The organism is Escherichia sp. E1V33 (genome assembly GCF_004211955.1).
In the GTDB taxonomy this organism is placed as follows: domain Bacteria; phylum Pseudomonadota; class Gammaproteobacteria; order Enterobacterales; family Enterobacteriaceae; genus Escherichia.
This window is the reverse complement of record NZ_RHJI01000017.1, coordinates 1-114592: the sequence shown is the minus strand read 5'-3', so window position 1 is coordinate 114592 and position 114592 is coordinate 1. Positions and strand designations below refer to the sequence as shown.

At 51.5% G+C, this 114592-nt stretch carries 114 protein-coding genes, 4 tRNA genes and 3 pseudogenes (1 of these 121 cut by a window edge); 79 read left to right on the top strand and 42 right to left on the bottom strand.

From position 1 onward, the window contains the following. Both groL and D9742_RS16070 read left to right on the top strand, forming a co-directional pair. On the top strand, positions 1-1050 hold the 3' portion of the coding sequence (gene groL, locus D9742_RS16075; protein WP_000729132.1) for a chaperonin GroEL. It extends 597 nt beyond the left edge of the window; only the last 1050 of its 1647 coding nucleotides appear in the window; its start codon lies beyond the left edge, outside the window; it ends in the stop codon at positions 1048-1050. Between the two features lie 137 nt (positions 1051-1187). Next, on the top strand, positions 1188-1541 hold the full coding sequence (locus D9742_RS16070) for a DUF4156 domain-containing protein (RefSeq protein ID WP_000558209.1): 354 nt from the start codon (positions 1188-1190) through the stop codon (positions 1539-1541). Positions 1542-1743: 202 nt separating this feature from the next. Here D9742_RS16070 and D9742_RS16065 read toward each other — a convergent pair whose 3' ends face one another. Both D9742_RS16065 and epmB read right to left on the bottom strand, forming a co-directional pair. Then, complete coding sequence (locus D9742_RS16065) at positions 1744-2613, bottom strand: YjeJ family protein (protein ID WP_130237554.1); 870 nt, start codon at positions 2611-2613, stop codon at positions 1744-1746. Positions 2614-2997: 384 nt separating this feature from the next. Next, positions 2998-4026, bottom strand: a complete 1029-nt coding sequence (gene epmB / locus D9742_RS16060; RefSeq protein ID WP_130237553.1) for an EF-P beta-lysylation protein EpmB — start codon at positions 4024-4026, stop codon at positions 2998-3000. A gap of 41 nt (positions 4027-4067) precedes the next feature. On the opposite strand from epmB, the gene efp reads away from it, so the two are divergent. The 4 genes from efp (at position 4068) to sugE (ending at position 5561) form a co-directional block, all read left to right on the top strand. Further along, positions 4068-4634 carry an elongation factor P gene (efp, locus tag D9742_RS16055; protein ID WP_000257278.1) on the top strand — a complete coding sequence of 189 codons (567 nt, stop codon included), beginning with the start codon at positions 4068-4070 and terminating at the stop codon, positions 4632-4634. Positions 4635-4685: 51 nt separating this feature from the next. Then, the gene (gene ecnA, locus D9742_RS16050) at positions 4686-4811 is read left to right on the top strand and encodes a lipoprotein antitoxin entericidin A (RefSeq protein ID WP_130237552.1); all 126 of its coding nucleotides are present in this window, start codon (positions 4686-4688) and stop codon (positions 4809-4811) included. A 110-nt stretch (positions 4812-4921) separates the two neighbouring features. After that, positions 4922-5068 carry a lipoprotein toxin entericidin B gene (gene ecnB / locus D9742_RS16045; protein WP_000239596.1) on the top strand — a complete coding sequence of 49 codons (147 nt, stop codon included), beginning with the start codon at positions 4922-4924 and terminating at the stop codon, positions 5066-5068. 175 nt (positions 5069-5243) lie between these two features. Next, the gene (gene sugE / locus D9742_RS16040) at positions 5244-5561 is read left to right on the top strand and encodes a quaternary ammonium compound efflux SMR transporter SugE (protein ID WP_000118482.1); all 318 of its coding nucleotides are present in this window, start codon (positions 5244-5246) and stop codon (positions 5559-5561) included. Here the strand turns inward: sugE and blc are convergent. The 6 genes from blc to frdA all read right to left on the bottom strand — a co-directional run bounded on the left by blc (position 5558) and on the right by frdA (position 10695). Beyond that, positions 5558-6091, bottom strand: a complete 534-nt coding sequence (gene blc / locus D9742_RS16035) for a lipocalin Blc (RefSeq protein ID WP_130237551.1) — start codon at positions 6089-6091, stop codon at positions 5558-5560. The genes sugE and blc overlap by 4 nt on opposite strands. Before the next feature lie 87 nt (positions 6092-6178). Further along, positions 6179-7321 (bottom strand): BlaEC family class C beta-lactamase, encoded by a 1143-nt coding sequence (locus D9742_RS16030; RefSeq protein ID WP_130237550.1) that lies wholly within the window; start codon positions 7319-7321, stop codon positions 6179-6181. Between the two features lie 62 nt (positions 7322-7383). Continuing rightward, positions 7384-7743, bottom strand: a complete 360-nt coding sequence (frdD, locus tag D9742_RS16025; RefSeq protein ID WP_010344911.1) for a fumarate reductase subunit FrdD — start codon at positions 7741-7743, stop codon at positions 7384-7386. Between the two features lie 10 nt (positions 7744-7753). Then, positions 7754-8149, bottom strand: coding sequence for a fumarate reductase subunit FrdC (frdC, locus tag D9742_RS16020; protein ID WP_001568431.1), 396 nt, complete (start codon positions 8147-8149; stop codon positions 7754-7756). A gap of 10 nt (positions 8150-8159) precedes the next feature. Continuing rightward, entirely contained in the window at positions 8160-8894 is a 735-nt protein-coding gene (gene frdB, locus D9742_RS16015) for a fumarate reductase iron-sulfur protein (protein ID WP_064525766.1), read from the bottom strand. Next, positions 8887-10695 (bottom strand): fumarate reductase (quinol) flavoprotein subunit, encoded by a 1809-nt coding sequence (gene frdA / locus D9742_RS16010; RefSeq protein WP_130237549.1) that lies wholly within the window; start codon positions 10693-10695, stop codon positions 8887-8889. Before frdA ends, frdB begins: the two co-directional genes overlap by 8 nt. 323 nt (positions 10696-11018) lie before the next feature. Between frdA and epmA the strand changes: the two genes are divergently transcribed. The 4 genes from epmA to D9742_RS15990 all read left to right on the top strand — a co-directional run bounded on the left by epmA (position 11019) and on the right by D9742_RS15990 (position 14394). Then, positions 11019-11996, top strand: a complete 978-nt coding sequence (gene epmA, locus D9742_RS16005; RefSeq protein ID WP_064525770.1) for an elongation factor P--(R)-beta-lysine ligase — start codon at positions 11019-11021, stop codon at positions 11994-11996. Positions 11997-12214: 218 nt separating this feature from the next. Then, positions 12215-13717: a glutamate/gamma-aminobutyrate family transporter YjeM gene (yjeM, locus tag D9742_RS16000; protein ID WP_130237548.1), complete on the top strand. Its 1503-nt coding sequence runs from the start codon at positions 12215-12217 to the stop codon at positions 13715-13717. Between the two features lie 51 nt (positions 13718-13768). Continuing rightward, positions 13769-14083, top strand: a complete 315-nt coding sequence (gene yjeN, locus D9742_RS15995; protein WP_130237547.1) for a protein YjeN — start codon at positions 13769-13771, stop codon at positions 14081-14083. Further along, positions 14080-14394, top strand: coding sequence for a YjeO family protein (locus D9742_RS15990; protein ID WP_130237546.1), 315 nt, complete (start codon positions 14080-14082; stop codon positions 14392-14394). Before yjeN ends, D9742_RS15990 begins: the two co-directional genes overlap by 4 nt. Positions 14395-14424: 30 nt before the next feature. Here the strand turns inward: D9742_RS15990 and mscM are convergent, their stop codons facing one another. The 3 genes from mscM to rsgA form a co-directional block, all read right to left on the bottom strand. Then, entirely contained in the window at positions 14425-17748 is a 3324-nt protein-coding gene (gene mscM, locus D9742_RS15985) for a miniconductance mechanosensitive channel MscM (protein ID WP_130237545.1), read from the bottom strand. Between the two features lie 21 nt (positions 17749-17769). Then, positions 17770-18738, bottom strand: a complete 969-nt coding sequence (asd, locus tag D9742_RS15980; protein ID WP_130237544.1) for an archaetidylserine decarboxylase — start codon at positions 18736-18738, stop codon at positions 17770-17772. A gap of 96 nt (positions 18739-18834) precedes the next feature. After that, positions 18835-19887, bottom strand: a complete 1053-nt coding sequence (gene rsgA, locus D9742_RS15975; protein WP_130237543.1) for a small ribosomal subunit biogenesis GTPase RsgA — start codon at positions 19885-19887, stop codon at positions 18835-18837. Positions 19888-19981: 94 nt separating this feature from the next. Here rsgA and orn point away from each other — a divergent pair, with 94 nt between their 5' ends. The 5 genes from orn (at position 19982) to D9742_RS15950 (ending at position 21444) form a co-directional block, all read left to right on the top strand. Then, the gene (orn, locus tag D9742_RS15970; RefSeq protein WP_064525781.1) at positions 19982-20527 is read left to right on the top strand and encodes an oligoribonuclease; all 546 of its coding nucleotides are present in this window, start codon (positions 19982-19984) and stop codon (positions 20525-20527) included. 210 nt (positions 20528-20737) lie between these two features. Beyond that, positions 20738-20813: transfer RNA gene (locus D9742_RS15965), tRNA-Gly, on the top strand. 157 nt (positions 20814-20970) lie between these two features. Next, a tRNA-Gly gene (locus tag D9742_RS15960) sits at positions 20971-21046 on the top strand. A 35-nt stretch (positions 21047-21081) separates the two neighbouring features. Beyond that, a tRNA-Gly gene (locus D9742_RS15955) sits at positions 21082-21157 on the top strand. A gap of 233 nt (positions 21158-21390) precedes the next feature. Next, complete coding sequence (locus D9742_RS15950) at positions 21391-21444, top strand: hypothetical protein (protein WP_100699686.1); 54 nt, start codon at positions 21391-21393, stop codon at positions 21442-21444. Here the strand turns inward: D9742_RS15950 and queG are convergent. Further along, positions 21427-22566 (bottom strand): tRNA epoxyqueuosine(34) reductase QueG, encoded by a 1140-nt coding sequence (gene queG / locus D9742_RS15945; RefSeq protein WP_130237542.1) that lies wholly within the window; start codon positions 22564-22566, stop codon positions 21427-21429. The genes D9742_RS15950 and queG overlap by 18 nt on opposite strands. Between queG and nnr the strand changes: the two genes are divergently transcribed. From nnr to D9742_RS15840, 21 genes are all read left to right on the top strand, one after another. Then, entirely contained in the window at positions 22565-24112 is a 1548-nt protein-coding gene (gene nnr / locus D9742_RS15940; protein WP_130237541.1) for a bifunctional ADP-dependent NAD(P)H-hydrate dehydratase/NAD(P)H-hydrate epimerase, read from the top strand. The genes queG and nnr overlap by 2 nt on opposite strands. Beyond that, positions 24084-24545, top strand: coding sequence for a tRNA (adenosine(37)-N6)-threonylcarbamoyltransferase complex ATPase subunit type 1 TsaE (gene tsaE, locus D9742_RS15935; protein WP_130237540.1), 462 nt, complete (start codon positions 24084-24086; stop codon positions 24543-24545). Before nnr ends, tsaE begins: the two co-directional genes overlap by 29 nt. A gap of 18 nt (positions 24546-24563) precedes the next feature. Next, positions 24564-25901 (top strand): N-acetylmuramoyl-L-alanine amidase AmiB, encoded by a 1338-nt coding sequence (amiB, locus tag D9742_RS15930; RefSeq protein ID WP_130237539.1) that lies wholly within the window; start codon positions 24564-24566, stop codon positions 25899-25901. A gap of 9 nt (positions 25902-25910) precedes the next feature. Further along, the gene (gene mutL / locus D9742_RS15925) at positions 25911-27779 is read left to right on the top strand and encodes a DNA mismatch repair endonuclease MutL (protein ID WP_130237538.1); all 1869 of its coding nucleotides are present in this window, start codon (positions 25911-25913) and stop codon (positions 27777-27779) included. Continuing rightward, a complete protein-coding gene (miaA, locus tag D9742_RS15920; RefSeq protein WP_130237537.1) occupies positions 27772-28722 on the top strand; it encodes a tRNA (adenosine(37)-N6)-dimethylallyltransferase MiaA in 951 nt (316 codons plus the stop codon). The genes mutL and miaA overlap by 8 nt, the downstream gene beginning before the upstream one ends. Before the next feature lie 85 nt (positions 28723-28807). After that, positions 28808-29116 carry an RNA chaperone Hfq gene (gene hfq, locus D9742_RS15915; RefSeq protein WP_001051883.1) on the top strand — a complete coding sequence of 103 codons (309 nt, stop codon included), beginning with the start codon at positions 28808-28810 and terminating at the stop codon, positions 29114-29116. A gap of 76 nt (positions 29117-29192) precedes the next feature. After that, complete coding sequence (gene hflX, locus D9742_RS15910; RefSeq protein WP_000460360.1) at positions 29193-30473, top strand: ribosome rescue GTPase HflX; 1281 nt, start codon at positions 29193-29195, stop codon at positions 30471-30473. Between the two features lie 85 nt (positions 30474-30558). Next, positions 30559-31818, top strand: a complete 1260-nt coding sequence (gene hflK / locus D9742_RS15905; RefSeq protein WP_000312488.1) for an FtsH protease activity modulator HflK — start codon at positions 30559-30561, stop codon at positions 31816-31818. 2 nt (positions 31819-31820) lie between these two features. Continuing rightward, positions 31821-32825, top strand: a complete 1005-nt coding sequence (gene hflC / locus D9742_RS15900; protein ID WP_001232412.1) for a protease modulator HflC — start codon at positions 31821-31823, stop codon at positions 32823-32825. Positions 32826-32906: 81 nt separating this feature from the next. Continuing rightward, positions 32907-33104: a DUF2065 domain-containing protein gene (locus D9742_RS15895; protein ID WP_001089295.1), complete on the top strand. Its 198-nt coding sequence runs from the start codon at positions 32907-32909 to the stop codon at positions 33102-33104. 103 nt (positions 33105-33207) lie between these two features. Beyond that, entirely contained in the window at positions 33208-34506 is a 1299-nt protein-coding gene (gene purA, locus D9742_RS15890) for an adenylosuccinate synthase (protein ID WP_000527963.1), read from the top strand. A 206-nt stretch (positions 34507-34712) separates the two neighbouring features. Beyond that, positions 34713-35138, top strand: a complete 426-nt coding sequence (gene nsrR, locus D9742_RS15885; RefSeq protein ID WP_001177639.1) for a nitric oxide-sensing transcriptional repressor NsrR — start codon at positions 34713-34715, stop codon at positions 35136-35138. A 38-nt stretch (positions 35139-35176) separates the two neighbouring features. Then, positions 35177-37618: a ribonuclease R gene (rnr, locus tag D9742_RS15880; RefSeq protein WP_130237536.1), complete on the top strand. Its 2442-nt coding sequence runs from the start codon at positions 35177-35179 to the stop codon at positions 37616-37618. Positions 37619-37798: 180 nt separating this feature from the next. Beyond that, the gene (rlmB, locus tag D9742_RS15875) at positions 37799-38530 is read left to right on the top strand and encodes a 23S rRNA (guanosine(2251)-2'-O)-methyltransferase RlmB (RefSeq protein WP_130237535.1); all 732 of its coding nucleotides are present in this window, start codon (positions 37799-37801) and stop codon (positions 38528-38530) included. Positions 38531-38656: 126 nt separating this feature from the next. Beyond that, positions 38657-39058 (top strand): DUF2170 family protein, encoded by a 402-nt coding sequence (locus D9742_RS15870; RefSeq protein WP_000220128.1) that lies wholly within the window; start codon positions 38657-38659, stop codon positions 39056-39058. Positions 39059-39076: 18 nt separating this feature from the next. Continuing rightward, positions 39077-39775, top strand: coding sequence for a PspA/IM30 family protein (locus D9742_RS15865; protein WP_115224218.1), 699 nt, complete (start codon positions 39077-39079; stop codon positions 39773-39775). Between the two features lie 50 nt (positions 39776-39825). Next, positions 39826-40485 (top strand): YjfK family protein, encoded by a 660-nt coding sequence (locus D9742_RS15860; RefSeq protein WP_089617688.1) that lies wholly within the window; start codon positions 39826-39828, stop codon positions 40483-40485. Positions 40486-40502: 17 nt separating this feature from the next. Beyond that, complete coding sequence (locus D9742_RS15855; RefSeq protein WP_000547760.1) at positions 40503-40901, top strand: DUF350 domain-containing protein; 399 nt, start codon at positions 40503-40505, stop codon at positions 40899-40901. Positions 40902-40910: 9 nt separating this feature from the next. Continuing rightward, complete coding sequence (locus tag D9742_RS15850) at positions 40911-41549, top strand: DUF1190 domain-containing protein (protein WP_130237534.1); 639 nt, start codon at positions 40911-40913, stop codon at positions 41547-41549. A gap of 2 nt (positions 41550-41551) precedes the next feature. After that, positions 41552-42715: a glutathionylspermidine synthase family protein gene (locus tag D9742_RS15845; RefSeq protein ID WP_130237533.1), complete on the top strand. Its 1164-nt coding sequence runs from the start codon at positions 41552-41554 to the stop codon at positions 42713-42715. An 83-nt stretch (positions 42716-42798) separates the two neighbouring features. Beyond that, positions 42799-44424, top strand: a complete 1626-nt coding sequence (locus tag D9742_RS15840; protein WP_130237532.1) for an isovaleryl-CoA dehydrogenase — start codon at positions 42799-42801, stop codon at positions 44422-44424. Between the two features lie 116 nt (positions 44425-44540). Here the strand turns inward: D9742_RS15840 and yjfN are convergent, their stop codons facing one another. Both yjfN and bsmA read right to left on the bottom strand, forming a co-directional pair. Further along, positions 44541-44816, bottom strand: coding sequence for a DUF1471 family protease activator YjfN (gene yjfN, locus D9742_RS15835; RefSeq protein WP_001517630.1), 276 nt, complete (start codon positions 44814-44816; stop codon positions 44541-44543). A gap of 419 nt (positions 44817-45235) precedes the next feature. After that, entirely contained in the window at positions 45236-45565 is a 330-nt protein-coding gene (gene bsmA, locus D9742_RS15830; RefSeq protein WP_130237531.1) for a biofilm peroxide resistance protein BsmA, read from the bottom strand. A 181-nt stretch (positions 45566-45746) separates the two neighbouring features. On the opposite strand from bsmA, the gene yjfP reads away from it, so the two are divergent. Next, positions 45747-46496: an esterase gene (yjfP, locus tag D9742_RS15825; protein WP_130237530.1), complete on the top strand. Its 750-nt coding sequence runs from the start codon at positions 45747-45749 to the stop codon at positions 46494-46496. On the opposite strand, the gene ulaR is transcribed toward yjfP, so the two are convergent. Both ulaR and ulaG read right to left on the bottom strand, forming a co-directional pair. Continuing rightward, complete coding sequence (ulaR, locus tag D9742_RS15820; RefSeq protein WP_000133631.1) at positions 46493-47248, bottom strand: HTH-type transcriptional regulator UlaR; 756 nt, start codon at positions 47246-47248, stop codon at positions 46493-46495. The genes yjfP and ulaR overlap by 4 nt on opposite strands. Before the next feature lie 107 nt (positions 47249-47355). After that, on the bottom strand, positions 47356-48420 hold the full coding sequence (ulaG, locus tag D9742_RS15815) for an L-ascorbate 6-phosphate lactonase (protein WP_001517631.1): 1065 nt from the start codon (positions 48418-48420) through the stop codon (positions 47356-47358). 354 nt (positions 48421-48774) lie between these two features. Between ulaG and ulaA the strand changes: the two genes are divergently transcribed. The 6 genes from ulaA to ulaF are packed head-to-tail and all read left to right on the top strand — an operon-like array spanning position 48775 to position 53184. Continuing rightward, positions 48775-50175, top strand: a complete 1401-nt coding sequence (ulaA, locus tag D9742_RS15810) for a PTS ascorbate transporter subunit IIC (protein WP_130237529.1) — start codon at positions 48775-48777, stop codon at positions 50173-50175. A gap of 15 nt (positions 50176-50190) precedes the next feature. Further along, positions 50191-50496 carry a PTS ascorbate transporter subunit IIB gene (gene ulaB / locus D9742_RS15805; protein ID WP_000218355.1) on the top strand — a complete coding sequence of 102 codons (306 nt, stop codon included), beginning with the start codon at positions 50191-50193 and terminating at the stop codon, positions 50494-50496. A gap of 9 nt (positions 50497-50505) precedes the next feature. Further along, the gene (gene ulaC, locus D9742_RS15800) at positions 50506-50970 is read left to right on the top strand and encodes a PTS ascorbate transporter subunit IIA (RefSeq protein WP_021564805.1); all 465 of its coding nucleotides are present in this window, start codon (positions 50506-50508) and stop codon (positions 50968-50970) included. A 13-nt stretch (positions 50971-50983) separates the two neighbouring features. Further along, positions 50984-51634, top strand: a complete 651-nt coding sequence (ulaD, locus tag D9742_RS15795; protein ID WP_000056749.1) for a 3-keto-L-gulonate-6-phosphate decarboxylase UlaD — start codon at positions 50984-50986, stop codon at positions 51632-51634. Between the two features lie 9 nt (positions 51635-51643). After that, positions 51644-52498 carry an L-ribulose-5-phosphate 3-epimerase UlaE gene (gene ulaE / locus D9742_RS15790; protein WP_130237528.1) on the top strand — a complete coding sequence of 285 codons (855 nt, stop codon included), beginning with the start codon at positions 51644-51646 and terminating at the stop codon, positions 52496-52498. Further along, positions 52498-53184, top strand: a complete 687-nt coding sequence (gene ulaF / locus D9742_RS15785; protein ID WP_130237527.1) for an L-ribulose-5-phosphate 4-epimerase UlaF — start codon at positions 52498-52500, stop codon at positions 53182-53184. Before ulaE ends, ulaF begins: the two co-directional genes overlap by 1 nt. Before the next feature lie 129 nt (positions 53185-53313). Here the strand turns inward: ulaF and yjfY are convergent, their stop codons facing one another. After that, complete coding sequence (gene yjfY, locus D9742_RS15780) at positions 53314-53589, bottom strand: DUF1471 family protein YjfY (RefSeq protein ID WP_000492914.1); 276 nt, start codon at positions 53587-53589, stop codon at positions 53314-53316. A gap of 326 nt (positions 53590-53915) precedes the next feature. On the opposite strand from yjfY, the gene rpsF reads away from it, so the two are divergent. The 5 genes and pseudogenes from rpsF to D9742_RS15755 form a co-directional block, all read left to right on the top strand. Next, positions 53916-54311: a 30S ribosomal protein S6 gene (rpsF, locus tag D9742_RS15775; RefSeq protein ID WP_001216676.1), complete on the top strand. Its 396-nt coding sequence runs from the start codon at positions 53916-53918 to the stop codon at positions 54309-54311. A 6-nt stretch (positions 54312-54317) separates the two neighbouring features. After that, positions 54318-54632, top strand: coding sequence for a primosomal replication protein N (gene priB / locus D9742_RS15770; protein WP_001315977.1), 315 nt, complete (start codon positions 54318-54320; stop codon positions 54630-54632). Between the two features lie 4 nt (positions 54633-54636). Then, positions 54637-54864 carry a 30S ribosomal protein S18 gene (gene rpsR, locus D9742_RS15765; protein ID WP_000135199.1) on the top strand — a complete coding sequence of 76 codons (228 nt, stop codon included), beginning with the start codon at positions 54637-54639 and terminating at the stop codon, positions 54862-54864. A 41-nt stretch (positions 54865-54905) separates the two neighbouring features. Next, entirely contained in the window at positions 54906-55355 is a 450-nt protein-coding gene (rplI, locus tag D9742_RS15760; RefSeq protein WP_001196062.1) for a 50S ribosomal protein L9, read from the top strand. Positions 55356-55652: 297 nt separating this feature from the next. Next, positions 55653-56051, top strand: a pseudogene (locus D9742_RS15755) (TetR/AcrR family transcriptional regulator); the annotation flags it as partial. On the opposite strand, the gene ytfB reads toward D9742_RS15755, so the two are convergent. Further along, positions 56035-56673, bottom strand: a complete 639-nt coding sequence (ytfB, locus tag D9742_RS15750) for a cell division protein YtfB (RefSeq protein ID WP_130221758.1) — start codon at positions 56671-56673, stop codon at positions 56035-56037. The pseudogene D9742_RS15755 and the gene ytfB overlap by 17 nt on opposite strands. Before the next feature lie 217 nt (positions 56674-56890). Between ytfB and fklB the strand changes: the two genes are divergently transcribed. Both fklB and cycA read left to right on the top strand, forming a co-directional pair. After that, positions 56891-57511: an FKBP-type peptidyl-prolyl cis-trans isomerase gene (gene fklB / locus D9742_RS15745; RefSeq protein WP_064525832.1), complete on the top strand. Its 621-nt coding sequence runs from the start codon at positions 56891-56893 to the stop codon at positions 57509-57511. 308 nt (positions 57512-57819) lie between these two features. Next, the gene (cycA, locus tag D9742_RS15740; protein ID WP_000228346.1) at positions 57820-59232 is read left to right on the top strand and encodes a D-serine/D-alanine/glycine transporter; all 1413 of its coding nucleotides are present in this window, start codon (positions 57820-57822) and stop codon (positions 59230-59232) included. 44 nt (positions 59233-59276) lie between these two features. Here cycA and ytfE read toward each other — a convergent pair whose 3' ends face one another. The 3 genes from ytfE to qorB all read right to left on the bottom strand — a co-directional run bounded on the left by ytfE (position 59277) and on the right by qorB (position 61980). Further along, the gene (gene ytfE / locus D9742_RS15735; protein ID WP_130237526.1) at positions 59277-59939 is read right to left on the bottom strand and encodes an iron-sulfur cluster repair protein YtfE; all 663 of its coding nucleotides are present in this window, start codon (positions 59937-59939) and stop codon (positions 59277-59279) included. A gap of 107 nt (positions 59940-60046) precedes the next feature. Next, positions 60047-61012, bottom strand: coding sequence for a DMT family transporter (locus D9742_RS15730; RefSeq protein ID WP_130237525.1), 966 nt, complete (start codon positions 61010-61012; stop codon positions 60047-60049). 107 nt (positions 61013-61119) lie between these two features. Beyond that, positions 61120-61980, bottom strand: coding sequence for an NAD(P)H:quinone oxidoreductase (qorB, locus tag D9742_RS15725; protein ID WP_085454677.1), 861 nt, complete (start codon positions 61978-61980; stop codon positions 61120-61122). Between the two features lie 88 nt (positions 61981-62068). Between qorB and D9742_RS15720 the strand changes: the two genes are divergently transcribed. Continuing rightward, the gene (locus tag D9742_RS15720) at positions 62069-62449 is read left to right on the top strand and encodes a helix-turn-helix domain-containing protein (protein ID WP_000084622.1); all 381 of its coding nucleotides are present in this window, start codon (positions 62069-62071) and stop codon (positions 62447-62449) included. A gap of 212 nt (positions 62450-62661) precedes the next feature. Here the strand turns inward: D9742_RS15720 and cpdB are convergent, their stop codons facing one another. Beyond that, a complete protein-coding gene (gene cpdB, locus D9742_RS15715; protein WP_130237524.1) occupies positions 62662-64605 on the bottom strand; it encodes a 2',3'-cyclic-nucleotide 2'-phosphodiesterase in 1944 nt (647 codons plus the stop codon). Between the two features lie 171 nt (positions 64606-64776). Here cpdB and cysQ point away from each other — a divergent pair, with 171 nt between their 5' ends. After that, positions 64777-65517 (top strand): 3'(2'),5'-bisphosphate nucleotidase CysQ, encoded by a 741-nt coding sequence (gene cysQ, locus D9742_RS15710; RefSeq protein ID WP_130237523.1) that lies wholly within the window; start codon positions 64777-64779, stop codon positions 65515-65517. Here cysQ and D9742_RS15705 read toward each other — a convergent pair. Next, entirely contained in the window at positions 65507-66064 is a 558-nt protein-coding gene (locus D9742_RS15705) for a YtfJ family protein (protein ID WP_130237522.1), read from the bottom strand. The genes cysQ and D9742_RS15705 overlap by 11 nt on opposite strands. Positions 66065-66388: 324 nt before the next feature. Here D9742_RS15705 and D9742_RS15700 point away from each other — a divergent pair, with 324 nt between their 5' ends. After that, positions 66389-66595: a DUF1107 domain-containing protein gene (locus tag D9742_RS15700; RefSeq protein ID WP_000689228.1), complete on the top strand. Its 207-nt coding sequence runs from the start codon at positions 66389-66391 to the stop codon at positions 66593-66595. 60 nt (positions 66596-66655) lie between these two features. Here D9742_RS15700 and D9742_RS15695 read toward each other — a convergent pair whose 3' ends face one another. Both D9742_RS15695 and msrA read right to left on the bottom strand, forming a co-directional pair. After that, entirely contained in the window at positions 66656-67999 is a 1344-nt protein-coding gene (locus D9742_RS15695) for a hemolysin family protein (protein ID WP_130237521.1), read from the bottom strand. A 187-nt stretch (positions 68000-68186) separates the two neighbouring features. Beyond that, entirely contained in the window at positions 68187-68825 is a 639-nt protein-coding gene (gene msrA, locus D9742_RS15690; RefSeq protein WP_130237520.1) for a peptide-methionine (S)-S-oxide reductase MsrA, read from the bottom strand. A gap of 205 nt (positions 68826-69030) precedes the next feature. On the opposite strand from msrA, the gene tamA reads away from it, so the two are divergent. The 5 genes from tamA (at position 69031) to chpB (ending at position 75691) form a co-directional block, all read left to right on the top strand. After that, positions 69031-70764 carry an autotransporter assembly complex protein TamA gene (tamA, locus tag D9742_RS15685; RefSeq protein WP_130237519.1) on the top strand — a complete coding sequence of 578 codons (1734 nt, stop codon included), beginning with the start codon at positions 69031-69033 and terminating at the stop codon, positions 70762-70764. Further along, complete coding sequence (gene tamB / locus D9742_RS15680) at positions 70761-74540, top strand: autotransporter assembly complex protein TamB (RefSeq protein WP_130237518.1); 3780 nt, start codon at positions 70761-70763, stop codon at positions 74538-74540. The genes tamA and tamB overlap by 4 nt, the downstream gene beginning before the upstream one ends. A gap of 2 nt (positions 74541-74542) precedes the next feature. Beyond that, the gene (locus tag D9742_RS15675; protein ID WP_064525865.1) at positions 74543-74887 is read left to right on the top strand and encodes a gamma-glutamylcyclotransferase; all 345 of its coding nucleotides are present in this window, start codon (positions 74543-74545) and stop codon (positions 74885-74887) included. A 208-nt stretch (positions 74888-75095) separates the two neighbouring features. Beyond that, positions 75096-75347, top strand: coding sequence for an AbrB/MazE/SpoVT family DNA-binding domain-containing protein (locus tag D9742_RS15670; protein WP_130237517.1), 252 nt, complete (start codon positions 75096-75098; stop codon positions 75345-75347). Continuing rightward, the gene (gene chpB / locus D9742_RS15665) at positions 75341-75691 is read left to right on the top strand and encodes an endoribonuclease toxin ChpB (RefSeq protein WP_130237516.1); all 351 of its coding nucleotides are present in this window, start codon (positions 75341-75343) and stop codon (positions 75689-75691) included. The genes D9742_RS15670 and chpB overlap by 7 nt, the downstream gene beginning before the upstream one ends. 76 nt (positions 75692-75767) lie before the next feature. On the opposite strand, the gene ppa is transcribed toward chpB, so the two are convergent. Next, complete coding sequence (ppa, locus tag D9742_RS15660; protein WP_130237515.1) at positions 75768-76298, bottom strand: inorganic diphosphatase; 531 nt, start codon at positions 76296-76298, stop codon at positions 75768-75770. 308 nt (positions 76299-76606) lie between these two features. On the opposite strand from ppa, the gene ytfQ reads away from it, so the two are divergent. From ytfQ to D9742_RS15635, 5 genes are all read left to right on the top strand, one after another. Next, a complete protein-coding gene (ytfQ, locus tag D9742_RS15655; RefSeq protein WP_064525873.1) occupies positions 76607-77563 on the top strand; it encodes a galactofuranose ABC transporter substrate-binding protein YtfQ in 957 nt (318 codons plus the stop codon). Between the two features lie 304 nt (positions 77564-77867). Then, positions 77868-79370, top strand: coding sequence for a galactofuranose ABC transporter, ATP-binding protein YtfR (gene ytfR, locus D9742_RS15650; protein ID WP_130237514.1), 1503 nt, complete (start codon positions 77868-77870; stop codon positions 79368-79370). Between the two features lie 13 nt (positions 79371-79383). Then, positions 79384-80406 (top strand): galactofuranose ABC transporter, ATP-binding protein YtfT, encoded by a 1023-nt coding sequence (ytfT, locus tag D9742_RS15645; RefSeq protein ID WP_130237513.1) that lies wholly within the window; start codon positions 79384-79386, stop codon positions 80404-80406. Continuing rightward, entirely contained in the window at positions 80393-81397 is a 1005-nt protein-coding gene (gene yjfF, locus D9742_RS15640) for a galactofuranose ABC transporter, permease protein YjfF (protein WP_130237512.1), read from the top strand. The genes ytfT and yjfF overlap by 14 nt, the downstream gene beginning before the upstream one ends. A 26-nt stretch (positions 81398-81423) precedes the next feature. Then, complete coding sequence (locus D9742_RS15635; protein ID WP_130237511.1) at positions 81424-81939, top strand: DUF2569 family protein; 516 nt, start codon at positions 81424-81426, stop codon at positions 81937-81939. A gap of 37 nt (positions 81940-81976) precedes the next feature. On the opposite strand, the gene fbp is transcribed toward D9742_RS15635, so the two are convergent. Continuing rightward, the gene (gene fbp, locus D9742_RS15630; protein ID WP_000853753.1) at positions 81977-82975 is read right to left on the bottom strand and encodes a class 1 fructose-bisphosphatase; all 999 of its coding nucleotides are present in this window, start codon (positions 82973-82975) and stop codon (positions 81977-81979) included. 175 nt (positions 82976-83150) lie between these two features. Here fbp and mpl point away from each other — a divergent pair, with 175 nt between their 5' ends. After that, the gene (gene mpl / locus D9742_RS15625) at positions 83151-84524 is read left to right on the top strand and encodes a UDP-N-acetylmuramate:L-alanyl-gamma-D-glutamyl-meso-diaminopimelate ligase (RefSeq protein ID WP_130206063.1); all 1374 of its coding nucleotides are present in this window, start codon (positions 83151-83153) and stop codon (positions 84522-84524) included. Positions 84525-84695: 171 nt separating this feature from the next. Here mpl and yjgA read toward each other — a convergent pair whose 3' ends face one another. Further along, positions 84696-85247, bottom strand: a complete 552-nt coding sequence (gene yjgA, locus D9742_RS15620) for a ribosome biogenesis factor YjgA (protein WP_000166270.1) — start codon at positions 85245-85247, stop codon at positions 84696-84698. A gap of 94 nt (positions 85248-85341) precedes the next feature. Here yjgA and pmbA point away from each other — a divergent pair, with 94 nt between their 5' ends. The 3 genes from pmbA (at position 85342) to D9742_RS15600 (ending at position 87695) form a co-directional block, all read left to right on the top strand. Then, positions 85342-86694, top strand: a complete 1353-nt coding sequence (gene pmbA / locus D9742_RS15615; protein ID WP_130237510.1) for a metalloprotease PmbA — start codon at positions 85342-85344, stop codon at positions 86692-86694. Between the two features lie 183 nt (positions 86695-86877). After that, positions 86878-87264, top strand: a complete 387-nt coding sequence (gene cybC / locus D9742_RS15610) for a cytochrome b562 (RefSeq protein WP_001232247.1) — start codon at positions 86878-86880, stop codon at positions 87262-87264. A 191-nt stretch (positions 87265-87455) separates the two neighbouring features. Next, the gene (locus D9742_RS15600) at positions 87456-87695 is read left to right on the top strand and encodes a type II toxin-antitoxin system RelB/DinJ family antitoxin (RefSeq protein ID WP_000212714.1); all 240 of its coding nucleotides are present in this window, start codon (positions 87456-87458) and stop codon (positions 87693-87695) included. Here D9742_RS15600 and nrdG read toward each other — a convergent pair whose 3' ends face one another. The 3 genes from nrdG to treR all read right to left on the bottom strand — a co-directional run bounded on the left by nrdG (position 87696) and on the right by treR (position 91998). Then, positions 87696-88160 (bottom strand): anaerobic ribonucleoside-triphosphate reductase-activating protein, encoded by a 465-nt coding sequence (gene nrdG, locus D9742_RS15595; protein ID WP_130237509.1) that lies wholly within the window; start codon positions 88158-88160, stop codon positions 87696-87698. Between the two features lie 189 nt (positions 88161-88349). Continuing rightward, positions 88350-90488: an anaerobic ribonucleoside-triphosphate reductase gene (nrdD, locus tag D9742_RS15590; RefSeq protein WP_130237508.1), complete on the bottom strand. Its 2139-nt coding sequence runs from the start codon at positions 90486-90488 to the stop codon at positions 88350-88352. Between the two features lie 535 nt (positions 90489-91023). Further along, positions 91024-91998, bottom strand: a complete 975-nt coding sequence (treR, locus tag D9742_RS15585) for a trehalose operon repressor TreR (protein ID WP_276319714.1) — start codon at positions 91996-91998, stop codon at positions 91024-91026. A 157-nt stretch (positions 91999-92155) separates the two neighbouring features. Here treR and mgtL point away from each other — a divergent pair, with 157 nt between their 5' ends. After that, positions 92156-92209, top strand: a complete 54-nt coding sequence (mgtL, locus tag D9742_RS15580; protein ID WP_100207247.1) for a mgtA regulatory leader peptide MgtL — start codon at positions 92156-92158, stop codon at positions 92207-92209. A 140-nt stretch (positions 92210-92349) separates the two neighbouring features. Then, positions 92350-95046, top strand: coding sequence for a magnesium-translocating P-type ATPase (gene mgtA, locus D9742_RS15575; protein ID WP_130237506.1), 2697 nt, complete (start codon positions 92350-92352; stop codon positions 95044-95046). Between the two features lie 205 nt (positions 95047-95251). On the opposite strand, the gene D9742_RS15570 is transcribed toward mgtA, so the two are convergent. The 4 genes from D9742_RS15570 to pyrL all read right to left on the bottom strand — a co-directional run bounded on the left by D9742_RS15570 (position 95252) and on the right by pyrL (position 97258). Further along, positions 95252-95638, bottom strand: coding sequence for an enamine/imine deaminase (locus D9742_RS15570; RefSeq protein WP_000047542.1), 387 nt, complete (start codon positions 95636-95638; stop codon positions 95252-95254). Positions 95639-95710: 72 nt separating this feature from the next. Beyond that, positions 95711-96172, bottom strand: coding sequence for an aspartate carbamoyltransferase regulatory subunit (gene pyrI / locus D9742_RS15565; RefSeq protein WP_057108108.1), 462 nt, complete (start codon positions 96170-96172; stop codon positions 95711-95713). A 12-nt stretch (positions 96173-96184) separates the two neighbouring features. Beyond that, positions 96185-97120, bottom strand: a complete 936-nt coding sequence (gene pyrB / locus D9742_RS15560; RefSeq protein WP_000013046.1) for an aspartate carbamoyltransferase — start codon at positions 97118-97120, stop codon at positions 96185-96187. Between the two features lie 3 nt (positions 97121-97123). After that, complete coding sequence (pyrL, locus tag D9742_RS15555) at positions 97124-97258, bottom strand: pyr operon leader peptide (protein ID WP_032341226.1); 135 nt, start codon at positions 97256-97258, stop codon at positions 97124-97126. Here pyrL and D9742_RS23505 point away from each other — a divergent pair. Both D9742_RS23505 and tabA read left to right on the top strand, forming a co-directional pair. Beyond that, positions 97238-97321 (top strand): annotated as a pseudogene (locus D9742_RS23505) (hypothetical protein); the annotation flags it as partial. The gene pyrL and the pseudogene D9742_RS23505 sit on opposite strands and share 21 nt — an antisense overlap. A 197-nt stretch (positions 97322-97518) precedes the next feature. Beyond that, positions 97519-97971, top strand: coding sequence for a toxin-antitoxin biofilm protein TabA (gene tabA, locus D9742_RS15550; RefSeq protein WP_130237505.1), 453 nt, complete (start codon positions 97519-97521; stop codon positions 97969-97971). A gap of 46 nt (positions 97972-98017) precedes the next feature. Here the strand turns inward: tabA and argF are convergent, their stop codons facing one another. Continuing rightward, positions 98018-99022 carry an ornithine carbamoyltransferase gene (argF, locus tag D9742_RS15545; protein ID WP_130237504.1) on the bottom strand — a complete coding sequence of 335 codons (1005 nt, stop codon included), beginning with the start codon at positions 99020-99022 and terminating at the stop codon, positions 98018-98020. Positions 99023-99183: 161 nt separating this feature from the next. On the opposite strand from argF, the gene rraB reads away from it, so the two are divergent. Beyond that, positions 99184-99600: a ribonuclease E inhibitor RraB gene (gene rraB / locus D9742_RS15540; RefSeq protein WP_000002947.1), complete on the top strand. Its 417-nt coding sequence runs from the start codon at positions 99184-99186 to the stop codon at positions 99598-99600. Positions 99601-99734: 134 nt separating this feature from the next. On the opposite strand, the gene D9742_RS15535 is transcribed toward rraB, so the two are convergent. Beyond that, positions 99735-100238 (bottom strand): GNAT family N-acetyltransferase, encoded by a 504-nt coding sequence (locus tag D9742_RS15535; RefSeq protein ID WP_130237503.1) that lies wholly within the window; start codon positions 100236-100238, stop codon positions 99735-99737. Between the two features lie 192 nt (positions 100239-100430). Between D9742_RS15535 and D9742_RS15530 the strand changes: the two genes are divergently transcribed. Continuing rightward, the gene (locus D9742_RS15530; RefSeq protein WP_130237502.1) at positions 100431-101618 is read left to right on the top strand and encodes a DUF898 family protein; all 1188 of its coding nucleotides are present in this window, start codon (positions 100431-100433) and stop codon (positions 101616-101618) included. Between the two features lie 49 nt (positions 101619-101667). On the opposite strand, the gene valS is transcribed toward D9742_RS15530, so the two are convergent. The 3 genes from valS to pepA all read right to left on the bottom strand — a co-directional run bounded on the left by valS (position 101668) and on the right by pepA (position 106735). After that, positions 101668-104523: a valine--tRNA ligase gene (gene valS / locus D9742_RS15525; RefSeq protein WP_000416385.1), complete on the bottom strand. Its 2856-nt coding sequence runs from the start codon at positions 104521-104523 to the stop codon at positions 101668-101670. Further along, positions 104523-104966, bottom strand: coding sequence for a DNA polymerase III subunit chi (gene holC / locus D9742_RS15520; RefSeq protein WP_000786399.1), 444 nt, complete (start codon positions 104964-104966; stop codon positions 104523-104525). Before holC ends, valS begins: the two co-directional genes overlap by 1 nt. A 257-nt stretch (positions 104967-105223) precedes the next feature. Next, on the bottom strand, positions 105224-106735 hold the full coding sequence (pepA, locus tag D9742_RS15515; protein ID WP_000397144.1) for a leucyl aminopeptidase: 1512 nt from the start codon (positions 106733-106735) through the stop codon (positions 105224-105226). Positions 106736-106888: 153 nt separating this feature from the next. On the opposite strand from pepA, the gene ytgA reads away from it, so the two are divergent. From ytgA to lptG, 3 genes are all read left to right on the top strand, one after another. Beyond that, entirely contained in the window at positions 106889-106939 is a 51-nt protein-coding gene (ytgA, locus tag D9742_RS23500; RefSeq protein ID WP_211180521.1) for a protein YtgA, read from the top strand. A gap of 62 nt (positions 106940-107001) precedes the next feature. Next, complete coding sequence (gene lptF, locus D9742_RS15510; RefSeq protein ID WP_000584114.1) at positions 107002-108102, top strand: LPS export ABC transporter permease LptF; 1101 nt, start codon at positions 107002-107004, stop codon at positions 108100-108102. Next, positions 108102-109184, top strand: a complete 1083-nt coding sequence (lptG, locus tag D9742_RS15505) for an LPS export ABC transporter permease LptG (RefSeq protein WP_001182249.1) — start codon at positions 108102-108104, stop codon at positions 109182-109184. Before lptF ends, lptG begins: the two co-directional genes overlap by 1 nt. Positions 109185-109361: 177 nt before the next feature. Here lptG and D9742_RS15500 read toward each other — a convergent pair whose 3' ends face one another. Continuing rightward, positions 109362-110864, bottom strand: coding sequence for a helicase HerA-like C-terminal domain-containing protein (locus D9742_RS15500; protein ID WP_130237501.1), 1503 nt, complete (start codon positions 110862-110864; stop codon positions 109362-109364). A 106-nt stretch (positions 110865-110970) separates the two neighbouring features. Next, positions 110971-111197, bottom strand: a pseudogene (locus D9742_RS15495) (alcohol dehydrogenase catalytic domain-containing protein); the annotation flags it as partial. 195 nt (positions 111198-111392) lie between these two features. Between D9742_RS15495 and D9742_RS15490 the strand changes: the two are divergent. The 3 genes from D9742_RS15490 (at position 111393) to D9742_RS15480 (ending at position 114020) form a co-directional block, all read left to right on the top strand. Beyond that, a tRNA-Leu gene (locus D9742_RS15490) sits at positions 111393-111477 on the top strand. 186 nt (positions 111478-111663) lie between these two features. Beyond that, complete coding sequence (locus tag D9742_RS15485; protein WP_130237499.1) at positions 111664-112929, top strand: integrase arm-type DNA-binding domain-containing protein; 1266 nt, start codon at positions 111664-111666, stop codon at positions 112927-112929. Positions 112930-113144: 215 nt separating this feature from the next. Continuing rightward, positions 113145-114020, top strand: coding sequence for a phosphorothioated DNA-binding restriction endonuclease (locus D9742_RS15480; RefSeq protein ID WP_130237498.1), 876 nt, complete (start codon positions 113145-113147; stop codon positions 114018-114020). The last annotated feature ends 572 nt before the right edge of the window (positions 114021-114592 follow it).

Here is a 114592-nt window from a genome sequence, read left to right as displayed (position 1 = left end):
CTATCTCCTTACTTCATCAACAAGCCGGAAACTGGCGCAGTAGAACTGGAAAGCCCGTTCATCCTGCTGGCTGACAAGAAAATCTCCAACATCCGCGAAATGCTGCCAGTTCTGGAAGCCGTTGCAAAAGCAGGCAAACCGCTGCTGATCATCGCTGAAGATGTTGAAGGCGAAGCGCTGGCAACTCTGGTTGTTAACACCATGCGTGGCATCGTGAAAGTCGCTGCGGTTAAAGCACCGGGCTTCGGCGATCGTCGTAAAGCTATGCTGCAGGATATCGCAACCCTGACCGGCGGTACCGTAATCTCTGAAGAGATCGGTATGGAGCTGGAAAAAGCAACCCTGGAAGACCTGGGTCAGGCTAAACGTGTTGTAATCAACAAAGACACCACCACCATCATCGATGGCGTGGGTGAAGAAGCTGCAATCCAGGGCCGTGTTGCTCAGATCCGTCAGCAGATTGAAGAAGCAACTTCTGACTACGACCGTGAAAAACTGCAGGAGCGCGTAGCGAAACTGGCAGGCGGCGTTGCAGTTATCAAAGTTGGTGCTGCTACCGAAGTTGAAATGAAAGAGAAAAAAGCACGCGTTGAAGACGCCCTGCACGCGACCCGTGCTGCGGTAGAAGAAGGCGTGGTTGCTGGTGGTGGTGTTGCGCTGATCCGCGTAGCGTCTAAACTGGCTGACCTGCGTGGTCAGAACGAAGAGCAGAACGTGGGTATCAAAGTTGCACTGCGTGCAATGGAAGCTCCGCTGCGTCAGATCGTACTGAACTGCGGCGAAGAGCCGTCTGTTGTTGCTAACACTGTTAAAGCTGGCGACGGCAACTACGGTTACAACGCAGCAACCGAAGAATATGGCAACATGATCGACATGGGTATCCTGGATCCAACCAAAGTAACTCGTTCTGCTCTGCAGTACGCAGCTTCTGTGGCTGGCCTGATGATCACCACCGAGTGCATGGTTACCGACCTGCCGAAAAACGATGCAGCTGACTTAGGTGCTGCTGGCGGTATGGGCGGCATGGGTGGCATGGGCGGCATGATGTAATTGCCCTGCACCTCGCAGAAATAAAGAAACCCCCGGGCAGAAATGCCTGGGGGTTTTTCTTTTGGTCATCTTTCTAGTATAAGATTCAGACACGGACGACGCGAGTTGCGTCCAGCTCATTGATTATGGGGAATAACATGCACGTAAAATACTTAGCAGGGATTGTCGGTGCCGCGCTACTGATGGCGGGTTGTAGCTCCAGCAACGAATTGAGTGCTGCCGGACAGAGCGTTCGCATCGTGGACGAGCAACCTGGTGCAGAGTGCCAGCTGATTGGTACAGCTACTGGTAAACAAAGTAACTGGCTTTCCGGGCAACACGGCGAAGAAGGCGGTTCTATGCGCGGCGCAGCAAACGATCTGCGCAACCAGGCGGCAGCAATGGGCGGTAACGTGATTTATGGTATCAGCAGCCCGTCGCAGGGCATGTTGTCCAGCTTTGTCCCGACGGATAGCCAGATTATCGGTCAGGTTTATAAGTGCCCGAACTGATGTGATTCAGAGATTGGATGACGAGCGTGTAATTGCCTGATGCGCTTCGCTTATCAGGCCTACATTTGGCATTGCAGTTGATTGAATGTTCGAAAATTTGTAGGCCAGATAAGGCGTTTATGCCACATCCGGCAAGAGAAACGAGCACTTTGTCAGCAATCTGAGGCTGGATGATTCCAGCCTCGTAGTAAAACAGATGAGATTATTTCGCCCGTGGTGCAGTTTTGCTGATGGACTGAACGCGTAGGTGATGCAGTGCGCGTAGGCATTGATCCTGGGTCAGTGGTTGGGCGTTATTTGCTGCCACGGTACGAACGTAGACCTGACACGGCACTCCAGCGAGCTTTTTCAATCGTGGGCTGAAATCAAGCATCCGGCGAGTGATAGCCTCCACTTCTTTACCCGGTGTTGCTTCACGCGTTTTCACTACTGCGCCGCTAAATTGCTCTTTGCCACTTTCATCTTTAAAGCGATAAAGTACCGCAAGATAATGACTAAACAGATTATGTTTCCATTCTGGTTGGGAATAGGTGTCATATTCCAGATTGCCATCATTCTGGCAGTCGACATCATATAACGGCAGAAAATCTAACAACGATGTAATACGTAACGCCAGTTCACGCATTTCTGCATTATTAATTGCATGAATGATTGCTCGTGCCAGCATTTCAATCTGCAACTCATTGACCACTAATTCGCATTTGCTGCCGTCATGTAGCGTTAATACGAAGGTAAGATTTTCGCGCTGATTATCAGTAAGTTCCAGCGTGTTAACCCGACGATTAATATCGGCATTTTTAAGCTCATCAACCAGAATTTCTGGGATATTTTCTGCCATTTTCTTAATGACTTTATCGCGAGCTTGCTCATACTGAAGGCGTGCAGCAGCATCCAGTTTATGCTTTTGATGCAGACGACTTTCCAGCGCAATCAGCAGGTCGCGCAGTTCCATGACAGACATGAAGAACAACGATTCTTTATTGCGAGGCTCTTTTATTTTCAGCGCCAGCGCAATGAAATTATTACTCTTGCGAATAACACCAGTATTAACACCCTTGATGCTTATGGCCATGTAGGTTCTCCCTAACCATTTCTCAATTAAATAATTAATTTTAATTTATAAGCCAGATGAATGGGCTTGGTAGTAATAGTTGTTAAAATAACATAAATAGCCGTGCTCACTCTATATAAACAGAAAAGAAAGGTTAATTATTGGTGTTGGTTATATAAAGAGTAACAACAGCAATGCATATGAATAATTAAAGGTTATGCAACGGGCAAAGATTAAATTTCCCAGTTTAATGACAGGTTGGTGTACTTGCGTTTGTTGCTCTTGCCGGATGCGGCGTAAATGCCTTATCTGGCCTACAGTTCATTGAAATTTCAATGCACGATGTAGGCCTGATAAGCGTAGCGCATCAGGCAATTTTAATGTTTAACTTCCCTGTTTAATCAGTTACTGCTGGCGTAGCTGGAGATCCAGCGGTGTTTTGCTGGGTTCGCCACCAATCTCGCGCGCCAGTTTTGGCACCAGATATCCCGATACTAACGTCAGAAGCTCACGCATAATCTGCCGTGCTTCATCATCGCTCACCATGAAATGCGCCGCGCCCTGCACTTTATCGAGCACATGCAGGTAGTAGGGCATCACACCAGCGTCAAACAGTGCATTACTCAGATTTGCCAGCGTTTGCGCGTTATCGTTCACGCCACGTAACAGAACGCTTTGATTAAGCAGGGTGACGCCGACACGGCGCAATTTAGCCATCGCCTGACGGAACGTTTCATCTACCTCATTGGCATGGTTGATGTGATTCACTAGCAAGATTTGCAGCGTAGAACGAGCAAAGCGTTCAACCAGCGCATCTGTGATGCGTGCCGGGATCACAATCGGCAGACGGCTGTGAATCCGCAGACGTTTGATATGCGGGACGGCTTCCAGTTGTGTGAGCAACCAGTCCAGTTCGTGATCTTTCGCCATCAGCGGATCGCCGCCGGAGAAAATCATCTCGTCCAGTTCTGGATGCGCAGCAACATAGTCAAGTGCAGTCTGCCAGTTACGCTTGTTGCCCTGATTTTCGGCATACGGGAAGTGGCGACGGAAGCAATAGCGGCAATTTACCGCGCAGCCGCCTTTTACCAGCAATAGCGCCCGGTTGTGGTATTTATGCAACAAACCAGGCACTACGCTGTGCTGTTCTTCCAGCGGGTCGGTGGAGAATCCGGGCGCGACGACAAACTCATCTTGCGAGGTAAGTACCTGACGCAAAAGTGGATCGTCTGGATTGCCTTTCTCCATGCGTTCAATAAATGATCGAGGCACACGCAGGGCAAACAGCTTTTTAGCACCGCGTCCGGCCAACAGTTTTTCGTCTGCGTCTATATTCAAAAGACGTAGAAGTTCATCAGGATCGGTCACAACATCGGCAAGTTGCGTTAACCAATCTTCTCTGGATGGGGTATTTAGGGTTACAATATGCGCCATTTTGTGGCTTAGCTACCAATTAATAAATTTCAGAGGGCCTTATGGCAACGTACTATAGCAACGATTTTCGTGCTGGTCTTAAAATCATGTTAGATGGCGAACCTTACGCGGTTGAAGCCAGTGAATTCGTGAAACCGGGTAAAGGTCAGGCATTCGCTCGCGTTAAACTGCGTCGCCTGCTGACCGGTACTCGCGTAGAAAAAACCTTCAAATCTACCGATTCCGCTGAAGGCGCTGATGTTGTCGATATGAACCTGACTTACCTGTACAACGACGGTGAGTTCTGGCACTTCATGAACAACGAAACCTTCGAACAGCTGTCTGCTGATGCGAAAGCAATTGGCGACAACGCTAAATGGCTGCTGGATCAGGCAGAGTGCATCGTAACTCTGTGGAACGGCCAGCCAATCTCCGTAACTCCGCCGAACTTTGTTGAACTGGAAATCGTTGATACCGATCCAGGTCTGAAAGGTGATACCGCAGGTACTGGCGGCAAACCAGCTACCCTGTCTACTGGCGCTGTGGTTAAAGTTCCGCTGTTCGTACAGATCGGCGAAGTCATCAAAGTGGATACCCGCTCTGGTGAATACGTCTCTCGCGTGAAGTAATGCGGTTGTGGTGCGGCCTGCAGGCTGCACCATCACTTATTCAGGTCAGAGATGATGAAACACCTTATCCTTCTTGTTTTGCTTGCCAGTGCGCTGCTCACGGGCTGTAACACCGCTCGCGGTTTTGGTGAAGACATTAAACATCTCGGTAATTCCATCTCCCGCGCTGCCAGCTAATTTTTCTTCTCTTCAGAAAAATCATCAGATTTCCGTCATTTTTGGCGATGTTGTCTATTATTAATTTGCTATAGGCAAACACAAATAACATTACCTAAAAGGAAGACGTTATGGTGAAGAAGACAATTGCAGCGATCTTTTCTGTTCTGGTGCTTTCAACTGTATTAACTGCCTGCAACACCACGCGTGGCGTTGGTGAAGACATTTCTGATGGCGGTAACGCGATTTCTGGCGCAGCGACGAAAGCGCAGCAATAAGCAATAACGGTACGACAGCTGTGTCGTGCCGTTTGTTTTTTCTGCGATAGTCACTAAGGTAATAGTTGAAATTCCCCTGCCACCTGGCAAAATATCCGTTCAACCATCAGCTTTGCAGGACGACCTGCAAACGCCTCTTTTCACCGGGGACGGCCCCAATTCTCCGGAGCCTGATATGTCCTGGATTATCTTAGTTATTGCTGGTCTGCTCGAAGTGGTATGGGCCGTTGGCCTGAAATATACCCACGGCTTTAGTCGTTTGACGCCAAGTGTTATTACCGTGACGGCGATGATTGTCAGTATGGCGCTACTTGCCTGGGCGATGAAGTCATTACCTGTAGGGACGGCTTATGCCGTGTGGACGGGGATTGGCGCAGTCGGCGCGGCTATCACCGGCATTGTGCTGCTCGGCGAGTCCGCTAACCCGATGCGCCTGGCGAGTCTGGCGTTAATTGTATTGGGTATTATTGGTCTGAAACTCAGCACTCACTAACTACCGGGCTGCTGTACCCAAATAAACTTACTGACATCAAACCCTTCCCGGGTCGCGACTGCCAGCATCTCCTGTTTAACTTCGTCAGAAATGGTTGGCGTGCGGGAGAGTATCCACAGGTAGTCGCGGTCCGGGCCGCAAACCAGCGCATGGCGGTACTCCCGATCGAGTGCAATCACGTTATAACCGCCATAGAAAGGGCCAAAGAATGACACTTTCAGCGCAGCGCGGGTCGGCGCGCCGGTAAAGTACGCTTTCCCTTCACTCTGTTGCCACATTTCTCTGTCAGGGTTATAGCCTTTATTGATGACATTCAGGCCGCCATCATCTCGCAGACTGTATGTTGCGGTGACTTTCTCCAGCCCGCGCTCAAATCGGTGATCAAAACGAGCAATCTCATACCAGGTGCCGAGATAGCGTTTAGCGTCGAAATTATTCACTACGGTCACGCCACGCGGTGGCGTAGGAGAACTACAGGCAACGACCAGAAATGCAGCCGTCGCTGCGACAACGAAGGGAAGCAGGCGCATAGATGTTTCCTTACTGGTTTTTTCTAAGTGTAGATGACAGCAAGAAAATGCGAAGAAAAGGTCCGAAAATTCGGACCCGATGAAATTTTACTGCAGAGCGTTGAGAATCTGCCAGGCGGCAGCGACTCTCGCTGGATTGGGATAATTTTTGTTAGCCAGCATCACAATACCCAGCTCTTTTTCTGGGATAAACGCGACGTAGCTGCCAAAACCACCGGTCGCGCCTGTTTTATGTACCCATGATGCACGTACAGCAGGAGTTGGGGGGGTAATCGCTTTTACTGGGCGTGTCGCCAGCGCGATTTTATTGTCACTGCCGTTAATGATGCTGTCAGGATTTAGCGGCCAGTCGAGCATTTCCCAGCCCAGGCCCTGATACATATCGCCGGTTTGCCAGTAGCGAGATTGCGCCAGATGGATACCTTGCTGAAGTGTTTTGTCATTGATATCACGGGGATTCATATTGCTTCGTACCCAGCGAGCCATATCTTCAATCGTCGATTTCACACCGTAAGCTTCAGCATCCAGCGCCCCAGGTGAAACATGCACTGGCTTACCTTTGCGATATCCCCAGGCGTAATTCTTTTCTTCTTCAGGCGGTACATTAATCCACGTATGGTTGAGTTTGAGTGGCTGGAAGACACGGGTGTCCATCGCCTGATCAAAACTCAAACCAGACGGCTTCACAGCCAGTGCGCCGAACAAACCAATACTGGAATTCGCGTACAAACGTTGTGTTCCTGGCGCCCATTCAGGCTGCCAGTTTTGATAGAAACGTAGCAGGTCAGTTGCGGATTTAACGTCATCCGGCACCTGCAATGGCAGGCCGCCAGCGGTGTAGGTTGCGAGATGTAATAGTGTGATCCCATTCCACTGTTTAGCCGTAAGTTCAGGCCAGTATTTTGTGACGGGATCGTTTAGATTGATTTCCCCTCGAGCAATAGCGTCGCCACCGAGCACGCCCGTGAATGTTTTGCTGACCGAGCCTAGCTCAAACAACGTTTGCCGCGTGACGGGCCGCTTTTTTGCCACATCCGCGTAGCCCCAGGTAAAGTAATAAGGCTTGCCCTGATAAATCACTGCAACGGCCATGCCGGGGATTTTTTGTTGCTCAACAAGTGGGGTAATCGTGCGATGCACAATATCGTTGATTTGTTGTTCACTGTGGGGGGCGGCAAGTGTGGAGCAAGAGACGGTAATCAGTAAGGCGCAAAGCGTCGTTTTGAGCATAAGGTCTGGTTTCCATACAAAACGGCCCGCCATAGGCGGGCCGGATTTACATTGGCGATACGTTAGATTGTAACGATACCAATCAGCGTGACAACTGTCAGGATAGCAGCCAGACCGTAGAATACCCATTTGCCCGCAGGCACGTGAATTTTCAGGTCGTGCATTGCGTGGTGCATACGGTGTAAGCCACACCACAGCGGCAGAACGATCATCAGGAACAGGAATACACGACCAATGAAGCTCTGCGCGAATGCCAGAATGCGTTCGTAGCTCAGTGCATCACCCGGGAACAGACCCAGCGGCAGCAGAATACCAACCAGCAGGATCATTACCGGCGCAATGATCGCACTCCACATACCACCGGCCCCGAAGAGGCCCCAGAATACCGGTTCGTCAGAACGCTTTGGATTTGGATTAATCATCTCAGGCTCCTTACCAGTACAGGGCAACAAACAGGATTACGATGGTGGCAACCACGGTTACCGCCCAGAGACTTTTGATAATTGGCTCTGGTCCCATTTTTTCGTCTTTTACAATGATATTGGCGGCTTTTGGCGCCAGCTCAAACCAGGTTTTGGTGTGCAGCAGGGCTGCAGCCAGAGTAATCAGGTTAATGATCACAATCACCGGATTTTGTAAAAAGTCGACGAATCCCGCCCAGGTTTCCGGGCCATTTTTCAGGGCAAACAGCCCGAAAATCAGTTCAATGCTGAACCACACAGCCGGAACCGCCGTGCCTTCGCGCAGCATGTAAAAGCGATAAAACGGCAATTTTTTCCACCAGGTGGACGTCATTGGCCGTACATACGGTTTACGTTTAGTCGTCATGTTGCACTCCTTAGCGTGGTTTCAGGGTAGCGATAAGAAAGTCTTTCGAACTTTCTACTTTGCCCTGCTGAATGGCCGCAGCCGGATCGACGTGTTTCGGGCAGACTTCGGAGCAGTAGCCCACGAAAGTACAGCTCCATACGCCGTTCTGGCTGTTCAACTGCGCCATACGCTCCTTCTTACCGTGGTCGCGGCTATCTTCGTTATAACGATGTGCCAGCGTAATGGCAGCCGGACCGATGAACTCTGGGTTCAGGCCGAACTGCGGGCATGCGGCATAGCACAGACCACAGTTGATGCAACCGGAGAACTGGTGATACTTCGCCATCTGCGCTGGGGTCTGGATGTTAGTCCCCTGGTCTGCAGTGCGGGAGTTGCCGATGATGTACGGTTTGATCGCTTCCAGACTTTCGATGAAGTGGGTCATATCGACCACCAGATCGCGTTCGATCGGGAAGTTAGCTAACGCTTCAACCTTCATGCCGTTGGTGTAGTCACGCAGGAAGGTTTTACATGCCAGTTTCGGCACGTTGTTAACCATCATGCCGCAGGAGCCACAAATCGCCATACGGCAGGACCAGCGGTAGCTCAGGTCCGGCGCAAGGTTGTCTTTGATATAGCCCAGCGCATCCAGCAATGAGGTGGTTTCATCATAAGGCACTTCATAGAATGCGCTATGCGGTGCGGTATCGACTTCCGGGTTATAACGCACCACCTCAATTTTCAGGTTTTTCATCTCAGCCATTCGCCTTCTCCTTCTTATTGGCTGCTTCCGCCTTATCGGCTGCATCCGCTTCGCCACCGTACATGCGTTTGGCCGGCGGCAGCTTAGTAATCTTCACGTCGCTGTACTCCAGGCGAGTAGTGCCATCAGCATCGCGGAAGGCGAGAGTGTGTTTGAGGAAGTTGATGTCGTCACGTTCAGTGCAACCTTCGTCCAGACGCTGGTGCGCGCCGCGGGACTCTTTACGCGCCATTGCGGAGTGCGCCATACATTCGGCAACGTTCAGACCGTGGCCCAACTCAATGGTGTAAAGCAGGTCGGTGTTAAACACGCTGGAAGTGTCGGTGATACGCACGCGCTTGAAGCGTTCCTGCAGTTCCGCCAGCTTGTCGATGGTTTTCTGCATCAGTTCTGGCGTACGGTAGATACCGCAGCCTTCTTCCATGGCCATGCCCATTTCGTCGCGGATCTTCGCCCAGTTTTCGCCGCCGTCCTGGTTAACCAGATCTTTCAGACGCTGTTCAACGCCAGCAACCTGTGCATTGATTGCTGCATCGTTGCCATTACCGGCAGTAGATGCACGCTCCATCGCTTGCTCACCAGCCAGACGACCAAAGACCACCAGTTCCGCCAGGGAGTTGGAACCCAGACGGTTTGCGCCGTGCAGACCTACAGAGGAACATTCACCCACTGCGAACAGGCCCTTAATGCGGGTTTCACAGTTCTGATCGGTTTCGATACCGCCCATGGTGTAGTGCGCGGTTGGACGTACCGGAATCGGCTCTTTAACCGGATCGACGCCAACGTAAGCTTTCGCCAGTTCACAGATGAACGGCAGACGTTCGTGCAGTTTTTTCTCGCCCAGGTGACGCAGGTCGAGGTATACCACATCGCCACGCGGAGTGGAGATGGTGTTGCCTTTACGCCATTCGTGCCAGAAGGCCTGAGAAACCTTGTCGCGTGGACCCAGTTCCATGTATTTGTTTTTCGGCTCGCCGAGCGGAGTTTCTGGACCCATGCCGTAGTCTTGCAGATAACGGTAGCCATTTTTGTTGACCAGAATACCGCCTTCACCACGGCAACCTTCGGTCATCAGGATACCGGAACCCGGTAGGCCGGTCGGGTGATACTGAACGAACTCCATATCACGCAGCGGAACACCGTGGCTCAGCGCCATACCCATACCGTCGCCAGTAACGATGCCGCCGTTGGTGTTATAACGATAAACACGGCCAGCGCCGCCGGTTGCCATCACCACTGCGTTAGCACGGATCTGAACCAGCGTACCTTCCATCATGTTCATTGCCACCAGGCCGCGAACATGACCATCATCAACCAGAATATCCAGCACGAAGTGTTCGTCAAAACGCTGGATCTGCGGGAATTGCAGAGAGGTCTGGAACAGAGTGTGAAGCATATGGAAGCCGGTCTTATCGGCGGCGAACCAGGTACGCTCGATTTTCATGCCGCCGAAGCGACGTACGTTCACGCTACCATCCGGGCGACGGCTCCACGGGCATCCCCACAGTTCCAGTTGGGTCATTTCGGTTGGGCAGTGGTGGACGAAATAATCCACAACATCCTGCTCACATAACCAGTCGCCACCCGCTACTGTATCGTTAAAGTGATAATCGAAGCTGTCATGATCCTGCGCGACAGCGGCGGAGCCCCCTTCTGCAGCAACGGTATGGCTGCGCATTGGGTATACTTTTGAGATTAGTGCGATTTTTGCATTCGGATTTGCCTGCGCGGCAGCAATTGCAGCACGTAATCCCGCGCCACCGGCACCTACAATGGCAAGATCGGCTTGAAAGGTTTGCACGACATTCCTCCAGATTGTTTTTATCCCACAGCCACGTATTTCAGGGTAAGTGCCTGAAAGTACGGTCTGCGAACGCTATTCCACTGCTCCTTTATAGGTACAACAGTATAGTCTGATGGATAAGTCTGAAATTTGACGAGATCGATTTTTTTAGTGCGCAAGAGGGCTAAATTATCACTGAAGATGATTAATTTAATTACTAAACCATCAGATTGTGGTTTTTTTAGTCACTCTCCCTCACTGAATGATTCCTGCGTAAAATTTGTCTCGCCGTCGCGTTGCGAGTAGACTTCGTGCCCTTGTTAAAAACTGGAGATTTCACTATGAGCGAAACGGCATCCTGGCAGCCGAGCGCATCCATTCCTAACTTATTAAAACGCGCGGCGATTATGGCGGAGATCCGTCGTTTCTTTGCCGATCGTGGAGTGCTGGAGGTGGAGACGCCTTGTATGAGCCAGGCGACGGTAACCGATATTCACTTGGTCCCGTTTGAGACACGTTTCGTTGGCCCCGGACACTCTCAGGGGATGAATCTCTGGTTAATGACCAGCCCTGAATATCACATGAAACGCCTGCTGGTTGCCGGTTGTGGCCCAGTATTCCAGCTATGCCGCAGCTTCCGTAATGAAGAGATGGGGCGTTATCACAACCCTGAGTTCACGATGCTGGAGTGGTATCGGCCGCATTATGATATGTACCGGTTGATGAACGAAGTTGACGATCTTCTTCAACAAGTACTGGATTGTCCTGCGGCAGAAAGCCTTTCTTATCAGCAAGCTTTCTTACGTTATCTGGATATTGATCCGCTCTCAGCAGATAAAACGCAGCTGCGGGAAGTGGCGGCGAAACTGGATCTGAGCAACGTTGCCGATACCGAAGAAGACCGCGATACGCTATTGCAGTTGCTGTTTACCTTTGGTGTGGAACCGAACATTGGTAAAGAAAAACCGACCTTTGTTTATCATTTCCCGGCCAGTCAGGCATCACTGGCGCAAATCAGTACCGAAGATCATCGGGTCGCAGAGCGCTTCGAGGTCTACTACAAAGGTATTGAGCTGGCGAATGGTTTCCACGAATTAACGGACGCTCGTGAACAGCAACAACGCTTTGAGCAGGATAACCGTAAGCGTGCGGCGCGTGGTTTACCGCAGCATCCAATCGACCAAAACCTCATAGAAGCTCTGAAAGTCGGTATGCCAGACTGCTCCGGCGTGGCTCTGGGCGTTGATCGTTTGGTGATGCTGGCGCTGGGCGCGGAGACTCTTGCGGAAGTTATAGCCTTTAGCGTTGACCGGGCATAATTCTGAAAAATCATCTAATTAACCACACAGAATGGCGTTGTAACGCCATTCTGTAGCAGATGTTTTCATTTTTCTGCTAAAGGCCACAATTTAAGACTGGATATTTGCTATCATCCAGGTATCAATTCTGTATAGTTTTTTATTGCGGCCCGTTAATTGATGGGTAGTGCAGTTCAATGCGCGCGTTTTATACATGTGCTAAAACGAAGGATAATTTCATGCCTCACACGATAAAAAAGATGAGTCTGATAGGGCTCATATTGATGATCTTTACTTCAGTATTTGGGTTTGCCAATAGCCCGGCAGCTTATTATTTAATGGGGTATAGTGCGATTCCCTTTTATATATTTTCTGCATTATTATTTTTTATACCATTTGCCTTAATGATGGCAGAAATGGGCGCGGCCTATCGCAAAGAAGAAGGCGGCATCTATTCCTGGATGAATAATAGTGTTGGACCACGTTTCGCGTTTATCGGCACATTTATGTGGTTTTCCTCTTATATCATCTGGATGGTGAGTACCTCAGCTAAAGTTTGGGTACCATTTTCTACGTTCCTCTACGGTACCGACATGACTCAGCACTGGCGCATTGCTGGCCTGGAGCCAACGCAGGTAGTGGGTCTGCTGGCGGTGGCATGGATGATTCTGGTTACCGTGGTTGCCTCAAAAGGGATTAATAAAATTGCCCGTATTACTGCGGTAGGTGGTATTGCAGTAATGTGTCTTAATTTAGTATTACTGTTAGTGAGCATTGCCATTTTGTTATTAAATGGTGGCCATTTTGCGCAGGATATTGATTTTGTGGTATCGCCGAATCCAGGATATCAATCCGGTCTGGCGATGTTATCGTTTGTGGTATTTGCCATTTTCGCTTACGGCGGAATTGAAGCTGTTGGTGGTCTGGTAGATAAAACAGAAAACCCAGAAAAGAACTTTGCCAAAGGTATTGTTTTTGCCGCTATTGTTATTTCAATCGGCTATTCGCTGGCGATATTTTTATGGGGCGTCAGCACTAACTGGCAGCAGGTATTAAGTAATGGTTCCGTTAATCTCGGCAATATCACCTATGTGTTGATGAAAAGCCTGGGGATGACGCTGGGTAACGTGCTGCATTTGTCACCTGAAGCGTCATTGTCGCTGGGCGTATGGTTTGCGCGTATTACCGGGCTTTCGATGTTCCTGGCTTACACCGGCGCGTTTTTTACACTTTGCTACTCGCCACTAAAAGCGATCATCCAGGGTACGCCGAAAGCGTTATGGCCGGAGCCGATGACGCGACTGAACGCCATGGGCATGCCGTCTATCGCCATGTGGATGCAGTGTGGGCTGGTTACTGTCTTCATCCTGCTGGTTTCGTTTGGCGGTGGTACAGCATCGGCGTTCTTTAACAAGCTGACGCTGATGGCGAACGTTTCTATGACGCTTCCCTATCTGTTCCTCGCGTTGGCTTTCCCATTCTTTAAAGCTCGTCAGGATCTCGACAGACCATTTGTGATTTTCAAAACACACATGTCGGCAACGATCGCGACAGTGGTGGTGGTACTGGTGGTGACGTTTGCGAACGTTTTCACCATCATCCAGCCGGTGGTTGAAGCCGGAGACTGGGATAGCACATTGTGGATGGTTGGCGGCCCTGTCTTCTTCTCGCTGTTAGCGATGGCGATTTACCAGAACTATTGCAGCAGAGTGGCAAAAAGTCCGCAGTGGGTGGCTGAGTAATCAGATGCCCTATCGTCGGTCTGACGATAGGGCGTAAATACAGGGAATGTTATGGATGACAACAGCCGGGATCCGGCAATAACCGAAGATGAAATCAGGGCGCTGCAATTTTCTGCACAGGACGTTGCAGAAATAGAGCACGTTATCCTTTCTTTTGCCGATGTTCGCTACACCCGTAAAGTGGCGATGGTGGTCGGTAATACCATTAATACCCTCAAAGATCGCGACGGGAATCGGTGGGGAAACCTGCCGGATATCTATTGCGCTTATCTTATTAGATGTCTGGTTTTTCGCGGAGAATTAGTGGGATACGGCGATTTATTTTGTATGCGTTTTAGCGAAATTAAGCGACCGATTACCTCATGAGTGCGCGTATGTTTGTCTTGTGCTGCATCTGGTTTGTTGTGGCGATCCCCTGGATAGTCATCACTTCCACGCTGGACAAAGAGTGGATGATTGATGAAGGTGGGGTTAAAAATATCTGCCATGTGCTGGAGTATCTGGAAAATGACGATACCCGTGATGTCGGTGTGATATTAACGTTGCCGCTCTTTTTCCCCTTTCTCTGGTTCGCGCTGTGGCGAAAAAAACGCGGCTGGTTTATGTACGTCACTGCGCTGGTGATTTTCGGTTACTGGCTGTGGCAGTTTTTCCTGCGCTATCAGTTTTGTTTGTGAGCCGGATGGGGTCATCCGGCCACAAAAACCTTACAAACTTCCTGCCTGACGACCTTTACCCGCAGAAGTCAGCGTTCTCCCCGTTTGTTTACCGTTGAGGCTTTCCAGACGCATCTGGAAGGGCGGGAATGGCATATCGATACCGTGGGCGTGGAAGCCCGCCAGAATCAGTTGATGGATTTCATGGCGCAGCGGCATGCGGTGGCCCATTTCTGCGGCGTAAATACGCAGCTCGAAAATCTGGATCCCTTGCTGTAGATCCACCAGGAAGACTTCCGGTGCCGGGTTGTCGATCACCAGCGAGCAGCGACGCGCTGCGGTTAGCAGGATTTCCGTCACTTCTTCACTGTTAGCATCGGCAGGGGCCGGAATCGTCAGCACCACGCGCGTGACCGAGTCAGAGAGCGACCAGTTGATAAACTGCTCAGTAATAAACGCCTTGTTTGGCACGATAATCTCTTTACGGTCCCAGTCGCTGATGGTGGTGGCGCGGGTGTTAATTTTCGTCACGCTGCCGGTAAGATCGCGGATCGTTACCGTATCGCCAATACGAATCGGTTTTTCGAACAGGATAATCAGGCCAGAGATAAAGTTGGCGAAAATTTCCTGCAAACCAAAACCGAGACCAACACCGAGCGCGGCGACCAGCCACTGTAATTTCGACCACTCAATACCAATCATCGAGAAGCCGACCAGCCCGCCAATCAGCATCAACAGGTATTTGGTGATGGTGGTGATGGCGTAGCCCGTACCCGGCGTTAAATCGAGATGTTGCAAGATTGCCAGTTCCAGCAGCGCGGGTAGGTTGCGCACCAGCTGCGTGGTGATGATAAACACCAGAATGGCTATCAGCACCGCACCGAGGGTAATCGGCTCCAGACTTTCCACGCCCTGTACCGTGGATGTGACGTCCCACAGCGAAATATTTTCGAGGAAGCCGAAAGCGGAATGGATTTCTGACCATAGCACGATGACCGAAAGCAGGGCGATCAGCATCAGGATTGAGCGCACCAGCCGCAAGGACTGCGCACTGATAGCATCGAGATCGACTTCGCTTTCATCCACTTCAAGTGCCCCTTCCGGGCTACTGTGATGATGCGCTTCCTCTTCGCCACGCGCACGTTGCGCTAACATCTCGGCCCGGCGATGCTTTGCCCGGTCAAATGCCAGTCTGCGCCGCTGGATTAGCATCCAGCGGCGGATAACGTGATAAACCACCAACAGCAGGAACCAGATGGCGACCGAGGTTTCAAGCCTCGCTAACAGCGCCTGTGCCGTTGCCAGGTAACCGACTGCCGCTGCCAGAATAGCGACCAGCGGCGCGCCAATCATCAAGTTCCATAACATATGGTTGGTAATGTTGTCGCCGCTACCCTCTTTGTTGAGGTACAGCGGGATCCCCGCTTTTTTCAGACTGAGGGTGACTACCGCCAGTGCACCGCAAATGAGGATAAAGCAAAGCCGTCCCAGCGAACCGGAAAACTCGCGGTCGTCGAGATTATCGAACATCATCAGCGCCATAATCAGCGGCACGATAAGCCCGATGCTCATCAGGTAGTAGCGCATCCCGCGGGAAACACGTTCGCGCGGCCAGCCAAAATGGGCGATAAACAAGCCGTTCGGGCGGGCAAAGGTAGCGCAAATCATCACTACCCACAGCAGCGGCACGGTGGCTGTTACGCCATCACCAATCGCTACCGCCAGCGGATAAGGCCACGCCTCGCGCAAGCCGTAACCCAGCGTCATCCACAGCACCGGCAGCGGTGACGCGACGAGAATCGACCAGAAAAGAGTGCGCAACGTCAGCCAGAAGTGATCCTGAGTCACTTTGCCGACTTTCGCCGCCGAACGTTCGAGAAAACGGGTAAAATAGCGGCGCGAGTAGATACTGCAACCGACCAGAATCAACGCGCCAAACAGCGGCAAAATCGTTTCTTTGCTGGTCAGCATCATGATGCTGGCTTTACCTAACTGGCTGAAGGTATCCAGCGAAATGAGGCGGCGCAGATCCTGGGCGATCTCCAGTGGCCAGGCGATGGTCATTGGGCGCACGTCGGAGGTCCAGAACAGGTAGCGGTGCGTCGCTTCGTTGACCTCTTTCAGCGCATCTTCCAGTTGCCCGTTGGAAACTTTCAGCTTGGTCAGTTCAAGCAGTAGCGTGTCGCCGCCCTGCAACAATGAGTTAAGCAACTCACGCTGAGTACGCAGCTGTGCTTCGAGAATACGGTTTTGTTCGGCGGTCAGCGGCTGACCGTCAGCCTGAAGGATTTGTCGCAGTTGCGGTTGTTTATTAAGCAGATCCTCATAACGTAACCGTTGCACGCGCAACTGCGCCATTTCGGTATCAAGCTGTTGCGGTTTCGGCATTTCTGGCAGTCGTGCCACCTGCGCCCGCAACGCTTCGCCGAGCAGGTTGGACGATCCCAGCCATTGTGACTGCTCACGCAGGGTATTCAGCGCCTGCCGGACCTGTAACGTCTGGCTGGCAGCCTGACGCTGTTGTGAAGCGACGAGATCCATCCGCTGCGCCTGCTGATTTAGCGCCGCCGACAGTTCGCGGTTAATTTTGAATTGCGCGACGATGTCTTTCGGCAAATCGGCACTGTTTTCTGCCAACAACTCGGTGCTTTCCAGCGCCCGCTCCGCCTCCAGCTGACGCTGGCTGTTTAACTGATTACGCAAGGCCTGCAAATATGCATCCAGTTGCTGGCTCTCTTTTTCCGCCAGCTCAGAGCGCAAGCGCGCTAATTCCTGACGGTTATTGGCAGACAGCTGCGCCAGCTCCAGTTCATCAACGAGCGCTTTCAGGCGTGCGGAGTCAGACTGCAACGCGAAATTTTGTGCCTGATTAAGCGGAGTATTGCCGGTAAGCGTTCCCAGGCGGCGCTCGATTTCATTTAACTGACGGCGGGCGTCGGTTTGCTGTTGCGGCAGTTGATTCAGTGAATCGGCAATCTCGCGGGCGCGTTCCTGCTCTTGCTGGGCCTGACGGCTTTTATCCAGCAACTGACTGCTGACCTGGAGAATTTCCTGATTCAGCGCGTCGGTAGACATTCCCGGCGACACACTGCGCGGCTCGTCACGCATGTTGTTTAATTGCGCGCGCAGAGTAGCGGAGAGTTTCGGGTAGTTATCAATGACTTCTTGATATTGCTTGATGCGCTCAAGGGAACCTTTTCGTTCCTCAAGCGCATTTAATGCAGACTGGAGAGCCTCTACGATTTCCGGCTGCGCGGGTTTTGCCGCTTTTGCCTGCTCCAGTTCCTGGGTGATTTGTTTGCTATCGGGGGCCGTCGCGGCGTACGCCCCCCAACTGAGGCACCAGGCCATCAGAAAAGTGATAATCAGGCGCACGTCAGCGTTTCCTTTGATGGATTAGACCTGGTCTTTTTTGTCGTCAACCAATGGGCTGGCGTCTTGTTCTGCTTCGATCTCTTCAGCAGGAAGCGGGGCCGGTTCAGCGTCTGGCGTAACAAAAGTTTCGGTAGATACTGCCAGCGGCTGGCCAATTTTCGTGACAGACAGGCTTTCCAGTTGCTCAACCAGATCCACTTTACCCGGTGCAAACAGGTTGATAACGGTAGAGCCAAGTTTAAAGCGACCCATTTCCTGGCCTTTCAGCAGCGCCACAGAACCGTCGTTTTCCCCGGCAGGCCAGGTCCAGCGCTTGATGATGCCTTCGCGCGGCGGCGTAATGGTGCCCGCCCAGACAGTCTCAATGCTGCCAACAATCGTCGCCCCGACCAGAATTTGCGCCATTGGGCCAAATTCGGTATCGAACAGGCAGATCACGCGTTCGTTACGGGCAAACAGATTCGGCACGTTCTGAGCAGTGAGATGGTTAACGGAGAAGAGATCGCCCGGCACGTAGATCATCTCACGAAGAATACCGTTGCACGGCATGTGTACGCGGTGGTAGTCACGCGGGGAGAGGTAAGTGGTCACAAACGTACCGTTGCGGAACAGGTCCGCCATCAGGTAGTTACCTGCCAGCAGGGCTTCGAGGCTATAGTTGTGGCCTTTGGCTTGCAGGATTTTATTTTCTTCGATTTTACCCAACTGGCTGATAACGCCATCGGCAGGCATGACAAGTACATTCGGATCGGTATCGATTGGGCGTACTTCGTCACGCAGCGGACGGACAAAGAATTCGTTAAAGGTGCGGTAGCTGGCGGTGTCCGGCTTTTGCGCCTCTTGCATGTCGACCTTGTAGTATTTAACGAACAGATCGATAACCAGTTTTGTCAGCCATCCTGCCCGCTTGCTTGCGCCCCAACCCGCCAGACGAGTAAGCCATAGTTTCGGCAGAATGTACTGTAGCGAAAGTTTAAATGAATTTAACAAGGTAGCCTCCAGGCCATTGTTTTGTCGTTCCTGATCCGGCCTACATGCCGGATCCTGAAAAAAAGGGGACGATTCTAACGACGGTTAGCTTAATTGTCAGTCATCCGTATCAGAAAAGTTTTTACGCGTTTTTACCTGCGCCATGCTTTCCAGAATACGGTGATAGTTTTCGAAACGGGTTTCCGCGATTTTCCCTTCCTCAACCGCTTCCCGGATAGCGCAGCCCGGATCGGTATCGTGTTTGCAATCGCGATATTTACACAGACCTAAATAGTCATGGAATTCGACAAAGCCCTGAGTGATTTGTTCCGGCTCCAGGTGCCAGAGGCCGAACTCACGCACACCAGGGGAATCAATAACATCACCGCCGTGCGGGAAGTGATACAGCCGAGCGGCAGTCGTGGTGTGCTGACCGAGACCCGAGTTGTCAGACACATCGTTGGTCAGGATCTCTTTTTGCAGCCCCAGCAACGCGTTCAGCAGGCTGGATTTGCCGACGCCAGACTGCCCGGCAAAAATGCTGATGCGCCCGGTCAACGCCTCTTCCAGCGGTTTCAGCCCATCCTGAGTATGGCTGGAAACCATCAATACGCGATAACCGATATTGCGGTAGATATCCATCTGCTCGTTGACGAACGCCATGCCATCGTCGTCCAGCAGGTCTATCTTGTTGAGCACAATAATCGGCTCAATCTGCAAGGTTTCGCAGGCCACCAGGTAACGGTCGATAATATTGAGCGACAGCTCCGGCAAAATGGCGGAGACAATGACAATCTGGTCGATGTTGGCGGCGATGGGTTTCACACCGTCGTAGAAATCCGGACGCGTCAACACTGAGGTGCGCTCATGCACCGCTTCCACGATCCCTTTGACATTTACGCCTTCCGCCGCCGGTTTACCCGGACGCCAGACTACGCGGTCGCCGGTCACCAGCGAACGGATGGTACGGCGAATATTGCAGCGGTGAACGTCGCCATCGGCGGATTCCACATCAGCGTGCATGCCAAAGCGGCTGATGACGATTCCTTCATCAGGCTCGCCAAACAGATTGTCGTCGTAGTCGGGCTTCTCCTTAGACGTTTTAAGACGACGCTGGTGATTGGCGTTCACACGGCGCTGCTGGCCTTTGGAGAGTTTATTTTTACTCAATCGTACAGACTCCTGGTCGCCCCTGATGGGCAAAACATCTATGATACACGCAATTGTGGATCAATATAGTCACTGTGAATGGGTGGAAAATAGCATGAGTGCCAATGAAAACAACCTGATTTGGATCGATCTTGAGATGACCGGTCTGGATCCCGAGCGCGATCGCATTATTGAGATTGCCACGCTGGTGACCGATGCCAACCTGAATATTCTGGCAGAAGGGCCGACCATTGCAGTACACCAGTCTGATGAACAGCTGGCGCTGATGGATGACTGGAACGTGCGTACTCATACCGCCAGCGGGTTGGTAGAGCGCGTGAAAGCGAGCACGATGGGCGATCGAGAAGCAGAACTGGCGACGCTCGAATTTTTAAAACAGTGGGTGCCTGCGGGAAAATCACCTATCTGCGGTAACAGCATCGGTCAGGATCGTCGTTTCCTGTTTAAATACATGCCGGAACTGGAGTCGTACTTCCACTACCGCTATCTTGATGTCAGCACGCTGAAAGAGCTGGCGCGCCGCTGGAAGCCGGAAATTCTCGACGGCTTTACCAAGCAGGGAACGCATCAGGCGATGGATGATATTCGCGAATCAGTTGCGGAACTGGCTTACTACCGCGAGCATTTCATCAAGCTGTAAAATTTGTTCTGGTCACGTAACCGCCGGAATCCACTTGCGGCGGCGTGGTTTTGACGCTAAATTGAACGCCTTGCTGATAATTTCAGCACTTGAGATAAAAATTTCAAAAATTTTTTTTAGGGGGGTTGCAGAGGGAAAGATTTCTCGTATAATGCGCCTCCCGTAACGACGCAGTAATGCGAAATTACGAAAGCAAAAATTAAGTAGTACGCGGGAATAGCTCAGTTGGTAGAGCACGACCTTGCCAAGGTCGGGGTCGCGAGTTCGAGTCTCGTTTCCCGCTCCAAAATTTGAAAAGTGCTGAAAGGCACAGACCACCCAATCGCAGTATTTCGAATTGCGACAAGGCGGCAACTGAACGAATCCTTGGGAACTTAAAAAAGTAAGTGACTAAGGTGAGTGAAGGCAGCCAAGGCAGTAGCGGTTCGAAAGACGAAGATTAAGCGGGAATAGCTCAGTTGGTAGAGCACGACCTTGCCAAGGTCGGGGTCGCGAGTTCGAGTCTCGTTTCCCGCTCCAAAATTTGAAAGTGCTGAAAAGCACAGACCACCCAAGCGGGAATAGCTCAGTTGGTAGAGCACGACCTTGCCAAGGTCGGGGTCGCGAGTTCGAGTCTCGTTTCCCGCTCCAAATTCTTCTCCCAATAAAATATCCACAGCGACGCGATGCGTTATTGCTGGTTTTTATTGTCTCTGACAAACTCTTGTAAACAGAGTTATCCACAGGTCCGGGCTGTAATCTTAATTTCAGAAAAACTTCGCACGGTGAATAGTAATTTTTTAACTTGTTGATATATAAGTTGGAAAATAAGATTGTGTTTTGTCGTATCGATCACTTGACGATGATATTCGTCTTGAATTGCAATGCGTTTTTATTTTTATTCACAAGCTGTGGATGAATCAGGCGTCACGTGGTAGTCCCTTTTCAATTACACGAACCAGGCGCTGTTTTTTCGGTAATTGCACTTCGACCACGCAGGTATTTCGTCTCTCTATTTGCTGCGCAATCGCCCACGCTATATGCTCATCAAGAAGTGGGTGCTCACCTTTACGACTTTCCAGCGCCGTCAGAATTGCTTCATCCCAGGGAGCATTGCCTAATGCTACGGCGATATTACGCAGCCAACGCAGATGACCTATACGGCGAATCGCCGATCCTTCTGTGACTTTTAAAAACTTCTCTTCGCTCCAGGCAAAAAGCTCAATGAGTTCCGGTGCGTGTAGCGGCTTACGCGGGCTGAAATCGTCTTCAGTTGTCAGTTGTGAATAGCGATTCCACGGACAAATAAGCTGGCAGTCATCGCAGCCGTAAATACGGTTTCCCATTAACGGTCGCAACTCTTCCGGGATAGCCCCTTCCAGTTCAATGGTGAGATAAGAAATACAGCGGCGAGCATCGACGGTATATGGCTCGACGATGGCCCCGGTCGGGCAAATCGTCATACAGGCCACGCATTTACCACATCCTTCCTCGACCGGTTGATCCACAGGTAGCGGGATATCTACCAGCAATTCGCCTAAAAAGAAGAACGAACCGGCCTCGCGATTGAGGATAAGTGAGTGCTTACCTGTCCAGCCAAGCCCCGCTTTTTCAGCTAACGGGCGCTCAAGAACAGGCGCAGAATCGACAAACGGTCTAAAATTCAGCGAAACACAATGTTGCTGAATCATCTCGCCCAGCTTTTTGAGTCGGTTGCGCAGAAGTTTGTGATAGTCACGGCCCAGCGCATAACGGCTAACATAGCCGAGTTTGGGATTTTTCAGCGTGCTGGCAAATGCGGCGTTGGCAGGCAGATAATTCATCCGTACGCTAATTACGCGCAGCGTACCGGGCAATAATTCGTGAGGGCGGGCGCGCAGCATACCGTGACGCGCCATCCAGTCCATTTCGCCGTGGTATTGTTTGTCCAGCCATGCTTGCAGTTTTGGCTCGGACTCGCTGAGATCGGTATCGGTAATACCTACCTGCTGAAAGCCCAGTTCCAGCCCCCACTGTTTAATTTTTTGCGCTAACTGATTGAGATCGAGGGGCTCTGACATGACGGACCATACAATGAAGAAAAACCCCGTAAGTATACCACACACTGTCTGGCACGCCGATGATATCCGCCGCGGCGAGCGCGAGGCGGCCGATGCGCTGGGGCTAACGCTCTATGAGCTGATGCTTCGCGCTGGCGAAGCCGCATTTCAGGTGTGTCGTTCGGCTTATCCTGACGCCCGCCACTGGCTGGTGCTGTGCGGTCACGGCAATAACGGCGGCGATGGCTACGTGGTCGCGCGGCTGGCAAAAGCGGTCGGCATTGAGGTCACGCTGCTGGCTCAGGAGAGCGACAAACCGTTACCAGAAGAGGCCGCGCTGGCACGCGAGGCATGGTTAAACGCGGGAGGCGAGATCCATGCGACGAATATTGTCTGGCCCGAGTCGGTGGATCTGATTGTTGATGCGCTGCTCGGCACCGGATTGCAGCAAGCGCCGCGCGAATCCATTAGCCAGTTAATCGACCACGCTAATTCCCATCCTGCGCCAATTGTGGCGGTTGATATGCCTTCCGGTCTGCTGGCAGAAACCGGCGCCACGCCAGGTGCGGTGATCAACGCTTCTCACACTATTACCTTTATTGCGCTGAAACCTGGCTTGCTCACCGGGAAAGCGCGGGATGTTACCGGACAACTGCATTTTGACTCTCTGGGGCTGGATAGGTGGCTGGCAGGTCAGGAGACGAAAATTCAACGGTTTTCAGCTGAACAACTTTCTCACTGGCTGAAACCGCGTCGCCCGACATCGCATAAAGGCGATCACGGGCGACTGGTGATTATCGGCGGCGATCACGGTACGGCGGGCGCTATCCGTATGACGGGCGAAGCGGCGCTACGTGCTGGTGCTGGTTTAGTCCGAGTGCTGACCCGCAGTGAAAACATTGCGCCACTGCTGACTGCACGCCCGGAATTGATGGTGCATGAACTGACTATGGACTCCCTTACCGAAAGCCTGGAATGGGCCGATGTGGTGGTGATTGGCCCTGGTCTGGGTCAGCAAGAGTGGGGGAAAAAAGCCCTGCAAAAAGTTGAGAACTTTCGCAAACCGATGTTGTGGGATGCCGATGCATTGAACCTGCTGGCAATCAATCCCGATAAGCGTCACAATCGCGTGATCACGCCGCATCCTGGCGAGGCTGCACGGTTGTTGGGCTGTTCCGTCGCTGAAATTGAAAGTGACCGCTTACATTGCGCCCAACGTCTGGTAAAACGTTATGGCGGCGTAGCGGTGCTGAAAGGTGCCGGAACCGTGGTTGCCGCGCATCCTGACGCCTTAAGCATTATTGACGCTGGAAATGCAGGCATGGCCAGCGGCGGCATGGGCGATGTGCTCTCTGGTATTATTGGCGCATTGCTTGGGCAAAAACTGTCGCCGTATGATGCAGCGTGCGCGGGCTGTGTCGCACACGGTGCGGCAGCTGACGTACTGGCGGCGCGTTTTGGTACGCGCGGCATGCTGGCAACCGATCTCTTTTCCACGCTACAGCGTATTGTTAACCCGGAAGTGACTTATAAAAACCATGATGAATCGAGTAATAGCGCTCCCTGATGAGCAGGCAACATTAGAGCTGGGTGAGCGGGTGGCCAAAGCCTGCGAAGGTGCAACCGTAATCTATCTGTACGGCGATTTAGGCGCAGGTAAAACCACCTTCAGCCGGGGCTTTTTACAGGCTCTGGGTCATCAGGGTAATGTCAAAAGCCCTACTTATACGCTGGTCGAACCCTATACGCTCGACAACTTAATGGTTTATCACTTTGATTTGTATCGTCTTGCCGATCCCGAGGAGCTGGAGTTTATGGGGATCCGCGATTATTTTGCCAACGATGCCATCTGCCTGGTGGAGTGGCCACAACAAGGTACAGGTGTTCTTCCTGACCCGGACGTCGAAATACACATTGATTATCAGGCACAAGGCCGTGAGGCGCGCGTGAGTGCTGTCTCCTCTGCGGGTGAATTGTTGCTGGCGCGTTTAGCCGGTTAACCTTTGAAAGGTGGCGGGATGATGTATCGCATCAGAAATTGGTTGGTAGCGACGTTGGTGCTGCTGTGCGCGCAGGCTGGCGCCGCTACGCTCTCTGATATTCAGGTTTCTAACGGCAATCAACAGGCGCGGATAACGTTGAGTTTTATTGGCGATCCTGATTATGCGTTTAGCCATCAAAGCAAACGCACCGTGGCGCTCGATATCAAACAAACGGGCGTGATTCAGGGGCTGCCGTTGTTGTTCAGCGGCAATAATCTGGTGAAGGCGATTCGCTCTGGAACGCCTAAAGATGCACAAACGCTACGGCTGGTGGTCGATCTTACCGAAAACGGTAAAACCGAAGCGGTGAAGCGGCAGAATGGTAGCAATTACACTGTCGTTTTTACGATTAACGCCGATGCGCCGCCACCGCCTCCTCCGCCGCCTGTGGTTGCGAAACGCGTTGAAACGCCTGCGGTTGTCGCACCGCGTGCCAGTGAACCGGCGCGCAATCCGTTTAAAACAGAAAGCAACCGTACCACGGGCGTTATCAGCAGCAATACGGTTACGCGTCCGGCAGCCCGCGCGACGGCTAACACTGGCGATAAAATTGTCATCGCTATTGATGCCGGACACGGCGGTCAGGACCCTGGCGCTATCGGCCCCGGCGGCACGCGGGAGAAAAATGTCACCATCGCCATTGCGCGTAAATTACGTACCTTGCTCAACGACGATCCGATGTTTAAGGGCGTTTTAACCCGTGACGGGGATTACTTTATCTCGGTGATGGGGCGCAGTGATGTGGCACGTAAGCAAAACGCCAATTTCCTCGTGTCGATTCATGCTGATGCCGCACCAAACCGTAGTGCCACCGGCGCTTCCGTATGGGTGCTCTCAAACCGTCGTGCAAACAGCGAGATGGCAAGCTGGCTGGAACAGCATGAGAAACAGTCGGAGTTGCTGGGCGGGGCGGGCGATGTGCTGGCCAATAGTCAGGCAGACCCGTACCTAAGCCAGGCGGTGCTGGATTTACAATTCGGTCATTCCCAGCGGGTGGGGTATGATGTGGCGACCAATATGATCAGTCAGTTGCAACGCATTGGCGAAATTCATAAACGCCGACCAGAACACGCTAGCCTTGGCGTTCTGCGTTCGCCGGATATCCCGTCAGTACTGGTCGAAACTGGTTTTATCAGCAATAACAGTGAAGAACGTTTGCTGGCGAGCGACGATTACCAACAACAGCTGGCAGAAGCCATTTACAACGGCCTGCGCAATTACTTCCTTGCGCATCCAATGCAGTCTGCGCCGCAGGGTGCAACGGCACAAACTGCCAGCACGGTGACGACGTCAGATCGCACGCTGCCAAACTAAGGACGATTGATGCCAATTCAGGTCTTACCGCCACAACTGGCGAACCAGATTGCCGCAGGTGAGGTGGTCGAGCGACCTGCGTCGGTAGTCAAAGAACTGGTGGAAAACAGCCTCGATGCGGGTGCGACGCGCATTGATATTGATATCGAACGTGGCGGGGCGAAACTTATCCGCATTCGTGATAACGGCTGCGGTATCAAAAAAGACGAGCTGGCGCTGGCGCTGGCGCGTCATGCCACCAGTAAAATTGCCTCTCTGGACGATCTCGAAGCTATTATCAGCCTGGGCTTTCGCGGTGAGGCGCTGGCGAGTATCAGTTCAGTTTCCCGCCTGACGCTCACTTCACGTACCGCGGAGCAGCAGGAAGCCTGGCAGGCTTATGCCGAAGGGCGCGATATGGACGTGACGGTTAAACCGGCGGCCCATCCTGTGGGAACGACGCTGGAAGTGCTGGACCTGTTCTACAATACTCCGGCACGGCGCAAATTCCTGCGCACCGAGAAAACCGAATTTAACCATATTGATGAAATCATCCGCCGCATCGCACTGGCGCGTTTCGACGTCACTATCAACCTGTCGCACAACGGCAAAATCGTACGCCAGTACCGTGCAGTGCCGGAAGGCGGGCAAAAAGAACGGCGCTTAGGCGCGATTTGCGGCACCGCTTTTCTCGAACATGCGCTGGCGATCGAATGGCAACACGGCGATCTCACGCTGCGCGGCTGGGTGGCTGATCCGAATCACATCACGCCCGCACTGGCGGAAATTCAGTATTGCTACGTGAATGGTCGCATGATGCGCGATCGCCTGATCAATCATGCGATCCGCCAGGCCTGTGAAGACAAATTGGGCGCCGATCAGCAACCGGCATTTGTGTTGTACTTAGAGATCGACCCGCATCAGGTGGACGTCAACGTGCACCCCGCCAAACACGAAGTGCGCTTTCATCAGTCGCGACTGGTGCATGATTTTATCTATCAGGGCGTGCTGAGCGTGCTGCAACAGCAGCTGGAAACTCTTTTGCCGTTGGAAGATAACGCCCAGTCAGCAGCACCGCGCCATATACCGGAAAACCGCGTGGCAGCAGGGCGTAATCACTTTGCTGAACCGGCAGTTCGTGAGCCAGTGGCTCCGCGTTACTCTTCGTCTTCATCTCCTGCGCCTGCTGCAAGTAGCGGTAGCCGTCAGGCTGCCCCGTGGCCGAACGCGCAACCGGGCTACCAGAAACAGCAAGGCGAAGTGTATCGCCAGCTGTTGCAAACGCCTGCACCGATGCACAAACCAAAAGTGCAAGAATCGCAGGAACTTACGCTGGCTGCGAATGGTCAAAGCTTTGGTCGGGTGCTGACTATCGTCCATTCGGACTGTGCGCTGCTGGAACGTGACGGCAATATTTCACTTTTAGCCCTGCCGGTGGCGGAACGCTGGTTACGTCAGGCGCAGTTAACGCCGGGAGATGCGCCGGTCTGCGCTCAGCCGCTGCTTATTCCGCTGCGGCTAAAAGTCTCAGGTGAAGAAAGATCGGCCTTAGAAAAAGCGCAGCCCGCACTGGCGGAATTGGGTATTGAATTTCAGTCCGATGCGCAGCATGTGACCATCAGGGCCGTGCCTTTACCCTTACGCCAACAAAATTTACAAATCTTGATTCCTGAACTGATAGGCTACCTGGCGAAGCAGTCCGTATTCGAACCTGGCAATATTGCGCAGTGGATTGCACGAAATCTGATGAGCGAACATGCGCAGTGGTCGATGGCACAGGCCATTACCCTGCTGGCGGACGTAGAACGGTTATGTCCGCAGCTTGTGAAAACGCCACCGGGTGGTCTGTTACAATCTGTTGATTTACATCCGGCGATAAAAGCCCTGAAAGATGAGTGATATCAGTAAGGCGAGCCTGCCTAAGGCGATTTTTTTGATGGGGCCGACGGCCTCCGGTAAAACGGCGTTAGCCATTGAGCTGCGTAAAATTTTACCAGTAGAGTTGATAAGCGTTGATTCTGCCCTTATTTACAAAGGGATGGATATCGGGACGGCGAAGCCGAACGCTGAAGAGTTACTCGCCGCGCCGCACCGATTGCTGGATATTCGCGATCCGTCGCAGGCTTACTCGGCCGCTGATTTTCGCCGCGATGCGCTGGCGGAGATGGCCGATATCACGGCGGCGGGGCGGATCCCGCTGTTAGTGGGCGGTACGATGTTGTATTTCAAGGCGTTGCTGGAAGGGTTGTCGCCACTACCGTCGGCGGACCCGGAAGTACGGGCCAGAATTGAGCAACAGGCGGCAGAGCAAGGTTGGGAGTCATTGCATCGTCAACTTCAGGAGGTAGATCCGGTTGCGGCAGCAAGGATTCATCCAAATGATCCACAAAGGCTTTCCCGAGCACTGGAAGTTTTTTTCATTTCGGGTAAAACTTTAACGGAACTGACGCAAACGTCAGGAGACGCTCTACCGTATCAGGTGCATCAGTTCGCCATCGCCCCGGCGAGCCGTGAACTGCTCCATCAACGAATTGAGCAGCGTTTTCATCAGATGTTGGCTTCAGGTTTTGAAGCAGAAGTCCGGGCGCTTTTTGCCCGAGGAGATTTGCATACGGATTTGCCTTCCATTCGTTGCGTGGGTTATCGCCAGATGTGGTCCTACCTTGAAGGCGAAATCTCATACGATGAAATGGTTTATCGAGGTGTTTGCGCCACGAGACAGTTGGCGAAGCGGCAAATAACCTGGCTGCGTGGTTGGAAAGGGGTTCACTGGCTTGACAGTGAAAAACCAGAGCAGGCGCGTGACGAAGTATTACAGGTTGTTGGTGCTATCGCAGGCTGAATGTGTACAATTGAGACGTATCGTGCGCAATTTTTTCAGAATCGAAAGATTCAAAGTACAAATAAGCATATAAGGAAAAGAGAGAATGGCTAAGGGGCAATCTTTACAAGATCCGTTCCTGAACGCACTGCGTCGGGAACGTGTTCCAGTTTCTATTTATTTGGTGAATGGTATTAAGCTGCAAGGGCAAATCGAGTCTTTTGATCAGTTCGTGATCCTGTTGAAAAACACGGTCAGCCAGATGGTTTATAAGCACGCGATTTCTACTGTTGTTCCGTCTCGTCCGGTTTCTCATCACAGTAACAACGCCGGTGGCGGTACCAGCAGTAACTACCATCATGGTAGCAGCGCGCAGAATACTTCCGCGCAACAGGACAGCGAAGAAACCGAATAAGGTTTCGGGCTGTTTTTTTTACACGGGGAGCCAGCGATCCTGCGTTCCCCGCTGATCTATTTAGAGGGTTATACGCTTGTTTGACCGTTATGATGCTGGTGAGCAGGCGGTACTGGTACACATCTATTTTACGCAAGACAAAGATATGGAAGACCTCCAGGAGTTTGAATCTCTGGTCTCTTCCGCCGGTGTCGAAGCATTGCAGGTGATTACCGGTAGCCGTAAAGCGCCGCACCCAAAGTATTTTGTAGGTGAAGGTAAAGCAGTTGAAATTGCGGAAGCTGTCAAAGCGACGGGTGCTTCGGTCGTTCTTTTTGACCATGCCCTGAGCCCGGCGCAGGAGCGTAACCTGGAGCGTTTGTGCGAGTGTCGTGTTATCGACCGCACCGGCCTTATTTTAGATATTTTCGCCCAACGTGCACGTACCCATGAGGGTAAGTTGCAGGTTGAGCTGGCGCAGCTGCGCCATCTGGCTACGCGCCTGGTGCGTGGCTGGACCCACCTTGAAAGACAGAAAGGCGGGATCGGTTTGCGTGGTCCGGGTGAAACCCAGCTCGAAACCGACCGTCGTTTGTTGCGTAATCGCATCGTGCAGATACAGTCGCGCCTGGAAAGAGTTGAAAAGCAGCGTGAGCAAGGGCGGCAATCGCGTATCAAAGCCGACGTTCCTACTGTTTCGCTGGTGGGATATACCAACGCCGGTAAATCTACCCTTTTCAATCGCATCACCGAAGCGCGGGTCTACGCGGCAGACCAGTTGTTTGCCACCCTGGACCCGACGTTGCGGCGTATTGACGTCGCAGATGTCGGTGAAACCGTGTTGGCAGATACCGTAGGGTTTATTCGCCACCTGCCGCACGATCTTGTGGCGGCATTTAAAGCCACGCTGCAAGAGACGCGGCAAGCCACATTACTGCTGCACGTCATTGACGCGGCGGATGTGCGTGTACAAGAAAACATCGAAGCGGTGAATACGGTTCTTGAAGAGATCGACGCTCACGAGATCCCAACCCTGCTGGTGATGAACAAGATCGATATGCTGGAAGATTTCGAACCGCGTATCGATCGGGACGAAGAGAACAAACCGATCCGTGTCTGGCTTTCCGCACAGACCGGAGCGGGGATACCACAGCTTTTTCAGGCTTTGACGGAGCGGCTTTCCGGTGAGGTGGCGCAGCATACATTGCGTTTGCCGCCGCAGGAAGGGCGTCTGAGAAGTCGTTTTTATCAGCTTCAGGCAATAGAAAAAGAGTGGATGGAGGAGGACGGCAGCGTAAGTCTGCAAGTTCGTATGCCGATCGTTGACTGGCGTCGCCTCTGTAAACAAGAACCGGCGTTGATCGATTACCTGATCTAACGGCGTAGCGTCTGAAGCGTGGAGTCATATCCTCTGGCGTCGAAAGACAACAGGGATCACCGCATAACAAATATGGAGCACAAACATGGCGTGGAATCAGCCCGGTAATAACGGACAAGACCGCGACCCGTGGGGAAGCAGCAAACCTGGCGGCAACTCTGAGGGAAATGGAAACAAAGGCGGTCGCGATCAAGGGCCACCTGATTTAGATGATATCTTCCGCAAACTGAGCAAAAAGCTCGGTGGTCTGGGCGGCGGTAAAGGCACCGGATCTGGCGGTGGCAGTTCATCGCAAGGCCCGCGCCCGCAGCTTGGCGGTCGTGTCGTTACCATCGCAGCGGCAGCGATTGTCATTATCTGGGCGGCCAGTGGTTTCTATACCATTAAAGAAGCCGAACGCGGCGTGGTAACACGCTTTGGTAAATTCAGCCATCTGGTTGAGCCGGGTCTGAACTGGAAACCGACGTTTATTGACGAAGTCAAACCGGTGAACGTGGAAGCCGTGCGTGAACTGGCCGCTTCCGGTGTGATGCTGACGTCGGACGAGAACGTAGTGCGCGTTGAGATGAACGTGCAGTACCGCGTAACCAATCCGGAAAAATATCTGTATAGCGTGACGAGTCCGGATGACAGCCTGCGTCAGGCTACCGACAGCGCCCTGCGCGGGGTTATCGGTAAATACACCATGGACCGCATTCTGACGGAAGGTCGTACCGTGATTCGTAGCGATACTCAGCGCGAACTGGAAGAGACGATTCGTCCGTATGACATGGGTATCACTCTGCTGGACGTCAACTTCCAGGCAGCTCGTCCGCCGGAAGAAGTAAAAGCGGCGTTTGACGATGCGATCGCCGCGCGTGAAAACGAACAGCAATACATTCGTGAAGCAGAAGCATATACCAACGAAGTTCAGCCGCGTGCGAACGGTCAGGCGCAACGTATCCTCGAAGAGGCGCGTGCGTACAAGGCCCAGACCATCCTGGAAGCCCAGGGTGAAGTGGCGCGCTTTGCTAAACTTCTGCCGGAATATAAAGCCGCGCCGGAAATTACTCGCGAGCGTCTGTATATCGAGACGATGGAAAAAGTGTTGGGCAACACCCGCAAAGTGCTGGTTAACGATAAAGGTGGCAACCTGATGGTTCTGCCGTTAGACCAGATGCTGAAAGGTGGTAACGCCCCTGCAGCGAAGAGCGATAACGGTGCCAGCAATCTGCTGCGTCTGCCGCCAGCCTCTTCCTCCACAACCAGTGGGGCAAGCAACACGTCGTCCACCAGTCAGGGCGATATTATGGACCAACGCCGCGCCAACGCGCAGCGTAACGACTACCAGCGTCAGGGGGAATAACGATGCGTAAGTCAGTTATCGCGATTATCATCATCGTGCTGGTAGTGCTTTACATGTCTGTCTTTGTCGTCAAAGAAGGTGAGCGCGGTATTACGCTGCGTTTTGGTAAGGTACTGCGTGACGATGACAATAAACCTCTGGTTTATGAGCCGGGTCTGCATTTCAAGATACCGTTTATTGAAACGGTGAAAATGCTCGACGCGCGTATTCAGACCATGGACAACCAGGCCGACCGCTTTGTGACCAAAGAGAAGAAAGACCTGATCGTCGACTCTTACATCAAATGGCGCATCAGCGATTTCAGCCGTTACTACCTGGCAACGGGCGGTGGCGACATTTCGCAAGCGGAAGTGCTGTTGAAACGTAAGTTCTCTGACCGTCTGCGTTCTGAAATTGGTCGCCTGGACGTGAAAGACATCGTCACCGATTCCCGTGGTCGTCTGACCCTGGAAGTGCGTGACGCGCTGAACTCCGGTTCTGCGGGTACAGAAGATGAAGTGACTACCCCGGCGGCAGATAACGCCATTGCCGAAGCGGCAGAGCGCGTAACGGCTGAGACGAAGGGCAAAGTTCCGGTCATCAACCCGAACAGTATGGCGGCGCTGGGTATTGAAGTTGTCGATGTGCGAATTAAGCAGATCAACCTGCCGACCGAAGTGTCTGAAGCGATCTACAACCGTATGCGCGCCGAGCGTGAAGCGGTAGCGCGTCGTCACCGTTCACAAGGTCAGGAAGAAGCGGAAAAACTGCGCGCGACTGCCGACTATGAAGTGACCAGAACGCTGGCAGAAGCTGAGCGTCAGGGCCGCATCATGCGTGGTGAAGGCGATGCCGAAGCAGCCAAACTGTTTGCTGATGCATTCAGTAAAGATCCGGACTTCTACGCATTCATCCGTAGCCTGCGTGCTTATGAGAACAGCTTCTCTGGCAATCAGGACGTGATGGTCATGAGCCCGGATAGCGATTTCTTCCGCTACATGAAGACGCCGACTTCCGCAACGCGTTAATATAACGACTGCGGTACAGGTCAATAAAGCCACCGCATCCTCAGGGATGTCGGTGGTTTTCTTTTTCTATAAGGATAATGAATGAATTCGACAATCTGGCTGGCGCTTGCCCTGGTTTTGGTACTGGAAGGTTTAGGGCCGATGCTTTACCCGAAGGCATGGAAGAAGATGATCTCTGCGATGACCAATTTGCCCGATAATATTTTACGTCGTTTTGGCGGTGGACTTGTGGTTGCGGGCGTTGTGGTCTACTACATGTTGAGGAAAACGATTGGCTGAGCAAAAAATAGACTGACTAAGGTCATTTTTGGATGCAAAAAGTGCTGTAACTCTGAAAAAGCGATGGTAGAATCCATTTTTAAGCAAACGGTGATTTTGAAAAATGGGTAACAACGTCGTCGTACTGGGCACCCAATGGGGTGACGAAGGTAAAGGTAAGATCGTCGATCTTCTGACTGAACGGGCTAAATATGTTGTACGCTACCAGGGCGGTCACAACGCAGGCCATACTCTCGTAATCAACGGTGAAAAAACCGTTCTCCATCTTATTCCATCAGGTATTCTCCGCGAGAATGTAACCAGCATCATCGGTAACGGTGTTGTGCTGTCTCCGGCCGCGCTGATGAAAGAGATGAAAGAACTGGAAGACCGTGGCATCCCCGTTCGTGAGCGTCTGCTGCTGTCTGAAGCATGTCCACTGATCCTTGATTATCACGTTGCGCTGGATAACGCGCGTGAGAAAGCGCGTGGCGCGAAAGCGATCGGCACCACCGGTCGTGGTATCGGGCCTGCTTATGAAGACAAAGTAGCACGTCGCGGTCTGCGTGTTGGCGACCTTTTCGACAAAGAAACCTTCGCTGAAAAACTGAAAGAAGTGATGGAATATCACAACTTCCAGTTGGTTAACTACTACAAAGTTGAAGCGGTTGATTACCAGAAAGTTCTGGATGATACGATGGCTGTTGCCGACATCCTGACTTCTATGGTGGTTGATGTTTCTGACCTGCTCGACCAGGCGCGTCAGCGTGGCGATTTCGTCATGTTCGAAGGTGCGCAGGGTACGCTGCTGGATATCGACCACGGTACTTATCCGTACGTAACTTCTTCCAACACCACTGCTGGTGGCGTGGCGACCGGTTCCGGCCTGGGCCCGCGTTATGTTGATTACGTTCTGGGTATCCTCAAAGCTTACTCCACTCGTGTTGGTGCAGGTCCGTTCCCGACCGAACTGTTTGATGAAACCGGTGAGTTCCTCTGCAAGCAGGGTAACGAATTCGGCGCAACTACGGGCCGTCGTCGTCGTACCGGCTGGCTGGACACCGTTGCCGTGCGTCGTGCGGTACAGCTGAACTCCCTGTCTGGCTTCTGCCTGACTAAACTGGACGTTCTGGATGGCCTGAAAGAGGTGAAACTCTGCGTGGCTTACCGTATGCCAGATGGCCGCGAAGTGACGACCACTCCGCTGGCAGCTGACGACTGGAAAGGTGTAGAGCCGATTTACGAAACCATGCCGGGCTGGTCTGAATCCACCTTCGGCGTGAAAGATCGTAGCGGCCTGCCGCAGGCGGCGCTGAACTACATCAAGCGCATTGAAGAGCTGACCGGTGTGCCGATCGATATCATCTCTACCGGCCCGGATCGTACTGAAACCATGATTCTGCGCGACCCGTTCGACGCGTAATTCTGGTACGCCCGGCAGATATTTTGCCTGCTGGGCTAACAGTGTGATACATTGCTGTGTCGGGTAAGCCATTACGCTATCCGACACAGTGTTAAATCCTCGCTTTTTTCCTTCCCCAAACTGAAATAAATTAGCGACACAGCTTGTGGCTGGTTTATCATCAATATAAATGTATTTTTTCCCGATTTCCCTTTTTTGAGGTTGATGTGCAGTTAACGAGTTTCACTGATTACGGATTACGTGCGCTGATCTACATGGCATCATTGCCAGAAGGGCGGATGACCAGTATTTCTGAAGTGACTGACGTCTACGGCGTCTCCCGTAATCATATGGTCAAAATAATCAATCAACTTAGTCGTGCCGGCTACGTGACTGCTGTTCGTGGAAAAAATGGCGGCATTCGCCTGGGTAAACCGGCGAGTGCGATACGTATTGGTGATGTGGTGCGCGAGCTGGAACCTTTATCGCTGGTGAATTGCAGCAGTGAGTTTTGCCACATTACACCTGCCTGTCGGTTGAAACAGGCACTTTCTAAGGCCGTGCAAAGTTTTCTTACGGAACTGGATAACTACACGCTTGCCGATTTGGTTGAAGAGAATCAACCGCTTTATAAATTATTGCTGGTGGAGTGACGAAAATCTTCATCAGAGATGACAACGGAGGAACCGAGATGTCACAAGATCCTTTCCAGGAACGCGAAGCTGAAAAATACGCGAATCCCATCCCTAGTCGGGAATTTATCCTCGAACATTTAACCAAACGTGAAAAACCGGCCAGCCGTGATGAGCTGGCGGTAGAACTGCACATTGAAGGCGAAGAGCAGCTTGAAGGCCTGCGTCGCCGCCTGCGCGCGATGGAGCGCGATGGTCAACTGGTCTTCACTCGCCGTCAGTGCTATGCGCTGCCGGAACGCCTCGACCTGGTGAAAGGTACCGTTATTGGCCACCGTGATGGCTACGGCTTTCTGCGGGTTGAAGGGCGTAAAGATGATTTGTATCTCTCCAGCGAGCAGATGAAAACCTGCATTCATGGCGATCAGGTGCTGGCGCAGCCGCTGGGCGCTGACCGTAAAGGTCGTCGTGAAGCGCGTATTGTCCGCGTACTGGTGCCAAAAACCAGCCAGATTGTTGGCCGCTACTTTACCGAAGCGGGCGTCGGCTTTGTGGTTCCTGACGACAGCCGTCTGAGCTTCGATATTTTAATCCCGCCCGATCAGATCATGGGCGCTCGGATGGGCTTTGTGGTGGTGGTTGAACTGACCCAACGCCCGACTCGTCGTACCAAAGCGGTGGGTAAAATCGTCGAAGTGCTGGGCGATAATATGGGCACCGGCATGGCGGTTGATATCGCCCTGCGTACCCATGAAATTCCGTACATCTGGCCGCATGCTGTTGAGCAACAGGTTGCCGGGCTGAAAGAAGAAGTGCCGGAAGAAGCAAAAGCGGGTCGTGTCGATCTGCGCGATTTACCGCTGGTCACCATTGATGGCGAAGATGCTCGTGACTTTGACGATGCAGTTTACTGCGAGAAAAAACGCGGCGGCGGCTGGCGTTTATGGGTCGCGATTGCCGACGTCAGTTACTATGTGCGTCCGCCAACACCACTGGACAGCGAAGCGCGTAACCGTGGTACGTCGGTCTATTTCCCTTCGCAGGTTATCCCGATGCTGCCGGAAGTGCTCTCTAACGGTCTGTGTTCGCTCAACCCGCAGGTTGACCGCCTGTGTATGGTGTGCGAGATGACGATTTCGTCGAAGGGCCGCCTGACTGGCTACAAATTCTACGAAGCGGTGATGAGTTCTCACGCGCGTCTGACCTACACCAAAGTCTGGCACATTCTGCAAGGTGATCAGGATCTGCGCGAACAGTATGCGCCGCTGGTTAAGCATCTCGAAGAGCTGCATAACCTCTATAAAGTGCTGGATAAAGCCCGTGAAGAACGCGGCGGGATCTCGTTTGAGAGCGAAGAAGCGAAGTTTATTTTCAACGCTGAACGTCGTATTGAGCGTATCGAACAGACCCAGCGTAACGACGCACACAAGTTAATTGAAGAGTGTATGATTCTGGCGAATATCTCGGCGGCGCGTTTCGTTGAGAAAGCGAAAGAACCGGCACTGTTCCGTATTCACGACAAGCCGAGCACCGAAGCTATTACCTCTTTCCGTTCTGTTCTGGCGGAGCTGGGGCTGGAACTGCCGGGTGGTAATAAGCCGGAACCGCGTGACTACGCGGAGCTGCTGGAGTCGGTTGCCGACCGCCCTGACGCAGAAATGCTGCAAACCATGCTGCTGCGCTCGATGAAACAGGCTATTTACGATCCGGAAAACCGTGGTCACTTCGGTCTGGCATTGCAGTCCTATGCGCACTTTACTTCGCCGATTCGTCGTTATCCTGACCTGACGCTGCATCGCGCCATTAAGTATCTGCTGGCGAAAGAGCAGGGGCATCAGGGCAACACCACTGAAACCGGTGGCTACCATTATTCGATGGAAGAGATGCTGCAACTGGGTCAGCACTGTTCGATGGCGGAACGTCGTGCCGACGAAGCAACGCGCGATGTGGCTGACTGGCTGAAGTGTGACTTCATGCTCGACCAGGTAGGTAACGTCTTTAAAGGCGTAATTTCCAGCGTCACTGGCTTTGGCTTCTTCGTCCGTCTGGACGACTTGTTCATTGATGGGCTGGTCCATGTCTCTTCGCTGGACAATGACTACTATCGCTTTGACCAGGTAGGGCAACGCCTGATGGGTGAATCCAGCGGCCAGACTTATCGCCTGGGCGACCGTGTAGAAGTTCGCGTCGAAGCGGTTAATATGGACGAGCGCAAAATCGACTTTAGCCTGATCTCCAGCGAACGTGCACCGCGCAACGTCGGTAAAACAGCGCGCGAGAAAGCGAAAAAAGGTGATGCAGGCAAAAAAGGCGGCAAGCATCGTCAGGTCGGTAAAAAGGTAAACTTTGAGCCAGACAGCGCCTTCCGCGGTGAGAAAAAAACGAAGCCGAAAGCAGCGAAGAAAGACGCGAGAAAAGCGAAAAAGCCATCGGCGAAAACGCAGAAAATAGCTGCAGCGACCAAAGCGAAGCGTGCGGCGAAGAAAAAAGTGGCAGAGTGATCAATACCCTCTTCAAACAGAAGAGGGTTAGATTGCTGACAAAATGCGCTTTGTTCATGCCGGATGCGGCGTGAACGCCTTATCCGGCCTACATAATCACGCAAATTCAATATATTGCAGGGATCATGTAGGCCGGATAAACGTAGTGCATCAGGCAAAACGTAAACAACGAGTACATTAATGAGCGAAATGATTTACGGCATCCACGCAGTGCAGGCCCTGCTGGAGCGCGCCCCTGAACGTTTTCAGGAAGTCTTTATTTTAAAAGGCCGTGAAGATAAACGTCTGTTACCGCTGATTCACGCCCTTGAGTCTCAGGGCGTGGTTATCCAGCTGGCAAACCGCCAATATCTCGACGAGAAAAGCGACGGTGCCGTGCATCAGGGCATTATCGCCCGCGTGAAGCCAGGACGTCAGTATCAGGAAAACGATCTGCCGGATCTGATCGCTTCGCTCGATCAGCCGTTCCTGCTGATCCTCGACGGTGTAACCGATCCGCACAACCTCGGCGCGTGCCTGCGTAGCGCGGACGCTGCTGGCGTTCACGCGGTGATTGTGCCGAAAGATCGCTCCGCACAGCTCAACGCTACGGCGAAAAAAGTAGCCTGCGGCGCGGCAGAAAGCGTTCCACTGATTCGGGTGACTAACCTTGCGCGCACCATGCGTATGTTGCAGGAAGAGAATATCTGGATCGTCGGTACGGCAGGTGAGGCGGATCATACACTCTATCAGAGCAAAATGACCAGACGCCTGGCGCTGGTGATGGGCGCGGAAGGTGAAGGTATGCGTCGCCTGACCCGTGAACATTGCGATGAGTTGATCAGCATCCCAATGGCAGGAAGTGTTTCTTCCCTGAACGTTTCGGTTGCAACCGGAATTTGCTTATTTGAAGCGGTGCGTCAGCGCAGCTAGTTCCTCTGAATTATGAAAAGCCATCCAGATTTGGATGGTTTTTTTTTGTCTATAGCTGGTAAGATAATTACGTACTGTAAATATTCATTTTATTAATATTTAAACTAAATCTATATGGAATAATATATGACATGGAATCCGTTGGCGCTGGCGACGGCGCTGCAAACTGTACCTGAACAAAATATTGATGTAACAAATAGCGAGAACGCATTAATTATTAAAATGAATGATTATGGCGATTTGCAAATCAATATTCTTTTTACTTCCCGCCAAATGATTATCGAAACCTTTATTTGTCCGGTAAGTAGTATCAGCAATCCAGATGAATTTAATACCTTCTTATTAAGAAATCAGAAGATGATGCCGTTGTCATCGGTAGGAATCTCCAGCGTGCAACAGGAAGAGTATTACATTGTTTTCGGGGCGTTATCGCTTAAATCTTCTCTTGAAGATATCCTGCTTGAGATAACCTCGCTGGTAGATAACGCATTGGATCTGGCTGAAATTACAGAAGAATATTCACACTAATTACAAGGACGGGTATTTATGGGAATTTTAAAAAGTTTATTTACGCTGGGGAAATCGCTTATCTCCCAGGCGGAAGAGTCCATTGAAGAAACCCAGGGTGTGCGCATGCTGGAACAGCATATTCGTGACGCTAAAGCTGAACTCGATAAAGCCGGAAAATCTCGCGTTGATCTGCTGGCGCGGGTGAAATTAAGTCACGATAAGCTGAAAGATTTACGTGAGCGCAAAGCCAGTCTGGAAGCCCGTGCGCTGGAAGCGTTAAGCAAGAACGTTAATCCGTCGTTGATTAACGAAGTTGCTGAAGAAATCGCGCGCCTTGAGAATCTCATTACCGCTGAAGAGCAAGTGTTGTCGAATCTGGAAGTCTCCCGTGATGGCGTGGAAAAAGCAGTTACAGCGACAGCGCAGCGTATCGCTCAGTTTGAGCAGCAAATGGAAGTCGTTAAAGCCACTGAAGCCATGCAGCGTGCACAACAGGCTGTAACAACCTCTACCGTTGGCGCATCTTCCAGCGTTTCGACAGCGGCAGAATCCTTAAAACGCCTGCAAACGCGTCAGGCCGAACGTCAGGCTCGCCTGGATGCTGCCGCACAGTTGGAGAAAGTCGCAGACGGTCGCGACCTTGACGAAAAGCTGGCGGAAGCCGGAATTGGCGGTAGCAATAAAAGTAGCGCCCAGGATGTATTAGCAAGACTGCAACGCCAACAGGGCGAGTAATTTTTTTGCCAGCCTCACTGCAAGGCTGGCAACTATTTTAAGGATAAAATATGTCTGGTTTTTTCCAGCGTCTGTTTGGCAAGGATAATAAGCCTGCTATCGCTCGCGGTCCGCTGGGACTTCATCTCAATAGTGGCTTTACGCTCGACACGTTAGCGTTTCGTTTGCTGGAAGATGAATTGCTGATTGCGTTGCCAGGGGAAGAATACACAGTGGCCGCCGTCAGCCACATCGATCTGGGCGGCGGTAGCCAGATTTTCCGCTACTACACTTCGGGCGATGAATTTCTGCAAATCAATACAACCGGCGGCGAAGATATTGAAGACATTGATGATATCAAGCTCTTTGTCTATGAAGAGAGCTACGGTATCAGTAAAGAGAGTCACTGGCGCGAGGCGATCAACGCCAAAGCGATGGGGGGGATGACCTTAAACTGGCAGGAAAAACGCTGGCAGCGATTTTTTAACAGCGAAGAACCGGGAAATATCGAACCCGTCTACATGCTGGAAAAAGTAGAAAATCAAAATCATGCTAAATGGGAAGTCCATAATTTTACCATGGGCTACCAGCGGCAAGTGACCGAAGATACTTACGAATATTTGCTGCTAAATGGTGAGGAATCTTTTAACGATCTCGGCGAGCCAGAGTGGTTATTTTCGCGCGCGTTGGGTGTCGATATCCCGCTGACATCACTTCATATTATTGGTTAATTACAAGGACGTTTACAATGCATATACTGGATTCACTTCTTGCCTTTAGTGCCTATTTTTTTATTGGCGTGGCTATGGTGATTATTTTTCTGTTTATCTACTCCAAAATTACACCGCACAATGAATGGCAATTAATCAAAAACAATAATACCGCAGCGTCACTGGCGTTCAGCGGTACATTGTTGGGTTACGTGATCCCCTTATCCAGTGCGGCAATCAATGCGGTGAGTATTCCAGACTATTTCGCCTGGGGCGGGATTGCACTGGTGATTCAGTTACTCGTTTTTGCTGGTGTCAGACTTTATATGCCCGCATTAAGCGAAAAAATTATTAATCACAATACCGCAGCAGGAATGTTTATGGGAACCGCCGCGCTGGCTGGCGGTATTTTTAACGCAGCTTGTATGACATGGTAATGGACGATCATGGCCAGAAAACGCAAATCAAGAAATAACAGTAAAATTGGTCACGGAGCGATCAGTCGCATTGGTAGACCGAATAATCCTTTTGAACCGCGTCGCAATCGCTACTCACAAAAATACTTAACGTTGGCGCTAATGGGCGGTGCCGCTTTTTTTGTATTGAAAGGTTGTGGCGATAGTGGCGATGTCGATAACGACGGCGACGGAACGTTTTATTCGACAGTGCAGGATTGTATTGATGACGGTAATAATGCCGACATTTGCGCGCGTGGCTGGAACAACGCCAAAGCGGCATTTTATGCCGATGTTCCGAAGAATATGACTCAGCAAAATTGTCAGTCTAAGTACGAAAATTGCTACTACGACAATATTGAACAGAGTTGGATCCCGGTCGTTTCTGGATTTTTGTTAAGCCGGGTTATTCGTAAAGATCGCGATGAGCCGTTCGTCTATAACAGCGGCGGATCCTCATTTGCTTCCCGCCCCGTCTGGCGCAACACTTCCGGTGATTACTCCTGGCGCTCCGGTTCTGGCAAAAAAGAGTCTTACTCTTCGGGCGGCTTTACCACCAGGAAAGCGTCAACCGTTTCTCGCGGCGGCTATGGTCGTTCTTCCAGCGCCCGTGGGCATTGGGGAGGCTAATCATGCTGAGACACAACGTTCCTGTGCGGCGGGATCTGGACCAGATCGCCGCTGACAACGGTTTCGACTTTCATATCATCGACAATGAAATCTATTGGGATGAGAGTCGGGCCTACCGATTTACCCTGCGCCAGATTGAAGAGCTGATCGAAAAGCCCACTGCGGAACTGCACCAGATGTGCCTCGATGTGGTGGATCGTGCGGTTAAAGATGAACAGATCCTGACGCAACTGGCGATCCCGCCGTTGTACTGGGATGTGATCGCTGAAAGCTGGCGCGCCCGCGATCCTTCGCTGTATGGTCGTATGGATTTTGCCTGGTGTGGCAATGCGCCGGTGAAGCTGCTGGAGTACAACGCTGATACGCCGACCTCGTTGTATGAGTCGGCTTATTTCCAGTGGTTGTGGCTGGAAGATGCCCGGCGCAGCGGTGTTATTCCACGTGACGCCGATCAGTACAATGCCATTCAGGAACGCCTGATTTCACGCTTTAGCGAGCTTTATAGCCGGGAGCCGTTTTATTTCTGCTGCTGTCAGGATACCGACGAAGACAGGACTACCGTGCTGTATTTGCAGGACTGCGCCCAGCAGGCAGGGCAGGAGTCTCGGTTTATCTACATTGAAGATCTCGGTTTGGGCGTCGGCGGCGTACTGACCGATCTTGATGATAACGTCATCCAGCGAGCATTTAAGCTTTATCCGCTGGAGTGGATGATGCGTGACGATAACGGTCCGCTGCTGCGCAAACGTCGTGAGCAGTGGGTGGAACCGTTATGGAAAAGTATCTTGAGTAACAAAGGGCTAATGCCGCTGCTTTGGCGCTTCTTTCCTGGTCATCCTAACCTTCTTGCATCCTGGTTTGAGGGTGAAAAACCGCAGATTGCCGCTGGCGAAAGCTATGTGCGTAAACCAATCTATTCGCGTGAGGGTGGTAACGTCACCATTTTTGACGGCAAGAATAACGTTGTTGACCACGCTGATGGTGATTACGCCGATGAACCGATGATCTACCAGGCGTTTCAACCGCTACCGCGATTTGGCGATAGTTATACGCTGATTGGTAGCTGGATTGTCGATGATGAAGCGTGCGGTATGGGTATCCGCGAAGATAACACGCTGATCACTAAAGACACTTCGCGTTTTGTTCCGCATTACATTGCTGGCTAAGAATGTTTTAGCAATCTCTTTCTGTCAGGAATCCGTGGCAGTGACCATACTAATGGTGACTGCCATTGATGGAGGGAGACACAGTGCACTGGCAAACTCACACTGTTTTTAATCAACCTATACCCTTAAATAACAGTAATTTATACCTGTCTGATGGCGCGCTCTGCGAAGCGGTAACGCGTGAAGGTGCTGGCTGGGATAGCGATTTTCTAGCCAGTATTGGTCAGCAGTTAGGAACGGCTGAATCCCTTGAACTGGGGCGGCTGGCGAATGTGAATCCGCCTGAATTATTGCGCTACGATGCCCAGGGGCAGCGTCTGGACGATGTGCGTTTTCACCCCGCCTGGCACCTGCTGATGCAGGCGTTATGTACCAATCGGGTACATAATCTGGCCTGGGAAGAAGACGCTCGCTCCGGCGCATTTGTGGCGCGGGCGGCGCGTTTTATGTTGCACGCACAGGTTGAGGCAGGGTCGTTATGCCCGATAACCATGACCTTTGCCGCTACGCCATTACTGTTACAGATGCTACCTGCGCCGTTTCAGGACTGGACCACGCCGCTGTTGAGCGATCGCTACGATTCCCACTTATTGCCAGGTGGGCAAAAACGCGGCTTGTTGATTGGCATGGGAATGACGGAAAAGCAGGGCGGTTCCGATGTCATGAGCAACACCACTCGCGCCGAACGTCTGGACGATGGTTCTTATCGGCTGGTGGGGCATAAATGGTTTTTCTCGGTGCCACAAAGCGACGCGCATCTGGTGCTGGCGCAGACCACGGGCGGTTTGTCCTGCTTTTTTGTGCCGAGATTTTTGCCTGACGGCCAACGGAATGCAATTCGCCTGGAACGACTGAAAGATAAGCTGGGTAATCGCTCTAACGCCAGTTGCGAAGTGGAGTTTCAGGACGCCATTGGCTGGTTGTTGGGGCAGGAAGGGGAAGGGATTCGCCTGATCCTGAAAATGGGCGGGATGACGCGTTTTGATTGTGCTCTGGGTAGCCACTCCATGATGCGCCGTGCGTTCTCGCTGGCGATTTATCACGCTCATCAACGCCATGTATTTGGTAATCCGTTAATCGAACAGCCCCTTATGCGCCATGTCTTAAGTCGCATGGCGCTTCAGCTTGAAGGGCAAACGGCGTTGTTGTTTCGTCTGGCGCGGGCCTGGGATCGACGTGCCGATGCCAAAGAAGCCCTGTGGGCGCGCTTATTTACGCCTGCGGCGAAATTTGTGATCTGCAAACGTGGCATTCCATTTGTGGCTGAAGCGATGGAGGTACTGGGCGGTATTGGCTATTGCGAAGAGAGCGAACTACCGCGACTTTATCGGGAGATGCCAGTGAACAGCATCTGGGAAGGTTCTGGCAATATTATGTGCCTTGATGTGCTGCGCGTTCTCAATAAGCAAGCGGGCGTATACGACTTATTGTCGGAAGCATTTGTGGAAGTGAAAGGGCAAGATCGCTATTTTGACCGTGCGGTTCGTCGCTTACAACAGCAACTGCGCAAACCGGCTGAAGAATTGGGACGCGAGATAACACATCAATTATTTTTGCTGGGCTGCGGCGCGCAAATGTTGAAATATGCCTCTCCGCCAATGGCGCAGGCGTGGTGTCAGGTGATGCTAGATACGCGCGGCGGCGTGCGGTTGTCAGAGCAGATCCAGAATGATTTATTGCTGCGGGCGACAGGGGGAGTGTGCTTGTAAGCGTATACGACTGATGCGACGCTGGTTTCGATTAGCTAAATGAAATATGTGAAAATTGTAGGCCGGACAAGGCGCTCGCGCCGCATCCGGCATTGTTCATTCGCTGTAGATAACACTCACGCATACAGTATCGCCTGTACACGCCAGTTATCGGGCTGCTGATCTTCATACATGGTAATAATTCGATACCATGACGCCCCTTGTTCATCGGCCTTTAACGCCACGATACGTTCCACGTCCTGCGGATCCCCTGAAATATTGCTAACCGAGATCTGACCTATTTCATTCAGGCCCGTCACGCAGTCAGCACTGGCGAATTCTGCAGACTGTGCCGTGGCGCTCGCAGGACAAGTCACTAATTGCAGCGAGGGTGAGGCAAGTAATTGTTTCATCGTCAGCTCCATTTTTCGTTTCCCCACATGTTGCAGGGCATTCCATCGCGGTAATAAACGCCCGAGCTTCCCGCCGGTAATTTATTGTGCACAGGTAAACGCATAGGGACGCAAAGCAATGTAAAGCTGGCTGTATAAGTTGTCTGATTTATTTACGGTATATACTCGTCATACTTCAAGTTGCATGTGCTGCGTCTGCGGGTTATTCGGCCCATCCATGGGCCTCACCCCTTACGGGGCCGCTGCAAGCAGCGTTCAAATCCGCTCCATGCGGATTTGTCGCTCACCCCAGTCACTTACTTATGTAAGCTCCTGGGGATCCACTCGCTTGTCGCGTTACTCGGCCTGAGGCCTCGCCCTTTCAGGGCCAACGCAAGCGTTGTTCAAAACGCCCCTGCCGTTTTGTCCTGCAACTCGAATTATTTAGAGTATAAAATGGCTTGTGAATACCACTGTCCTGTCACGATGGTTTCATCCACCATTACGACAACGTAATAATCAGCTTTTGCAGCGACAGCTTTCGCTCTGATTTCTGCTAATGCGTCATCCGGAGAACCCCGTACCATCGTGCTTACGCTACCTATTCGCTGTAACCCTTGCGTCTGGTCGCGGCGAATCTCTTGCGGATGGTCCGTTACTGGCGGTGCGGGTTGTGGCGTGCCTTGCAGTACGCTACAGGCACTTAGCATCAACACCAATAATAAACTGGCAAACCGGTAAATAACGCTATTACGTTTCCTGCTAACCATAGTGTAGTGCCTTATTTATTTAACTTGAGGGGAATGTTCCCGAATTGTTACCTGGTACGCGATTTTCGAATGAAAACGTTGTGAAAGCGTAACCCACATCTCAACATTATGAACTAATACTGCCAGCAGAAACTTGTGCTAAGGATTTCTTCATGTCATACCAGACCCAAAGGAGAAACAGATGATTGAATTAGAATCACGCGTGCTGGCAAATATTCCCGTTCTGCACGCTTATCCCGTAGGGCAAAAAGAAATCCCGTTACCGTGTGTGATTTTTTATCACGGATTTACTTCATCCAGCCTGGTTTATAGCTATTTTGCCGTCGCGCTGGCGCAGGCTGGTTTACGGGTGATCATGCCGGATGCGCCCAATCACGGTAGCCGTTTTAGTGGCGACGCACCGCGACGGTTAAATCAATTCTGGCAAATCTTGCTACAAAGTATGCAGGAATTCACTACCTTACGTGCGGCAATAGCCGAAGAAAAGTGGCTGCTTGATGAACGCCTGGCGGTTGGTGGCGCGTCGATGGGTGCAATGACCGCGCTAGGGATTGCGGCCCGCCATCCTGGAGTGAAATGTACTGCCAGTATGATGGGATCAGGCTATTTCACCTCGCTTGCCCGAACGTTGTTTCCACCATTGCAGCCTGAAACGCCAGCACAGCAAAACGAATTTAATAACATTATTGCTCCACTGGCAGAGTGGGAAGCGACAAACCACCTGGATGAACTGGGAAACAGGCCACTGCTGTTATGGCATGGCCTTGACGATGATGTCGTGCCTGCCGAGGAATCACTACGTTTGCAGCAGGCATTAAGAGAAACGGGGCGAGATAAACAGTTAATCTGTTCATGGCAGCCAGGCGTGCGCCACCGTATTACACCCGAGGCGGTAGATGCCGCCGTAACTTTTTTCTGCCAGCACCTTTAGACACGCAGAATGCTGACCCCTTGTGCTTCCAGCTGTTGTAGGATCTCCGGGTTAGCATTCTTGCCGGTGATCAGCATATCGATTTGATCCGCGCGGCTAAAGAGCATACCCGCGCGTTCACCAATCTTACTGCTATCGACCAGCACTACCAGTTTACCCACCACACTCAACATCTTCTGTTCTGCCATCGCCGTCAGCATATCGGTTTTATACAAACCTTCCGCCGTCAGCCCTTTACCGCTGGTAAACATCCAGTGTCCGGCATAAAGACTATTTTCGCTGCCTTGCGGGCTTAAGGTGATTGACTGGCTTTTGTTGTACTGCCCGCCCATGATAATCACGCTGTCATGTTCCTGATCGATCAGGTAATTAGCCAACGGTAGATAATTAGTGATGATTTGCACTGGCTTGCCACACATTTCCCGCCCGAGCAGAAATGCGGTAGAGCCGCAGTTGATGACCACGCTCTCGCCCGGATTGACCAACTGTGATGCCGCTTTGGCGATACGTACTTTTTCATCGTGATTTTGCGCCTGGTGCAGATTCATCGGCGTCCAACGCGGGCGCTGTTGGGTAATAGCTTCTGCGCCATTGCGCACTTTTTTCAGTTTGCCGCTTTCGTCGAGTTTATTGATATCGCGTCGCGCAGTGGCAGGCGAAATCCCCAGACGCTCAACGACTTTCTCTACGGTCACAAAGCCCAATTGTGCGAGCATTTCCAGGAGGATTTGATGTCTTTGTGCTTCAGTCATGAGCTATTCCGATAAAATTTGATTTTTTTAGATGATATTTGAAATAGCCAGGAAATACTACGCCGGATAGCGCGAACATCTTCACGCTATCCGGTATCAATGACAGATTACAGGAACGATTTGAACGGCAGATCCGGTTCAATAGTGAAGCAATCGTCAAAACCACGCGGATAGTGGTACTCGAAGTTGTCTTTATCCAGCGGCCAGGTGAACTTGCCGCCCACCTGCCAGATAAATGGCTTAAAGCCATATTTCAGACGATCTTTTTTCATCTCCCACAGCACGCGGATCTCCTGCGGATCGGCCTGGAAGTTTGACCAGATATCATGGTGGAATGGGATCACCACTTTAGCATTCAACGCTTCACCCATACGTAACATATCGGCACTGGTCATTTTATCGGTAATACCGCGCGGGTTTTCACCGTAAGATCCTAAAGCCACGTCGATCTGATATTCGTTACCATGTTTTGCATAGTAGTTGGAGTAGTGGGAGTCGCCGCTGTGATACAGCGAACCGCCCGGCGTTTTGAACAGGTAGTTTACTGCGCGATCGTCCATGCCGTCTGGCAGCACGCCTGCCGCTTTTTGATCCGCAGGCAGGGTAATCAGTGCAGTACGGTCGAAGGCGTCAAGCGCATGAATTTCAATGTCTTTCACTTTCACCACGTCGCCCGGTTTAACCACGATGCAACGTTCTTTCGGCACGCCCCAGCCGATCCATAAATCCACGCAGGTTTTCGGTCCGATAAACGGTACATCATCAGCGCAGTTCTGCATCACGGCAGCAGCGACGTTTACGTCGATATGATCGTTGTGATCGTGAGTGGCCAGGACGGCGTCGATCTGGCGAATAGCAAATGGATCAAGAACAAACGGCGTAGTGCGCAGGTTCGGCTGTAGTTTTTTCACGCCAGCCATACGCTGCATCTGGTGACCCTGTTTCATCAGCGGGTTACCGTGACTTTGTTTGCCAGTACCGCACCAAAAATCGACGCAGACGTTGGTGCCGCCTTCCGATTTCAGCCAGATCCCGGTACAACCGAGCCACCACATCGCGAATGTACCAGGAGCTACCTGCTCTTGTTCAATTTCTTCATTCAGCCAGCTACCCCACTCCGGGAAAGTGCTCAGGATCCAGGATTCACGGGTAATACTTTTCACTTTACTCATCGCCATTTACCTTCATGATAGTTCAATTCGAATCAACATGTGATTTGTTTTGATTAATCCTGACACTATTTTTTCAGGAAGGCAATGACCATTTTTTGACTTTTTGCCAGTGGAGTTGTTGTGAATTTGGAGTGTGGAAAGATTTAATGGAATGTGTAATTCAATTAACTTAATGAATTTAAATGATTAATTGTTTCGTTGTGTGAATCCCATATTTTCGTTATGGAATTATTTGTGTGTCGCGTCACATTTAATCATAAATAATCTTGTTGTGATTACTTTTGAAAATTAGAGTGAGTGCACAACATTCCGGGTGTGAGGAATACCCGGTTACCTCTTCTTCAGGAGATCGTTATGGAGATCCTCTACAACATCTTTACCGTGTTTTTTAACCAGGTCATGACCAATGCCCCGTTGTTGCTGGGTATTGTGACCTGTCTGGGCTACATCCTACTGCGCAAAAGTGTCAGCGTTATTATTAAAGGCACGATTAAAACCATAATTGGTTTCATGTTGTTGCAGGCAGGGTCCGGCATCCTCACCAGCACCTTCAAACCGGTGGTGGCGAAAATGTCCGAAGTCTACGGCATTAACGGCGCAATTTCCGATACTTACGCTTCGATGATGGCAACCATCGACCGCATGGGTGATGCCTATAGCTGGGTGGGTTACGCCGTATTGTTAGCGCTGGCGCTGAACATCTGTTACGTGCTGTTGCGTCGCATTACCGGCATTCGCACCATCATGTTGACCGGCCACATCATGTTCCAGCAGGCCGGGTTGATTGCCGTTACGCTGTTTATCTTCGGCTACTCCATGTGGACCACCATTATCTGTACCGCGATTCTGGTTTCGCTCTACTGGGGCATCACTTCCAACATGATGTACAAGCCGACACAAATCGTCACCGATGGTTGCGGCTTCTCCATCGGTCACCAGCAACAGTTTGCGGCGTGGATTGCTTATAAAGTTGCGCCGTTCCTGGGCAAAAAAGAGGAGAGTGTTGAAGACCTCAAATTGCCTGGCTGGCTGAACATTTTCCACGACAACATCGTCTCCACGGCGATTGTGATGACCATCTTCTTTGGCGCCATTCTGCTCTCCTTCGGTATCGACACCGTGCAGGCAATGGCCGGTGAGAAATTGCACTGGACTATCTACATCCTGCAAACCGGTTTTGCTTTTGCGGTGGCGATCTTCATCATCACTCAGGGCGTGCGCATGTTTGTGGCGGAACTCTCTGAAGCGTTTAACGGTATCTCCCAGCGCCTGATCCCAGGTGCGGTTCTGGCGATTGACTGTGCGGCTATCTATAGCTTCGCGCCGAACGCCGTGGTCTGGGGCTTTATGTGGGGCACCATCGGTCAGCTGATTGCAGTTGGTATTCTGGTCGCCTGCGGTTCCTCGATCCTGATTATCCCAGGCTTTATCCCGATGTTCTTCTCCAACGCCACCATCGGCGTGTTCGCTAACCACTTCGGCGGCTGGCGTGCGGCGCTGAAGATTTGTCTGGTGATGGGGATGATCGAAATCTTTGGCTGTGTCTGGGCGGTGAAACTCACCGGTATGAGTGCCTGGATGGGTATGGCGGACTGGTCGATTCTGGCACCGCCGATGATGCAGGGCTTCTTCTCCATCGGTATCGCCTTTATGGCCGTCATCATTGTAATTGCACTGGCTTATATGTTCTTCGCTGGCCGCGCGCTGCGCGCAGAAGAAGATGCAGAAAAACAACTGGCAGAACAGTCTGCTTAATAAGGAGTTTTGATTATGACCGTACGTATTCTGGCTGTGTGTGGCAACGGACAAGGCAGTTCCATGATCATGAAAATGAAAGTGGACCAGTTTTTAACCCAATCAAATATTGACCACACGGTAAATAGCTGCGCGGTTGGCGAATACAAAAGTGAGCTGAACGGTGCGGATATCATCATCGCTTCTACGCACATCGCGGGCGAAATCACCGTTACTGGCAACAAATATGTGGTTGGCGTGCGCAACATGCTCTCTCCTGCCGATTTTGGCCCGAAACTGCTGGAAGTGATCAAAGAGCATTTCCCGCAGGATGTGAAGTAAGGACGCGCCATGAAATTACGTGATTCGCTGGCTGAAAATAAATCCATCCGCCTGCAGGCTGAAGCTGAAACCTGGCAGGACGCGGTGAAAATCGGCGTCGATCTGCTGGTGGCGGCGGACGTTGTCGAGCCGCGCTATTACCAGGCGATTCTGGATGGCGTGGAACAGTTTGGCCCTTATTTCGTTATCGCTCCGGGGCTGGCGATGCCGCATGGGCGTCCGGAAGAGGGCGTGAAGAAAACCGGTTTCTCTCTGGTAACGCTGAAAAAGCCGCTGGAATTTAACCACGAAGATAACGATCCGGTGGATATCCTCATCACCATGGCGGCGGTCGATGCCAACACTCACCAGGAAGTGGGCATCATGCAGATCGTCAACCTGTTTGAAGATGAAGAGAATTTCGACCGTTTACGCGCCTGCCGTACCGAGCAGGAAGTACTGGATTTAATTGACCGCACCAACGCGGCAGCTTAAGAAGGAATTGAACATGTCATTACCAATGTTGCAAGTCGCGCTGGACAACCAGACTATGGATAGCGCCTACGAAACCACTCGCCTGATTGCCGAAGAAGTCGACATTATCGAAGTGGGTACCATTCTGTGCGTGGGCGAAGGCGTGCGTGCGGTTCGCGATCTGAAAGCGCTTTACCCGCACAAAATCGTACTGGCAGACGCCAAAATTGCCGATGCAGGCAAAATCCTCTCTCGTATGTGCTTCGAAGCCAACGCTGACTGGGTGACCGTGATTTGCTGTGCGGATATCAACACCGCCAAAGGCGCGCTGGATGTGGCAAAAGAGTTTAACGGCGACGTGCAGATCGAACTGACCGGTTACTGGACCTGGGAACAGGCGCAGCAGTGGCGCGACGCAGGCATTGGGCAGGTGGTTTATCACCGCAGCCGTGATGCGCAGGCCGCAGGCGTGGCATGGGGTGAAGCGGACATTACCGCGATCAAACGTCTTTCCGATATGGGCTTCAAAGTAACCGTCACCGGTGGCCTGGCGCTGGAAGATCTGCCGCTGTTCAAAGGCATTCCGATTCATGTATTTATCGCGGGTCGTAGCATCCGTGATGCCGCTTCTCCGGTGGAAGCCGCGCGTCAGTTCAAACGTTCCATCGCTGAACTGTGGGGCTAAGGAGCGGATATGTTGTCCAAACAAATCCCGCTTGGCATCTATGAAAAAGCGCTCCCCGCCGGGGAGTGCTGGCTGGAACGGCTGCAACTGGCAAAAACGTTAGGCTTCGATTTTGTCGAAATGTCGGTAGATGAAACTGACGATCGCCTGTCGCGCCTCGACTGGAGCCGCGAACAGCGTCTGGCACTGGTCAACGCGATTGTTGAAACCGGCGTACGCGTACCGTCAATGTGCCTTTCTGCTCATCGTCGTTTCCCGCTGGGTAGCGAAGATGACGCGGTGCGGGCGCAGGGGCTGGAGATTATGCGTAAAGCCATCCAGTTCGCCCAGGACGTTGGTATTCGCGTGATCCAGCTGGCGGGCTATGACGTTTACTATCAGGAAGCCAATAACGAAACGCGTCGTCGTTTCCGTGACGGGCTGAAAGAGAGCGTTGAGATGGCAAGCCGCGCGCAGGTGACGCTGGCGATGGAGATCATGGATTATCCGTTGATGAACTCCATCAGCAAGGCGCTGGGCTACGCGCACTATCTCAACAACCCGTGGTTCCAGCTCTACCCGGATATCGGTAACCTGTCGGCGTGGGACAACGACGTGCAGATGGAGTTGCAGGCCGGAATCGGGCATATCGTCGCGGTGCATGTTAAAGACACCAAACCGGGCGTCTTTAAAAACGTGCCGTTTGGCGAAGGTATAGTGGATTTCGAACGTTGCTTTGAAACGCTCAAACAGAGTGGCTATTGCGGGCCGTACCTGATTGAGATGTGGAGCGAAACGGCGGAAGACCCGGCGGCAGAAGTGGCAAAAGCGCGTGATTGGGTGAAAGCGCGCATGGCCAAAGCTGGCATGGTGGAGGCGGCATAATGCAAAAGCTAAAACAGCAAGTGTTTGAAGCCAACATGGATCTGCCGCGCTACGGGCTGGTGACCTTTACCTGGGGCAACGTCAGCGCCATTGACCGCGAACGCGGGCTGGTGGTGATCAAGCCCAGCGGTGTCGCCTACGAAACCATGAAAGCGGACGATATGGTGGTGGTTGATATGAGCGGCAAGGTGGTGGAAGGGGAGTATCGCCCGTCTTCCGATACTGCGACGCATCTCGAACTCTACCGTCGTTACCCGTCGCTTGGCGGCATTGTCCATACCCACTCCACTCATGCTACCGCATGGGCGCAGGCGGGGCTGGCGATCCCGGCGTTAGGCACCACGCACGCCGACTACTTCTTTGGCGACATCCCGTGTACGCGCGGGTTAAGCGAAGAAGAGGTGCAGGGTGAGTACGAACTGAACACTGGCAAAGTGATTATCGAAACGCTGGGCAACGCCGAACCGCTGTACACACCGGGGATTGTGGTGTATCAGCACGGGCCGTTCGCCTGGGGGAAAGATGCTCACGATGCGGTGCATAACGCGGTGGTGATGGAAGAAGTGGCGAAAATGGCGTGGATTGCCCGCGGCATTAACCCACAACTGAGTCACATCGACAGCTACCTCATGAATAAACACTTCATGCGTAAGCATGGTCCCAACGCCTATTACGGGCAGAAGTAAAACACGCGCTGCGGAAATTTCCTTATTCGGGAGATAACTGGTCTGATTCCGCAGCCGTTTTTCAAAAAAATGCCCCCGGAGAAGGGGGCAAAGCAAACTATGGCAATGTTTCGTTGGTTATACCTGGTGCTAGCGATAAATATCCGCGCTGGCGTGCATATTGCCGTTACTCCCCGGTTCTCGCATCAGAATTACGTGGTAGTACGTTGCGCCTTGCGCATCTGTCTCTTCATTTAATGCCTGACGTGCTTCACTTTCAGTGGCGAAGTTATGATTGATATAAATCACGCCTAAGCTTTGCACATCGTCCATATTTCTGGCCTGGTGGTTATTAATTTCAATGGCTGCCCATGTATTTGCACTTAGCAAAAGCACAGCCAGAAGGGCTAAAACACGACTGAACATAGATACCTCCTCGACGGCTGACTTTGTGTGCTCTCCTCTGTGATGATCTTCTGATTTAATTTTAATCAATGATAAAGAATTTGATGGTGACCATTTCTGATGCAGTTGTTCGAAAAAACACTGTGACGGAATGTGATGAACTTCAAATCAGCGAGTTAGTCCTTTTGAGCGAAAGATGAGATTTATTTGTCGGCTGGCCTTGAGTTTGGCGGGGTATGTCAGTACTATAACGCGTCATTTTTCAGCCGACCTTTAACACGTTCCTTGCCTCCCCGGGATTCGGCTGACCCAGACAGGAGGCTGAATAATCCGTAAGGAGCAATTCGATGCGTCATTACGAAATCGTTTTTATGGTCCATCCTGACCAGAGCGAACAGGTTCCGGGCATGATCGAGCGCTACACTGCTGCCATCACTGGTGCAGAAGGCAAGATCCACCGTCTGGAAGACTGGGGCCGCCGTCAGCTGGCTTACCCGATCAACAAACTGCACAAAGCTCACTACGTTCTGATGAACGTTGAAGCTCCGCAGGAAGTGATCGATGAGCTGGAAACTACCTTCCGCTTCAACGATGCCGTTATCCGCAGCATGGTTATGCGTACCAAGCACGCTGTTACCGAAGCATCTCCGATGGTTAAAGCGAAAGACGAGCGCCGTGAGCGTCGCGATGATTTCGCAAACGAAACCGCTGATGATGCTGAAGCTGGGGATTCTGAAGAGTAATTTCTGATGACCAACCGTCTGGTGTTGTCCGGCACCGTGTGCAGGGCTCCCCTTCGAAAGGTCAGTCCATCAGGAATTCCTCACTGCCAGTTCGTGCTTGAGCATCGTTCTGTGCAGGAGGAAGCCGGTTTTCACCGGCAGGCGTGGTGCCAAATGCCCGTTATTGTTAGCGGACACGAAAACCAGGCCATTACTCACAGTATAACGGTCGGCAGTCGCATAACCGTTCAGGGGTTCATTTCATGCCACAAGGCAAAGAACGGACTGAGCAAAATGGTTTTGCATGCCGAGCAGATTGAATTGATAGATTCTGGAGACTAGCCATATGGCACGTTATTTCCGTCGTCGCAAGTTCTGCCGTTTCACCGCGGAAGGCGTTCAAGAGATCGACTATAAAGATATCGCTACGCTGAAAAACTACATCACCGAAAGCGGTAAGATTGTCCCAAGCCGTATCACCGGTACCCGTGCAAAATACCAGCGTCAGCTGGCTCGCGCTATCAAACGCGCTCGCTACCTGTCCCTGCTGCCGTACACTGATCGCCATCAGTAATCGGTCACGGTCCATTAATACGACTTTGAGAGGATAAGGTAATGCAAGTTATTCTGCTTGATAAAGTAGCAAACCTGGGTAGCCTGGGTGATCAGGTAAACGTTAAAGCGGGCTATGCTCGTAACTTCCTGGTACCGCAGGGTAAAGCTGTTCCAGCTACCAAGAAAAACATTGAATTCTTCGAAGCACGTCGCGCTGAACTGGAAGCTAAACTGGCTGAAGTTCTGGCAGCAGCTAATGCTCGCGCTGAGAAAATCAATGCACTGGAAACTGTTACCATCGCGTCTAAAGCTGGCGACGAAGGTAAACTGTTCGGTTCCATCGGTACTCGCGACATCGCTGACGCTGTAACTGCAGCTGGCGTTGAAGTGGCTAAGAGCGAAGTTCGTCTGCCGAACGGCGTTCTGCGTACCACTGGCGAACACGAAGTGAGCTTCCAGGTTCACAGCGAAGTATTCGCGAAAGTGATCGTAAACGTAGTAGCTGAATAATTCGTTATTCAACGAGACGTAAAAACGCCGACCTTGTGTCGGCGTTTTGCTTTCTATTAGTTGAATGTGCACAGAAAAAAGAATCAATTTTAATAAAAATAAGTTTGTTTTCTGAAGTGGTGACAATAGTGGATGGGGATAGATATTAATATCAAAAATCACACATCATGGATATAACGAAGCACCAGGGAGTAAATGATTTCCACGCCTTCCACCAAACGTTCTTGTTGTGTGGCATGTGATTATTCTACGTTGTCGGCATCGGGGCGATCGTTAATCAGCAGGTTAAACCAGCTACAAAAAGCAATTGAAAAAATCATTGATTTTACCTGGGATTATTATATTTCTAACCCCTGGTTTTTAAAAATTGTGCATAGTGAAAACCAGAGTAAAGGTGTTCATTATGCAAAATCGCTGCGCCTTCAGAATATTAACCATGCGCACTGGCAGTTGATAGAATCCTTGCTGGCTGAAGGGAAGAAACTCAATATTTTTAAGCCAGATATCGATCCGTTGCAGGTGAATATTAATATTGCTGCGCTTGGGGGATATTATTTGATCAACCAGCATACGCTTGGCCAGGTTTATCACATCAGCATGGTTTCACCCCAGGCACTGGAAGCCAGACGTAAGGTCATCAAAGAGACGATCCTTAGCTGGCTTCTGGTTGACCCTTCATCTACCGCGCGCGAATAAAACTGCCATCTGGCTGGCGGGTAAACAAGACCTGTTGATTATTCCCCGTATCAATGGTTAAGCCCGTCACCACGCCGCTGGCGTTCTGGCGGATTTTCACCATCTGTCCATTTTGCAAATTACTTAATGGTTTACCTGCGCCTTCTACCTGCGCCATTGCGTATACATCGGTAGGAGGCAGACCGTGGTCACGGAACAGCTGTGCCATCGTTTTGCCGGCTTCGACACGGTAAGAGCGCCATTGATTGTCAATGCCGCTATCTGGCTGGAAAGGTTGCGTTTGCGTAGCTTGCGGCTGCTCTTCCGGTTGGCCTTCCTGTATTGGTTCTGGAGCGACCGGAGCAACTTGATCCGGATCGTTCTGCGGCGTAACTAGCTGCGCCCGAAGCTGTTCTTCTGTCGGCGGCTGGGATTGCGACTGAATATCCAGCTGCGCTTCACGCGTCACGACGGGGGCGTCGGGCGCATCCTCAGACGGAAGTAGAAAACCGACCACCAAAATAATGGCGGCAATAATAATCCCCCGACGATGCATCGGTGGTAGCGGATCCATGAAGCGAAAGTTGTCCGGCGCGTGCCAGACCTTCTCCAGGGTTGGTTTTAGTTCAAAGCGCCCGGGCATGGTTTCCTCCTGCTCCGCGTCTTGTTCCTCAATCATAGCCTATGAATAAGCTAACGCTATGATGTCCGTGGTAAACCCGCCTTTATTATATTCATACGGGATATTGCTATTGTTTCTTTTTCCCCGGGATTTGTCATCACTCTCGCGACAAAGTTTTACCCAAGGAAGTGTGGCTGATATGCTGCCCGTTACTTTATACCCTGAGGAAGGAAATACGATGACCACCCCAACTTTTGACACCATCGAAGCGCAAGCAAGCTACGGCATTGGTTTGCAGGTAGGGCAACAACTGAGTGAATCTGGTCTGGAAGGGCTGCTGCCAGAAGCGCTGGTTGCAGGTATTGCCGACGCACTGGAAGGCAAACATCCGGCTGTTCCGGTTGATGTGGTGCACCGCGCGCTGCGTGAAATCCATGAACGTGCCGATGCTGTTCGTCGTCAGCGTTTCCAGTCGATGGCTGCTGAAGGTGTTAAATATCTTGAAGAAAACGCTAAAAAAGAAGGCGTAAACAGCACCGAATCCGGCCTGCAATTCCGCGTGATCAACCAGGGCGAAGGCGCAATTCCTGCCCGTACCGACCGCGTTCGCGTTCATTACACCGGTAAACTGATCGACGGCACCGTGTTTGACAGCTCTGTTGCTCGTGGTGAACCCGCTGAATTCCCGGTTAATGGCGTGATCCCTGGCTGGATTGAAGCACTGACTCTGATGCCGGTAGGTTCTAAATGGGAACTGACTATCCCGCAGGAACTGGCATATGGCGAGCGCGGCGCAGGCGCATCCATCCCTCCGTTCAGCACCCTGGTGTTTGAAGTCGAACTGCTGGAAATCCTCTAAGCAGCGCATTCTGTTCCCCTCGAACCAGAGGGGAGCCGGTATTCAGCAATAAACCCTTCAGTTTGCCAAACGGCGCTATTTTGTGTTGCAAAGACCCCGTAAGCGTGTATTTTTGTGAGCTGTTTCGCGTTATCACCGTGATATGACACTCACTTTAAACATAAAATTAACATTAGATCTAAATCTTAGTATTCATCCCGCGTATTGTTACCTAATATCGATGAGTCCCGATACAGATTCGTCGTATCATAGACTGACTAAAGGCCGTAGAGCCTGAACAACACAGACAGGTACAGGAAGAAAAAAACATGGTAGATCAGGTAAAAGTCGTTGCCGATGATCAGGCTCCGGCTGAACAGTCGCTACGGCGCAATCTCACAAACCGACATATTCAGCTTATTGCCATTGGCGGTGCCATTGGTACGGGGTTGTTTATGGGGTCTGGCAAAACGATTAGCCTTGCCGGGCCGTCGATCATTTTCGTTTATATGATCATTGGTTTTATGCTCTTTTTCGTGATGCGGGCAATGGGGGAATTGCTGCTTTCGAATCTGGAATACAAATCTTTTAGTGACTTCGCTTCCGATTTACTCGGGCCGTGGGCAGGATATTTCACCGGCTGGACTTACTGGTTCTGCTGGGTTGTAACCGGTATGGCAGACGTGGTGGCGATCACGGCTTATGCTCAGTTCTGGTTCCCCGATCTCTCCGACTGGGTCGCCTCGCTGGCGGTGATAGTGCTGCTGCTGACGCTTAACCTCGCCACCGTGAAAATGTTCGGTGAGATGGAGTTCTGGTTTGCGATGATCAAAATCGTCGCCATTGTGTCGCTGATTGTCGTCGGCCTGGTCATGGTGGCGATGCACTTTCAGTCACCGACCGGTGTGGAAGCGTCATTCGCGCATTTGTGGAATGACGGCGGCTGGTTCCCGAAAGGTTTAAGTGGCTTCTTTGCCGGATTCCAGATAGCGGTTTTCGCTTTCGTGGGGATTGAGCTGGTAGGTACAACAGCTGCGGAAACCAAAGATCCGGAGAAATCACTGCCACGCGCGATTAACTCCATTCCGATCCGTATCATTATGTTCTACGTCTTCGCGCTGATTGTGATTATGTCCGTGACGCCGTGGAGTTCGGTAGTCCCGGAGAAAAGCCCGTTTGTTGAACTGTTTGTGTTGGTAGGTTTGCCTGCGGCTGCCAGCGTGATCAACTTTGTGGTGCTGACCTCTGCGGCGTCTTCCGCTAACAGCGGCGTCTTCTCTACCAGCCGTATGCTGTTTGGTCTGGCGCAGGAAGGTGTTGCGCCGAAAGCGTTCGCTAAACTTTCTAAGCGCGCAGTACCCGCGAAAGGGCTGACGTTCTCGTGTATCTGTCTGCTCGGCGGCGTGGTGATGTTGTATGTGAATCCTAGTGTGATTGGCGCGTTCACGATGATTACAACCGTTTCCGCGATTCTGTTTATGTTCGTCTGGACAATTATCCTTTGCTCGTACCTGGTGTACCGCAAACAGCGTCCTCATCTGCATGAGAAGTCGATCTACAAGATGCCGCTCGGCAAGCTGATGTGCTGGGTATGTATGGCGTTCTTTGTGTTCGTGGTCGTGTTGCTGACACTGGAAGATGACACTCGCCAGGCGCTGCTGGTCACTCCGCTGTGGTTTATCGCGCTGGGGTTGGGCTGGCTGTTTATTGGTAAGAAACGGGCTGCTGAACTGCGGAAATAACCGCATTATCATGCTGGATGGCGCAATGCCATCCAGCTTTTAGATCACTCACCCGCCAGCGCGCGTGGGAACAGTACATTGTTTTCCAGACTGATGTGATCCATCAGGTCATCAATCAATTCATTAATACCGTTATACATCGCTTTCCAGGTGGTGCAGGCTTCTGGCGGCGGCGTGACGTTATTGGTGGTGTGTTTAATCACTTCCAGCAGTTCGCCCGCTTCATCGTGCTCGCTTTCCATTACGCTGATTGGCCCCATCGCCTGGCTGCCCATGCCTTGTTTAATCATCGGGAAGAGAATTTGCTCTTCTTTCATCATGTGGCTGGAAAGCTCTTCATGCAGCATGGTCAGGTATTTTGTCAGCCCTTTTGGCACGCTCGGTTTGTCGGCGTGAACGCGCTCGACTTTAGTCGCTTGCAGGATCAGCTCCGGCAGCTGCTCGCGGTGACGATCGTGGTAGCGCACGATGATATGGTCGATGATTTCCGCCAGTGGCGCGCTACGCCAGTCTTTCTCAATCGGTTGTTCAGCAAGCTTTGCCAGCTCGGCTTCAATGATCTCAACATCCAGCTCTTTACGTGCCGCCGCGCGCGCCAGCGTCTGCTTACCGCCGCAGCAGTAATCCATATCATATTTACGAAACAGAGCCGAAGCGCGAGGAATAGAGAGCGCCAGTTCACCTAAAGGTTGGTCGCGATAAGCCATAGCTGATACCTCATTCTTAATAAGATAAGATGTATTTTAAATGCATCTTTAAGGTAAAAGCTATAACCCTTACGTAGCAGAGGATTATTTAACTCACTGCCAGTGTGTCAACTTTCAGAGACAGGTTCAGTTAAAGGCTTTTCCGGTTTTGCTCTGACCGCAATGACCACGCCAACCACTAACAGCGCGATACCGCTCAGCGTCATCAGCGGCGGCATTTGCTGGCGTAACAAAAAGGTGTACAGCAAACCTGCCAGCGTTTCGAAAACAATCAGCGGCCCGAGAATCACTGTCGGTAATCGCTGGCTGGCGACGTTCCAGCAAAGTGCGCCGACCCATGAGCAAAGCACGGCAATAGCAATCATCAGGCTAATAAACACCAGCGGATGAGGGCCAAAGGGGAGAGAGAAGTCCGGCGTTTGCGTATTCAGCCAGTAACAAGCGACAAGATAGCCTATGAATGAAACCGGCAGCGTAACCAACGCCTGCGCCGTTGCCCACATCATTGGATGTTTGTCTGGGTTTTCTCGTAACCAGCGGGCGTTGCGCAAGGCATACCACGCCCAGCAGACCACGGAAACTAACGCCAGCACGATGCCTGAGGTATAACGTGCCCAGTCAAAATCGGGGAGTCCGTGGTTTAACTCAGCAATATTCACACACGCCAGGCCGATGCCAATACAAATCAGTGCCGGGGCGAGCTTTCCCCACGCTAGTTTGCCGTCGCGCTGGCTATAAAGCAGATTGGCAAAGACAGGAATCACCACCGGCAGGGTGCCGATAATCATCGTGGAAACAGGTGCGCCAGTACGTTGAATGGCACTGGCAAGGCAGAAGTAATAGATCAGGTTGCCCATCATGGTGAGCATCAAGGCGGTATACCAGTCGCGGCGTGCTAACTGGCGCAGACGCACGCGCCCCAGCCAGGCAATGGGCAGTGCAATTAACCCTAACGCCAGATAGCGCCCCATCGACTGCAACATCGCCGGGTATTCCGGTACGATCAACGGCCCGACAAAAATAAGCCCCCACATCAACCCTGCTAACAGGGCGTACAGCACGCCGCTAATCATTACTGGCATCCATTGGTCTGTCAGAAGAAAGTTCAGGAAGCAGACATGATTGCTCCCGGCATCCCGTCATTATCAGAGAGGATGCGGGAGGATGCCACTTTAATTAACTAGTTATTAACATTAAAAAGGTGGCTTACGCTTTCGGCTAACGTTGTCGTTGGGTGGCCAATCAATTTGCTAAGTGTTTTGCTGTCATCAAACAGACCGCCTTTCGATGCGCCAACGTCAGAATCCGCCAGCATATCCGCCAGTCCGTCGGGCAGTCCGACGCTTTTCAGTGCCGCGGCGAAATCGGCTTCGCTCAGATTTTGATAGGTAACCTGTTTGCCGCTCTGTTTGGTCAGCTCTGCCGCTAACTGTGTCAACGTCCAGGCACTATCGCCCGCCAGTTCGTAAACCTTGCCTTCGTGACCGGCTTCGCTAATCACGCGTGCCGCAGCTGCCGCATAATCTGCCCGCGTTGCTGAGGCGATTTTGCCATCGCCCGCCGCACCGATAAATACGCCGTGTTCCAGTGCTGCCGGGGCGCTGGCGAGGTAGTTTTCGCTGTACCAGCCGTTGCGCAGCAGGGTGTAAACGATGCCAGAATCAGCCAACATTTTCTCCGTCTCAATGTGCTCATCGGCGAGGCCGAGCGGGGAGGTATCTGCATGTAGCAGGCTGGTATAAGCGATAAATTTCACGCCAGCCGTCTTTGCGGCATTAATAACATTACGATGCTGCGGGGCACGTTGACCCACTTCGCTGGAAGAGATCAGCAGTAGTTTTTCCACTCCCTGAAGTGCAGATGTCAGTGCGGCTTCATCGCCGTAGTCAGCCTGACGCACGGTAATGCCTTGTGCTGACAGGGCCTGGGCTTTTGCCGGATTACGAACGATAGCCACTATTTGGCTGGCAGGAACCGTTTTCATCAAGGATTCAATAACATAGTGACCAAGTTGGCCAGTGGCACCAGTAATAGCGATCATGGGAAGTCTCCATCGTTTTGTCTTGTGTTTAAATACGCTAACACCTAAACTTACTTTTAGTAAGTACGCACAAAAAGGTAAGTATGAGATGAGTCAGGTTAGCCTGTCGCAACAACTGAAAGAGGGAAATCTCTTCGCTGAACAGTGCCCGTCGCGCGAGGTGTTGAAACACGTCACCAGCCGTTGGGGCGTATTGATTCTGGTGGCGCTACGCGAAGGTACTCATCGCTTTAGCGACCTGCGGCGCAAAATCGGCGGGGTGAGTGAAAAGATGTTGGCGCAGTCGTTACAGGCGTTAGAACAGGATGGTTTTCTTAACCGTATCGCGTATCCGGTAGTGCCGCCGCATGTGGAATACAGCCTCACGCCGCTGGGCGAGCAGGTCAGTGAAAAGGTTGCTGCACTGGCGGACTGGATTGAGTTGAATTTGCCCGAGGTGCTAGCGGTGCGGGATGAACGTGCGGCATAACTGCCAGATGCGCTGCGCTTATTCGGCCTACGGTTCATGGCTTGTAGGGCGGATAAGATACGTCAGCATCGCATCCGCCAGAAAGAGCCAGATGCGCTGCGCTTATTCGGCCTACGGTTCATGGCTTGTAGGGCGGATAAGATGCGCCAGCATCGCATCCGCCAATAAATGCCGGATGCGGTTGATGATTTATAGGCCGAGAAAGATGTGTATTACTTACTCAAATCCACCTGATAAATCGCAAACCCGATATCATCGGTCGCGACTTTATTCATCGGATACTGCCCTTTCTCTTTGATAAACGCTGCGGCTTTATCTGACGGGGATGTTTCGAAACGGATATCCAGTTTCTTATCGCCAGCAATCGGCGCTAAACGCCAGTTGTTATCTGCCGCCGGGTGAACTTCCCCCGCACGCTTCGACTCTTCAGCAATCCACGCTGCCAGTACCGAGCGGTTTTCATCCGGTGAAGCAAAAGCGATATGGCTGTCGCCCGTACCGGCAAATTTGCCGCCGTAAGCGCGATAGTTATTGGTGGCAACCAGGAACATGGCGTTCGGATCAATCGGTTTGCCATTAAAGGTCAGGTTCTTAATCCTTTCCGCATTGGCATTAATCACCTGACATTCGCCGTCATAGCGGGCTGGCTGGGTAACATCAATCTGATAATTCACACCATCAATAACATCAAAGTTATAGGTGCGGAAACCGTCCCAGTTGATGAGTGACTGTGGTTTAGTGCTGTTGGGGTCTATCTGATTAAACTGCCCGGCGGAGCACTCCAGCCACTCTTTCACCTCTTTACCGCTGGCTTTCACCACAATCAGCGTATTGGGATAGAGATACAGATCGGCGGCATTACGGAAAGTTAGTTGACCTTTTTCTACTTCCACATAGCTGGCCGGGTCGTTTTTGCGCCCACCGACTTTAAACGGTGCGGCAGCAGAGAGCACCGGCAGTTTTGCCAGATCGGGATCGCCCTGAATGTAATGCTCGACATACGCTTTTTGTGCGTTGTTCACCACCTGCACAGTCGGATCGTCCTGCACCAGCGCCAGATAGCTATACATATTGTCGGCGGATTTACCGATTGGCTTGCTGACAAACTGGCGTGTGGCGTCGTGATCGGCTTTAAGGGTATCGACCAGTTTGCTATCTTCCGCTGCAAGGGATTTTTTATTGGCGATGTCGTAAATCGGGCGAGCTTCCGCTTTCGCCTGCGTCACCTGCCATTTCCCGCTGTCATTATTGAGTTGCAGATCGACCACGCCGAGATGATCCCCCCACATGCCCGGCATTACTGCCGGAACGCCGTTCAGCGTACCCCTGGCAATATCCGCGCCTTTAATATCGGCAAAATCTTTACTCGGGAAGACTGCGTGAGCATGACCAAACATAATGGCGTCAACGCCCGGAATTTCACTGAGATAATAAACCGAGTTTTCCGCCATCACTTTATACGGATCGGCAGACAACCCAGAATGTGCCAGGACGATAACAACATCGGCCCCTTTCTCGCGCATTTCAGGTACGTACTTGCGCACAGTTTCAGTAATATCGTTAACGGTAACTTTGCCGGATAAATTGGCTTTATCCCAGCTCATAATCTGCGGTGGCACGACGCCGATGTAGCCAATCTTCAGCGTCTGTTTTTTTCCGTCTTTATCGACCACTTCGGTGTCTTTAATTAAATACGGCGTAAACATCGGCTGTTTGGTTTTAGCGTCAATGACGTTGGCGTTTATATAAGGGAATTTCGCCCCTGCCAGCGCATTTTTCAGGTAATCCAGGCCATAGTTGAATTCATGGTTGCCAAGCGTACCGACCGTATAATCCAGCGTATTCAACGCTTTATAGACCGGATGGATTTCACCTGCTTTTAAGCCTTTCGCTGACATGTAATCTGCCAGCGGACTCCCCTGAATCAAATCGCCGTTATCGACCAGCACACTGTTTTTTACTTCATTGCGTGCATCGTTTATCAAGCTTGCAGTACGAACCAGTCCGAATTTTTCTGTGGCGGAGTCTTTGTAATAATCGAAATCCATCATATTGCTATGCAAATCAGAGGTTTCCATTATGCGGAGATCGACTGTTGCCGCATTCACACTGGCGGCAATCAGCGTAGCAAGGAGCGTTGCACTAAACTTAACCATCTGGGCATCCTTTTATGAACGAGTAGATGAAACGTCTTTCATACAGAGCGTTGAAGGATGCCATAAATAATAAATCAGGAAACGATGACGCCATCACAGTTGGCGGATTCTTTAACGATAGGGTATAAGTAAAACAACGAGTTAACACCACTGAAACAAAAGAGGTGGAGAATGTTAGAACAAGTATGTCAACTCGCACGGATTGCGGGCGATGCCATTATGCAGGTCTACGACGGGACGAAGCCGATGGACGTCGTCAGCAAAGCGGATAACTCACCGGTGACGGCGGCGGACATTGCCGCGCATACCGTAATCATGGACGGTTTACGTACGCTGACGCCGGATATTCCGATTCTGTCTGAAGAAGATCCTCCCGGCTGGGAAGTCCGTCAGCACTGGCAGCGTTACTGGCTGGTGGACCCGCTGGATGGCACGAAAGAGTTTATTAAACGTAACGGTGAATTCACCGTTAATATTGCGCTCATCGACCACGGAAAACCGATTTTAGGTGTGGTGTATGCGCCAGTAATGAACGTTATGTACAGTGCGGCGGAAGGCAAAGCCTGGAAAGAAGAGTGTGGTGTACGCAAACAGATTCAGGTACGCGATGCTCGCCCGCCACTGGTCGTTATTAGCCGATCCCATGCGGATGCAGAGCTGAAAGAATATCTGCAACAGCTTGGCGAACATCAGACGACGTCCATTGGCTCTTCGCTGAAATTCTGTCTGGTGGCGGAAGGGCAGGCGCAGCTCTATCCACGTTTCGGACCAACCAATATTTGGGACACTGCCGCCGGCCACGCTGTTGCTGCCGCAGCCGGAGCGCACGTTCATGATTGGCAGGGTAAACCGCTGGATTATACCCCGCGTGAATCGTTTCTGAATCCAGGATTCAGAGTTTCTATTTATTGAGCAACTTATGCAGCAAGGCCATCACTTGCTGCACCTCTTCCTGGGTGAGCGCCCCGTCCTTCGCCCATTGCACACGGCCGTCTTTATCGAGCACTGCAATGGCAGAACTCTCCTCATCCAACTGCCAGGCACCGCGCGCGACGCCGTTGCTATCGACAATAAACTGCGACCACGGATAAAGCTTTTTATTACTTTCCAGACTGCTGCGGACAAACATGCCGGAACCTGGAATGGCGTCATCAGTGTTGACAATGGTGGTGGTCTGGTAGCGATCGTGCGGCAAATTCGCCGATTTAATCGCTTCTATCAGCGTCGCATTTTTCTCTTTGGCTGACGTGCGACCGGCAATATGTTGTAGCACTCGCACTTTTCCTGCTAACTGCGCGCTGTTCCAGGTTTTGTAGCTAAACTGATCTTTATCAAGCACCAACTCGCCACGATCGGTAATGCCAATCGGCGGTACTCGCTGACCGGTTTCGAACTGATGTGCGGAGGCCATCATCGGCAGTAGCAGACAGGTGAGGGCCAGAATCTTGCGTAGAGTCATGGTGTTTCCTTCTTATGATATGCAGGTGATCCGACCACTTGGGTCTGACTTTTAATCATATGTGCTATTTATCGAAAATCCCGCAAGCGTGATGCCAGTTTGCGGACAAGCGCACAAATCATATGAAAAATGAATGCTTATACTAAAGATTCTGATTAGGCGAAAAGATAATTCTGAATAATTGTAACGTTACGGTAAAAAAACTAATACAGGCTGGAAACATTACCGCAGTAGTCTATAGTCATTAGGCATTAAAATTTGCGCCTCATAATAGTTGGACCGATTGTGGTACCGCAAAGGCGTAATACTCAGCAGGAGACAACAATGAAAATTTTCCAACGGTACAACCCACTGCAAGTGGCGAAGTACGTGAAGATCCTGTTTCGTGGGCGGTTATACATCAAGGATGTTGGCGCTTTTGAATTTGATAAGGGTAAGATTCTTATCCCAAAAGTGAAGGATAAACTGCATTTGTCAGTGATGTCCGAAGTTAACCGTCAGGTTATGCGTCTGCAAACAGAGATGGCTTAACCAACGTGCTATGCAGTAATAAGACGGCTCCTGATTCAGGAGCCGTTGATGTTTCTGAGGTTATGCGACGCTTTCTTCTTTATCTTTAGCGTCAGATAACTTTGGTGAAAGGGCGGTGGCTTTGCTATCGATCCGCGTTACCAGTAACTGGTCGATACGGTAGTTATCAATATCCACCACTTCAAATTTGTAGCCGGAGAACTTCACCGCATCAGTGCGTTTGGGGATCTTACGCAGCATAAACATCATAAAGCCGCCAATGGTTTCGTAATTGCCTGACTGCGGGAACTCGTCAATATCCAGTACACGCATCACGTCATCAATCGGTGTTCCACCATCGATTAGCCATGAGTTCTCATCACGCGCCACAATCTGCTCTTCCAGACCCTGACCCACCAGATCGCCCATCAGTGTGGTCATCACGTCGTTGAGGGTGATGATCCCCACAACCAGCGCGTATTCATTCATGATTACAGCAAAGTCTTCACCCGCAGTTTTAAAACTCTCCAGCGCCTCAGAAAGGGTCAGTGTGTCTGGCACGATCAGTGTATTGCGAATTTGTACGCCACTATTCAGCGCCAGGCTTTGATTGGCCAGCACGCGGTTAAGCAGATCTTTCGAATCCACATAGCCGATGATGTGGTCGATATCTTCATTACAGACGAGGAATTTTGAGTGCGGATGTTCCGCCACTTTATTCTTCAGACTTTGCTCGTCTTCGTGGAGATCGAACCAGATAACGTTCTCACGCGGAGTCATAGAAGACGGGACAGTACGGGATTCAAGCTCGAACACGTTTTCAATCAGTTCATGCTCTTGTTTCCGTAATACCCCCGCCAGCGCCCCTGCTTCTACTACCGCGTAAATATCATCGGAAGTGATGTCATCCTTACGCACCATCGGCAGTTTAAAGATGCGGAAAATCATATTTGCGAGGCCGTTGAAGAACCACACCAGCGGGGTGCAGATGAACAGGCAGAAGCGCATCGGGTTGATGATACGCAAAGCAACAGCTTCTGGCGCAATCATACCGATGCGTTTCGGGGTTAAATCCGCAAACAGGATAAACATGCCAGTCACTAACGAGAAAGAGAGAATAAAGCTCAGTTGCTCAGAGAGTTCCGCCGACATATAGCGGGAGAAAAGGCTGTTAAAAGCCGGGGAGAACGCTGCATCACCGACGATACCGCCGAGAATCGCCACTGCGTTCAGACCGATTTGTACCACGGTAAAGAACATGCCGGGATTTTCCTGCATATTCATAACGCGTTGGGCATTTATATTGCCTTCATCAGCCAGCAGTTTAAGTTTGATTTTGCGTGAGGCGGCAAGCGAGATCTCGGACATCGAGAAGAACGCACTTACAGCGATCAAGCAGAGTATGACTAAAATACTGTTTAACATATCTTATCTAACCGTTCAGGTCAGATCCTCGGAAGGGGAAGTTGATTAATTTGTGTGAAATACACATTGAAAGCCGATTCGAAGAGAGTGAACCGGCATTTTCAGAGGCTAGTATAGCGTAAGGTACTGTAAAGTCGCCAGAGGGTTAAATTTTTGTCTCATTTCACTTTGGCTCTACCTTTTAATACTACACTTCAGGCGGCAGACAAACGCCTATTCCGCCAATTCCGCAATAGCCATAAGGGTTTTTATGTAGATACTGTTGGTGGTCATCTTCGGCATAATAGAACGGTGTGGCGTTAGCAATCTCGGTGGTTATCTGGCGATCGTCATTGGCGGTGAGCATTGCGGCCTGAAAACGTTCCAGACTGGCGCGGGCGGCGGCATCCTGTTCTGGCGTCAGCGGGTAAATTGCGGAACGGTACTGCGTGCCGTGATCATTACCTTGACGCATCCCTTGTGCAGGATCGTGGTTTTCCCAGAACACCTGCAACAGTTGTTCATAGCTGATTACCGACGGATCGTAAACCACTCGCACCGCTTCGGCGTGGCCGGTATCACCGGAACACACTTCCCGATAAGTCGGGTTTGGCGTGTAACCGCCGGTGTAGCCTGCGGCGGTACTGTAAACACCGGGAAGTTGCCAGAAAAGGCGTTCAACGCCCCAGAAACAGCCCATCGCAAAAATGGCGATCTCCATTCCGTCAGGCACATTTGTCATTGAGTGACCGTTGACCGCATGCAGCGTAGCGACGGGCATCGGGGTATTACGTCCAGGAAGGGCATCGGCGGGGGAAACCAGATGCTTTTTATCAAATAAACTCATGGTGTCGTTCTCCCGAAAGTCGGTCATAGGGGTTTAGGTTGTAACAAGAGACGTATTTGCACACAATAACCCCCGTGAATGGGTCTAAAGTAAAACATAAGTAATATTTTGGGTTTAGTCTGCTTTTTAATCCATATTGCTGGATTATTGTTAAGCCGTTTAACGGAGTTCCAGGGGCAGGAATAAAGGATATTCAGGAGAAAATGTGCGCTATATCCGACAGTTATGCTGTGTAAGCTTACTCTGCTTTAGTGGTTCTGCCATCGCCGCGAATGTCCGTCTACAGGTGGAAGGGTTATCGGGACAGCTGGAAAAAAACGTTCGTGCACAGCTTTCTACGATTCAAAGTGATGAAGTAACGCCAGACCGGCGCTTTCGCGCACGTGTTGATGATGCCATCCGGGAAGGCCTAAAAGCACTGGGCTATTACCAGCCAACAATTGAATTTGATCTCCAGCCACCGCCAAAGAAGGGGCGGCAGGTATTGATCGCCAAAGTCACGCCAGGCGTGCCGGTGTTAATTGGCGGCACCGATGTGGTATTGCGCGGCGGCGCGCGGACCGATAAAGACTATTTGAAATTGCTCGATACTCGCCCGGCTATAGGTACGGTGCTAAATCAGGGCGATTATGAAAATTTCAAAAAGTCCTTAACCAGTATTGCGCTGCGTAAAGGCTATTTCGATAGCGAATTTACCAAAGCTCAGTTAGGCATAGCGCTCGGCCTGCATAAAGCTTACTGGGATATTGATTACAACAGTGGTGAACGTTACCGCTTTGGGCATGTCACTTTTGAAGGTTCGCAAATTCGCGACGAGTACCTGCAAAACCTGGTACCGTTCAAAGAAGGCGATGAATACGAGTCAAAAGATCTGGCGGAACTGAACCGTCGCCTTTCTGCGACTGGCTGGTTTAATTCGGTGGTAGTGGCGCCGCAATTTGATAAAGCGCGAGAAACAAAAGTATTGCCGTTGACGGGTGTCGTTTCGCCACGCACGGAAAACACCATTGAAACAGGTGTGGGGTACTCAACGGACGTTGGGCCACGCGTTAAAGCGACGTGGAAAAAGCCGTGGATGAACTCGTATGGCCACAGCCTGACCACCAGTACCAGTATTTCTGCGCCAGAACAAACCCTCGACTTCAGCTATAAAATGCCGCTGCTGAAAAATCCGCTGGAGCAATATTATCTGGTACAGGGTGGCTTTAAGCGTACCGATCTTAATGACACCGAATCCGATTCCACTACCCTGGTCGCTTCCCGGTACTGGGATCTTTCCAGCGGCTGGCAGCGCGCCATTAACCTGCGCTGGAGTCTCGACCACTTTACTCAGGGTGAAATTACTAACACCACAATGCTGTTTTATCCAGGGGTGATGATTAGCCGGACGCGATCGCGTGGCGGCCTGATGCCGACCTGGGGCGATTCGCAGCGTTACTCTATCGACTACTCCAACACGGCCTGGGGATCGGATGTCGATTTCTCCGTTTTCCAGGCACAGAACGTCTGGATCCGCACACTGTACGATCGCCATCGCTTTGTTACGCGCGGCACGTTGGGCTGGATTGAAACCGGTGACTTCGACAAAGTACCGCCGGATCTGCGTTTCTTCGCCGGGGGCGACCGCAGTATTCGCGGCTATAAATACAAATCTATTGCGCCGAAATATGACAATGGTGACCTGAAAGGGGCATCAAAGCTAATTACCGGATCGCTGGAGTACCAGTACAACGTGACGGGAAAATGGTGGGGCGCAGTGTTTGTCGATAGCGGTGAAGCGGTGAGTGATATCCGCCGCAGCGACTTCAAAACCGGCACCGGGGTCGGCGTGCGCTGGGAGTCGCCGGTCGGGCCGATCAAGCTCGATTTCGCCGTACCGGTCGCGGATAAAGACGAGCACGGGTTACAGTTTTACATCGGTCTGGGGCCAGAATTATGAGTTTATGGAAAAAAATCAGCCTCGGCGCGGTTATCGTCATCTTACTACTGTTGGGCTCGGTGGCATTTCTGGTTGGCACCACCAGCGGCCTGCATCTGGTATTTAAAGCGGCGGACCGCTGGGTACCAGGACTGGACATTGGCAAGGTCACTGGCGGCTGGCGTGACCTTACCCTGTCTGACGTTCGTTATGAGCAGCCCGGCGTGGCGGTAAAAGCGGGCAATCTGCACCTGGCCGTTGGGCTGGATTGTCTGTGGAACAGCAGCGTTTGCATTAATGACCTGGCGTTGAAAGACATTCAGGTCAATATCGACAGTAAAAAAATGCCTCCTTCTGAACAGGTTGAAGAAGAGGAAGATAGCGGTCCGCTGGATCTCTCCACGCCGTATCCCATCACCCTGACACGGGTGGCACTGGATAACGTCAACATCAAGATTGATGACACGACTGTTTCGGTGATGGACTTCACTTCCGGCCTGAACTGGCAGGAGAAAACCCTGACCCTGAAACCGACGTCGCTGAAAGGCTTGCTGATTGCCTTGCCGAAAGTGGCGGAGGTGGCACAGGAAGAAGTGGTCGAACCGAAGATTGAAAATCCGCAGCCTGATGAAAAACCGCTCGGTGAAACGCTGAAAGATCTCTTTTCTCGCCCGGTATTGCCGGAAATGACCGACGTGCATTTGCCGCTTAACCTGAACATTGAAGAGTTTAAAGGCGAGCAACTGCGCGTGACAGGCGACACGGATATCACCGTGAGCACCATGCTGCTGAAAGTGAGCAGCATCGACGGCAATACCAAACTGGATGCGCTGGATATTGACTCTAACCAGGGGATCGTCAATGCCAGCGGTACGGCACAATTGTCCAACAACTGGCCGGTAGATATCACTCTCAACAGCACGCTGAACGTGGAGCCGTTGAAAGGTGAAAAAGTGAAGCTGAAAGTGGGCGGCGCGCTGCGCGAACAACTGGAGTTAGGCGTTAACCTTTCCGGTCCGGTGGATATGGATTTACGCGCCCAGACGCGGTTGGCGGAAGCTGGACTACCGCTCAACGTGGAAGTGAACAGCAAACAGCTTTACTGGCCGTTCACTGGTGAGAAACAGTATCAGGCGGATGACCTGAAACTGAAACTCACCGGCAAAATGACCGATTACACGCTGTCTATGCGTACGGCGGTGAAAGGGCAGGAGGTCCCGCCAGCGACCATTACCCTTGATGCGAAAGGGAATGAACAGCAGGTAAATCTCGACAAACTCACCGTTGCGGCGCTGGAAGGAAAAACCGAGCTGAAGGCGCTGCTCGACTGGCAGCAGGCAATTAGTTGGCGCGGCGAATTGACGTTCAACGGCATTAATACGGCGAAAGAGTTCCCGGATTGGCCATCGAAACTCAATGGTTTGATCAAAACGCGCGGTAGCCTGTACGGCGGGACCTGGCAGATGGACGTGCCGGAGTTGAAGCTGACCGGCAACGTTAAACATAACAAAGTGAACGTTGAGGGCACGCTGAAAGGCAATAGTTATATGCAGTGGATGATCCCTGGTCTGCATCTGGAACTGGGGCCAAACAGTGCCGAAGTGAAAGGCGAGTTGGGGGTGAAAGATCTCAATCTTGACGCCACTATCAACGCGCCAGGGCTGGATAACGCGCTGCCAGGACTTGGCGGTACAGCGAAAGGGCTGGTGAAAGTTCGCGGTACGGTGGAAGCGCCGCAGTTGCTGGCGGATATCACCGCGCGCGGCTTGCGCTGGCAGGAACTCTCTGTGGCGCAGGTTCGCGTAGAAGGCGACATCAAATCCACCGATCAGATTGCGGGTAAACTCGACGTGCGCGTTGAGCAAATCTCGCAACCGGATGTGAATATCAACCTTGTTACTCTGAACGCGAAAGGCAGCGAAAAGCAGCACGAGTTGCAACTGCGGATTCAGGGCGAGCCGGTGTCCGGTCAACTGAACCTGGCGGGTAGCTTTGATCGCAAAGAAGAACGCTGGAAGGGAACACTGAGTAATACGCGCTTCCAGACGCCGGTCGGACCGTGGTCGCTGACCCGCGATATTGCGCTGGACTACCGCAATCAGGAGCAAAAAATCAGCATCGGGCCACACTGTTGGCTTAACCCGAATGCGGAACTGTGCGTGCCGCAAACCATTGATGCCGGGGCTGAAGGCCGTGCGGTAGTGAATCTCAACCGCTTCGATCTGGCAATGCTGAAACCGTTTATGCCGGAAACTACTCAGGCAAGCGGTATCTTCACGGGTAAAGCAGACGTTGCCTGGGACACCACCAAAGAGGGGCTGCCACAGGGCAGTATCACCCTTTCTGGACGTAACGTGCAGGTGACGCAAACCGTCAACGATGCGGCGCTACCGGTGGCGTTTCAGACGCTGAATCTGACGGCGGAGTTGCGTAACAACCGGGCCGAGCTGGGCTGGACCATCCGTCTGACCAATAACGGTCAGTTTGATGGTCAGGTGCAGGTGACCGATCCGCAAGGCCGCCGGAATCTTGGCGGCAACGTCAACATCCGTAACTTTAACCTCGCGATGGTGAACCCCATCTTTACACGTGGTGAAAAAGCGGCGGGGATGGTGAGCGCTAACCTACGTCTGGGCGGTGATGTGCAAAGTCCGCAATTGTTTGGTCAGCTACAGGTCACGGGCGTGGATATTGACGGCAACTTTATGCCATTTGATATGCAGCCGAGCCAGCTTGCGGTTAATTTTAACGGTATGCGATCGACGCTTGCGGGGACCGTGAGGACTCAGCAGGGCGACATCTACCTGAACGGTGATGCTGACTGGAGCCAGATTGAAAACTGGCGGGCGAGGGTAACGGCGAAAGGCAGTAAGGTACGGATAACCGTACCGCCGATGGTGCGAATGGACGTGTCGCCTGATATCGTGTTCGAAGCGACACCAAGCCTGTTTACCCTCGATGGTCGCGTGGATGTACCGTGGGCGCGCATTGTGGTACACGATCTGCCGGAAAGTGCGGTGGGTGTTTCCAGCGATGTTGTGATGCTCAACGATAACCTGCAACCGGAGGAGACGAAAACCGCGTCAATTCCGATCAACAGCAACCTGATTGTTCACGTTGGCAACAACGTGCGCATTGATGCTTTTGGCCTGAAGGCGCGGCTGACGGGCGATCTCAATGTCGTACAGGACAAACAAGGTCTGGGCCTGAACGGGCAAATCAACATCCCTGAAGGCCGCTTCCATGCTTATGGCCAGGATCTGATTGTGCGTAAGGGCGAGCTGCTGTTCTCTGGTCCACCGGACCAGCCGTATCTCAATATCGAAGCTATTCGTAACCCGGATGCTACAGAAGACGACGTAATCGCCGGAGTTCGCGTCACTGGTCTGGCGGACGAACCGAAAGCGGAGATTTTCTCTGACCCGGCGATGTCACAACAGGCAGCATTGTCTTATTTGCTACGTGGACAAGGTCTGGAGAGCGATCAGAGTGACAGCGCGGCGATGACTTCGATGCTGATTGGCCTGGGGGTTGCGCAAAGTTGCCAGATTGTGGGTAAAATCGGCGAGACATTTGGCGTAAGTAATTTAGCGCTCGACACCGAGGGAGTAGGTGATTCTTCCCAGGTGGTGGTCAGCGGCTATGTATTACCAGGCTTACAAGTGAAATACGGCGTGGGGATATTTGACTCTATAGCAACACTCACGTTACGTTATCGCCTGATGCCTAAGCTATATCTGGAAGCCGTGTCTGGTGTAGATCAGGCACTGGATTTGCTCTATCAGTTCGAGTTTTAGCTATGCGAATATTTGTCTACGGCAGTTTACGCCACAAACAAGGCAACAGCCACTGGATGACTAATGCTCAGTTGCTGGGCGACTTCAGTATCGATAACTACCAGTTGTATAGCCTGGGCCACTATCCAGGCGCAGTTCCGGGAAACGGAACGGTACATGGTGAAGTTTATCGTATTGACAACGCCACGCTGGCCGAACTTGATGCCTTGCGCACCAGGGGCGGTGAATACGCGCGCCAGTTGATTCAGACGCCGTATGGGAGTGCATGGATGTACGTATATCAACGACCCGTCGATGGATTAAAGCTGATAGCTAGCGGCGACTGGTTAGACAGGGATAAGTCATGATATAAACGCGCCACCTTCGGGTGGCGTTGTTTTTTGCGATGCCCCTCGCAATCAGTTTTGTAACTTTCCCACCAGTTTCTTTTCTCTCCGAGCCGCTTTCCATATCCGTTAACGCATAAAAATCTCTGCTGGTGTTCACAAATGCGCAGGGGTAAAACGTTTCCTGTAGCACCGTGAGTTATACTTTGTATAACTTAAGGAGGTGCAGATGCGTATTACCATAAAAAGATGGGGGAACAGTGCAGGTATGATCATTCCCAATATCGTAATGAAAGAACTTAACTTACAGCCGGGGCAGAGCGTGGAGGCGCAGGTGAGCAATAACCAACTGATTTTGACCCCCGTCTCGAAGCGCTACTCGCTTGAAGAACTGCTGGCGCAATGCGACATGAACGCACCGGAGATTAGCGAGCAGGATGTCTGGGGTAAATCCACCCCTACGGGTGACGAAATATGGTAAAGCGAAGCGAATTTGAACGGGGAGACATTGTGCTGGTCGGCTTTGATCCAGCAAGCGGCCATGAACAGCAAGGTGCTGGCCGACCTGCGCTTGTACTCTCCGTTCAAGCCTTTAATCAACTGGGAATGACGTTGGTGGCACCCATTACTCAGGGCGGAAATTTTGCCCGTTATGCCGGATTTAGCGTTCCGTTACATTGCGAAGAAGGCGATGTGTATGGCGTGGTATTGGTGAATCAGGTGCGAATGATGGATTTACGCGCCCGCCAGGCAAAGCGTATTGGTCTGGCTGCGGACGAGGTGGTGGAAGAAGCGTTATTACGTTTGCAGGCGGTGGTGGAATAAATGTTTATATATTGCGGGCATAAAAAAACCCTTACTAACCGAAGTCCGGCGTTCAGGGTTATTGCGCTAGAAGAACTTATTTATTCTTTGCGCGCTCGAAGGAAGCAACGATTTCATCTTTAGCGGCTTCTGCGTTTTCCCAACCTTCAACTTTCACCCACTTGCCTTTTTCGAGGTCTTTGTAGTGCTCGAAGAAGTGAGCGATCTGAGCTTTCAGCAGCTCCGGCAGATCGTTAACGTCTTTGATGTGATCGTATTCTTTGCTCAGTTTGGTGTGCGGAACAGCAACCAGTTTCGCATCTTCACCGGCTTCGTCGGTCATTTTCAGAACGCCAACCGGACGGCAACGGATCACAGAACCCGGCTGCAGCGGGTACGGAGTCGGGACCAGTACGTCAACCGGGTCACCGTCCAGAGACAAGGTGTGGTTGATGTAGCCGTAGTTGCACGGATAGAACATCGCGGTGGACATGAAGCGGTCAACGAACAGTGCGCCGCTCTCTTTGTCGATTTCGTATTTGATCGGATCAGCGTTAGCCGGGATTTCGATAACAACGTAGATGTCTTCCGGCAGATCTTTACCCGCAGGAACGTTGAGTAAGCTCATGTCTGTTTCCTTTAAAATATGTGGCAAACAAGTGCCGAGTATTATAGCCAACTCGCGCCGAATGTCTTCGCTTGTTTTCGTCCTCATTTTCCTTTTTCGCCAGTTTTAAGACGGTTCACAGAGCTGGAAAATCCATAACCGTAGCCGCATTTTTCATAGTGATATGAAAGCGATTACAAACTTGTGATTAACAATGAATTTACTTTTTTGAAGTGTGATGTAACGCAATCTGTTACATCACCGATTGTCTATAGTTTTTTCGCGAACATCTTTTCACCAATAATAATCACCCCGACGAGGACAACCCTATGTGGAAACGCTTACTTGTAGTCTCTGCAGTCTCGGCAGCCATGTCGTCTATGGCGTTGGCCGCTCCTTTAACCGTAGGATTTTCGCAGGTCGGCTCCGAATCCGGCTGGCGCGCAGCAGAAACTAATGTGGCGAAAAGCGAGGCCGAAAAACGCGGTATCACGCTGAAAATTGCCGATGGTCAGCAAAAGCAGGAAAACCAGATTAAAGCGGTACGTTCCTTTGTCGCGCAAGGGGTAGATGCCATCTTTATCGCCCCGGTGGTTGCAACCGGTTGGGAACCCGTTTTGAAAGAGGCAAAGGAAGCCGAAATTCCGGTCTTTTTGCTTGACCGTTCCATCGACGTGAAAGACAAATCTCTCTATATGACCACCGTTACAGCAGACAACATCCTCGAAGGCAAGTTGATCGGTGACTGGCTGGTCAAAGAGGTCAATGGCAAACCGTGTAACGTGGTTGAGTTACAGGGCACCGTTGGGGCCAGCGTCGCCATTGACCGTAAGAAAGGCTTTGCCGAAGCCATTAAGAATGCGCCAAATATCAAAATTATCCGCTCACAATCCGGTGACTTTACCCGTAGTAAAGGCAAAGAAGTGATGGAGAGCTTTATCAAAGCGGAAAACAACGGCAAAAACATCTGCATGGTATACGCCCATAACGACGACATGGTAATTGGCGCGATTCAGGCAATTAAAGAAGCGGGCCTGAAACCAGGCAAAGATATTCTGACAGGCTCTATCGACGGCGTACCGGACATCTACAAAGCGATGATTGATGGCGAAGCGAACGCCAGTGTTGAACTGACGCCAAACATGGCAGGTCCGGCATTTGACGCGCTGGAGAAATATAAAAAAGACGGCACCATGCCTGAAAAGCTGACGCTGACCAAGTCCACCCTTTACCTGCCTGATACCGCAAAAGAAGAGTTAGAGAAGAAGAAAAACATGGGGTATTGAGGGATACCAATGTCTGATTCCGATTCGTAGGCCAGATAAGGCGTTTACGCCGCATTCGGCAGTGGTGCATGGATGCCTGATGCGACGCTGGCGCGTCTTATCATGCCTACGAGTTCGATACTCTGTGTCGGATAAGGCGTTCACGCCGCATCCGGCGGTTGTACAGCACCGGACTTAACACCGTGCACAATCTGTCCCCTCGCCCCTTCGGGAGAGGGTTAGGGTGAGGGGGACAAACGGCGCAGCTCTTAACATCAGGCACGATCTATTCCCAGACTTTTAGAGCGTGGCTAAGGGGGAAACCATGACGACCGACCAACACCAGGAAATCCTCCGCACCGAAGGATTAAGCAAATTTTTCCCCGGCGTCAAAGCGTTAGATAACGTTGATTTCAGCCTGCGCCGTGGCGAAATCATGGCGCTGCTCGGTGAAAACGGGGCGGGAAAATCGACGCTAATCAAAGCATTAACCGGTGTATACCACGCCGATCGCGGCACCATCTGGCTGGAAGGCCAGACCATCTCACCAAAAAACACCGCCCATGCACAACAACTCGGCATCGGAACCGTCTATCAGGAAGTCAACCTGCTACCCAATATGTCGGTTGCTGATAATCTATTCATAGGCCGCGAACCCAGGCGTTTCGGTCTGCTACGGCGCAAAGAGATGGAAAAGCGCGCTACCGCGCTGATGGCATCTTACGGTTTCTCCCTTGACGTACGCGAACCACTTAACCGCTTTTCAGTCGCGATGCAGCAAATTGTCGCTATTTGCCGAGCCATCGATCTCTCTGCCAAAGTGTTGATCCTCGATGAACCCACCGCCAGCCTCGATACCCAGGAAGTAGAGTTGCTATTTGGCTTGATGCGCCAGCTTCGCGATCGCGGTGTCAGCTTGATCTTCGTCACTCACTTTCTCGATCAGGTTTATCAGGTAAGCGATCGGATCACCGTATTACGCAACGGCAGTTTCGTTGGCTGTCGGGAAACTCGTGAGCTACCACAAATCGAACTGGTGAAAATGATGCTGGGGCGCGAGCTGGATACCCATGCACTACAGCGTGCCGGGCGAACATTGCTGAGTGACAATCCCGTTGCAGCGTTTAAAGATTACGGCAAGAAAGGAACGATCGCGCCGTTTGATCTGGAAGTACGTCCTGGTGAGATCGTCGGACTGGCAGGCTTGCTGGGATCCGGACGTACCGAAACCGCCGAAGTAATCTTCGGCATCAAACCTGCCGATAGCGGCACGGCGCTGATCAAAGGCAAATCGCAAACGCTACGATCGCCACATCAGGCTTCGGTACTTGGCATCGGCTTCTGCCCGGAAGACAGGAAAACCGACGGTATCATTGCCGCCGCTTCGGTGCGGGAAAACATCATCCTTGCTCTCCAGGCCCAGCGCGGCTGGCTACGGCCGATTTCCCGTAAGGAACAGCAAGAAATTGCCGAACGCTTTATCCGCCAGCTTGGCATTCGCACTCCTTCCACCGAACAACCGATTGAGTTTCTCTCCGGCGGTAATCAGCAAAAAGTGTTGCTCTCACGCTGGTTGCTCACTCGTCCGCAATTTCTGATCCTCGACGAGCCAACGCGCGGAATTGACGTTGGTGCCCACGCCGAGATCATCCGCCTGATTGAAACGCTATGCGCCGATGGTCTGGCACTGCTGGTGATCTCTTCCGAACTGGAAGAACTGGTGGGTTATGCCGATCGGGTGATTATCATGCGCGATCGCAAACAGGTGGCGGAGATCCCGCTGGCAGAGCTTTCCGTTCCGGCGATCATGAACGCCATTGCGGCGTAAGGAGAACAGTGTGATGCCTCAATCTCTCCCGGACACCGCACCGCCGAAAAAGCGCTTTCGCTGGCCGACGGGGATGCCGCAGGTGGTGGCACTGTTACTGGTGCTAGTAATCGACAGCCTGGTGGCCCCGCATTTCTGGCAGGTGGTGCTTCAGGATGGCCGCCTGTTCGGTAGCCCCATTGATATTCTCAATCGCGCCGCCCCTGTAGCGCTACTGGCGATTGGCATGACGCTGGTGATCGCCACCGGCGGCATCGATCTCTCTGTGGGGGCAGTGATGGCTATCGCCGGAGCGACTACCGCTGCGATGACGGTCGCGGGATTTAGCCTGCCGATTATTTTGTTAAGCGCCCTGGGCACCGGCATCCTGGCGGGATTGTGGAACGGCATTCTGGTGGCGATCCTTAAAATTCAGCCTTTTGTCGCCACTCTGATCCTGATGGTTGCCGGGCGCGGCGTGGCGCAACTGATCACCTCCGGGCAGATCGTCACGTTTAACTCGCCGGATCTCTCATGGTTCGGCAGCGGATCGCTGTTGTTCCTGCCAACGCCAGTCATTATTGCGGTGCTGACGCTTCTCTTCTTCTGGCTGTTGACCCGCAAAACGGCACTGGGGATGTTTATCGAAGCTGTTGGTATCAACATTCGGGCGGCAAAAAATGCCGGAGTTAACACACGAATCATCGTTATGCTCACCTACGTGTTGAGCGGGCTATGTGCGGCGATTGCGGGCATTATCGTGGCAGCGGATATTCGCGGTGCCGATGCCAACAATGCCGGATTATGGCTGGAGCTGGATGCCATTCTCGCGGTGGTGATTGGTGGTGGATCGCTGATGGGCGGGCGCTTTAACCTGCTGCTCTCAGTGGTAGGGGCGCTGATTATTCAGGGAATGAACACTGGGATCTTGCTTTCAGGTTTTCCGCCAGAGATGAATCAGGTGGTGAAAGCAGTGGTGGTGCTTTGTGTGCTGATTGTTCAGTCGCAACGCTTTATCAGTCTGATTAAAGGAGTGCGTAGCCGTGATAAAACGTAACTTGCCACTGATGATCACCATTGGCGTCTTTGTGCTGGGCTATCTCTACTGCCTGACGCAGTTTCCCGGTTTTGCTTCCACAAGAGTGATCTGCAATATCCTGACCGATAACGCTTTTCTTGGGATCATCGCCGTTGGCATGACCTTTGTGATCCTCTCCGGTGGGATCGATCTCTCCGTCGGTTCGGTGATCGCCTTTACCGGCGTGTTTCTGGCAAAAGTGATTGGCGATTTCGGTCTCTCGCCGCTGCTGGCGTTTCCGCTGGTAATGGTGATGGGATGTACCTTCGGTGCATTTATGGGGCTTCTGATCGACGCGCTGAAGATCCCCGCGTTCATCATTACCCTGGCAGGGATGTTCTTTTTGCGTGGCGTTAGCTATCTCGTTTCGGAAGAATCGATCCCGATTAACCATCCCATTTATGACACGCTCTCAAGCCTTGCGTGGAGAATCCCCGGCGGCGGTCGCTTAAGTGCGATGGGGCTGCTGATGCTGGCGGTGGTAGTTATCGGCATATTCCTCGCGCATCGTACCCGTTTTGGTAATCAGGTATATGCCATTGGTGGCAACGCGACGTCGGCAAACCTGATGGGAATTTCTACTCGCAGCACCACTATTCGCATTTATATGCTCTCCACCGGGCTGGCAACACTGGCGGGGATTGTTTTCTCTATTTACACCCAGGCCGGATACGCGCTGGCAGGCGTAGGTGTGGAACTGGACGCTATCGCGTCGGTGGTGATTGGCGGTACACTTTTAAGCGGCGGTGTTGGGACAGTATTAGGAACGCTTTTTGGCGTGGCGATTCAGGGACTCATTCAGACTTACATAAACTTTGACGGCACGCTGAGTTCATGGTGGACGAAAATCGCCATCGGCATTTTGTTATTCATTTTTATTGCATTACAGCGTGGGTTAACGGTGCTGTGGGAGAATCGTCAGAGTTCGCCAGTAATAAGAGTGAGTCCGGAAAATACAATAAAAGAGTAAATTTACTGATATACAAGGATATTTTTATGTGGGCAAAGGAAGGCGAGGATTTAAGTACAACATGTAAAAGTTGTGGAGTGGCTGTTTTACCACCTGACGATTATTGTAAAGGCTGTGCTGATAAAAAGCTTACGGGAATTGGCGGTTGGCTATTTTTGCCGGCAATTGGTTTAGTGCTTGGTATTCTTGTGAATGCGTATTCAGTTATACATACTTGGGGGCTTACTCACGTAATTTATGAAGAACCGCTCAGGACAGCGCTTTTTCTGGAAACCGCCGTATATGCCGTTTTGCTTCTGCTGGTGATTTATACTACTTATTTGTTTTTTAACAAGAAACGTCAGCTTCCACAGTATTATATCGCCCTTCTTCTGTCACTATTTGCATTCATTGTGGCTGATATTTGGGGAACAATGCACTTTCTTAATGCCTCGTTTGAATTGACAGATGCAGTGGAGCTTCTGAAAAGTATCATCCAGCTTACAATCTGGATCCCCTATTTTTGCGTATCTAAACGCGTCAAATTAACCTTTGTTAATTGAGGCTTGAAAACGCCGGACTGCTCCGGCGTTTACTCATTTACGCGTCCGGGAACTCACGGATAAAGCGTTCGACATCTTCAACCATATGGTCGTTGCCGACGAAGAACGAACGGCGCTGGTGCAGGGTTTCCGGGATGATATCCAGAATACGCTCTTTGCCATCGCTCGCTTTACCGCCCGCTTGTTCCGCCAGGAATGCCATCGGGTTGCACTCATACAGTAAACGCAGTTTACCGTCCGGGTGGCTGGCGGTGCTTGGGTAGAGATAAATACCGCCTTTCAGCAGATTACGGTGGAAATCCGCGACCAGTGAACCGATATAACGTGAGGTATACGGACGGTTGGTTGACTTATCTTCTTCCTGGCAGAATTTAATGTACTTCTTCACCCCGTTCGGAAACTTAATGTAGTTCCCTTCGTTGATGGAGTAGGTTTTTCCTTTCTCCGGGAAGCGCATCCGTTCCTGGCACAGGCAGAAAACGCCGAGCGAAGGATCGTAAGTAAAGGCGTGAACACCGCATCCCGTGGTGTAAACCAGCATGGTAGAGGAGCCGTATACCACGTAACCTGCAGCAACCTGTTTGTTACCAGGCTGGAGGAAATCTTCTTCCGTTACCGGCGTGCCGACCGGTGTAACGCGGCGGTAAATGGAGAAAATGGTACCGACAGAGACGTTAACATCGATGTTGGACGAGCCATCCAGTGGATCCATCAGCACAACGTATTTTGCGTGTTCACAGCCTTCAAAAACGACAATCTCATCTTCTTCTTCGGATGCAATGCCCGCAACGATATCGCGCGCTTTCAGTGCGGCTTTCAGTTTTTCATTAGCGAACAAGTCGAGTTTTTGTTGAACCTCGCCCTGCACGTTCTCAGCACCGCTGGCACCCAGGATATCAACCAGTCCAGCTTTGTTGATATCGCGATGGATAATCTTGGCGCCCAGTTTTATTGCCGACAGCAAAGCAGTGAGCTCACCGGTAGCATGAGAAAACTCGTGCTGCTTTTCGACAATAAATTCACCTAACGTTTTCATAAAACTTTCCCTGCAATGTTTATGGAGTAAAGCGACCGCAACAATCTTAACAAATAATCTCAATGTTGCGCTCAGGTGAATCGCGCCAGCAAATTACGGATTATCCTGAAATGCGTTTCTCTGTTGCCCGACATATGCGTAAAATGAACGGCAGATTAAAAAAGGATAGTGACGTATGCGCATTCATATATTAGGAATTTGTGGCACGTTTATGGGCGGTCTGGCGATTCTGGCGCGCCAGTTGGGCCATGAAGTAACGGGTTCGGACGCCAATGTGTATCCGCCGATGAGCACCTTACTTGAGAAGCAAGGCATTGAACTGATTCAGGGTTACGATGCCAGCCAGCTCGACCCTCAGCCGGATCTGGTGATTATTGGCAATGCCATGACCCGTGGAAATCCGTGTGTGGAAGCGGTACTGGAAAAAAACATTCCATATATGTCAGGTCCGCAGTGGTTGCATGATTTTGTGCTGCGCGACCGCTGGGTGCTGGCCGTTGCCGGTACACACGGCAAAACCACCACGGCGGGCATGGCGACCTGGATTCTGGAACAGTGCGGCTATAAACCAGGTTTTGTGATCGGTGGAGTTCCGGGGAACTTTGACGTTTCTGCGCGCCTGGGCGAAAGCGACTTCTTTGTTATCGAAGCAGACGAGTATGACTGTGCCTTCTTCGACAAACGTTCTAAGTTTGTCCATTACTGCCCGCGAACACTGATCCTCAACAACCTTGAGTTCGACCACGCCGATATCTTCGACGACCTGAAAGCGATTCAGAAACAATTCCACCATCTGGTGCGTATTGTCCCTGGTCAGGGGCGTATTATCTGGCCGGAAAACGACATCAACCTGAAACAAACTCTGGCAATGGGCTGCTGGAGCGAGCAGGAGCTGGTGGGCGAGCAAGGTCACTGGCAGGCGAAAAAGCTGACCACTGACGCTTCCGAATGGGAAGTCTTGCTGGATGGCGAAAAAGTGGGCGAAGTGAAATGGTCGCTGGTGGGCGAACATAATATGCACAACGGACTGATGGCGATTGCTGCGGCCCGTCATGTTGGCATCGCACCGGCTGATGCAGCTAACGCGCTGGGTTTGTTTATCAATGCCCGTCGCCGCCTGGAACTGCGTGGCGAAGCTAACGGCGTGACGGTGTATGACGATTTTGCCCATCACCCAACGGCAATTCTGGCAACGCTGGCGGCGCTGCGCGGCAAAGTTGGCGGTACGGCGCGTATTATTGCCGTGCTTGAGCCGCGTTCAAACACCATGAAGATGGGAGTCTGCAAAGATGATTTGGCACCGTCATTAGGTCGTGCCGATGAAGTCTTCCTGCTGCAACCGTCGCATATTCCGTGGCAGGTAGCAGAAGTGGCGGAAGCATGTATTCAGCCTGCGCACTGGAGCGGAGATGTTGATGCGCTGGCAGAAATGGTGGTGAAAACCGCCCAGCCAGGCGACCATATTCTGGTGATGAGTAACGGCGGTTTTGGTGGTATTCATCAGAAACTGCTGGATGGCCTGGCGAAGAAAGCGGAAGCCGCGCAGTAATCCTGAGACGTTTTATCAGGCCTACAGGGGCAATGTGCTTTTGTAGGCCGGATAAGGCGTTCACGCCGCATCCGGCATTTGAGCATAGTGCCTGATGCGACGTTGATGCGTCTTATCAGGCCTGGAGGTGCACCGCATCCGGCAAACCATACTCATATCAACAACAACAAATTACCCTTCGTTCTCCGCTAACTCGCGCAGATACTGGAAAATCTGTCGCGCGGATTTCGGCGGTTTATTCCCTTCTTTCTCTTTCTTCGCGTTGCGGATCAGAGTACGCAGTTGCTGACGATCGGCATCGGGCCACAGGTTCAATACTTCAGCGATGGCGTCATCACCTTGATCGATCAGACGATCGCGCAGGTTTTCCAGTTTATGGAACAACACCACCTGCTGGTTGTGGCGGTTTTTCAGCTTATCCAGCGCCTGACGAATAGGTTCTACGTCGCGCTGGCGCAGCATCTTACCAATGAGCTGCAACTGACGGCGGCGACCTTCCATCTTAATACGCTGGGCTAACTCAATAGCCGCACGCAGATCCGCATCTAACGGGATCTTATCCAGCGCGTTTTTCCCCAGATCAACAATTTCTGCGCCCAGGCGTTTTAGCTCCTCGGCGTCACGTTTAATTTCACTTTTACTGACCCAGATAATTTCATCGTCTTCGTCTTCGATGTCATCACCGGGAACGTCGTCGAGCCAGTCTTCGGGCTGCTTAGTCATGTCAGGCTCCTTAAAAAAAAGAGGCTAATGTTACCAGTTAAGATGCGCACTGAAAAACGGTTCTCTGTTAGACTTCAGAGAAACTCTCTACATTATGGCACTTGCAATGAAAGTAATCTCTCAAGTTGAAGCGCAGCGCAAGATTCTGGAAGAAGCAGTTTCGACTGCGCTGGAGTTGGCCTCAGGCAAATCGGACGGTGCGGAAGTTGCCGTCAGCAAGACCACCGGCATTAGCGTTAGCACGCGATATGGCGAAGTGGAGAATGTCGAATTCAATAGCGATGGCGCACTGGGGATAACCGTTTATCATCAGAACCGTAAAGGTAGTGCATCGTCCACCGATCTAAGTCCGCAAGCCATTGCCCGCACTGTACAGGCGGCGCTGGATATTGCGCGTTACACTTCGCCAGATCCGTATGCATGCGTGGCAGACAAAGAACTGCTGGCTTTCGACGCGCCGGATCTTGACTTATTCCACCCCGCAGAAGTTTCTCCGGACGAAGCCATTGAACTGGCGGCCCGTGCTGAACAGGCGGCATTACAGGCGGATAAACGCATTACCAACACCGAAGGCGGCAGTTTTAACAGCCATTACGGCGTCAAAGTTTTCGGCAATAGCCACGGTATGTTGCAAGGCTACTGCTCAACGCGTCATTCACTCTCCAGTTGTGTCATTGCCGAAGAAAATGGCGATATGGAGCGTGATTACGCTTACACCATTGGTCGTGCGATGGGCGATTTGCAAACGCCAGAATGGGTTGGCGCAGACTGCGCTCGCCGTACCTTATCGCGCCTGTCACCGCGTAAACTCTCTACTATGAAAGCGCCAGTCATTTTTGCCAATGAAGTGGCAACCGGGCTGTTCGGTCATCTGGTGGGGGCGATTGCTGGTGGTGCGGTCTACCGTAAATCCACCTTCCTGCTCGATTCGCTGGGTAAACAAATTCTACCGGACTGGCTGACTATTGAAGAACATCCGCACCTGCTGAAGGGGCTTGCATCTACGCCATTCGACAGCGAAGGTGTGCGTACCGAACGTCGCGATATTATTAAAGATGGCATCCTGACTCAGTGGCTGTTGACCAGTTACTCGGCGCGGAAACTGGGGCTAAAAAGCACCGGACACGCGGGCGGTATTCACAACTGGCGCATTGCCGGACAAGGTCTAAGCTTCGAACAAATGCTCAAAGAGATGGGTACTGGACTGGTGGTGACGGAATTGATGGGCCAGGGCGTGAGTGCCATTACCGGTGATTATTCCCGTGGTGCAGCGGGCTTCTGGGTAGAGAATGGCGAAATTCAGTATCCGGTTAGCGAAATCACCATCGCTGGTAATTTAAAAGATATGTGGCGCAATATTGTGACCGTCGGTAACGATATTGAAACACGCAGCAATATACAGTGTGGTTCTGTGCTGTTGCCGGAGATGAAAATCGCCGGGCAGTAAAAAAACTGGCGCGACCTGCCGCGCTATAAACTAAAAAATTACACAAAATCATTCGCGCTGCATCGAGACGGAAAGTGAATGAGAGCCGGGGAGCGTACTCGTAGTACGTGACTCGGGCGAATGAGCGTAGCCGTCGATGAGGCAGTGTGAAGGATGAAGTGTAAATAAAAAAGGAAGTGAGCAATGCGTAAAAGCCTGTTAGCTATTCTTGCAGTCTCCTCGTTGGTATTCAGTTCGGCGTCGTTTGCCGCTGATCTTGAAGACAATATGGAAACCCTCAACGACAATTTAAAAGTGGTCGAAAAAGCCGATAACGCGGCACAAGTCAAAGACGCGTTAACGAAGATGCGCGCCGCAGCGCTGGATGCGCAAAAAGCGACGCCGCCGAAGCTGGAAGGCAAATCACCAGACAGCCCGGAGATGAAAGACTTCCGTCACGGTTTCGACATTCTGGTTGGTCAGATTGACGACGCGCTGAAACTGGCTAATGAAGGCAAAGTGAAAGAAGCGCAGGCCGCCGCAGAGCAACTGAAAACGACCCGCAATTCATATCACAAGAAGTATCGTTAATTCCTCATTGGGCGGTGAAGCATCGCCGCCCAACGCTCTCGTCTCCCTTCGTAAAATCACCGCAAAATCTCTTTTCACTACGGCATATTCCTGCGTGTCGGCGCCATTTTTGCGAGGCGTTTTCCAGAAATGAATGTAATGCATATGTAATGCTATAATGCATTACACTTTTCATAATTACCGGAGGCATAATGGCCACACTTAACGTCCGCCTGGATGACAAACTGAAAAATGAGGCTTATGCGGTGCTGGAAAAATTAAATATCACGCCTACTGAAGCCGTACGGCTGCTGTTTCAGTACGTTGCGGAAAATGGACGAATGCCGGTAAAAACGCTCACTGTCAGTGATAGTGAAGAAGCCTTGTTACGCACTGTCAGGGAACGACTGGCCAACCCACAAGAGGCCATTAAGGTCCGACTGGATGAGTGATTAACGCAAATGATGCACCACCTGATTGCTGCTGCCGCGCCAGATCAGGGAAGGGTCTTTTAAATCCTGCACAAATTTGCCGTCGACTAGCACGTTAATCAAATCAACAATCTGCATTTGCGCAGCGTTGAGTTCGTCGAGTTTATAGCCTGTCCATACCCAGATGTCTTTACCAGGGCACTCGGCGCGGATGCGTTGTACCAGCTTCAGAATATCCGGCACGTTTTGCGGATGCAGCGGATCGCCGCCAGAGAGGGAAATACCCTGGCGTTTGATGCGAGTGTCGTTCAGATCGTTGATGATCTGGTCTTCCATTTCTTTGGTAAATGGCTGACCGGAATTTACCCGCCAGGTGCTTTTGTTATAGCAACCGGGGCATTCATGAACACACCCGGAGACAAACAGGGTGCAACGAGTGCCGGGGCCGTTGACGATGTCGACAGGATAGTACTGATGATAATTCATTATTTCGCCTGGCTTATCAGTCCGCGTGTAGGCTGTATCAGGCAATCAACGCCTGATGCGACGCTGTCGCGTCTTATCAGGCCTACAGCCGTTGCCAAATGTAGGCCGGATAAGGCGTTTACGCCGCATCCGGCAATCAACGCGGGATGCGACGCTTTCACATCACATCCGGCATTTGCTTAGTGCAGATCAACCTATCTGCCCATTTCCCAAATGTTTAACGCGGCGCTTAACTTCTTCCTGCTTGCCGGCGTTAAACGGACGCGCATCCGGGCTACCTAAATATCCGCACACGCGGCGAGTCACCGACACACGGGAGGTGTCATGGTTACCACATTTCGGACAAGTGAAGCCTTTGCTGGTGCACTCAAACTCGCCGGTAAAGCCACATTCGTAGCATTCATCAATCGGCGTGTTGGTGCCGTAATACGGTACATGCTGATAGCTGTAATCCCAGACATCTTCCAGCGCCTTCAGGTTGTGCTGAATGTTTGGATACTCGCCGTAGCAAATGAAACCACCATTCGCCAGCGGCGGGTAAGGCGCTTCAAAGTCGATCTTGTCGTACGGGTTCACCTTCTTCTCCACATCGAGGTGGAAACTGTTGGTGTAGTAACCTTTATCGGTCACGCCAGGCACCACGCCAAACTCAGCGGTATCGAGACGGCAGAAGCGGTCGCACAGGTTCTCACTCGGCGTGCTGTAGAGACTGAAACCGTAACCGGTTTCTTCTTTCCACTGATCCACCGCCTGACGCAGACGCTCAACAATCGCGATACCCTTCGCACGCAGCTGCTCGTTGTCGTAAACATGCTCGCCGCCGAACAGCGCGTTAATGGTTTCGTGGATACCGATATAACCCAGCGAAATAGACGCTCGACCATTTTTGAAGATTTCAGACACGTCATCGTCGGCATTCAAACGTACGCCGCAGGCACCTTCCATATAGAGGATCGGCGCTACGCGCGCTTTCACGCCTTCCAGACGGGCGATACGGGTCATCAGCGCCTTACGCGCCAGCACCAGACGTTCATCCAGCAGCTTCCAGAAGGTGGCTTCATCGCCTTTCGCTTCCAGAGCAATACGTGGCAGGTTCAGGCTGATCACACCGAGGTTGTTACGACCATCGTGGATCTGCTCACCGTTTTCGTCTTCCCACACGCCGAGGAAGCTCCGGCAACCCATTGGAGTTTTAAACGAACCGGTGACTTTCACTACCTGATCGTAGTTCAGGATATCCGGATACATGCGCTTGCTCGCGCACTCCAGCGCCAGCTGTTTGATGTCGTAGTTCGGATCGCCTTTTTTATGGTTCAGGCCATCGCGAATCGCAAAAACCAGTTTCGGGAATACTGCAGTTTTACGGTTTTTACCGAGGCCCGCGATACGGTTACGCAGGATAGATTCCTGAATCAGGCGCGATTCCCAGCTGGTACCCAGACCAAAGCCAAAGGTCACAAACGGCGTCTGACCGTTGGCGGTGTGCAGGGTATTTACTTCATATTCCAGCGACTGGAATGCGTCGTAGCACTCTTTGATGGTACGAGAGTTGGCGTAACCTTCGACGTCAGGAATGCTCCACTCTTCCGCAGTTTTACGGTGCTTGTTGTAGCTGGCGGTGACAAACGGCGCCAGAACTTCGTCGATACGGTTAATGGTGGTACCGCCATAAATATGACTGGCGACCTGAGCAATAATCTGCGCAGTTACTGCGGTAGCTGTAGAGATCGACTTCGGCGGTTCAATCTCGGCATTCCCCATCTTAAAGCCTTGAGTCAGCATGCCTTTCAGGTCGATCAACATGCAGTTGAACATCGGGAAGAACGGCGAGTAATCGAGATCGTGGTAGTGGATATCACCACGTTCATGTGCCTGCACCACGTCACGCGGCAGCAGGTGCTGACGTGCATAGTGTTTAGCCACAATCCCGGCCAGCAGGTCACGCTGGGTCGGAATGACTTTACTGTCTTTATTCGCGTTTTCATTGAGCAGCGAGGAATTAGTCTGCTCGACCAGACCACGGATCTCCTGGTTCAGACGGCCGCGTTTTTCGCGTTCAATGTCGCGATCGTGACGGTACTCAATATATGCACGGGCCAGTTGTTTGTACGGGCCAGACATCAGCTGGTTTTCAACGGCAGTCTGGATTTCGTTGATATCTACCTGGTTACGCCCCTGCATTTGCTCGCTGACGATAGCGGCAACAGTGGCACAATAATCTGCATCATCGACTTCCGCTGCTTTAGCTGCACGCAGAATAGCTTCTTTGATGCGCTCTGATTTAAACGGCACTTTGCAGCCGTCTCGTTTCATCACATGCGGTGTCATGATCGCTCCATATTTTTAAGAACAGGTTATCCACAGAAAGTTGGGAAGTGCGCCCCGGTTTATTCAGCTCTTGTTACGGGGATTTACTGCAATCCCAATTCGCTTTATCCACAATTGTGTCGGCTTTGTTGGTGTGTATCTTGTTGCAAGTTTAGACGATGGATACAACATATTGGGTTGAGATGCATTTTAAAGTCTATATATAGTGCTTTGCATTAAGGATGTTTGCGATTTTTTTGATTTAGCTCAAAGTAAAAAGCAGAGAGTACGGATGGCGGGCGCTAGAGCGATGTGTAAATTTTTTAATGATTTTCTGGTTATAAAATCAACAAAAACAATATGCTACCCGGTAAGTCCCCGGAAATACTCGCTTTAGCGTGGTCTGGAGAAGAATTATTTCTGAAACCGCCAGACAGCTTCAAAAGACCATAATGTCATGGCACAGAGTTTTGGTTAGGCTTCTTCAAAGCTATGCATCAGTAGCTGCCAGTAGTGTTCTCAATACTCTTTGGATAAATCTGGTAGAAGGAACCGCTCAGGAAAGGGCTGCTGGGATGATGATTTGTTGAGGCTTGCTGCGTCCGCTTATCTGCTCGATTAACTGACAGGCCGCCTGGCGTCCGGCTTCGGCGTAGCCTGGATCAACGGTGACGATTTCCGGATGCAGGAACTTCATCAATGGAGTATTACCGATGCTCGCCAACTGTAAGGTGTCGACGCGTTGCTCTTGCAGGTACTTACATGCCCCGATCGCCAGTGTGTCGGTTGCGCACAGTAACGCGGTGGTTTCAGGAGTAATCACTTTTGCCACGTTCTCGTAACCTTGCTTCATGGCGAGGCCGGGCAGGGCAGCGACGGGATGTAGTTTATGTGCTTTGCAGAATGCCAGATAAGCCTCGTGACGCCGTTTACCGGTGGTAACGTCGCTGTGCGGTACGCCAAGATAACTGATATTACGATGTCCCTGGTCATATAGCCGTTGCATCAGGATTTTAATCGCCCCTTCGTCGTCATAACAGACCGAAGCAAAACCTTTTGCGTCATGCGCCAGAAGCACCAGTGATGATTGCCAGTGGGCTAACATTTCTTCCGTTATACCGGTAAAACCGAACAGCACTACTCCGTCAATATTGCGACGTTTCAGAACGCCCAAATGTTCAGCAACCAGTTGCGGCGAAAACTGGCTTTCCATCATGATCGGATCATAACCCTGTTCATAGAATGCAGGCAGCATCGTCTGAACGGCGAGGTTTTCTGATAACGAATCCAGACGGGTGACGATAATAGCAACCACTTTATCGCTTTGCCCACGCATAGCGCGCGCGGAGCGGGAAGGGGAAAATCCATGCTGATTCATCACGGCTTCCACACGCTCGCGCGTGTGCTGACTCACGCCGCTTTCGTTATTCAGCACTCGGGAAACCGTGGATTTCCCTACGCCGCTTAAGCGAGCGATGTCTTTGATGGTCAGCCGATTTTGCATCCTGTTGTTCCGTAATTTGCGTTTAATTATTTGAGCCTAACTTTACCCACGCATTCAGCAATGGGTAAAGTCTGGTTTATCGTTGGTTTAGTTGCTTTCAGATATTATATCGGCATAAATGCTACGAATATTATTGGATTCTCCTTATTATTTGCGGCGCTTTTTTTCACTTACCGGAGGTTATATGGAACCTGATCCCACGCCTCTCCCTCGTTGGAGATTAAAACTTTTCCGGTAAGCCTGTCTTTGCACGGCATTACCGGATGTGTAAGGCCGTGACGTTTTAACGTCCTCGCTCAGATTTATTACCGTCAGGTAAGGCTTTGCCACGCCTGAAGACATTTCTGCACTGTTCCAGGCAGTGCGGAGGGACTCCCTATGTTTAAAGAAATTTTTACCCGACTAATTCGCCATTTACCTTCCCGTCTGGTCCATCGCGATCCATTGCCTGGCGCGCAGCAGACAGTGAATACCGCGGTCCCGCCGTCCTTAAGTACGCATTGTCTGAAAATGGCGGTGTTGCCAGAAAAGGAACTATGGAAAACCTTCGACACCCATCCGGAAGGGTTAAATCAGGCGGAAGTGGAATCTGCCCGCGAACAACATGGTGAAAATAAATTACCCGCACAACAACCGTCGCCGTGGTGGGTACATTTGTGGGTCTGCTATCGCAATCCCTTTAATATTTTGCTCACGATCCTCGGCGCTATTTCTTACGCCACGGAAGATTTATTTGCCGCGGGCGTTATCGCGCTAATGGTCGCTATTTCTACGTTGCTGAACTTTATTCAGGAAGCACGTTCCACTAAAGCGGCAGATGCCCTGAAAGCGATGGTCTGCAATACTGCGACGGTGCTGCGCGTAATTAACGACAAAGGCGAAAATGGCTGGCTGGAGATCCCGATCGACCAGCTGGTGCCCGGCGATATTATAAAACTGGCTGCGGGAGATATGATCCCGGCAGATTTACGTATTTTGCAGGCGCGGGATCTGTTCGTCGCCCAGGCGTCGTTAACCGGCGAGTCTCTGCCCGTTGAAAAAACAGCAATCACTCGCCAGCCAGAGCACAGCAATCCGCTGGAGTGCGATACCCTGTGTTATATGGGGACCACCGTGGTGAGCGGCACGGCGCAAGCAATGGTGATTGCCACTGGCGCTAACACCTGGTTTGGTCAACTGGCAGGACGTGTCAGCGAGCAGGAAAGCGAGCCGAATGCTTTTCAGCAAGGGATCAGCCGCGTCAGTATGCTGCTGATTCGCTTTATGCTGGTGATGGCGCCCGTGGTGCTGTTCATCAACGGTTACACCAAAGGCGACTGGTGGGAAGCTGCACTATTTGCGCTTTCAGTAGCGGTGGGCTTAACGCCGGAAATGTTGCCGATGATTGTTACCTCGACGCTGGCGCGTGGTGCGGTAAAACTGTCGAAACAGAAAGTGATCGTCAAACATCTGGATGCTATTCAGAACTTTGGTGCAATGGATATTCTGTGCACTGATAAAACAGGCACCCTGACGCAAGATAAAATTGTGCTGGAGAATCATACTGATATCTCCGGTAAAACCAGTGATCGCGTGCTGCATAGCGCGTGGTTGAACAGCCATTACCAGACTGGACTTAAAAACCTGCTTGATACGGCGGTGCTGGAAGGTATAGATGAAGAGTCAGCGCGCTCGCTGGCCAGCCGTTGGCAGAAAGTGGATGAAATTCCTTTTGATTTCGAGCGTCGTCGGATGTCGGTGGTCGTGGCAGAAAATGCCGAACGCCATCAACTGGTGTGCAAAGGCGCATTGCAGGAAATCCTCAATGTGTGTTCGCAGGTGCGTCACAATGGCGCGATTGTGCCGCTTGATGACACCATGCTGCGTAAGATTAAGCGGGTAACCGATACGCTGAATCGTCAGGGGCTGCGCGTGGTTGCGGTGGCGACGAAATACCTGCCAGCGCGTGAAGGGGATTACCAACGGATTGATGAATCTGACCTGATCCTTGAAGGGTATATCGCTTTTCTTGATCCGCCAAAAGAGACAACCGCTCCGGCGCTGCAGGCGTTAAAGGCGAGTGGGATCACCGTAAAAATCCTTACTGGCGATAGCGAACTGGTGGCGGCAAAAGTGTGCCATGAAGTGGGGCTGGACGCGGGAGATGTGGTAATTGGTAGTGATATCGAAACACTATCTGACGATGAACTGGCAAATCTCGCGCAGCGTACCACGCTGTTTGCCCGCCTGACGCCGATGCATAAAGAACGCATCGTGACCTTGCTAAAGCGCGAAGGGCATGTGGTTGGCTTTATGGGCGATGGTATTAATGATGCGCCTGCCTTACGCGCTGCGGATATCGGCATTTCTGTGGACGGCGCGGTAGATATTGCCCGCGAAGCGGCGGATATCATTTTGCTGGAAAAAAGCCTGATGGTACTGGAAGAGGGGGTCATTGAAGGACGCCGAACTTTCGCCAACATGCTGAAATACATCAAAATGACGGCGAGTTCTAACTTCGGTAATGTGTTCAGCGTGCTGGTGGCGAGTGCTTTCTTGCCCTTCCTGCCGATGTTGCCATTGCACTTACTGATCCAGAACTTACTGTACGATGTATCGCAGGTAGCGATCCCGTTTGATAACGTTGATGACGAGCAAATTCAAAAGCCGCAGCGTTGGAATCCGGCGGATCTTGGCCGCTTTATGATCTTCTTCGGACCAATCAGCTCGATCTTCGATATTCTGACGTTTTGCCTGATGTGGTGGGTATTTCATGCCAACACGCCGGAAACGCAAACGTTATTCCAGTCGGGCTGGTTTGTGGTGGGATTACTGTCGCAAACGCTGGTTGTGCATATGATCCGCACTCGTCGTGTGCCGTTTATTCAAAGCCGCGCGTCGTGGCCGTTAATGGTCATGACATTGATCGTGATGATTGTCGGGATCGGGTTGCCGTTTTCGCCGCTGGCTGGTTATTTGCAACTGCAGGCGCTGCCGTTAAGCTATTTCCCGTGGCTGGTTGCGATTCTGGCAGGGTATATGACGTTAACCCAGTTGGTGAAAGGGGTTTATAGCCGTCGTTACGGCTGGCAGTAAAGAATAAACTGGGCATGGTGGCCCGGATTCAGATTACAGACAAAGTAAGCTTTGTTCATGCCGGATGCGGCGTAAATGCCTAATCCGGTCTACAAATTCAATAACTTGCAGGAATCACGTAGGCCTGATAAGCGTAGCGCATCAGGCGATTTTGCGTTTGTCATCAGACTTAATCCGGGCATGATAGCCCGGATTTCCATCAAGATTAGCGACGAACAGCGATCGCTTCGATCTCAATCTTCACGTCTTTCGGCAGACGTGCAACTTCAACGCAAGAACGTGCCGGGAAGGTGGCATTGTGCTCGGTGAAGAACGCTTCGTAAGTGGCGTTTACGGTTGCGAAGTCGTTCAGATCTTTCACAAACACGGTGGTTTTAACGATATCGCCCACTTTCAGGCCAGCCGCTTCCACGATCGCTTTTACGTTATCCAGCGACTGACGCGCCTGTGCAGCGACGTCTGCCGGTACTTCGCCAGTTTTCGGGTTTACCGGGATCTGACCGGAAGTGATGATCATACTACCCAGATCAACGCCCTGAACATACGGACCGATAGCTGCGGGTGCATTTTCCGTCGCGATAGTTTTGCTCATGATTTCTCCTTTATTACAGCGGTAAAAAGTCTGGCTCATTATAGGGAGCCTGACATTTATTACCAACCGCAATTAATTGGCCAGCACCACATTATGCGAAAACTCTTTTTCACAGTATTTGCATTTGAGCGCAATATCATTGGTGCGTTTTCTCACGGCAAAGCTGGAAGAAACCGGTTCTGCATGGCTGATACAGTTGCTGTTCGGGCAGACCAGCACATTATCAATACGTTCCGGCAGGCTGGGGCGCGATTTGCCGACCACTTCATAGTTGTCGATACGGTTTACCGTGGCTTGCGGCGCATACAGTGCCAGTTGGTCTACCTGATCTTCACTTAAAAAGGTATTTTCGATTTTGATCAGATCCTTGCGTCCCATCTCGCCAGAAGGCAGGTTCAGACCAATGGTGATGCGCTGATCCGTTTCGGTCAGCTTGAACAGACTCAACAGCTTAAAACCGATCTGGGCGGGGATATGGTCAATTACCGTGCCGCGTTTAATAGCTTCAACCTGCAATTTATTATCGTGTGTCATCTCTATTTCCCCTTACAGTACCAGATCGCGATTCAGAACCAGTGCCAGTAACGCCTGGCGAGCGAAAATTCCGTTGCCTGCTTGCTGGAAGTACCAGGCGTGCGGCGTTTTATCCACATCGGTGGCAATCTCATCAACGCGTGGCAGCGGATGCAGCACTTTCATATTGGCTTTGGCGTTGTGGAGATCGCTGGCGCGCAGGACAAACTGTGCTTTCACGTTGGCGTACTCGGACGGGTCCAGACGTTCTTTTTGCACGCGAGTCATATACAGAATGTCCACTTCCGCCATCACTTCTTCAATGGAACTATGCAGACTCCAGGCGATACCTTTTTCATCGAGCATATCCAGAATGTACTGTGGCATTGCCAGCGCATCCGGGGCGATGAAGTAAAAACGGTTGCCGTCGAACTTCGCCAGCGCCTGAGTCAGGGAGTGAACGGTACGGCCATATTTCAGGTCGCCGACCATCGCGACGTGGAGATTATCGAGACGCCCCTGAGTTTCCTGAATGGTGAACAGATCCAGCAAGGTTTGGGTCGGATGTTGGTTGGAGCCATCACCCGCATTTAGCACCGGTACATTGCCAGAAAACTCGGTAGCCAGGCGCGCCGCACCCTCCTGCGGATGGCGCATCACAATCGCATCGACATAGGTGCTGATAACCGAAATGGTGTCGGCCAGCGTTTCGCCTTTTTTACCCAGTGAAGTGTTAGCGCTGTCGGAGAAGCCCACCACGCTGGCGCCCAGGCGGTGCATTGAGGTTTCGAAAGAGAGGCGGGTACGAGTAGAGGCTTCGAAGAAGCAGCTGGCAATCACTTTATGCTTCAACAGCTCTGGCTGCGGGTTAGCTTTCAGTTTCGCCGCTGTCGCCAGCACCAGATTAAGGTCATCGCGACTAAGGTCGTTTATGGAAATGATATGTTTTTGATATAGCGGATTAGCCATCTTTTATCTCCTGACGCCTGGGCAAAAAAAAGCCCCTCGATTGAGGGGCTGGGAATAGGTGAACAACGGGAAGAAAAACGGCAGGCCAGCGTCTTTTTTCAGACGCGGTAAGACAAAATGTCGAACACACTGAACCATACATCCTCCCGGCAAATTGTCCGGCATTATACTCAGACAGAAAATGGGATCAAGCGATTAATGTAAAAAATTACTCAGGTAAACGATTGTAGTGAATTTATATGCTTTAAAATTGAGTTTTTAACAACATTTATTTTTGTGGCAAGCGAGCTGAAAAACATGCTCTGGCGCAATAGGACGGTAAAAAATGCTGGTATGGCAGTAAGGAATTACGTATAACGAGAGAAATGAAACATTGTTTTAATTGAGGAATGAAAAAGATGATCATCGGAAATATTCATAATCTCCAGCCGTGGCTACCCCAGGAGTTACGCCAGGCGATTGAGCATATCAAAGCACACGTTACGGCAGAAACGCCAAAGGGCAAGCACGATATCGAAGGCAATCGTCTGTTTTATCTTATCTCGGAAGATATGACCGAGCCTTACGAAGCTCGCCGTGCGGAGTACCATGCCCGCTATCTCGACATTCAGATTGTGTTAAAAGGTCAGGAAGGCATGACCTTCAGCACACAACCTGCAGGTACGCCGGATACCGACTGGTTAGCAGACAAAGACATCGCATTTTTGCCGGAAGGCGTTGATGAGAAAACAGTTATCCTTAATGAAGGTGATTTTGTTGTGTTTTATCCGGGGGAAGTGCATAAACCGCTGTGCGCAATGGGTGAGCCTGCTCAGGTTCGCAAAGCGGTTGTGAAAATGCTGATGGCTTAAGCGAGTACCTGCCGGTGGCGACGTGAAGCCGCCTCCGGTACTGAAATTATTTGGCAAGCGTCGCAACCATTACCGCTTTGATAGTATGCATACGGTTTTCCGCCTGATCAAATACAATGCTGGCGGCAGATTCGAAGACCTCATCAGTCACTTCCATCCCACCATGTAGGCCAAACTCTTCTGCCATCTTTTTGCCAAGCGTCGTTTGGTCATCATGAAACGCAGGCAGGCAGTGGAGGAATTTGACTTCGGGATTACCAGTCAACTGCATCATCTTGCGATTCACCTGATAATCACGCAGCAATGCAATCCGTTCTGCCCATTTCTCTTTCGCTTCCCCCATCGACACCCATACATCGGTATAGATAAAGTCAGCACTTTTAACGCCAGTCGCGACATCTTCTGTCAGCGTAATATTTCCGCCATTTTGCTGCGCCAGCGCGCGGCATTCAGCAACCAGCGAGGCTTCCGGCCAGCACGCCGTTGGTGCCACCAGACGCAAATCCAGACCGGTAAGCGCGGCCGCTTCCAGCATCGAGTTGCCCATGTTATTGCGGGCATCTCCGGCGTAGACCAGCGTCATCTCATTAAACGCTTTACCCGGCAAATGTTCTTGCATGGTCAGCAGATCTGCCAGCAGTTGCGTGGGGTGGAACTCATTGGTCAGCCCGTTCCATACCGGGACGCCAGCGTATTCCGCCAGTGTTTCGACAATCTCCTGACCATAGCCGCGATACTGAATACCGTCATACATGCGGCCAAGCACGCGGGCGGTATCTTTAATTGACTCTTTATGGCCAATCTGGCTGCCGCTTGGGCCGAGATAAGTGACGCGAGCGCCCTGGTCATATGCGGCAACTTCGAAAGAGCATCGGGTGCGGGTCGAGTCTTTTTCGAAGATGAGCGCGATGTTTTTACCGGTGAGTCTGGCTTCTTCTTTACCGCTTTTTTTATCTGCTTTTAGTTTAGCGGCGAGCTGGAGCAAGGTGTTGAGTTCAGCTGGCGTGAAATCAAGTAATTTCAGGAAATGCTTATGATAAAACCCGGACATAGATCCCTCCTGTGGCTTACGCCATAATGAATTAAAATTCAATTTATATGTATGAATATTCATTTGCAAGCCTAAAGCATAAAACTATGTCACAAAGGTGGAGGCAATGTCAGTGGTGTGTGACAATAAGAGTATCAGCAGGACATTAAGAGGAATAAGTCATGGCAAACCCGGAACAACTCGAAGAACAGCGTGAAGAAACACGTTTGATTATTGAAGAATTACTGGAAGATGGCAGCGATCCAGACGCGCTGTACACCATTGAGCACCATCTGTCCGCAGACGATCTGGAAACCCTGGAAAAAGCCGCGGTTGAAGCATTTAAACTCGGCTACGAAGTGACCGATCCAGAAGAGTTGGAAGTGGAAGATGGTGATATCGTGATTTGCTGTGACATTCTCAGCGAATGCGCGTTGAATGCCGATCTGATCGACGCTCAGGTTGAACAACTGATGAATCTGGCAGAAAAATTCGACGTTGAATACGACGGTTGGGGTACTTACTTCGAAGATCCTAATGGCGAAGACGGCGACGATGAAGATTACGTCGACGAAGACGATGACGGCGTTCGCCACTAATTAAGTGTTGACGACAAATGCCAAATTGCCTGATGCGCTATGCTTATCAGTCCTGCATGGTTGCTCAGGTATAAATTAAAAATGTACTTTGTCAGCAATCTGATGCCCGCTAGTGTGAGCTAACGGGCATTTTTTTAGAGTTCGCGCAACATCCGCACTTCACAATCAACATGGCCCGTGCAGCCAAGTGCATAGTCGATATGTTGAAAACCTAAATGTTCATACAAACCAATCGCTTCTTTCAAAAAAGCAGTGGTTTCAAGATAGCAGCGTTTGAAACCCATTTCTCGCGCCTGCTCCATCGCCATTAAGGCCAGTTTTTTTGCCAACCCTTTACCGCGAATGGCGGGAAGAAAGTACATTTTCTGCAGTTCGCAAATGTCCGCTTCACTACCTGTTAATGGCGCAATCCCGCCGCCGCCGACCACTTCGCCATTGTATTCAACCACCCAATAAGCATGGCCAGGTTGGCTGTACACTTGATACAGTTCGTCGAGATTCGGATCGGCAACGGTGTAGCCTTTATCGGCGGTAAGACCATACTCTGCAGAAACCTGACGGATGACGCTGGCAATAGCAGCATTATCGGCGGCAGTAAGTTTGCGCAAACGGAGTGCGGGCGAAACGACAACATTCATAGCATAGCTCAATTTCAAATGTATGATTTATAGCTCCCTTTAATACCACCCTCGCTTATGTGGTGCAAGAAGAAGATAAATCAGAAAATATTAAGCATATGTCTCTTAGATAAAGCGTATTCTAGGTGGGCCAGTATCAATTTACTGGAATTATTACCTGTATGAATGGAATTTATTTTAGGGATATAGTTCATGAATGATGTAAACATCGGGAAAGATAATTCTCGACACTCGTTTGTTTTCACAGGCAAAGGTGGTGAGTATTTTCTTATTTGTCTTGTGAATTTTTTACTGACAATTATTACTCTGGGAATATATGGGCCGTGGGCATTGATAAAATGCCGTCGTTATATTTATCAACATGTGACACTCAAGGGGCAACCATTTAGTTATAAGGGAACAGGTGGTGCCATTTTTGTTAGCATGTTACTTATTGTGGCGGTTTATCTTCTCAGTATTTCTTGTTTTGCAGGCCAACACTTTGCGCTCGGTTTATTCCTGTTTGTTCTCTTGATCTGCGGTATTCCTTGCATGGCAGTGAAGAGTCTGCAGTATCAGGCGAATATGACTTCACTGAACGGCATTCGCTTTGGCTTTAACTGCTCAATGCTCCGTGCATGGTGGGTTATGCTAGGACTGCCTGTTCTGTTGGCGTTGGTTTTCTGGTTCGCATTGTATCTTATTGCGCAAGTGGTGACATCGATAGGAGGGTTATTCTTTAACTTAGTCGCGTTAAGTTTGCTTTCTGCCATCGGGCTGGGCGTTGTCCATGGCATAACCTATAGTAAATGGATGCCATTGCTGGGTAACAATGCAACTTTTGGCATTCATAAGTTTTCTCTTCAGGTAAATGTAAAAGAATGCATTAAAGGATGTATACTCGCAATATTAACCATGGCTCCTTTCATCATTGTGATTGGTATTATGATTGCACCAGTATTCCAGCAGTTAATGATGATGAGCATGTTGGGGCGTTCTGATGCAGGTGGTGAGCTTGTATTACAATATTACCCACAGATTACGGCTTCTTATTTCCTTTATTTTGTTGCGATTCTTGTTTTTGCCAGTTATCTCTATGCCACGTTACGCAATCTGTTTTTGAATAATCTGACGCTGGCAAATGGCACTATTCGTTTTCATTCATCCGTTACCGCAATCGGTATGCTTCTGCACATGTTTGCGGTATTAATGGGTTCCTCAATCACCTGTGGTCTGGCTTATCCCTGGCTGAAAATGTGGATGGTTAGCTGGATTGCTAACAATACCCATGTTCAGGGCGATCTTGATTCGCTGGAGTTAACCAATGATGACAAACCGCAGGATAGCGGTCCGTTAATGTGGATTTCTCGCGGTATTATGCCGTATGTTCCGTTTATCTAAGTAAAAAGGCCGGAGCATGCTCCGGCCTTCGTTTTCTTCACTGTGTTGATTACAGCGCGGCGATAACAGCCTGCTGTTCAATCAGCTTCGCTTTCGCTTCTGCATAGCCTTCCAGCTTCTCACGCTCTTTCGCGATGACCGCTTCCGGTGCGCGGGCTACAAAGCCTTCGTTTGCCAGCTTGTTCTCGATGCGGCTGATTTCACCTTCAATCTTCGCTACTTCTTTCGCCAGACGCGCCAGCTCATCTTCTTTGTTGATGAGGCCAGCCATCGGGATCAGCAGCTCTGCGCCGTCGACGATCTTAGTAACGGAAACTGGACCTTTGTCATCGGCAGGCAGCACGGTGATGCTTTCCAGACGCGCCAGCGTTTGCAGGAAGCCACGGTTTTCATTTACGCGACGTTCTGCATCCGCGCTGCAACCACGCAGCAGCAGCTCCAGCGGTTTGCCCGGCGCGATGTTCATTTCTGCACGGATGTTACGTACCGCAACGATCGCCTGTTTCAGCCACTCGGTGTCGGCCAGTGCAGCTTCATCAACCTGAGACGCATCGTACTGCGGGAACGGTTGCAGCATGATAGTGTCGGCAGTGATGCCACAAAGTACTTTCACCCGCTGCCAGATGGTTTCGGTGATGAACGGAATGATCGGATGCGCGAGGCGCAGCAGACCTTCCAGCACGGTCACCAGCGTATGGCGAGTACCGCGCAGTTCGGCTTCGGTGCCACCGTTCATTACCGGCTTGGTCAGCTCCAGATACCAGTCGCAGAACTGGTTCCAGGTGAACTCATACAGAATGCCTGCGGCGATATCGAAGCGGAAGCTGTCCAGCGCTTCGCGGTACGCTTTGATGGTCTGGTTGAACTCCGCCAGAATCCAGCGGTCCGCCAGCGATAGCGTCATTTCGCCGCCGTTGAAGCCGCAATCCTGACCTTCTGTGTTCATCAGCACAAAGCGGCTGGCGTTCCACAGCTTGTTACAGAAGTTACGGTAACCTTCCAGACGCTTCATATCCCAGTTGATGTCACGACCGGTAGAAGCCAGTGCCGCCAGGGTGAAGCGCAGCGCGTCAGTACCGTGCGGCTCAATACCGTTCGGGAACTGCTTCTCGGTGCGCTTACGGATTTTATCCGCCAATTGCGGCTGCATCATATTGCCGGTACGTTTTTCCAGCAGTTCTGGCAGCGAAATACCGTCAACCATATCCAGCGGGTCGATAACGTTACCCTTGGATTTGGACATTTTCTGGCCTTCGTCGTCACGAATCAGACCGGTCATGTAAACGGTGTGGAACGGCACCTGCGGCTTGCCATTTTCATCTTTGATGAAGTGCATGGTCATCATGATCATGCGGGCAATCCAGAAGAAGATGATGTCGAAACCAGAGACCATTACGCTGGTCGGGTGGAACTGACGAAGAGCGTCGGTGTTTTCCGGCCAGCCGAGCGTGGAGAAGGTCCACAGTGCAGAGGAGAACCAGGTATCGAGAACGTCTTCGTCCTGACGCAGGGCAACGTCGGCACCGAGGTTATTTTCTTTACGCACTTCGTCTTCATTGCGGCCAACATAAACATTACCCGCTTCGTCGTACCATGCCGGGATACGGTGACCCCACCACAGCTGACGAGAGATACACCAGTCCTGAATATCGCGCATCCAGGAGAAGTACATGTTTTCGTACTGCTTCGGTACGAACTGAATGTCGCCGTTCTCAACCGCTTCAACCGCCGGTTTCGCCAGCACGTCGGCACGCACGTACCACTGGTCGGTCAGCATTGGTTCGATAACTACGCCGCCACGGTCGCCGTAAGGAACGGTCAGGTCGTGTGGTTTAATTTCTTCCAGCAAGCCGAGCGCGTCAACCGCAGCAACGACTGCTTTACGTGCAGCAAAACGCTCGAGTTTCTGGAACTCCGCCGGGATCTCGCTGGAATAAACGTCAGATTCGTTACCTTTGGTATCGAACACCTGGGCACTTTCACGGATATCGCCGTCAAAGGTCAGGATGTTGATCATCGGCAGGGCGTGACGTTTACCGACTTCATAGTCGTTAAAATCGTGTGCCGGGGTGATCTTCACGCAGCCGGTGCCTTTTTCCATGTCGGCGTGTTCGTCGCCAACGATCGGAATACGACGGTTAACCAGCGGCAGAATGACATATTTGCCAATCAGATCTTTGTAACGCGGATCTTCCGGGTTAACGGCTACGCCGGTATCGCCCAGCAGGGTTTCCGGACGGGTGGTCGCAACCACCAGATAATCTTTACCGTCTGCGGTTTTCGCGCCATCAGCCAGCGGATAGCGGATGTGCCACATCGAACCTTTCGATTCGCGGTTTTCTACTTCCAGGTCAGAAATAGCGGTACGCAGTTTCGGGTCCCAGTTTACCAGGCGCTTGCCTCGGTAAATCAGGTCTTCTTTATACAGACGAACGAAAACTTCTTTCACCGCATTGGACAGGCCTTCGTCCATGGTGAAGCGTTCACGCTCCCAGTCCACGGAGTTGCCGAGACGGCGCATCTGACGGGTAATGGTGCCGCCGGATTCCGCTTTCCATTCCCAGATTTTGTCGATGAAAGCTTCGCGGCCGTAATCGTGACGGGTTTTACCTTCTTCTGCGGCAATCTTGCGCTCAACGACCATCTGGGTAGCGATCCCGGCGTGGTCAGTACCGACCTGCCACAGGGTGTTTTTGCCCTGCATGCGCTGATAGCGGATCATGGTATCCATGATGGTTTGCTGGAAGGCGTGACCCATATGCAAACTGCCGGTGACGTTCGGCGGCGGGATCATGATGCAGAAACTTTCCTGGCTTTCATCGCCATTAGGCTTAAAGTAGCCCTGCTTTTCCCAGTGCTCGTAAAGCGGCTGTTCGATATCTTGTGGGTTGTATGTCTTTTCCATTATTTCCAGGTTGCCGTATTCAGGTTGAAACCAGCCACGCGGTAGGCTTTATAGCGTTCGCGCGCCAGTTGTTTCAGAGAATCTTCATAAGGAACGAAGTCTACCACTTCTGTGAAAGCGGTGGCAAAATCTGCAAAGCTTGTTCGCAGACTAATCAATATATCGCGCGGGCTGCTGCTACGCTTTTGCGGCCAGGCGATCTCCACCGGCGCACCGCCGCGCGGTCCTTCTCCCGCTAAATTATGCGGAACAAAGCTTTCTGCCGGACGCGCCCACAGGGCTTCATCCAGCCGGTAAGCCTGCTTTTCATCTTCACAGGCGATGAGCACGCGCTTACCGCTGCGCCAACGTTCTGCGGCAATTTCACACACCAGTTGCTCAACGGCACTTAAGCCATCGACGGTGGTGTCATTGTCCAGAAGGTAGAACGTTGCGTTTTTCATATATGGGGCTTCTTGTGGTGGATTTAAATATGCATCTGGTATACACCGCAGCGCCTGATGCGACGCTGTCGCGTCTTATCAGGCCTACGAGTTCAGTTCTGTTTGTAGGTCGGATAAGGCGTTCACGCCGCATCCGACAATAACAGCCTTGCCTGATGCGACGCTTACGCGTCTTATCAGGCCTACGAGTCCGGTGCTGTGTAGGTCGGATAAGGCGTTCACGCCGCATCCGACATTAACAACTTTGTCTGATGCAATTACTCTTCGCCGTTAAACCCGGCGCGGTTTAACAGGAACTGTGCCAGCAACGCTACCGGACGACCGGTTGCGCCTTTTGCCTTACCAGAACGCCAGGCAGTTCCCGCGATATCCAGGTGTGCCCAGTTGTACTTACGGGTAAAGCGCGACAGGAAGCAACCTGCGGTAATCGCTCCACCAGGACGACCGCCAATGTTCGCCATATCGGCAAAATTGGACTCCAGTTGTTCCTGATACTCGTCACCCAGCGGTAAACGCCATGCGCGGTCACCGGATTGTTCAGACGCAGCAATCAGCTCATGGGCCAGCGGGTTATGGTTCGCCATCAGACCGGTAATGTGATGTCCCAGCGCGATAACGCAGGCACCGGTAAGCGTCGCCACGTCAATCACCGCTTCCGGCTCAAAACGCTCAACGTAAGTTAACACATCGCACAGCACCAGGCGGCCTTCGGCGTCGGTGTTCAGCACTTCAACGGTTTGACCGGACATGGTGGTTAACACATCACCCGGACGATACGCCCGACCGCCTGGCATGTTTTCACAACCTGCCAGCACGCCGATAACGTTAATCGGCAGTTGCAGCTCTGCGACCATCCGCATCACGCCGTAAACCGCCGCCGCGCCGCACATATCGTACTTCATCTCATCCATGCCTTCGGAAGGCTTAATTGAGATACCGCCGGAGTCGAAGGTTAAACCCTTACCCACCAGCACGATCGGGCGCGCATCTTCCGAGGCGTTGCCTTTGTACTCAATCACCGACATCAGCGATTCGTTCTGCGAACCCTGACCGACCGCCAGATAGGAATGCATCCCCAACTCTTTCATCTGCTGTTCGCCGATAACGCGGGTGATGACATTCTTGCTGTAGCTGTCAGCCAGCTGGCGCGCTTGTGAAGCAAGGTAAGCGGCGTTACAGATATTCGGCGGCATATTGCCGAGATCTTTTGCTGCTTTAATCCCTGCGGCAATCGCCAGACCGTGCTGGATCGCGCGCTCACCGCTGGTCAGTTCACGGCGGGTCGGCACGTTGAAGACCATTTTACGCAGCGGACGACGCGGTTCGCTCTTATTCGTTTTCAGCTGATCAAAACTGTACAGCGTCTCTTTTGCTGTCTCGACAGCCTGACGCACTTTCCAGTAGTTGTTACGGCCTTTAACGTGCAGTTCAGTCAGGAAGCAGACCGCTTCCATCGAGCCAGTATCATTCAGCGTATTAATGGTTTTCTGAATAACCTGCTTGTACTGGCGCTCATCCAGCTCACGTTCTTTGCCACAACCAATAAGAAGAATGCGCTCAGAAAGTACGTTCGGCACATGGTGCAGCAACAGCGTCTGCCCCGGCTTTCCTTCCAGTTCGCCTCGGCGCAGCAGGGCGCTGATGTACCCATCGCTGATTTTATCGAGCTGTTCTGCAATCGGAGAAAGGCGACGTGGTTCGAAGACGCCCACGACGATGCAGGCACTCCGCTGTTTCTCCGGGCTACCGCTTTTTACACTAAACTCCATGCACTACGCTCCTGAATCTTAAAGACAACGGCGGTGGCTACAGATAGAATTGCAAGCTTTCGTAACTCATGTCCGCTGTTGCGATGACTTCGTGTTAATCTTAACGTTATTACGGCATTGGCACGTCAGAACAAAATCTGAGAGGTGGTTCCGTTGAGTATAATTATCTTAGCGACGATTTCGACGACTCAAGAGAATAAATGACGTTTAAGCCATGAAACAAGCTAAAATCCTGCAAAAGACGAGTTTTTACGGGCGTATTTAAAGTGATAATCATAAGATATCTGGTGCGGGAGACGCTCAAAAGCCAGCTGGCGATACTCTTCATCTTGCTTTTGATCTTCTTCTGTCAAAAGTTAGTGAGGATCCTCGGCGCAGCGGTTGACGGCGATATTCCGGCGAATCTGGTGCTCTCCCTGTTGGGGCTGGGCGTGCCGGAAATGGCGCAGCTTATCCTGCCATTAAGCCTGTTCCTCGGGCTGCTGATGACGCTGGGCAAACTGTATACCGAAAGTGAAATTACGGTAATGCATGCCTGCGGCCTGAGCAAAGCGGTTCTGGTGAAAGCGGCGATGATCCTCGCGGTGTTCACGGCGATTGTCGCGGCGGTTAACGTGATGTGGGCGGGACCGTGGTCATCGCGTCATCAGGATGAAGTGTTAGCAGAAGCGAAAGCGAACCCTGGCATGGCGGCGCTGGCGCAAGGGCAATTCCAGCAAGCGACTAATGGCAGCTCGGTGCTGTTCATCGAAAGCGTTGACGGCAGTGATTTCAAAGATGTGTTCCTCGCGCAAATTCGACCAAAAGGTAATGCACGTCCTTCTGTGGTGGTGGCCGATTCCGGACATTTAACCCAGCTGCGCGACGGCTCCCAGGTCGTCACTCTCAACCAGGGAACGCGCTTCGAAGGCACGGCACTGCTACGTGATTTCCGCATTACGGACTTCCAGGATTATCAGGCGATCATTGGTCACCAGGCGGTGGCGCTGGATCCGAATGATACCGACCAGATGGACATGCGCACATTGTGGAACACCGACACCGATCGTGCTCGCGCAGAACTGAACTGGCGTATCACGCTGGTATTCACCGTGTTTATGATGGCGCTCATGGTTGTGCCTCTGAGCGTGGTTAACCCACGTCAGGGACGTGTCCTGTCGATGCTGCCAGCCATGCTGTTATATCTGCTTTTTTTCTTGATCCAGACCTCCCTGAAATCGAACGGCGGTAAAGGTAAGCTGGACCCGACGCTGTGGATGTGGACCGTTAACCTGATTTATCTGGCTTTGGCGATTGTTCTCAACCTTTGGGACACCGTGCCGGTCCGCCGCCTGCGCGCCAGTTTTTCGCGTAAAGGAGCGGTGTGATGCAACCTTTTGGTGTACTTGACCGCTATATCGGTAAAACCATTTTCACAACCATCATGATGACGCTGTTCATGCTGGTGTCGCTGTCGGGCATTATCAAGTTTGTCGATCAGCTGAAAAAAGCCGGGCAGGGGAGTTACGACGCGTTAGGCGCAGGGATGTATACACTGCTGAGCGTGCCGAAAGATGTGCAAATATTCTTCCCGATGGCGGCCCTGCTGGGCGCGTTGCTCGGGCTGGGGATGCTGGCACAGCGCAGCGAACTGGTGGTGATGCAGGCTTCTGGTTTTACCCGCATGCAAGTCGCGTTGTCAGTAATGAAAACCGCCATTCCGCTGGTTTTGCTGACGATGGCGATTGGCGAATGGGTCGCGCCGCAGGGCGAACAGATGGCGCGTAACTACCGCGCGCAGGCGATGTACGGTGGTTCGTTGCTCTCTACTCAGCAAGGTTTATGGGCCAAAGATGGTGACAACTTTGTCTATATTGAGCGAGTAAAAGGTGACGAAGAGTTAGGCGGTATCAGTATTTATGCCTTTAACGAGAATCGCCGTCTGCAATCCGTTCGCTATGCCGCTTCCGCGAAGTTTGACCCTGAACATAAAGTCTGGCGTCTGTCGCAGGTTGATGAATCTGACCTGACCAATCCAAAACAGATAACCGGCTCGCAGACTGTGAGCGGTACCTGGAAAACCAACCTCACGCCGGACAAACTGGGCGTGGTGGCGCTGGACCCGGATGCGCTCTCCATCAGTGGTTTGCACAACTACGTGAAGTATCTGAAATCGAGTGGTCAGGATGCTGGGCGCTACCAGCTCAACATGTGGAGCAAAATCTTCCAGCCGCTTTCTGTTGCGGTGATGATGCTGATGGCGCTGTCGTTTATCTTCGGCCCGCTGCGTAGCGTGCCGATGGGCGTGCGCGTGGTCACCGGTATTAGCTTCGGTTTTGTGTTCTACGTACTGGACCAGATCTTCGGCCCATTGACGCTGGTTTACGGGATTCCGCCGATCATCGGCGCATTGTTGCCAAGCGCCAGCTTCTTCTTAATCAGCCTGTGGCTGTTAATGAGAAAATCGTAACCAGGCGAGTGAAGAAAGGGAGCGAAAGCTCCCTTTCTTATTGTTAGTAGCGTAGGCCTGATAAGCGTAGTGCATCAGGCAAAGGCAAGCTGGTGTGAGAGAACACAAACCGCACCAAACTGTCCCCTCGCGCCTTTGGGGAGAGGGCCAGGGTGAGGGGCACAGACAGCACCTGACTTACCTTTTTCTCCCACCAAGCAAACTCCCCAGCACACCGCGTACAATCTGATTCGTCACCTGGCGGGCGGCGCTTTTCGCCATTGTTTGCACCACGCCATCTTTCTTCCCGCCGCGTGGTCCGGTAGTGCCAAACAAAATATCCTTCAACCCACCAAGAATGCCGTCATCTTCACTTATCTCTTTTCCTTTGGCCGGAGGGGTATTTTGCTGCTCGGTACTTGCCTGTACGCCTTTTTGCAACATCTCATAGGCGGATTCCCGGTCCACGTCATCTTCATACTTGCCGTACACCGGGGAGTGATTAATCAAGCCATTACGCTCATCTTCTGTCACCGGCCCCATCCGTGAACAAGGTGCGATCACCATCGCTCGCTCTACCACAGAAGGGCTTCCTTTCGCATCCAGAAAAGAGATCAACGCTTCGCCGGTTCCTAGTTCCTGAATCGCCTTTTCCGTATCAAATGCAGGATTAGGTCGCATGGTTTGCGCTGCCGTCTTCACCGCTTTCTGGTCTTTCGGTGTAAAGGCGCGCAGAGCGTGCTGAACGCGATTTCCCAACTGCCCAAGCACATTGTCCGGGATATCAGAAGGGTTTTGCGAAACAAACCAGACGCCTACCCCTTTTGAACGGATAAGCCTTATTACCTGTTCAATCTTATCCAGCAGCACCTGCGGGGCATCGTTAAACAACAGATGCGCTTCATCGAAGAAAAACACCAGTTTCGGTTTTTCCAAATCGCCCGCTTCCGGCAATTGTTCATATAACTCTGAAAGCATCCACAACAGGCTGGCGGCGTACAGTTTAGGCATCTGGTAGAGTTTTTCGGCGCTAAGGATATTGATAACACCCTTACCGTTGGCATCGGTACGCATCCAGTCTTTGATATCCAGCATCGGCTCGCCAAAGAAATGCGTTGCCCCTTGCTGTTCCAGCGTCAGTAATCCGCGCTGGATGGCGCCAACCGATGCGCTACTGATATTACCGTACTGATTCTGGAATGATTTGGCGTTATCACCGATGTATTGGGTAATCGCCCGCAAATCTTTAAAGTCGAGAAGCAACAATCCCTGATCGTCAGCAATACGGAAAATGATATTCAGGACTCCAGATTGCACATCGTTGAGATTCAACAAACGCGCCAGCAACAACGGCCCGAGATCCGATACCGTTGCTCGCACTGGGTGACCTTTCTCACCAAAAATATCCCATACCACCACTGGATTCGCATGTGGTTGCCAGTCGTTGACGCCGATATTTTTCAACCGAGCGAGCAGTTTTTCCGAGGTAGTACCTTCTGCCGCAACCCCGGTCAAATCACCTTTTACATCGGCCATAAACACCGGAACGCCGATTTCTGACAGAGATTCCGCCAGTTTTTGCAGCGTGACAGTTTTACCTGTCCCCGTTGCGCCAGTAATCAGTCCGTGACGGTTAGCCATAGCGGGTAGTAAAAACAGTTCTGTGTCCGGCGTGCGGGCAATTAAACGTGGTTCGCTCATGAGATTTCCTCCAGTTCCCTGTCTGGAGTATAGGCACGGTTAAAAAGTTTTCACCACTAAATTCAGCCGATTGCGAGATATCTTAAAGGCCTGGCAGAAGCGACCCGGCAAAGCCTCCTCGATTCATAATTGTCGGCGCCGCACCTTGCCTGAAGTTGAGCTGATTACAGCGAATAAAGGTGTCACAATAGCCACTGCCACGCGCCGTCCTTTGACCTACCTGCAAACCTTTATTCTGCGCGGCGCTACCCAAGGCAACCACGCGGCCAATCGCCTTATGTCCGGCAAGCAACGGATATTGCGAAATCCCTATTCGTTATCGATCATCGACATGCTTTTGTCCTTCTCTGGTATTGCCCGGGAAGTGTAGAGCATGGCAGGGCGGGGTGCCTGGAGTGTGACAAAGGTTACACATCGCTGTATGCAATGCTGAAAATTTCAGCACTTAGCGAGGTGCGAGCAAGCTGGCGCTTGCATGGTGGCGTGCGACAGGTATAATCCACAACGTTTTCCGCATACCTCTTCAGTGCCGAAGTGGCGAAATCGGTAGACGCAGTTGATTCAAAATCAACCGTAGAAATACGTGCCGGTTCGAGTCCGGCCTTCGGCACCAAAAGCATGTAAATGGACCTCAACTGAGGTCTTTTTTTATGTCTAAAATCCAGTATTTATCTACCTTTCCAGCTACATTAACTCTCTCAAGGTCAACCGACATCAACGTACATCTACCAACACATGTTGGTATAGATGATGGTATTTCCGGTTCGATAATGCTTGTACCAACAGGGAGGGGATAAATATGGCGTTAACAGATATCAAAGTCAGAACAGCCAAGCCAACGGATAAGCAATATAAGCTGACTGATGGCAGCGGTATGCACCTACTTGTCCATCCAAATGGTTCGAAGTACTGGCGTTTGCAGTACCGTTATGACGGCAAGCAAAAGATGCTGGCACTTGGGGTTTATCCAGAAATCACACTGGCGGATGCCAGAGCACGTCGTGACGAAGCGCGTAAGCTGCTAGCGAATGGCGTCGATCCGGGAGACAAAAAGAAAAATGATAAGGTTGAACAGAGTAAAGCACGAACCTTCAAAGAGATGGCGATCGAGTGGCATGGCACCAATAAAAAGTGGTCTGAAGATCACGCCCATCGTGTGCTAAAAAGCTTGGAAGATAATCTCTTCGCAGCACTTGGTGAGCGTAATATCGCTGAGTTAAAAACTCGCGATTTATTAGCACCTATTAAAGCCGTAGAGATGTCTGGACGCCTTGAGGTTGCTGCGCGTCTTCAACAGCGCACTACCGCTATCATGCGTTATGCAGTACAAAGTGGGTTAATTGATTATAACCCGGCACAAGAGATGGCTGGGGCGGTAGCTTCCAGTAATCGACAACATCGTCCGGCGCTGGAATTAAAGCGCATCCCTGAGTTACTTGAGAAAATAGACAGCTATACCGGCAGACCCCTAACCCGCTGGGCAACAGAACTCACTTTGCTTATCTTTATTCGGTCCAGTGAGCTGCGTTTTGCTCGCTGGTCAGAAATCGATTTTGAAACGTCAATGTGGACCATCCCGCCTGAGCGAGAGCCTATTCCTGATGTGAAACATTCTCAGCGAGGTTCAAAGATGCGCACACCGCATCTGGTGCCGCTTTCAAAACAGGCACTGGCGATCCTGAAGCAGATAAAACAGTTCTGTGGCGAACATGAGCTGATCTTCATTGGCGATCATGATCCGCGTAAGCCAATGAGTGAAAACACCGTAAACGGTGCGCTACGGGTCATGGGATATGATACTAAGGTTGAGGTTTGCGGCCATGGCTTCCGTACAATGGCCTGTAGTTCGTTAATTGAGTCAGGGCTATGGTCGAAGGATGCCGTGGAGCGCCAGATGAGCCATATGGAACGCAATTCGGTGAGGGCGGCATATATCCATAAAGCGGAACATCTGGATGAGCGCAAGTTGATGTTGCAGTGGTGGGCTGATTTTCTGGATGCCAATCGGGAGAGAGGAATTACGCCGTTCGACTATGCGAAGATCAACCGAGGTAATGGCGTGTGAGTTGAATGCCTTTATTTCTCGGTTGATGTTTAAATTAAAAAGACCAACCAGCCCGCTTAGGTCTGGTTGGTCGCTGTATTTTTTACCGTTGCTATCAGCATTCCATCTGCCAGGTACAGAGCCGCCAGACGAAAAAGATGTCTGCAATAATGCCTTGAATGTACATATAGTTGCGAGCATCATCGCAAACATGTGCTCATGGATTCTTCATTGCAATGACCTCTGACAAAACCCTAAAGCAAGCGATATCAAATATTACTATTTGGCGCAAAGGTGAACAGCGTGCGCCACATAAGCCATTATTGCTACTGCACGTCCTCTCACACTATCGGCAGGGTCATGATCGCCTGTTTAACTATGGTTCTGAAATCTACGAACCCCTGTTGGATCTCCTGGAACGTTATGGACCGCAGCGCCGTGACCAGCGCCCGGATATGCCGTTCTGGCGTCTGAAGGGCGATGGCTTCTGGGAACTACAAAATGCGGAACTGTGCTCAACCAATGGTAGCCGCCAGCCGCCCCGACGTGAACTCATCGAATATAATGTCGCGGGTGGATTTGATGCCGATAATTTTACGTTGGTGGCAAAAAATCACAGGTTAATTGATACGTTGGCGCAGCAGCTCTTGGAAGCGCATTTCCCGGCCAGTATTCAGGAAGACATCGCTGACGAGATGGGTTTTGATATTCGCACCTCACTCCGACAACGCGATCCGAAGTTCCGCCATATTGTGCTACGTGCTTACAATTATCAGTGCGCTATCTGCGGTTTTAACATGCGCCACGACAATGCGCCGATTGCTCTGGAAGCTGCCCATATCAGATGGAAGCAGCACCATGGCCCTTGTGAAGTACCTAATGGCCTGGCATTGTGCGCAATCCATCATAAAGCGTTTGATCGTGGTTCGATTTGTTTGGATGAAAATATGCGTGTGATGGTTTCCGGCGCGGTAAATGGTGGTGGGGTGGTACAGCGGTTGTTCTGGGATTTTGCGGGAAAAGCGATTGCGTTGCCGCCGGTTAAAGAAAATTATCCGGGCGAGCAGTTTATGGAATGGCACAGGAAAGAGGTGTTCAGAGGAGAGCATTGATCTGGGGTAGGGCAGTTATTTTGCGTGTGGTATACAAACTATTCAGCCGTATTAGCTCAGATTTTACCTGATACATCTATTGCATAGAGCCAAACCTAATCTGACAGGCAGTTCTGTGTCAGAAGCGGCCATTACTAGTCTATGCTGCAATAATTCTTTGGGGGCAGGTCAGGTACACCCTCATACATGCACAAATTTTTGAGCCGCTAAGTCTTATTTTGCTGATGACCTTATGGATAGAGGATGTAATGACACCGTTAACCTGAGATGAACTCTAGTCTTGGACAAGACGAAGTTGCGAGCGGTGATTATTCTGTATATCTTGGATATTTCTCATTGAGATCTTAGGACCATACGCAGGATGTCTTCGGATATTATTCAATACCTGAAAACTAAATGGAAAATCGTTACCCCATCATTAGCCCTTATAGTTGCCGTTGGTGCAGGGCTTATCACTCTCAAGGACGCAAAGGAAGTGATCTGGTCTTGGTTCTCATCTGAAGAGAATATGTCGGTTATACAGGCACGGTTACAACCCTTCCGCATTAAGCCTGTAGTGGCATAGTAAATTT

Bases quoted from the DNA above. Each gene is read 5' to 3' on its own strand.
- D9742_RS16030 (WP_130237550.1), bottom strand. From the start codon at position 7,321: ATGCTCAAAACGACGCTTTGCGCCTTACTGATTACCGTCTCTTGCTCC.
- holC (WP_000786399.1), bottom strand. From the start codon at position 104,966: ATGAAAAACGCAACGTTCTACCTTCTGGACAATGACACCACCGTCGAT.
- valS (WP_000416385.1), bottom strand. From the start codon at position 104,523: ATGGAAAAGACATACAACCCACAAGATATCGAACAGCCGCTTTACGAG.
- D9742_RS15485 (WP_130237499.1), top strand. From the start codon at position 111,664: ATGGCGTTAACAGATATCAAAGTCAGAACAGCCAAGCCAACGGATAAG.
- D9742_RS16065 (WP_130237554.1), bottom strand. From the start codon at position 2,613: ATGGCCATAAGCATCAAGGGTGTTAATACTGGTGTTATTCGCAAGAGT.
- D9742_RS15500 (WP_130237501.1), bottom strand. From the start codon at position 110,864: ATGAGCGAACCACGTTTAATTGCCCGCACGCCGGACACAGAACTGTTT.
- ulaR (WP_000133631.1), bottom strand. From the start codon at position 47,248: ATGACTGAAGCACAAAGACATCAAATCCTCCTGGAAATGCTCGCACAA.
- tabA (WP_130237505.1), top strand. From the start codon at position 97,519: ATGATCATCGGAAATATTCATAATCTCCAGCCGTGGCTACCCCAGGAG.
- D9742_RS15705 (WP_130237522.1), bottom strand. From the start codon at position 66,064: ATGACTCTACGCAAGATTCTGGCCCTCACCTGTCTGCTACTGCCGATG.
- nrdD (WP_130237508.1), bottom strand. From the start codon at position 90,488: ATGACACCGCATGTGATGAAACGAGACGGCTGCAAAGTGCCGTTTAAA.
- sugE (WP_000118482.1), top strand. From the start codon at position 5,244: ATGTCCTGGATTATCTTAGTTATTGCTGGTCTGCTCGAAGTGGTATGG.
- mutL (WP_130237538.1), top strand. From the start codon at position 25,911: ATGCCAATTCAGGTCTTACCGCCACAACTGGCGAACCAGATTGCCGCA.
- D9742_RS15870 (WP_000220128.1), top strand. From the start codon at position 38,657: ATGACATGGAATCCGTTGGCGCTGGCGACGGCGCTGCAAACTGTACCT.
- D9742_RS15675 (WP_064525865.1), top strand. From the start codon at position 74,543: ATGCGAATATTTGTCTACGGCAGTTTACGCCACAAACAAGGCAACAGC.
- cybC (WP_001232247.1), top strand. From the start codon at position 86,878: ATGCGTAAAAGCCTGTTAGCTATTCTTGCAGTCTCCTCGTTGGTATTC.
- yjfY (WP_000492914.1), bottom strand. From the start codon at position 53,589: ATGTTCAGTCGTGTTTTAGCCCTTCTGGCTGTGCTTTTGCTAAGTGCA.
- ytfQ (WP_064525873.1), top strand. From the start codon at position 76,607: ATGTGGAAACGCTTACTTGTAGTCTCTGCAGTCTCGGCAGCCATGTCG.
- blc (WP_130237551.1), bottom strand. From the start codon at position 6,091: ATGCGCCTGCTTCCCTTCGTTGTCGCAGCGACGGCTGCATTTCTGGTC.
- chpB (WP_130237516.1), top strand. From the start codon at position 75,341: ATGGTAAAGCGAAGCGAATTTGAACGGGGAGACATTGTGCTGGTCGGC.
- epmA (WP_064525770.1), top strand. From the start codon at position 11,019: ATGAGCGAAACGGCATCCTGGCAGCCGAGCGCATCCATTCCTAACTTA.
- hflC (WP_001232412.1), top strand. From the start codon at position 31,821: ATGCGTAAGTCAGTTATCGCGATTATCATCATCGTGCTGGTAGTGCTT.
- cysQ (WP_130237523.1), top strand. From the start codon at position 64,777: ATGTTAGAACAAGTATGTCAACTCGCACGGATTGCGGGCGATGCCATT.
- epmB (WP_130237553.1), bottom strand. From the start codon at position 4,026: ATGGCGCATATTGTAACCCTAAATACCCCATCCAGAGAAGATTGGTTA.
- D9742_RS15860 (WP_089617688.1), top strand. From the start codon at position 39,826: ATGTCTGGTTTTTTCCAGCGTCTGTTTGGCAAGGATAATAAGCCTGCT.
- orn (WP_064525781.1), top strand. From the start codon at position 19,982: ATGAGTGCCAATGAAAACAACCTGATTTGGATCGATCTTGAGATGACC.
- yjfP (WP_130237530.1), top strand. From the start codon at position 45,747: ATGATTGAATTAGAATCACGCGTGCTGGCAAATATTCCCGTTCTGCAC.
- purA (WP_000527963.1), top strand. From the start codon at position 33,208: ATGGGTAACAACGTCGTCGTACTGGGCACCCAATGGGGTGACGAAGGT.
- nrdG (WP_130237509.1), bottom strand. From the start codon at position 88,160: ATGAATTATCATCAGTACTATCCTGTCGACATCGTCAACGGCCCCGGC.
- yjeN (WP_130237547.1), top strand. From the start codon at position 13,769: ATGGATGACAACAGCCGGGATCCGGCAATAACCGAAGATGAAATCAGG.
- D9742_RS15850 (WP_130237534.1), top strand. From the start codon at position 40,911: ATGGCCAGAAAACGCAAATCAAGAAATAACAGTAAAATTGGTCACGGA.
- D9742_RS16070 (WP_000558209.1), top strand. From the start codon at position 1,188: ATGCACGTAAAATACTTAGCAGGGATTGTCGGTGCCGCGCTACTGATG.
- frdD (WP_010344911.1), bottom strand. From the start codon at position 7,743: ATGATTAATCCAAATCCAAAGCGTTCTGACGAACCGGTATTCTGGGGC.
- D9742_RS15635 (WP_130237511.1), top strand. From the start codon at position 81,424: ATGTGGGCAAAGGAAGGCGAGGATTTAAGTACAACATGTAAAAGTTGT.
- D9742_RS15700 (WP_000689228.1), top strand. From the start codon at position 66,389: ATGAAAATTTTCCAACGGTACAACCCACTGCAAGTGGCGAAGTACGTG.
- fbp (WP_000853753.1), bottom strand. From the start codon at position 82,975: ATGAAAACGTTAGGTGAATTTATTGTCGAAAAGCAGCACGAGTTTTCT.
- D9742_RS15695 (WP_130237521.1), bottom strand. From the start codon at position 67,999: ATGTTAAACAGTATTTTAGTCATACTCTGCTTGATCGCTGTAAGTGCG.
- frdC (WP_001568431.1), bottom strand. From the start codon at position 8,149: ATGACGACTAAACGTAAACCGTATGTACGGCCAATGACGTCCACCTGG.
- priB (WP_001315977.1), top strand. From the start codon at position 54,318: ATGACCAACCGTCTGGTGTTGTCCGGCACCGTGTGCAGGGCTCCCCTT.
- lptG (WP_001182249.1), top strand. From the start codon at position 108,102: ATGCAACCTTTTGGTGTACTTGACCGCTATATCGGTAAAACCATTTTC.
- cycA (WP_000228346.1), top strand. From the start codon at position 57,820: ATGGTAGATCAGGTAAAAGTCGTTGCCGATGATCAGGCTCCGGCTGAA.
- pyrB (WP_000013046.1), bottom strand. From the start codon at position 97,120: ATGGCTAATCCGCTATATCAAAAACATATCATTTCCATAAACGACCTT.
- rlmB (WP_130237535.1), top strand. From the start codon at position 37,799: ATGAGCGAAATGATTTACGGCATCCACGCAGTGCAGGCCCTGCTGGAG.
- rpsR (WP_000135199.1), top strand. From the start codon at position 54,637: ATGGCACGTTATTTCCGTCGTCGCAAGTTCTGCCGTTTCACCGCGGAA.
- ecnB (WP_000239596.1), top strand. From the start codon at position 4,922: ATGGTGAAGAAGACAATTGCAGCGATCTTTTCTGTTCTGGTGCTTTCA.
- pepA (WP_000397144.1), bottom strand. From the start codon at position 106,735: ATGGAGTTTAGTGTAAAAAGCGGTAGCCCGGAGAAACAGCGGAGTGCC.
- frdB (WP_064525766.1), bottom strand. From the start codon at position 8,894: ATGGCTGAGATGAAAAACCTGAAAATTGAGGTGGTGCGTTATAACCCG.
- yjgA (WP_000166270.1), bottom strand. From the start codon at position 85,247: ATGACTAAGCAGCCCGAAGACTGGCTCGACGACGTTCCCGGTGATGAC.
- rplI (WP_001196062.1), top strand. From the start codon at position 54,906: ATGCAAGTTATTCTGCTTGATAAAGTAGCAAACCTGGGTAGCCTGGGT.
- yjfN (WP_001517630.1), bottom strand. From the start codon at position 44,816: ATGAAACAATTACTTGCCTCACCCTCGCTGCAATTAGTGACTTGTCCT.
- ulaB (WP_000218355.1), top strand. From the start codon at position 50,191: ATGACCGTACGTATTCTGGCTGTGTGTGGCAACGGACAAGGCAGTTCC.
- ecnA (WP_130237552.1), top strand. From the start codon at position 4,686: ATGATGAAACACCTTATCCTTCTTGTTTTGCTTGCCAGTGCGCTGCTC.
- qorB (WP_085454677.1), bottom strand. From the start codon at position 61,980: ATGATCGCTATTACTGGTGCCACTGGCCAACTTGGTCACTATGTTATT.
- D9742_RS15845 (WP_130237533.1), top strand. From the start codon at position 41,552: ATGCTGAGACACAACGTTCCTGTGCGGCGGGATCTGGACCAGATCGCC.
- rraB (WP_000002947.1), top strand. From the start codon at position 99,184: ATGGCAAACCCGGAACAACTCGAAGAACAGCGTGAAGAAACACGTTTG.
- ytfT (WP_130237513.1), top strand. From the start codon at position 79,384: ATGCCTCAATCTCTCCCGGACACCGCACCGCCGAAAAAGCGCTTTCGC.
- fklB (WP_064525832.1), top strand. From the start codon at position 56,891: ATGACCACCCCAACTTTTGACACCATCGAAGCGCAAGCAAGCTACGGC.
- msrA (WP_130237520.1), bottom strand. From the start codon at position 68,825: ATGAGTTTATTTGATAAAAAGCATCTGGTTTCCCCCGCCGATGCCCTT.
- pyrI (WP_057108108.1), bottom strand. From the start codon at position 96,172: ATGACACACGATAATAAATTGCAGGTTGAAGCTATTAAACGCGGCACG.
- rpsF (WP_001216676.1), top strand. From the start codon at position 53,916: ATGCGTCATTACGAAATCGTTTTTATGGTCCATCCTGACCAGAGCGAA.
- D9742_RS15670 (WP_130237517.1), top strand. From the start codon at position 75,096: ATGCGTATTACCATAAAAAGATGGGGGAACAGTGCAGGTATGATCATT.
- ytfR (WP_130237514.1), top strand. From the start codon at position 77,868: ATGACGACCGACCAACACCAGGAAATCCTCCGCACCGAAGGATTAAGC.
- D9742_RS15600 (WP_000212714.1), top strand. From the start codon at position 87,456: ATGGCCACACTTAACGTCCGCCTGGATGACAAACTGAAAAATGAGGCT.
- tsaE (WP_130237540.1), top strand. From the start codon at position 24,084: ATGATGAATCGAGTAATAGCGCTCCCTGATGAGCAGGCAACATTAGAG.
- D9742_RS15535 (WP_130237503.1), bottom strand. From the start codon at position 100,238: ATGAATGTTGTCGTTTCGCCCGCACTCCGTTTGCGCAAACTTACTGCC.
- argF (WP_130237504.1), bottom strand. From the start codon at position 99,022: ATGTCCGGGTTTTATCATAAGCATTTCCTGAAATTACTTGATTTCACG.
- bsmA (WP_130237531.1), bottom strand. From the start codon at position 45,565: ATGGTTAGCAGGAAACGTAATAGCGTTATTTACCGGTTTGCCAGTTTA.
- D9742_RS15865 (WP_115224218.1), top strand. From the start codon at position 39,077: ATGGGAATTTTAAAAAGTTTATTTACGCTGGGGAAATCGCTTATCTCC.
- hflK (WP_000312488.1), top strand. From the start codon at position 30,559: ATGGCGTGGAATCAGCCCGGTAATAACGGACAAGACCGCGACCCGTGG.
- ytfB (WP_130221758.1), bottom strand. From the start codon at position 56,673: ATGCCCGGGCGCTTTGAACTAAAACCAACCCTGGAGAAGGTCTGGCAC.
- efp (WP_000257278.1), top strand. From the start codon at position 4,068: ATGGCAACGTACTATAGCAACGATTTTCGTGCTGGTCTTAAAATCATG.
- ulaE (WP_130237528.1), top strand. From the start codon at position 51,644: ATGTTGTCCAAACAAATCCCGCTTGGCATCTATGAAAAAGCGCTCCCC.
- yjeM (WP_130237548.1), top strand. From the start codon at position 12,215: ATGCCTCACACGATAAAAAAGATGAGTCTGATAGGGCTCATATTGATG.
- D9742_RS15990 (WP_130237546.1), top strand. From the start codon at position 14,080: ATGAGTGCGCGTATGTTTGTCTTGTGCTGCATCTGGTTTGTTGTGGCG.
- tamB (WP_130237518.1), top strand. From the start codon at position 70,761: ATGAGTTTATGGAAAAAAATCAGCCTCGGCGCGGTTATCGTCATCTTA.
- D9742_RS15895 (WP_001089295.1), top strand. From the start codon at position 32,907: ATGAATTCGACAATCTGGCTGGCGCTTGCCCTGGTTTTGGTACTGGAA.
- queG (WP_130237542.1), bottom strand. From the start codon at position 22,566: ATGTCAGAGCCCCTCGATCTCAATCAGTTAGCGCAAAAAATTAAACAG.
- ytfE (WP_130237526.1), bottom strand. From the start codon at position 59,939: ATGGCTTATCGCGACCAACCTTTAGGTGAACTGGCGCTCTCTATTCCT.
- pmbA (WP_130237510.1), top strand. From the start codon at position 85,342: ATGGCACTTGCAATGAAAGTAATCTCTCAAGTTGAAGCGCAGCGCAAG.
- rnr (WP_130237536.1), top strand. From the start codon at position 35,177: ATGTCACAAGATCCTTTCCAGGAACGCGAAGCTGAAAAATACGCGAAT.
- ulaG (WP_001517631.1), bottom strand. From the start codon at position 48,420: ATGAGTAAAGTGAAAAGTATTACCCGTGAATCCTGGATCCTGAGCACT.
- ulaA (WP_130237529.1), top strand. From the start codon at position 48,775: ATGGAGATCCTCTACAACATCTTTACCGTGTTTTTTAACCAGGTCATG.
- ppa (WP_130237515.1), bottom strand. From the start codon at position 76,298: ATGAGCTTACTCAACGTTCCTGCGGGTAAAGATCTGCCGGAAGACATC.
- cpdB (WP_130237524.1), bottom strand. From the start codon at position 64,605: ATGGTTAAGTTTAGTGCAACGCTCCTTGCTACGCTGATTGCCGCCAGT.
- ulaD (WP_000056749.1), top strand. From the start codon at position 50,984: ATGTCATTACCAATGTTGCAAGTCGCGCTGGACAACCAGACTATGGAT.
- nnr (WP_130237541.1), top strand. From the start codon at position 22,565: ATGACGGACCATACAATGAAGAAAAACCCCGTAAGTATACCACACACT.
- miaA (WP_130237537.1), top strand. From the start codon at position 27,772: ATGAGTGATATCAGTAAGGCGAGCCTGCCTAAGGCGATTTTTTTGATG.
- amiB (WP_130237539.1), top strand. From the start codon at position 24,564: ATGATGTATCGCATCAGAAATTGGTTGGTAGCGACGTTGGTGCTGCTG.
- D9742_RS15530 (WP_130237502.1), top strand. From the start codon at position 100,431: ATGAATGATGTAAACATCGGGAAAGATAATTCTCGACACTCGTTTGTT.
- ulaC (WP_021564805.1), top strand. From the start codon at position 50,506: ATGAAATTACGTGATTCGCTGGCTGAAAATAAATCCATCCGCCTGCAG.
- pyrL (WP_032341226.1), bottom strand. From the start codon at position 97,258: ATGGTTCAGTGTGTTCGACATTTTGTCTTACCGCGTCTGAAAAAAGAC.
- mgtA (WP_130237506.1), top strand. From the start codon at position 92,350: ATGTTTAAAGAAATTTTTACCCGACTAATTCGCCATTTACCTTCCCGT.
- D9742_RS15480 (WP_130237498.1), top strand. From the start codon at position 113,145: ATGACCTCTGACAAAACCCTAAAGCAAGCGATATCAAATATTACTATT.
- D9742_RS15720 (WP_000084622.1), top strand. From the start codon at position 62,069: ATGAGTCAGGTTAGCCTGTCGCAACAACTGAAAGAGGGAAATCTCTTC.
- ulaF (WP_130237527.1), top strand. From the start codon at position 52,498: ATGCAAAAGCTAAAACAGCAAGTGTTTGAAGCCAACATGGATCTGCCG.
- D9742_RS15730 (WP_130237525.1), bottom strand. From the start codon at position 61,012: ATGATTAGCGGCGTGCTGTACGCCCTGTTAGCAGGGTTGATGTGGGGG.
- D9742_RS15570 (WP_000047542.1), bottom strand. From the start codon at position 95,638: ATGAGCAAAACTATCGCGACGGAAAATGCACCCGCAGCTATCGGTCCG.
- hfq (WP_001051883.1), top strand. From the start codon at position 28,808: ATGGCTAAGGGGCAATCTTTACAAGATCCGTTCCTGAACGCACTGCGT.
- mpl (WP_130206063.1), top strand. From the start codon at position 83,151: ATGCGCATTCATATATTAGGAATTTGTGGCACGTTTATGGGCGGTCTG.
- D9742_RS15855 (WP_000547760.1), top strand. From the start codon at position 40,503: ATGCATATACTGGATTCACTTCTTGCCTTTAGTGCCTATTTTTTTATT.